The sequence below is a fragment of the Thermoactinospora rubra genome (assembly GCF_002093975.1).
GTDB lineage: Bacteria > Actinomycetota > Actinomycetes > Streptosporangiales > Streptosporangiaceae > Nonomuraea > Nonomuraea rubra_A.
In genome coordinates, this window is record NZ_MSZZ01000051.1 from 1 (window position 1) to 81,548 (window position 81,548).

Sequence of the window (81,548 nt, forward strand, 5' to 3'; positions counted from 1 at the left end):
AGGGTGTAGCCGTTCTGGGACACCTGAAGCCCTCCGGGGGTATCGTTCCCGGCCGTCTGCGGCGCCGGGGTGGCGGCGTGGCCGCCGTGGCCGGCCGTGGCCGGGGCGCTGGGGGAGGCTTGCGCGCCGTGGGCGCTCTCCCCGCTGTGGACGGGCGCCGGGGAGGGCGTGCGCACCTCGCCGACGGCGGCGCCCACGCCCAGGGCGCCGCCGAAGACGACGGCGAGCCCGAGGGCGTAGGCGCCGAGCTTGGCCGCCGTGTTCACGCCGAGCTCACCACCTCGTACCCGGCCTCCTCGACCGCGGCGGCGATCTTCGCCGGGTCTATCGGGCCGTCGCTGTCGACGGTCAGCAGCCCGCTGGCCAGGTCGACCTCGACGCCGGTGACGCCGGGCACCTCGCCGACCTCCTCCTTCACCGAGCTGACGCAGTGGCCGCAGGTCATGCCCTTCACGGTGTAGGTCGCGGTGGCCATATCAATCTCTCCTTCGGAAAATCTCGGCATTGTTCAGGAACGGACGAGTCGCGCGATGGCGTCGGAGGCCTCCTTGACCTTGGCCTCGGCCTCCGGGCCGCCCTTGAGGGTGGCCTCGGCGACGCAGTGGGCCAGGTGCTCCTCCAGCAGCGAGAGCGCGAAGGACCGCAGGGCGCTGGTGGCCGCCGACACCTGGGTCAGGATGTCGATGCAGTACTTGTCGTCCTCGACCATCCGCTGCAGGCCGCGAACCTGTCCCTCTATTCTCCGCAACCTGCGCTGGTGGTCCTGCTTGGTGTCGGCGTAGCCGGCCATGTCCCCTCCTCTCGCCGCCCTCCCATAACACCATACCCCCCTATGGTATTTCAAGCGCCTTCGCCCAGGAGGTTCGCCAAGCAGGTCACCAGAGGGCCGCCGCCAGGACCCCCACCACGATGAGCACCGCCAGGAGGCGGACAATCAGAGTCATGCGTCAACCATAGGTTGACGTTTGGTGAAGGGTCAACTTGAAGTTGACGAGGAGACTTGTCGTGTACGGCGTCGCGCCGATCGTCTGAAGGGCAGGAGGTGGTTCACGTGAAGTACGCATTGCTGTTCGTCGAGACCGAGCAGTTCGAGCAGGAGCTCGCGGCCATGAGCCAGGACGAGCGCGACCGCGCGGTGGAGAAGGTCATGCGGTGGCTGGACGACCACGCCGGCAGGATCACCCACCGCGCCAAGCTCCAGCCCGCGCACACCGCGACGACGGTACGGCTCGGCGAGGGCGACGAGCCCCTGATCACCGACGGGCCCTTCGTCGAGGGCAAGGAGGTGGTCAGCGGCTACGTGGAGATGGAGCTGAACGACCTGGACGAGGCGATCGCCGCGGCGCGCTCCTGGCCGGGGTGTCCCGTCGTGGAGATCCGCCCGGTCGAATGGTGACCACCCAGGACGCGCTGGCCAGGACGGTCCGCGAGCACGCGGGCCGGCTGGCCGCCGCGCTGGTCTCGCTGCTGGGGGACTTCTCGGCCGCCGAGGACCTGGTGCAGGACGCCGTGGAGGCGGCGCTCAAGCACTGGCCGGTCGAGGGCGTCCCCGAGCGGCCGGACGCCTGGCTGTTCACCGTGGCCCGCAGGCGCGGGCTGGACGTCCTGCGCAGGGAGGCCACCTACCGCGCCAAGCTCGCCCAGGTCCAGTGGCCCGTGCCGCCGGAGCCGGACGACCGGCTCCGGCTGCTGTTCACCTGCTGCCACCCGGCCCTGTCCAGGGAGGCGCAGGTGGCGCTCACCCTGCGGGTCGTCTGCGGGCTGACCACCGCGCAGATCGCCGCGGCGTTCCTGGTGCCGGAGGCCACCGTGGCGCAGCGGATCACCCGCGCCAAGCGCAAGATCGCCGAGGCGGGCATCCCGTACCGCGTGCCCAGGGACGAGGAGCTGCCCGCGCGGCTGAACCAGGTGCTGACGGTCGTCTACCTGATGTTCAACGAGGGCTACCTGTCGAGCTCCGGCGGCCAGGCGCACCGCCGCGATCTGGTGGACGACGCGGAATGGCTGGCCTCGCTGCTGGCCGGGCTGATGCCGGAGGAGCCGGAGGTGGCCGGCCTGCTGGCGCTGATCCGGCTGCACCGGGCGCGCGGCGCCGCCCGCTTCTCCCCCGACGGCCGCCTGGTGCTGCTGAAGGACCAGGACCGCCGGCTGTGGGACCACGAGGCCATCGACGCCGCGATCCGCCTGCTCACCCGTACGGCCCGCCGCCACCATGCCCCCGGCCCCTACCAGCTCCAGGCGGCCATCGCGGCCTGCCACGCCGAGGCCCCGAACTGGGAGGAGACCGACTGGCCGCAGATCGTCGTGCTCTACGACATGCTCCTGGCCTTGGCGCCCTCGGCGGTGACCCGGCTGCACCGGGCGATAGCCGTACGGCACGCGCGCGGCCCGGAGGAGGCGATGGCCGAGGTGGAGAAACTGGGCGAGGCGCTGGACCGGTACGCGCTCTACCACGCCACGCGGGCCGAGCTGCTGCGGGAGCTCGGCAGGACCGAGGAGGCGCGGGCGGCCGGCCGGCGGGCGCTGGAGCTCACCGGGAATCCGGCGCAACAAGCCTTGCTGGAGGAGCGGCTGCTGTCGTGAAACGGCGCCGCCCGTTCGTCTTGTCTGTGAAAGCCGCGGAACCCGAAGATCCCGACGAAGGAGTCAGCACATGAATCCCGACCTCGCCTACATCGACGTCGTCGTCTCCGACATGGACGCCTCGCTGGCCTTCTACTCCCGCCTCGGGCTGAAGTTCCAGGTGGATCCGGCCTTCCCCGGGCACGCCGGTTGCGACATGGCCAACGGGGTGCACCTGATGCTCGACGCCGAGGAGTTCATGACGCCGTTCCTGCCCGGATGGACGAGGGGCGAGGGCGGCCGGCGCACCATGCTGTGCTTCGGCTTCCCCACGCCGGCCGACGTCGACGCCAAGTACGGGGAGCTGGCGGAGGCCGGCTACCGGGGGATGGCCAAGCCGTTCGACGCTCCCTGGGGCATGCGGTACGCGACCGTGCTCGACCCGGACGGCAACGGGGTCAACCTGTACGCCCCGCTGAACCCGGCGACGGGATGAGGAGCCAGACCGGGTTCGACCCGGGCCGGTGTCGCGGAGGCCCGGGTCGAACGCCCCCCACATGCGGTGCAGGTCTTCCTCTGGACCCCGACCGTAACTCACCGGATTGCGGATGGCCAGAACGTCCGCTTTTACGTGTCCATCACAACGTTTGTCACGTTCCGGAGGCGGGGCGTACCGAATCGAGCAGCTGGTCGAAGGGCACGAATGGCGCGGCCGCCCGCCGTACCGGCTGGTTGAGCAGCTGCGCCGCCAGCTCGCCCGCGGCCCGCTCGATCCGCTCGGCCAGCCCCTCCGAGCTCCCCCAGTCCTCGGCGGCCGCGTAGACCGCCGTCGGCATGACGACGGCGCGCAGGTAGGCGAACATCGGCCGGACCGCGTGCTCCAGGGCCAGCGAGTGCCGCGCCGTGCCGCCGGTGGCCGCGATGAGCACCGGCTTGCCCGCCAGCGCGTCCCTGTCCAGCACGTCGAAGAACGACTTGAACAGGCCGCTGTAGGAGGCCGTGAAGATGGGCGTGACGGCGATGAGCGCGTCGGCCCCGGCCACCTCGTCCAGCACCTCGCGCAGCGCCGTGCCCGGGAACCCGGTGACGAAGGCCTTGGCGACGTCGACGGCCAGGTCCCGCAGCTCCACGACCCGCACCTCCAGGCCGGGCACGCGGGCCGCTGCGGCCTCGCCCAGCCGGTCGGCCAGCAGGCGCGTGGCCGACGGCACGCTGAGCCCCGCGGAGACGGTCACGAGCTTCACGCCGTCACCTCCTTCAGCCGCGCCAGCCGCGACTGGTGCGTGGGCGCGTCGGGCACGCTCGCCGGGCGGCCGATCGCGAACTCCTTGCGCAGCACCGGCACGATCTCGCCCAGGAAGTCCAGCTGCTCCATGACGGTCTTGAGCGGCAGTCCCGCGTGGTCGATGAGGAACAGCTGGCGCTGGTAGTCGCCGAAGTACTCGCGGAACCTCAGCGTGCGCTCGATCACCTGCTGCGGGCTGCCCACGGTGAGCGGCGTCTCGGCCATGAAGTCCTCCAGCGAGGGGCCGTGGCCGTACACCGGCGCGTTGTCGAAGTAGGGGCGGAACTCGCGGATGGCGTCCTGGGAGTTGCGGCGCACGAACACGTGGCCGCCGAGCCCGACGATGGCCTGCTCGCGGGTGCCGTGGCCGTAGTGCTCGAAGCGGTCGCGGTACAGGTCGATCAGCCGCTGGAAGTGCTCCTTGGGCCAGAAGATGTTGTTGGCGAAGAAGCCGTCGCCGTAGTAGGCGGCCTGCTCGGCGATCTCCGGGCTGCGGATCGAGCCGTGCCACACGAACGGCGGCAGCCCGTCGAGCGGGCGGGGCGTGGAGGTGAAGCCCTGCAGCGGCGTGCGGAAGCGGCCCTCCCAGTCCACGACGTCCTCGCGCCACAGCCGGTGCAGCAGCGCGTAGTTCTCGATCGCCAGGAGGATGCCGTCGCGGATGTCCTTGCCGAACCACGGGTACACCGGGCCGGTGTTGCCGCGGCCCATCATCAGGTCGACCCGGCCGTCGGCCAGGTGCTGGAGCATCGCGTAGTCCTCGGCGATCTTCACCGGGTCGTTGGTGGTGATCAGCGTGGTGGCCGTGGACAGGATCAGCCGTTCGGTGCGCGCGGCGACGTAGCCGAGCATCGTCGTCGGCGAGGACGGCACGAAGGGCGGGTTGTGGTGCTCGCCGGTGGCGAAGACGTCCAGGCCCACCTCCTCGGCCTTCTGCGCGATGGCGACCATGGCCTTGATCCGCTCGTGTTCGGTGGGTGTGCGGCCCGTCGTGGGATCGGGCGTGACGTCGCCCACGGTGAAGACTCCGAACTGCATCATGGCCGCCGCTCCTCATGTAGTTGAAAATTCAATCGCCAGTGGAACGCCCAGGGCGGTGCGGTTATTTCTGCCCCGCTAGACTCTCCCTCGTGATCGCGAACCGCAGCCAGTGGTGGCCCGCCTCCTAGGCGGTCCACGGGTCTGCGTACGGCGCAGCACAGCAACAACGGCCGCCTCGGCGAGGCGGCCTTCGTCGTTCCCGGGCGCCTTGCCGACGACTTCGGAAGGTGCATCGATGATCTGGAAGACCCTCCTCCCCCGGCTCCTCGACAGCGAGTCTCTCACCGCGGACGAGGCCGCGCGGGCGATGGCCGAGATCGTCTCGGGCCGGGCGACCGACGCGCAGATCGCCGCGTTCGCGGTGGCCCTGCGGGCCAAGGGCGAGACGCCGGAGGAGCTGACCGGCCTGGCCGACGCCATGCTGGCCCGCTCCACCCCGGTCGGCGTCCGCCGCGAAGCCGTGGACCTGGTGGGCAGCGGCGGCGACATGGCCTGCACGGTCAACGTCTCCACCATGGCCGCCGTCGTCGCCGCCGCCACGGGCGTGACCGTGGTCAAGCACGGCGGCCGGGCCGCCTCGTCCTCCTGCGGGGCCGCCGACCTGCTGGAGGAGCTCGGCGTCGCCGTCGACCTGCCGCCGGAGCGCGCCGCGGCCGTCGTCGAGGAGGTCGGCATCGGCTTCCTGTTCGCGCCGCTGTACCACCCGGCGCTCAGGCACGCCTCACCGGCCCGCCGCGAGATCGGCGTCCCCACCGTCTTCAACCTCCTGGGCCCGCTGATCAACCCGGCCCGGCCGCGCGCCCAGGCCGTGGGCGTCGCCCACTCGCGGCTCGCGCCCGTCGTGGCCGAGGTCTTCGCCCGGCGCGGCTGCTCGTCCCTGGTCTTCCGCGGCGACGACGGCCTGGACGAGCTGACCACGTGCGCGCCCTCGACCGTCTGGCTGGTACGGCACGGCCGCGTCGCCGAGACCCGGTTCGACGCGGCCGACCTGGGCATCCCCCGCGCGACGCACGACCGGTTGCGGGGCGGCGACGCCGTACGCAACGCCGAGACGGCGCGGGCCGTGCTGGCCGGGCGGCCGGGACCGGTGCGGGACATCGTCCTGCTCAACGCCGCCGCCGCGATGGTCGCCGCGGAGGGCGCCCCGGAGCCCGGCGAGCTGGCCGGGCGGCTCGCCGCCGCGTACGGGCGGGCGGCCGAGGCGGTCGACTCCGGCGCGGCCGGGGAGCTGCTGGAGCGCTGGGTCCGGGCCTCCAGGGCGCACTTCTCCGTGTAGGGCCTCTCGGCACGAGTTCTCCACGCGAATGTGGGTAGGCGCGCAGACATGGCAGAGATGCACGAGGACCTGTTGTGGGAGGAGTTCCACCGGGTGGTCAACATGACCTCCGAGGAGCTGCGCGCCTTCCTGCTGGCCGATGCGTCCGGCGAGACCGCCTTCCCCGCCGACCCCGACCTGGGCGTGGGCGGGCTCGGCCGCGGCGTGCTGCACATCCTGAGCAAGCGCAAGGTCGACCTGACGCCGGACGACCTCCGGGTCATGCGCCAGGTGATCGAGTTCGTGGAGGAACGGCGGGGCGAGGATCCCAAACGCGACGAAGTCCGGCATGAGCTGATGTCGGTGGGACACGACCCTCTGCGAGACTAGTCAGATGGACCTGAAGGCCTGGATCGACGGCTACGTCAGGGCGTGGAACTCCAACGATCCCGACGACATCGCCAGCCTGTTCACGGACGACGCCCGGTACCACACCGAGCCGTTCAGCGCGCCGTGGGAGGGCCGCGAGGAGATCGTGGCCAACTGGCTGGCCCGCGCGGACCAGCCCGGGGAGGCCAACTTCGAGTGGCGGACGGTGGCCGTGGACGGCGACGTGGGCGTCGTCCAGGGCACGACCCGCTACCCCGACCAGACCTTCAGCAACCTGTGGGTGATCCGCTTCAGCCCCGACGGCAGGTGCCGCGAATTCACCGAGTGGTGGATGGAACAGCCCGCCGAGTGATAGAGAGCACCTGTGACAGACAATCTCGACCTCGCCGCGACCGCTCAGGAACTGGCCGAGCGGGCACCGGAGGGATCGGTCGACCGCGCGGCCGCCCACTCCGTCGCGATCACCTGCGCCACCACCCGCGACGCCGCCCACGCCAGGAGCACCCTGGAGGGGATCGCGCCGGAGGAGGTGCGGGCGGCCGCGATCGCCCTGTTCGACAGGCTCTCCCAATAAGTGTCTGAGTAGGGCGTACTCATGCGCCGCCGGGCCCGCGGAGGGACCATGGGCGCATGCTCACCTTGCGCGCCCGCCGCGTCTTCGACGGCCGGGACCTCCTCCACGACCAGGTCGTGACCGTCCGGGACGGCCGCGTCACGAGCGTGGCCCCCGGCCGGACGGCCGACGTCGACCCCGACATCGACCTGGGCGAGGCCACCCTCCTGCCCGGCCTCATCGACGCCCACGTCCACCTCGCCTTCGACGCCGGCCCCGACGTCGTCGACCGCGTCACCCGCCTCGGCGACGAGGAACTGCTGGAGGTGATGCGGGACTCGGCCGGGCGCCAGCTCGCCGCGGGCGTGACCACCGTGCGCGACCTGGGCGACCGCGGCTTCCTCGCGCTGCGCCTCGGCCTCGGCGTGAACGGCCCCGAGGTGCTCGCCGCCGGGCCGCCCATCACCTCGCCGCGCGGCCACTGCTGGTTCCTCGGCGGCGAGGCGGCGGGCGAGGAGCAGGTACGGCAGGCCGTACGGGAAAGGGCCAGGCGCGGCGCGCACGTCGTCAAGATGATGCTCACCGGCGGCGAGCTGACGCCGGGCACCCACTCCCACCGGGCGCAGTTCACCGCGGCCGAGGCGAAGGCGGCGGCCGAGGAGGCGCACGTGCACGGGCTGCCGATCGCCGGGCACGCGCACGGCCGCGAGGGCATCGTCCTGGCGCTGGAGGCGGGGTTCGACACGGTCGAGCACTGCTCCTTCCTCACCGAGGACTCCGCGGAGGCCGACCCGGCCGTGGTCGCCCGGCTGGCCGCGTCCTCGGCGATCGCGTCGCTCACGCTCGGGTTCGTTCCCGGCGCGGGCGAGCCGCCGCCCCGGATGCGGCGGCTCCTCCCCAAGCTCAGCGAGGTGCTGCGCACGCTGGGGGAGGCCGGGGTGACGTACGTGATCGGCAGCGACGCCGGCATCGGGCCGCCCAAGCCGCACGGCGTCCTGCCGTGGGGCGCGCAGATGGCGGCCGACCTGGGGTTCGAGCCGATCGACGTGCTGCGGGCCATGACGTCGCGCGCCGCGCTGGCGTGCCGGGTCGCGGACAGGAAGGGCCACATCGCCCCGGGCTACGACGCCGACCTCCTCGTCGTCGACGGGGATCCGCTGGCCGACGTCGCGGCCCTGCGGCGGCCGGTCGCCGTCTACCGGATGGGCACCCGCGTGGGGCCGTGAACCGCCGGCGGCGCGCGGGCCGCCCGCGCCACCTACGATGATGACCGACCGGCAGCGGCGATGTCCCAGGCATGCGGATCGTCCCGCTGGAGGGAGTCGCGTTCTGAAGGGTGAGCCGTGACCGCCGAGATTCTGCGCTCGAGAAGCGGCCTGGGCGGTCGCGTCGCGCCGATCGAGCTGTTCTTCGACCTCGTCTACGTCTTCGCGGTCACGCAGCTGTCCCACCTGCTGCTGGACCACCTCAGCCCGGCCGGCGTCGCGCAGACGGCGCTGCTGATGCTGGCGGTCTGGTGGGCGTGGATGTACACCACGTGGACCACCAACTACCTCAGCCCCGAGCACCCGGCGCTGCGGCTGACGCTGGCAGGCGTCATGCTGGCCGGGCTGGTCATGGCCGCCGCGCTGCCCAGCGCCTTCGACGGCGGCGCCCTGCTGTTCGCCGGCGCCTACGTCGCCATCCAACTCGGCCGCACCATCGTGGTGACGCTGCTGGCCAGGGGCGAGGCCGTCCAGCTCGTCTTCGCCCGGGTGCTGGTGTGGATGGTCGTCTCGGCCGTCCCGTGGATCGCCGGCGCCTTCGTGGAGGGCGCCGCCCGGGGCGTGTTGTGGACACTGGCGGTCCTCATCGAGTACACCGCCCCCTGGCACGGCTACCTGACGCCGCGGCTGGGCCGGTCGGCGACCTCCGACTGGACCATCGACGGCGGCCACATGGCCGAGCGCTGCCAGCTGTTCGTCATCATCGCCCTGGGCGAGTCGGTGCTGGTCACCGGCGCCACGCTGCAAGAGCACCACTTCGGCGCGGGGGCCATGGCCGCGTTCGTGGTCGCCTTCCTCGGCAGCGTGGCCCTGTGGTGGGTGTACTTCGACCGTACGGCCGAGGCCGCCGCCCAGGCGATCGCCGCCTCCGACGACCCCGGGCGGCTGGGCCGCTCCGCCTACACCTTCATCCACCTGCCGATGGTGGCCGGCATCATCGTGGCGGCCGTGGGCGACGAGCTGGTGATCGCCCACCCCGGCGCCTACGGCGACAGGTGGTGGACGGCCGTCATGGTCTGCGGCGGCCCCGCGCTGTTCCTGGCCGGTCACGCGCTGTTCAAGCGGGCGGTGTTCGGCTACGTGCCGATCAACCGCGTCCTGGCCGTGGCCGTGCTCGTGGCGCTCATCCCGCTGGCGAAGGCGGTGCCGCCGCTCGCGCTGGCCGCCGCCGCCATGCTGGTCGTCTGGGCGGTGGCGATCTGGGACGCCGTGCTCGTCCGGCGCGGGAGCCGGAACCCCGAGCTTGCGCCCTGACCTCCGGGCCGTCACTCTTGGCTGGGGCGACACCCAAAGATCGGGCGGACGGGGGACATGTCACGGTGAGCGCGGGCACGGCGGAGACGAAGGGGAGCGACTTCTCCCGGTTGGCAAGGCGCATCACGGACGCGGGCCTGCTGGAGCGGCGCCCGGTCTACTACGCGGTCCGCGTCGGCGCGTGGGCGCTGGCCTACGCCGGAGGGTGGGCGGCGTTCGCGCTGATCGGCGACTCCTGGTGGCAGCTGCTCGTCGCGGCCGGCCTGGCCGTGGTCTTCGCGCAGTTCGGCTTCATCGCCCACGATCTGGGGCACCGGCAGGTCTTCCGGCGCCGCCGCCCGAGCACCGCGGCCGGGCGGATCATCGGCAACCTGTGCATCGGGCTCGGCTGGGACTGGTGGACCGACAAGCACACGCGGCACCACGCCAACCCCAACCACGAGGAGCACGACCCCGACGTCTCCCCCGCGGTCATCGTCTGGTCGGCCGGGCAGGCAGCCGAGAGCCGGGGGCTGCCGCGGCTGGTGGCCAGGCACCAGGCCTTCTGGTTCTTCCCCCTCCTCACCCTGGAGGCCTGGCACCTGCACGTGGCCAGCTTCCGCGCCCTGCTGCGGCCGGACGCCAGGGGCCGCTGGGTGGAGGCGGCACTGCTGGCCGCGCACTCCGCCTGCTACCTGGGCGCGGTCTTCGCCGTGCTGTCACCGGGCAAGGCCGTGGCGTTCCTCGCCCTCCACCAGGGACTCTTCGGCGTCTACCTCGGGTGCACGTTCGCGCCCAACCATAAGGGCATGCCGACCCTCACCGGCCGGACGTCGCTGGACTACCTGCGCAAGCAGGTGCTCACGGCGCGCAACGTGCGGGGCGGCGTGCTGCTCGACGTGGCGCTGGGCGGGCTGAACTACCAGATCGAGCACCACCTGTTCCCCAACATGCCCACGCCGAACCTGCGGCGCGCCCAGCCGATCGTCCGGGCCTACTGCGCCGAGCTGGGGGTCGAGTACGCCGAGACGGGCCTGCTCGACTCCTACCGCCAGGCGCTGCGGCACCTGCACGCGGTCGGCGCCCCGCTGCGTGCCGGGTAGCCTCACGTCGCGCCGTCGAGGCGGCGCTGCAGCTGCTCCCGCCGGGCCTGCAGGTCGGCGATGAGCCGTTCCTGCTCCTCGGCCATGGTCATCATGGAGGCGCGGTCGACGGCGTCGCCCGGGCCCATGTCGGAGATCTGTTCTCGCAGGTCGGCCGCCGAGGCGCGCAACTTGGCGAGGTCCTCGTCGACCTGGCGAAGTTCGTCCTGGATACTCATCCCTGTCTTCTACCCAAGCTAGAGTGGGGATCATGCAAACCAGGACGATCGTGACGATCGCGATCGTCGTCGCCGTCGTCGTCGGCACCGTCCTGTCCGCCGCCCTGCGCGCTCACGAGCCCGTGAACGTGCTGGACTTCGCGCTGCCGGCGGTGGCGTGCGCGGCTTTGTTCCTCCGGCACCGGTACCCGGTGGCGGCCCTCGTCGTGATCACCGCGGCCACGCTGGTGTACTACCCCTACGCCCGGCTCGACGGCCCGATGATCATCCTGCCCATCGTGGCCCTCTACACCGCCGCCGACCGGGGCTACCTGCTGGCCGCCATCGTCACGGGCGGCACCGCGCTGCTGCTGATGGGCCTGGGCGAGATCAGCTCCTCGCAGCGGCACATCGACGACACCTCCTTCCTCATCGTCGCCGAGGGCGTCGTCGCGACGATCGCCGCGGGCGGCGTGACCCGCAACAGGCGCGCCTATCGCGCCGAGATGGAGCACGCCAAGGAGGAGGAGGCCAAGCGCAGGGAGACCGAGGAACGGCTGCGCATCGCGCGCGAGCTGCACGACGTCATCGGCCACAACATCTCCATGATCAACGTGCAGGCCGGCTCGGCCCTGCACGGCATCCGCAAGCGGCCGGAGGAGGCCGAGGCGGCCCTACGGACGATCAAGGACACCAGCAAGGAGACCCTGCGCCAGCTGCGCACCACGCTCGGCATGCTGCGCCAGGTCGACGAGCACGCCCCGACGGCGCCGGCCGGCAGCCTGGCCCGGCTCGACGAGCTGGTCCGCGAGAGCGGGCTGAAGGTCGTCACCACCGTCTCGGGCCCGCTGACGGACCTGCCCGCCGAGGTCGACATCGCCGCCACGCGGATCATCAGGGAGGCATTGACCAACGTCGCCCGCCACTCGGGCGCCGACCACGCCGCCCTCACGGTCGGCCGCGACGGCGAGGACCTGGTCGTGCGCGTGGAGGACTCCGGCCCGGGCGCCACCTTCACCGACGGCACCGGCTTCGGCATCCAGGGCATGCGCGAGCGGGCGACCGCGCTGGGCGGCAGCCTGGAGGCCGGTCCGCGGCCGGAGGGCGGCTTCCGCGTCGTGGCCCGCCTCCCCCTGGTGAGCGCCCGGTGATCCGCCAGCCCCATCGGAGGAACCCATGATCCGCGTCCTGCTCGCCGACGACCAGACCCTGGTGCGCGCCGGCTTCCGCTCGATCCTCAGCGACGAGGAGGACATCGAGGTCGTCGCCGAGGCGGCCGACGGGGAGGAGGCCGTCGCCAAGGCCCGCGACCTGCGTCCCGACGTGGTCCTCATGGACATCCGCATGCCGCGGCTGGACGGCCTGGAGGCCACCCGGCGGATCGTCGCCGATCCCCGGCTGGAGGAGGTCAGGGTCGTCATCCTGACCACCTTCGACCTGGACGACTACGTCTACGGCGCGCTGCGGGCGGGCGCGAGCGGCTTCCTGGTCAAGGACACCGAGCCCGCCGAACTGATCCACGCGGTGCGGGTGGTGGCCAGGGGCGACGCGCTGATCGCGCCGTCCGTCACGCGCCGCCTGATCGCCGAGTTCGCCGGCCGGGTCAAGCGCCCCGAGCCCGGCCCCGAGCTGAACGGCCTGACCGAGCGCGAGCGCGAGGTCCTGTCGCTGGTCGCGCAGGGCCTGTCCAACGACGAGATCGCCGCGCGCCTGGTGCTCAGCCCCGCCACGGCCAAGACGCACGTCAGCCGCATCATGACCAAGCTGGGCGTGCGCGACCGGGCCCAGCTGGTGGTACTGGCCTACGAGGCCGGGATGGTCACGCCGGGCTGGCTTACTTCCTGAGTCGTACGGCCCGGCCACGCCTGATACCCGGGATGTAGGGACGGTGCACGCTCCGGCATGACGCGGCGGCGGGAGCCGTACCGGGACCATCTGGGGCATGGACGCCGTAGAGCTCGCCCGGTTGCAGTTCGCGCTCACCGCGGGGGCGCACTTCCTGTTCGTCGCCCTGACGCTGGGCCTGGCCACCCTGGTCGCGATCGTGCAGACGCGCGCCACGCTCACCGGCAGCCGGGTTCACATGCGGATGACCCGGTTCTGGGGCCAGCTCTACGTGATCAACTACGCGATGGGCATCGTCACGGGCCTGGTCATGGAGTTCCAGTTCGGGCTGTCGTGGAGCGGGCTGACGCACTTCGCGGGCAACGTGTTCGGCGCCTCGCTGGCCCTGGAGACGCTGGTGGCGTTCTTCATCGAGTCGACGTTCCTGGGGCTGTGGATCTTCGGCTGGGACCGGCTGAACCGGTGGGCGCACCTGGCGCTGATCTGGGTGGTCACGCTCACCGCCTACGCGAGCGCGTTCTGGATCATGATCGCCAACGGGTTCCTGCAGAACCCGGTGGGCCACCGGCTCGTCAACGGCGGGCTGGAGCTGGTGGACTTCGGCGCGATGGTCGCCAATCCGGCGGCGCTGACGGCCTTCGGCCACGTCCTGTCGGCCGGGCTGGTGGTCGGCGCCTTCTTCATGGCCGGAGTGAGCGCCTGGCACCTGCGCAGGCGGACGCACGAGCAGGAGTTCTTCCGCAAGAGCCTGCGCCTGGGCGTGGGGGTGAGCCTGCCCGCGCTGTTCCTGACCGCCTCCTTCGGCGGCGTGTCCTTCGACAGCATGCAGCCGACCAAGGTGGCCGCCTGGGTCAACAGCCCCGAACGGCTGGCCGAGGCGCAGGCTCAGATGGAGGCCGTCCACGGGCCCGGCGACTACCTGCCGCCGGTGGGAGCCGTGCACGCGGCGGGGACCGTCATGATGACCCTGTTCGCGGTCATGTTGCTGGTCTCGCTCGTCAGCGTCGTGCTGATGGCCTTCCGCCCGGCGGTGCTGCGCCTGCGCCCCTGGCACTGGCTGCTGACCCTGATGATCCCGATCCCCTTCGTCACGACGATCGCGGGCTGGCTGTTCCGGGAGCTGGGCCGCCAGCCGTGGGCGGTGTTCGGGCTGCTGCGGACCTCCGACGCGGTCTCGCCCCTCACCCGGGGCCAGACGCTCGCCTCGCTGGTCGTCTTCACCACCCTGTTCGGCGTGCTCATCGTCGTCAACTACTGGCTGCTGGCCAGGACCGCGCGCCGCGACCCCGGCACGGTGGCGCTGGGCGCGAGCCGTACCGCCGAGACCCCCGAACCCGCCCTGAGCTACTGAGGAAACCCGCCATGGAGATCTTCGTCCTCGCCTTCTTCGCCCTCGGCTACCTCGTGCTCGGCGGCCAGGACATCGGGGTGGGCATGGTCCTGCCGTACCTGGGCCGGACGGCGGGCGAGCGGCGCGAGGCGATCGCCGCCATCGCGCCCTTCTTCCTGGGCAACGAGGTCTGGCTCGTGGCCACGGCCGGAGTGCTCGCCGGGCTGTTCCCCACGCTGGAGGGCGAGCTGCTCAGCGGCAACCACGCCGCCGTGGTGGCGCTGCTGGCCGGCTGGGTCCTGCGCGACATGGGGCTGTGGCTGCGCGGCCGGCTGCCCGGCGGCCGGTGGCAGGCCTTCTGGGACGGCGCCGTGGTGGCCGGCAGCTGGGTCCTGGCGCTGAGCCTGGGCACGCTGCTGGGCGGCGTCCTGCTCGGCCTGGCCGGACCGGTCGGGATCGTCCCGGCCGTGGTCGTGGCGGTGCTGTTCGCGCTGCACGGGCTCGCCTTCGCGGCCCTGCGGCTGCGGGGCACGCTGCGGCAGCGGGCCGGGGTGCTGTCCGGCGGGGCGGCCGAGTGGCGGACCTACGCCCTGACCGCGGCCGCGCTCGTCGCCGTCGGCGTGATCGCGGGGACGCGGCTGGACCTGGCGTCCGGCGCGACCTCGGCCTTCCTGGCGCCGGTGGTCGCGGGGCTGATCCCCTTCCTCGTGGCCGCGCAGGCCTGGGTGTGGTGGACCTTCCGGCACCGCGTGAGCGGGCCGTCGTATCTCTGAGGGGAATAGCGCGGCGGTGCGGGCTCTTGTGACCGGCATGAGCGTTCGTGAACTTCGCCTCGTCGTCACCGCGGAGGACTACGAGGAGGCGCTGCGGTTCTACCGGGACGTGCTGGGCCTGCCGGAGCGGGAGGCCTACTCCTCCCCGGACGGCCGCGTGACCATCCTGGAGGCCGGCCGCGCCACCCTGGAGATCGCCGACCCCAACCAGGCCGAGTTCATCGACCGGGTCGAGGTGGGGCGGCGGGTGGCGGGACACATCCGGGTCGCCTTCGAGGTGGACGACTCCACCGAGGCCACCGCCCGGCTGGCCGGGGCGGGCGCCACCGTGGTCGCCCCGCCCACCCGCACGCCGTGGAACTCGCTGAACTCGCGCCTCGAAGGCCCGGCCGGGCTGCAGCTGACGCTCTTCGAGGAGCTCGGCGACGTCACCTGACGATGAACTCCCTGATCAGCCGGCTGAGCTCGACGGGCCGCTCGTGCACGACGACGTGGCCGCTGTCCAGCTCGGCGTAGCGGCTGCCGGGAATGGCGGCGTGCATCGCGCGGGCGTGCTCCACCGGGACGAGGTAGTCCTGCGTGGCGCCGATCACGAGCGTGGGCGAGGTGATGCGCGGCAGCAGGGGGCGCAGGTCGACCCGGAGGTCCAGTTCGATCTGCCGGGCGGTGCCGGGCGGCGCCTGGGCCGACAGGAGCGCTTTGACCCCCTCCTCGCCCAGGGAGCTGACGTGGCGTGGGCTGAAGGCGACCAGCGGACCGTAGGCGGCGAACGCCTTCGGGTCGCTCGAGGCGAGCCGCGCCCACGTCTCCAGGCCCAGCCGGAGACGGGGATCCTCGGTGTGGGTCCAGCCCGCGATCAGCACCAGGCGGCGCACCAGCTCCGGACGCGTGGCGGCCAGGGCGGCCGAGACGACGGCGCCCAGGGAGAAGCCGACCAGGTCCGAGGGGCCGGGGAAGGCGGCGGCGACCTGCTTCACCAGCAGGTCAAGCGTCAGCTCGCCGCCGGGGTCGTAGGTGCGCCCGCTGCCGGCGTAGTCCGGCGTGACCACCGTGCGCACGTCGGTGAAGCGGTCGACGAGGTGGGCGAAGTTCGTGACCGAGTCGCCGCCGGTGCCGTGGACCATGACCAGCCCGGGACCGCTGCCCGCGACCGCGTAGTGGACCCCGTTGACCTCCGGCATCAGAGCTCCCCTCCCGCGGTGGCGTCCACGGTGGTGCCGGTGACGACGGCGGACCGCTCGGAGGCCAGGAAGGCGACCACGTCGGCGATCTCCTCGGGCGTGGCCAGCCGTCCCAGGGCGTGCCGCGACACCGCGTACGCCATCGCCTCGGGGTTGCCGCGCAGCCAGCCGGCGTTGATGTCGGTGTCCACGATTCCCGGCGCGACGTTGTTGACCAGCACGTCCACCCGGTCCAGCCCGTCGGCGAGCGCTTCGACGGCGCCCGGGGTGCCCAGCTCGGCGCGGACCGCGAAGGCGCCGCCCCCGGCCGCGGCCACCACCTCCTTGGCCGCCACCTCGTCGCGGGCGTAGTTCACCACGACGCGGAATCCGTCGGCGGCCAGCCGCAGCGCGACGGCCCTGCCGATGCCCCTGCTCGCACCCGTGACCAGCGCGGTCTTCATGACACGCACCCCCACATTTCTGTAGCGATCGATACATAAACCATAACATAGCGATCGCTATAGAATTTGGCCATGGCCAGACAGCGAGCCTTCGACCGGGACGCGGCGCTCGAGAGCGCCCTGCTCACGTTCTGGCGGCACGGGTACGAGGCGACCTCCGTCGCGGCGCTCACCGAGGCGATGGGCATCCGGCCGCCCAGCCTGTATGCGGCCTTCGGCGACAAGCGGAGGCTGTTCGAGGAGGTCGTGCGGCGCTACCAGGAGACCCACGGCGCCTTCACCACCAGGGCGCTGCGTGAGGAGCCGACCGCGCACGCCGCGATCGGGCGCATGCTCAGGGAGCTGGCCGTCGAGTACACCGACCCTGCGCATCCGCCGGGCTGTCTGATCATCTCCGGGGCGGTGAACTGCGGGCCGGAGTCCGCGCAGGTGCAGGAGTGGCTGCGCGGCTTCAGGGACGCGGCCAAGGCGGCGCTCCGTGCCAAGATCGAGGCTGACGTGGCGGCCGGGCTGCTGCCCGCCGGCACCGACAGCGCGGGGCTGGCCGCGTTCTACGCCTCGGTCATCCAGGGCATGTCCACCCAGGCACGCGACGGCGCCTCACGCGAGGATCTGGCGCGGATCGCCGAGCTGGCCATGCGGGTGTGGCCGCGAGCGCGCTGACCAGGCGCGCCGCCGTACCGGGCCGGGGCTCACAGCGGCAGCACCGCGTGGACGCTGTAGCCGCCGGTGGCGGCGGGGCCCGCGGTGAGACGGCCGTTGAACATCGCCACCCGCTCCCGCATGCCGAACCGCGCCGACCTGCATGGTCATCATGCTGACGCTGTGCGCCACGATGCCGTGCAGCTCGCGGACGATCCGCGTGCGTTCCCCAGCACGAGGGCGGCGCTCGCCCAGTCGGCCGCCGGGAAGGCCAGACGCTGCCTCAGCACGCGGTGCTCGCGGATGTCATGCGGTGAGGCTAGTTGACTGACGCCCGTAAAGAATCACCCGTGAAGCGGATCCGGAGAGCTCCTCACGACGGAGAGGCCGTCGCCCGCGCCTTGACCGAGGCGTCCTCGGGCGGCACCTCGGGCGTCGTGGCGCGCAGCCACCGCGAGCCGTGCGGGTCGAGCGGCAGCTCCACCGCGTCCCGGTCGCCGATGCGGAAGGTGTCGTCGGTCAGCAGGTCCGTGAGCACGCACGAACGCAGCCCCTTCAGCGTCAGCTCCGCGTCCACGGCCTTGTCGCTCAGGTTGTGCGCCACCACGACCGTGGCCTCCTCGGCGTCACACCGGTAGGCCAGCACGGCCGGATGGTCGCAGTCCAGCACGGTGGTCTCGCCCCAGGCCAGCTCGGGGCACTCGCGGTAGCGCTCGATCAGCAGCTGGATCCAGCGCAGCAGCGAGCCGGGGTCCCGCTTCTGGTCGGCGACGTTGACGCGCTCGGGCGAGTAGGCCCCCTCGGGCATGTCGCGCTCAGGCTCGACGAGGCTGAAGCCGCCCTCCGGCGCCCACTGCATCGGCACGCGGACCGCCATGCGGCCCTCGGCCCGCAGGTTCTCTCCCAGTCCGATCTCCTCGCCGTAGAACAGCACCGGCGTGCCGGGCAGGGAGAACAGCAGGCTGTAGGCCATCTTGACGCGCCGCAGGTCGCCGCCGAGCATGGTCGGCAGGCGGCGCCGCAGCCCCCGGCCGTAGATCTGCATGTCCTTGTCGGGGCCGAACGCCTCGAAGACCTCCCGGCGCTCCTCCTCGGTGAGCTTGTCCAGCGTGAGCTCGTCGTGGTTGCGCAGGAACACCGCCCACTGGGAGTCCTTGGGCGGCCTGGGCCGCTCGCGCAGCGCCGCGGCGAGCGGCGCGGCCTCGCCCCTGGCCAGCGCCAGCCACGCGCGCTGCATGGTGACGAAGTCGAAGCACATCGTCAGCTCGTCGCCGTTGCCGTCGCCGAAGTAGGCCAGCAGCTCGTCGTAGGGCAGGTTGACCTCGCCCAGCAGGATCGAGCTGCCCTCGCGCCGGCACATGAAGGCCCGCAGGTCCCGCAGGAACTCGTGGGGGTCGGGGAGCTTGGGGTTGACGTTCTGGATGAGGTACGGCACCGCGTCCACCCGGAAGCCGGACAGGCCGAGCTCCATCCAGAAGCCGAGGATGCGGGCGATCTCGTCGCGGACCTCGGGGTTGCCGACGTTCAGGTCGGGCTGGTGCTTGTAGAAGCTGTGCAGGTAGTACTGGCCCGTGCGCTCGTCGAACTCCCAGAAGGAGTTCTCCTTGTCGGGGAAGACGACCTGGGAGGGGTCGTCGGGCTCGGGGGTGTCGGACCAGACGTACCAGTCGCGATAGGGGTTGTCGCGGCTGGAGCGGGCCTGCTGGAACCACGGGTGCCGGTCGGAGGTGTGGTTGACGACCAGGTCGGCGATCACCCGCAGGCCCCGGTCCTTGGCGGTGCGCATGAACTCGACGAAGTCGCCCAGCGTGCCCAGACGGGGGTCGATGCTGTAGAAGTCGACGACGTCGTAGCCGTCGTCCCGGTTCGGGGTCGGGAAGAACGGCATGAGCCACAGGCACGTGACACCGAGCCCGGCCAGGTAGTCGATCTGCTGCGTGAGCCCGCGGAAGTCGCCGACCCCGTCGCCGTTGCCGTCCTTGAACGTCTCCACGTCCAGGCAGTAGATGACGGCGTTCTTCCACCACAGGTCGCTGGTAAAGGTCAGTCTCACGGACCTCCCGCTACCCCGGCGGGCGCTTGGTGAACGCTTTGCCGTACGGCTCCCGCCGATCGGCAGGTCAGCCGCCAGGTCAGCCGGCGTACTGCAGGCCGGCCCGGGACGATCCGCCCGCCGGCCACGGTGAAGTCGTAGTGGGCCCGCCAGCCGTCCGACCCTGCGGGCGCCCAGTGGACCAGGAGCCGCTGCCCGTCGGGCCGGGCCTGGACGATCCGCAGGACGCGCAGCGTGCCGCCGATCACCTCCCGGCCGGGGCCGCGGCCGGTTCGGTGGAGCCGCAAGCGGCCAGCACGGCGGCCGGCACGGCGGCGAGCAGCGTGGCCGTCAGCGCCCTCACAGCAGGGTCCCTCCGCTGACCTCGAACCTGGCCAGCGCCTTGCCGATGCGCTCCAGCGTGTCCGGGTGCAGCGTGATGTCGGCCGCCGCCGCGTTCTCCGCGATGTGGCCGGGGGTCCGGCTGCCCGGGATGGCCACGACGTGGTCGTCCTGGTGCAGCAGCCACGCCAGGGCCAGCTGCGCGGGGGTGATCCCCAGGTCCACGGCCAGGTCGCGCACCGGGGCGTACCGGTCGTTGTTGGCCGCCAGGTTCTCCGCCGAGAAGCGCGGCGCGTGCCGCCGGAAGTCGCCCTCGCCCACCTCGCTCACGCTCCCGGCCAGGAACCCGCTGCCCAGCGGGCTCCAGGCCACCACGCCGGCTCCCAGCTCCCTGGCCGCAGCCAGCAGGCCTGAGTCGATGGGCCGCCACATCGACCACTCGTTCTGCACGGCCGCGATCGGGTGCACCGCATGCGCCCGCCGCAGCTGCTCGCCGGTCACGTTCGACAGCCCCAGGTGCCGGACGAGCCCGGCCCGGACCAGCTCCGCCATCGCCCCGACGGTCTCCTCGATGGGCACTCCGGGGTCGGGATAGTGCAGGTAGTACAGGTCGATCACGTCGGTCCCCAGGTTGGCCAGGCTCCGCTCGGCGTAGCGGCGCACCAGCCGCGGCTCGGCGTTCACGCGCAGCTCGCCGAAGGCGTAGCCCACCGGGAAGGGCCTGCTCTCCTCTCCCTCGGGGACGGCCAGGCCGAACTTGGTGGCGAGGACCACCTCCTCCCGCCGCCCCTTCACGGCCCGCCCCACCAGCTTCTCGTTGTGCCCGCCGGGGCCGTAGGCGTCGCTGGTGTCCACGTGGACGGCGCCCGCGTCCAGGGCCGCCCGGACGGCCCGCTCGCCGCGGGCGTCGTCGATGTCGCCGTAGATGCCCGGCGAGAGCACCATGGCCCCGAAGCCGATCGCCGGGACCCGCAGGTTTCCAAGTTCGCGTGTCTTCATGCCCCGATCCTGTGGTCCGGGCGGCTTTGCCGTCCAAGACCTGTTGCGATAACCATTGGCTATGGACGTCCACCTGCGGGACCTGCGCTACTTCGTCGCCGTGGCCGAGGAGCTCAACGTCACCCGGGCGGCCGAGCGGCTGTTCGTCTCCCAGCCCGCCCTGTCCAAGCAGCTCAGGGCGCTGGAACGGCAGCTGGGCCTCACGCTGTTCGAGCGCGTGCGCGGCGGGGTGGCGCTCACCGAGCCCGGCAGGGCGCTGCTGCCGTACGCCCGCGAGCTGCTGGAGCGCTGGGGCACGGGCGTCGAGGCGGCGCGGGCCGCGGCGCCTGCCGGGACGCTGGTGGTCGGCATGCAGACCGCCGTGGGGCGCGGCATCCAGCACGACACGCTGCGGCGCTTCCGCGAGGCGATGCCCGGCTGGGAGGTGTCGCTGCGGCTGGTGAGCTGGGAGGACCCCAGCGCCGGGCTCGCCGACGGCAGCTCGGACGTGGCCTTCGTCTGGCTGCCCGCCGCGCCGGGCGTCCAGACGCGGGTGCTGGCGACCGAGCGCCGGTTCCTGGCCATGGCCGAGTCCCATCCGCTGGCCGGGCGATCGGAGATCGCGCTGGAGGAGCTGCTGGACCAGCCGTTCATCGCGCTCCCCGCGAGCGCCGGGCCGCTGCGGGACTTCTGGCTGGGCATGGACGCCAGGAGCGACGAGCCCGTGGTCGCCCTCACGGCGGGCACGGCCGACGAGGCGTTCGAGGGGATCACGAGCGGGCTCGGCGTGGCCCTCATCGCCGAGGGCAACGCCGCGCTCTACAAGCGGCCGGGCGTGGTCTACCGGCCGGTGGCCGGGCTGGCGCCCGCCCGGCTGGCGGTCGCGTGGCGGGCGGGCGACCGCCGTCCCCACGTCCGAGTCTTCCTCGACGCGCTGTCGCGGTCCCACTAAGGTCTCGGGGCATGAACGACTACCAGGCCACCTTCAAGCTGATCGACGCCGACAACGACGGGCTCATCTCCGCCGAGGAGCTGGTCCGCCTGATGGAGGTGCTCGGCCAGCCGATCACCGTCGAGCGCGCCCAGGCCGCCATCGCCCAGCTCGACCAGGACGGCGACGGGCTGATCAACGCCGAGGAGCTGGGCGCCTACCTGAGCTGACCGCCGCCCAGCGTGGCGAGCAGCCAGGGGCGCAGCACCGGCAGCACGTTGGCGGGCTGCATGGCCTGGATGTGGTTCAGGCCCTCCAGCTCCCGCACCTGCCAGCCGAGCGCCTCCAGCTCGGCCCGCCGCTCGCGCACCGGGCCGGCGATGTCGACGCGCACGCCGCCCCAGCGCTCGCCGTACTCGATCACGTCGGCCGTCCCCGCGAAGCACAGCCGGGGACAGCGGACCAGCCGCTGCGCGTCGCGGTCGTCGAAGCCGCGCAGCGCCTCGTAGAGCGTGACGAACTGCCGGGTCTGCTCCTTGGACAGCGTCACCTCCGCCGAGTCCCAGTCGCCCGGCTCGGCCGTGCTCCCCGTGGGCGCCGCGCCCGCCAGCTCGTGGGTGGCCATGGTGACCTTCAGCATCTCCTGGTACGGCCCGCCCAGCGGCGGGAAGCCGCCCATGACGAGCGCCGTGAGCCGGTCGGTGCGCATGGCCAGCTGGAGCCCGCTCAGCGCCAGCCACGAGTAGCCGTAGTAGGCGAACCGGTCCGCCCCGGCGGCGTCGGCCACGGCCAGGAAGTCGGCGGCGATGGAGTCCGGCGTCAGCGTGTCCGGCTTGGGCTTGGCCATGACGTGGCCCTCGTAGTCGAACGCGATGACCCGGAAGGCGTCGGACAGGCCGTCGATCAGCGAGCGGCCCAGCGCCGGGTCCATGCCCCACTTGCGCTTCTCCTCCGCCTCCGCGCCCTCGGCGGGCCTGGGGTCGACCGGGAGCAGGAGGGCGGGACCGTCGCCCCACACCTCCACCTCGATGGAGCTGCCGTCGTGCAATTCCGTAAGCTGTAGATTGTTTGTCACAACGAATACCTTACGCCATAAGGAGTTATCGTGCACGTCTTCGCCGGGCAGGGAGACGCCAGCCGGTCGATGGCCCTGCTGTGGGGTCCGCCGCCCGAGCCGCGCAGGGCTCCCGGCCCACGGCCCACGCTGACGCTCGACGCGATCGTGGCCGCCGCGATCGAGGTGGCCGACGCCGGTTCCCTCGCCGGGCTGTCGATGCGCACCGTGGCCGAACGGCTGGGCTGCTCGTCGATGGCGCTGTACACGTACGTGCCCGGCAAGGCCGAACTGCTGGACCTGATGTACGACCGCGCCCACGCCGAGCTGCTCGGCGAGGCCCGCGAGTCGGGAACCTGGCGCGAGGCCGTCACCGCCTGGGCCCACGACCTGCGCGCCTTCTACCTCCGCCACCCCTGGGTGGTCCAGGTCTCCTACGCCCGTCCCGTCCTCGGCCCGAACGAGCAGGCCGTCCTCGAACGGCTCCTGGAGATCCTGGAGGGCGCGGGACTGCCCGCCAGGACGCTGCGCGGCGTGGTCAGCACGCTCTTCCACTACGTGCGCGGCAACGCCCAGACCGCCGCCGAGGCCCGCCAGGCCGCCTCCGCCACCGGCGTGCCCGACCAGCAATGGTGGATCGACCGCGCGTCCCGGCTCGCCAAGCTGGCGCCCGACTTCGCCGAGCGGTTCCCGCGCTCCGCGCGCCTGTCCCGGGAGACGTCCGGCATCGGCCATCCGGCCGCGATCGAAGACGTTTTCACCGTTGGCCTGGCCGTACTCCTGGACGGGATCGAAGCCGCGTCACGCTGAACCCCTTGCAACCGGAACTTCTGTCGGTTTTAGTCACTAGCGACAGGAGGGACGATGACCATCAAGAGTGATGCCAGCGACACCCGGCTGCGGGCCTGCGTGCCGTCCGCCGTCGTCAGGACGCTCCGCCAGGACATCGACCGGGTCTCCTGCGAGGTGCTCGAGGAGATCCAGAGCCGGATCCCCGAGTACGCCAGGCCCTCGGACGAGACCTACATCAAGGTCATCAGGACGGCGGTGGAGCAGGCCATCGACGGCTTCCTCGACAGGATCGAGAACCCGGACGCCGCCTGGGACCCCGAGCCGTTCCGCATGATCGGCAAGGGCGAGGCCGTCGAGGGCCGCAACCTGGAACCCCTGCAGACCGCGATGCGCCTGGGCGCCCGGGTCGGCTGGCGGCGGCTGACGGAGCTGGCCGAGCCGCTCGGGCTGTCGCCCCGGTCGCTGTACGACCTCGGCGAGGCCATCTTCGTCTACCTCGACGAGCTCGCCGACGCGGCGGCCGAGGGCTACCAGGAGGCCAGGGCGCACACCGCCGGAGAGATGGAAAGGCGCCGGCGTCGCCTGCTCGACCTGCTGCTCAGCCAGCCGCCCGCGTCGCCGGAGGCCGTCGCCGACGCGGCCAAGGCGGCGGGCTGGCGGCTGCCCAGGACCGTGGCCTGCGTGGCGCTGGACGACCCCGGCGGCTACCGCCCGCCCGTGCTGCACAACGACGTGCTGGTGGGTCTGGACCGCACCACGCCCTGCCTGCTGGTGCCCGACCCGGCCGGCCCCGGCCAGGCGCAGCTGCTCGACCACGCGCTGCGCGGCCGGCGGGCCGCCGTGGGCCCCGCCGTACCGCTCGCCGACGCCGCCTCGTCGCTGCGCTGGGCGTCGGAGGCGCTGGCGCTGGCCCGGCGGGGCGTCATCGAGGCCGGGCCCGGCCTGCTGCGCTGCTCGGAGCACATCGCCACGCTGATCGTGTTCAAGGACGAGGAGCTGGTCAACGCGCTGGCCGCCGTACGGCTCGCGCCGCTGGCCCACCTGCGGCCCAGCCAGCAGGACCGGCTCGCCGAGACGCTGCTGGCCTGGCTGCGGCACGGCAGGGGCGCGGGCGAGGTGGCCGCGCGGCTCCACGTCCACCCGCAGACCGTGCGCTACCGGCTGCGGCAGCTGGAGGAGTTGTACGGCGAGCAGCTCCACGACCCCGACATCCGCTTCGAGCTGGAGATCGTCCTGCGTCACCGGCAGGCTAGCGGAAAAGCCTGAGCCGCTCCTCCCCGATGCGCTCGCGCAGCGCGTGGTCCTCGACGCCCAGGTCCTCCCGGGGCGCGAGGCACAGCACGCCGACCTTGCCGACGTGCCGGTTGGTCTGGACGGCCCGCGCCGCCTCGCCGGTCCGATCGAGCGGGTACACCCTGGACAGGGCCGGGTGGATCATCCCGAGCGAGATCAGCCGGTTGACCTCGTGGCATTCCTGGTAGTTCGCGCCGTGCGAGCCGATGATGCGCTTGAGCCGCATCCACAGGTGGCGGTTGTCGTACTCGTGGGCGTAGCCGCTGGACGAGCCGCACGTGACCACCGCGCCGCCGCGCCGGGCGACGTAGACGGACGCGCCGAAGGTGTCCCTGCCGGTGTGCTCGAAGACGATCGCCGGGTCCTCCCCCACCAGCCGCCGGATCTCCGCGCCCAGCCGCCGCCAGGCCTTCTCGTCGCCGAGGTGCTCGAACTGCGAGCGGTCGACGGCGTGCTCGCATCCCAGGCGGCGCAGCAGCTCGGCCTTCTCCGGCGTGCCGACCACCCCGACCGGGATGCCGCCGCCGTTCCTGACCAGCTGCACGCCGTACGCGCCGAGCCCGCCGGTCGCGCCCCACAGCAGCACCACGTCGCCCTGCTTGAGCCGGGCGCCCCGCTCGGAGACCAGCATGCGGTAGGCGGTGGACGCGCACAGCATGTTGCACGCCGCCTCCTCCCAGCTCAGGTGCTTGGGCTTGGGCAGCAGCTGGGTGGCCTTGACCACGGCGAACTCGGCCAGGCCGCCGAAGTTGGTCTCGAAGCCCCACGCCCGCAGATCGGCGGCGAGCATGCCGTCGTGCTGGACGATCGGGTCCTGGGAGTCCAGGTGGGCGGGGCTGGTCACCACCCTGTCGCCGATCCGCCAGTGCCGTACGGCGGCGCCGGTCCTGACGATCACGCCGGAGGCGTCCGAGCCGAGCACGTGGGTGGGCAGGTCGTGGCGGGGGTCGGTGCGGCCCAGCCGTTCCAGGAAGGCGAAGCCGGGGATCGGCTCGAACATCGCCGACCAGACGGTGTTGAAGTTGATCGCGCTGGCCATGACGGCGATGAGCACCTCGTCGGGGGCGAGCTCCGGCATGGGCACCTCGCCGACGTGGATGGACCGGCGCACGTCCTTGTCCACGCCGCCGGTGCCGTGCGGGACCGGGCCGAACATGCCGACCTCGTCCTTGCGGAGGTAGGCGGCCCGGTAGGCCGACGGCACCGGGAGCGCGGCCAGCTCCCCGGGCTCGGCTCCCTCGATCACGGCCTGTGCCAGCGTCATAGGACCTCCCTCAAACGGCGTGCCAGCCGCTCCACGTGCGGCGGGTCGAGCAGGTTGAGATGGTGCGAGCCGGTGATCTCCACGACCTCCAGCCGGGGCGCGAACGGCCCGAACCCCCGGGCCGGATCGTCGCGGTGCCGGTAGCGGGCGTCCTCCACGGCCCACGGCGTGGGCTCGGTGGAGCGGAACAGGACGACCCTCCCCTGGTACGGCCCGGCCGCGTAGCTCTCCAGCGCGCGGGTGTCCTCGTGCGAGGTGATCTGGTGGCGCAGGATCGCCGGGCTGATCGCGCCCAGCACGCCCGACTCGGCGACGCGCGCCTCCGTCAGCGCGAGCTGGGCGGCCTCGTCCAGGGTGGCCAGCTCCTCGTAGGCGAGCTCGACGGTCACGTCGTAGGTCTCGCTCAGGTAGGCGGCGAAGGCGGCGTAGCGGCGGGCGTGGAGCAGGCGGCGCTCGCCCGGGGCGGCAGGCTCGGGGAGACCCGAGTCGATCATGGCGACCAGCTCCGCGCCGCCCAGCTGCCTGGCGAGCTCGAAGGCGAGGACCCCGCCGAAGGACCAGCCGCCCAGCCGGTACGGGCCCGGGCACAGCTCGCGGACCGCCTCGGCGTACCGGGCGGCGCGCTCGGGGATGCCCAGCTCGGCGCCGAGCACACCGACCTCCTCCAGCCGCTCCAGGCCGAACACCGGGACGTCGAGCCGGGCGGCCAGGAGGCCGTAGACGCCGGTCGTCCCGCCCGCGGGATGGGCGAGGAAGAGCGGCCTGTCCCGGCCGTTCCAGTCCCGGGCGGCGGCGTTGAGTGGCCTCACCACGCCCCGCTCGGCCTCGTCCTCGTCGGCGGCGCGCACCGCGTCGGCCAGGTCGGCGACCGTGCCCGACGCCCGGACGGGACGGCCCAGCTCGCGGCCCAGCGCGTCGAGGACGGGCTCCAGCAGCTCGGGCGGGACGGCCTCGGTGACGCCGGGCTCGCGGCCGAGCAGCCGCCCCAGCACCCGCACCACCTGCCGTTCCGCCGCGTCGCGCGGCCCGACCGGCCGCCCGGAAACGGCGCCGTCCCCAGGGCCGCCCACAGAGCCGCCCACCGGGCCAGCCGCAGGGCCGTCCACGGTGCCGTCCGCAGGGTCGGCCGCGATGCCCAGCTTGGCGGCGACCGCCCGCGCCAGCTCACCCAGCGTGCCGCCCCTGAGCAGCGGCGCCGTGGCGACCGTCACGCCGAAGTCGTGCTCGATCGTGCCGCGGAGCCGGGTCGCCGCCAGCGAGTCCAGCCCCAGCTCGGTCAGCACGCTGTCCTGGCCGAGCCACACCGCGTCGAACCCGAGCAGGGCCGCGGCGCGCTCGGTCAGCTTCGCGGCGACGACGGCCAGCGCCTCGTCCGGGCGCAGCTCCGACAGGTCCTGCCCGGCCTCCGGCGCGGCCTCGGCGACCAGGGAGAAGTACGGCATGCGCGCGATGCCAGGGAAGGCGGCCACGGCCCGGGCCGGGTCCAGCCGGACCACTCCGGCCGACATGCCGCGCTGGATCAGGGCCTCCAGCGCCTCGATGCCCTCCTCGGGCGTGAGCGGCTCCACCGCCGGGAGCGGGGCGGCGCCCAGCCACGTCCCCCAGCCGATGGAGATCGCGGGCAGGCCCTCCGCCCGGCGGCGCTCGCACAGCGCGTCGAGGAAGGCGTTGGCGGCGGCGTAGGCGGCCTGGCCGGGCGAGCCCAGCAGCCCGGCGGCCGAGGAGAAGGCGACCCACCAGTCCAGGTCGAGGTGCCTGGTCGCCTCGTGCAGGCGCAGGCCGCCGTCCACCTTGGGAGCCCACACGCGGCGCAGGCTCTCGGGATCGAGGTCGGCGACCAGCCTGTCGTCGAGCACGCCCGCCGCGTGGACCACGCCCCGCAGGCGCAGCCCGCCGGCGGTGGCCGCCTCGACCAGGCGCTCCGCCGTACCGGGACGGGCCAGGTCACCGGCGACCACCTCGACGGGCAGGCCCGCGAGGGCTCCGGGGTCGGCGGGACCGGAGCGGCCGTTGAGCACGATCCTCGTGGCGCCGCGCTCGGCCAGCCAGCGGGCGACCAGCAGGCCCAGCGAGCCGTACCCGCCGGTGATCAGGTAGGCGCCGGGCCCGGCCACCGGCCCGGGCAGGCGGACGGCGGACGGCGGCAGGTCCGCGCGGCCGAGGCGAGCGGAGGGTGGCAGGTCCAAGCGACGCAGGTTGGCGGGAGGCGGCAGGTCCGCGCGGCGGAGGCGGGCGGCGTAGCGGACGCCGTCGCGCCAGGCCACCTCGTCGTCGCCCGTGTCGCGCTCCCGGTCCAGCACACCGAGGTCATCGACGTCGACCAGGCGGATCCGCAGCTCGGGGTGCTCGAAGGCGAGCACGCGCACCAGCCCGCGCAGCGCGGCGGCGGGCCGCGCGGGCTCCCCGTCGAGCACCGCCTGGGCGTTCTGGGTCACGACCGTGACCCGCTCGCCGCGGGCGGCCCGGCAGGCGACGTCGAGGACGACCCGTTCCACGCCGGGCACGTCGAGGTCGCGGGGGACGACCATCATGGGGCCCGGGCCGTCGTCGCCGCGCGGCGGGGACGGGACCCAGACGCGCTCGACGAGCTTGTCCTCCAGGCGGACCGGCACGGGCGCGTGCGCCGTCTCGTCCACGACGACCGCCTCGGGGGCGAGCCCGCGGGCGAGGTCCGCCGAGCCGTACACCCGCCACACCCCGGCGGCGTCCTTGGCGCTCACCTCGACGCGGTCGCCCGCGAGCGTCACGCTCACCCGCGCGGGCAGCGGGAGGAGGGCGTGCAGGCGGACGCGGCAGGGGGCGGCGTCGCCGTACACCTCCCGCGCGGCGGCCCCGGCCAGCGTCTCGACGGCGGCGGCCGGCAGCACGGGATGCCCGTCGCGGTGCCAGCCCGCCGGATCCAGCCGCCACGGGAGGTCGGCCAGGTCGTCCAGCGTGGTCGTCCACGAGTGACCCGCCGGGGTCTCCACGTGGACGCCGAGGATCGGGTGCCCGGGGGTACGGCGGTGCGGGGCGGCCCAGTGGCGTGTATGCCGCCACGGTGAGCCCGGCATGTCGGCGACCCTGCCCCGGGTCCTGGGCGTGACCTGCGCCGCGACGGCCTCGAGCTGGGCGTGGAAGGCGTCCTCGTCCTCGCGCCGCATGGAGTGGGTCTCCAGGCCGAGCAGCGGATGGGGGCTGATCTCGGTGCGGAGGGTGAAGCCGTCCTCGGCGGCGGCCTGGAGGGCCTGCATGAGCCGGACCGGCCGCCGTACCCCGGCCGCCCAGTAGGCCGCCTCGAAGACGGGCGTCTCCCTGGGGTCCTCGAAGACCGTGGAGTAGTAGGGGATCTCCGGCTTGCCGGGGACGATGGCGGCCAGCTCCTCCCTGATCCGCGGAAGCAGCGGCTTGACCTGGGGCGAGTGCCCGGCGCCCTCGGCGGTGAGGGTCCTGGCGAACAGGCCGCGCGCCTCGACCCGGGCGGCGAAGCCCGCCACCCGGTGCGGGTCGCCGGTGACGACCGTGCGGCCGGGGGCCGAGTAGACGGCGACGTGGAGGTCGGAGGGCACCTCTGCGGCCGGGACCTCGACGACCGCCATGGCCCCTCCGCCGCCCAGGGTGCCCAGCAGCCGGGCCCGGCGGCACACCACCCGCACGCCGTCGGCCAGGCTCAGCCCGCCCGCCGTCACCGCGGCGGCCACCTCGCCCATCGAGTGGCCGATCACCGCGGCGGGCTCGATGCCGTAGGCGCGCCACAGGCGGGCGAGCGCCACCTGGACGGCGAAGATGGCGGGCTGGGCCTGGGCCACTCCCTTGGCGGGCGACCACGGGTCGATGCCGGCCTCGGCCTTCAGCAGCGGGGCGAGCTCGTCCATGGCCTCGCGGAAGGCGGGTTCGCGGTGGTAGAGGCGGCGCCCCATGCCGTTCCACTGCGAGCCGTACCCGCTGAAGACCCACACGGGACCGGCGCCGCCGGAGGGGCCGGGCCGTACGGCGCGCAGCTTGGCCGCGAGCTCGCCGGGGGTGGCGGCGACCACCGCGGCGGCGACCTTGCCCCGTCCGGCCCGCCGGGCCAGGGTGTGCGCCAGGTCGGCCATCGGCGTGCCGCCGTCCACCCACCCGGCCAGGACCTCCGCGTGGTCCCGCACCCGGTCGGCCGAGACGTCGGACAGGACGAAGACGTGCTTGGCGGTCCTCGGCGGCGGCTCCGGGGCCTGGGGAGGCGCGGCGTCCAAGACCACGTGCGCGTTGGTGCCGCCGAAGCCGAAGGACGACACGCCCGCGCGGGCGTCGCGGCGCGGCCAGGGCGTGGGCTCGGTGACGACCCGGAGGCGGTCCCAGGGCAGGTGCGGGTTGGGCGTGCGGAAGTGGATGCTCGGCGGGATGACGCCGTGGTGCAGGGCGAGCACGGTCTTGATGAGGCCCGTGACGCCCGCCGCCGCCTCCAGGTGCCCCAGGTTGGACTTGACCGACCCGATGAGCACCGGCTCGTCGAGCGCCCCGGCGATGGCCCGGCCCTCGATGGGGTCGCCCAGGAAGGTGCCGGTGCCGTGCGCCTCGATGTAGTCGGGCCCGCGCTCCAGCCCGCCGTACACCTCGCGCAGCAACGCCTCCTGCGCCTCCGGGTTGGGCGCGACGAGGCCGTTGGACCGGCCGTCCTGGTTGACCGCCGTGGCCCTGATCACCGCGAGCACCCGGTCGCCTTGCCGCAGCGCGTCCGACAGCCGCTTGAGGACGACGACCCCGCACCCCTCGGCGCGGACCATCCCGTCCGCCGAGGCGTCGAACGCCTTGCACCGCCCGTCCGGCGAGGTGCCGCCGCCCCGGTCGAAGGCCAGGGTGACGACCGGCGACAGCAGCAGGTTGACGCCCGCCGCCAGGGCCAGGTCGCTGTCGCCCGAGCGCAGGCTCGCCACCGCCAGGTGGGTGGCCACCAGCGAGGAGGAGCAGGCGGTGTCCACGGCCAGCGAGGGGCCGCGCAGGTCGAGCAGGTAGGACAGGCGGTTGGCCGCGATGCTGAACGCCGCCCCGGTCGCGGTCCAGGCGTCGATCCGGCGCGGGTCGGCCGTGGTCAGGTAGGCGTACTCGTTGGCGGAGATGCCGACGAAGACCCCGGTACGGCTGCCGCGCAGCGACCGTGGGGCGATGCCGCCGTGCTCCAGCGCCTCCCAGGCGGTCTCCAGCAGGATCCGCTGCTGGGGGTCCATCGCCCGCGCCTCGCCCGGCGCGATGCCGAAGAACTCGGCGTCGAAGCCGTCGATCCCCTCCAGGAAGCCGCCGTGCGGCGTGGCCTCCAGCCCCTCGCCGAACGCCTCCCACCGGCCCTCCGGCACCCGCCCGACCGCGTCGCGGCCGGACAGCAGCAGGTCCCACAGCTCGGCCGGGCCGTGCGCGCCCGGCACGCGGCAGCCGACGCCGACCACGGCGACCGGCTCCTCCGCGGCGGCCCGCCTCCCGGGCGCGGAGCGCTCCTCGATCCGGGACAGCGCGTGGGCCAGCCGGTTGATCGTGGGATGCTCCCACACCAGGGTCGGGCTCAACTGCCTGCCGAGCAGGTCGGCCAGTTCCCCGGCGAGGGACACGGCGTCGCGCGAGGACAGGCCGTACTCCTCCAGGGGACGGTCGGGATCGACTCCGGATTCACCTTCATCGGGGGAAATATCCGGTGAAGCGGAGCGCGCGGCGATTCTCCCAATTCTTCCCATGAGGAAGGTGCGGATCTCGGTTTCGCTCAGAACACCCACGAGTGCTCCCATGCTGCCGGGGTGATCGGCCAACCTACCCATTCACCCCGGTCAGGGGCAGATCCGCCGGAGCACATTCCGTGGCGCCGATTTGTCACCGCTGTGACAAGCACGGCGATATGCGCGGGGCGGCACATCGCTTTTGTCCGGCAAAGCGCATCCGCCATCGGAATTTCGTTGCCTCAGCTCATAGCCGTGGCTTCGCCGTACGGCCTAGCCTCCCCACACCCCGCGTCGTGCGAAGGGATGGATCATGCGTCGCGCCTTGCTGGCCGTGGTGACCGCGGTGGCCATGGGGCTCGCTCCCGCTCCCGCGCTCGCCGATCCGGACTGGGCGCTGGTGCCCGACGACGCTCCGGCGGCGGACGGGCAGCAGGGCCAAAGCGGGCGGCCCGCGAAGGGGAGCCCCGCGAGCGGGCGGTACGCGCCCTGGCGGCCCGCCCTGCCGGGGCCGGCCAGGGTCGTGAGCGAGCGCCGGCTCAGCGCCCGCGTGCTGGACGTCCTCGTCTCCTCGCCGTCGATCGGGCGGATGCTGCCCGTCCGGCTGCTGCTGCCCCGGGGCTGGTCCAAGAGCGCCAAGCGCACCTGGCCCGTGCTGTACCTGCTGCACGGCGGCGCCGACGACTACACCTCCTGGACGCGCATGACCGACGTCGAGGCCATGACCGAGAACGTCGGCGCGATCGTCGTCATGCCGGAGGCGGGACGGGCCGGGAACTACTCCGACTGGCACAACCGTGGCCGGGGCGGCCCGCCCAGGTGGGAGACGTTCCACACCTACGAGGTGCGGCGCCTGCTGGAGATCGGCTACCGCGCGGGCGCCCGGCGCGCCGTCGCGGGGCTGTCCATGGGCGCGTACGGGGCGATGAAGTACGCCGCCCGCCATCCCGGGATGTTCCGCTTCGTCGGCGCCTACAGCGGCATCATGGCCACCCAGCTGCCGGGCATCCCCGAGCTCATCATGAACGCGCAGGCCAGCGAGAAGCAGGACCCGCTGGCGCTGTGGGGCGACCCCCGGCGCGACAAGAAGGTGTGGAACGCCAACGACCCGCTCGCGCTCGCCCCGGGGCTGCGCGGGACGAGCATCTACATCTCCAGCGGGACCACCAGCTTCCACGGCCCGCTCGACCCTCCCGGCTCGCCGTGGCACCCCGCCCACCTGGGCGAGCCGGTCTCGGCCTACACCGCCAAGGCCCTCAGCCGGCGGCTGCGGAGCCTCGGCATCGCGCACACGCTGAACCTGTACGGCAACGGCACCCACACCTGGCCGTACTGGCGGCGGGAGTTCCAGAACTCCTTCCCGATGATCCTCGCGGCGCTGGGGCTGCCGGGCGGCGGCCCGGCCAAGGTCACGCACGAGCAGGACGACTGGCGCCTCGCGGGATGAACGCTACTTCCACTCCCAGACCTGGGCGCTGGTCTTCCCGCTGTCGTCCACCTCGAACTCGAAGACGCCGACGCATCCGTTGATCCGCGCGAACCGCTCCGACTCGCTGCGGTAGTAGATCGCGCCCCGCCAGGAGGAGCCGCCCCCGGCGCCCGTGATCCGGCCGATGCCCTGGCCCCGCCAGGTGACGACGTCGCCGTCGGCGCTCATCATGACGCCCTGGCCCTCGCCGAACAGCGTGCCGTCGGGACGCGGCACGGACGTGTAGGTCCCCATGTCGGTGATGTCGGTGTCGAGCACCCTGCCCTTGGCCTCGAACGACACCTCCACCGTGGGCGGCTGTCCCTCGGTGAACGGCAGCACCCGCGTCGAGGTGGCCTGTCCCTGCTCCTGCTCCAGAAGATCGCCCAGCATGACCGGCCCCCTTTCTCTGCGATTGGAATCCCCAGCGGCGATGCCCGGTCCCGCGTGACGCCAAGCGAGACTCCCGGCAACAGGTCGGTCAGGATTTCAGCCCCTTTGACCAGGTTTCTCCACGATGACGGATTCAAGACGCTCTCAGGCGGCCGAGCGTGTCCCTGATCCTCCCCGCCAGCTCGACCGCCTGCCCGCGATCCCACGGCAGGACGCCGTTCTCCGCCATGAGCGCGTGGTACTGCTGACGCTCGTACGGCACGCCGGGCGGCAGCGGGGCGATGTGCCAGTGGAGGTGCGCGTTGCCCTGCCGGCTGCCGAGCGAGAGCAGATAGGTCCGCTCGGTGGGAACCACGGCCTCCACCGCGAGCGCCACCTTGCGGATCACCCGCATCAGGCGCAGGAAGCACGCCTCGTCCAGGTCGCGGACGACGTGCTCGACGTGCCGCTTCGGAGCCACGATGACGTATCCCTTCAACGTGGGATATCTCGCCAGGAAGGCGATGTTCTCCCCGTCGTCGAAGACGATCTCCTCCAGGTCGTGGGCCGGATCGCCGGCGACGACGGCGCAGACGAAGCAGGGGCCGTTCCTGGAGCGCTCGACATAGGCCTCCAGATCGAACGGCACGCGGTCGCCGGCGGGATCGCCGACCCCGGTCATGAGCCGACCGCGATGCGCTGCTCGGCTTCCGTCCGCGCGTCGTACTCCGACCGCGCCCGCGCGATCTCCTGCTGGTGCGCCTCCGTCCAGTCCACCAGCGACTTGATGACCTCGTGCAGCGTCTCCCCCAGCGGCGTCAGGGTGTATTCCACCCGGGGCGGCACCACCGGGTAGACGGTCCGCCGGATCAGCCCGTCGCGCTCCAGGTGCCGCAGCGTCACGGTGAGCATGCGCTGGCTGACTCCGTCGATCTCCCGGCGCAGCTCCGAGAAGCGCATCGTCCGCCGGTCCAGCAGGGCGATGACGAGGAGCGACCACTTGTCGGCGACGCGGTCGAGGATCTGGCGGACCTCGCAGTCCTCCCGCTGGTCCCACTGGCGGACGTCGTAGTCGCCGGTTCCCTCGCAGTAACTCTGTGCCTTCGAAGTGCCGTCTTCCATGGCACAAGATACTGGGCCAGGATGCCTGTGGTTACAAGAAGGAACCCACGCATCTTTAGGAACCATATGACGACGACCGCTGTCCGCACCCGCATGACGACCCGCGAATGGAGCATGCTGTTCGTCCTCTGCGGGGCCATCTTCCTTGAAGGCATCAACGTCGCGATGCTCAACGTGGCGCTGCCCGCCATCCGCGCCGACCTGGGCCTGTCCACGGGCGAGCTGCAGTGGGTGATGAGCGCCTACGTCCTGGGCTACGGCGGCTTCATGCTGCTCGGCGGCCGGGCGGCCGACCTGTACGGGCGGCGCAGGATGTTCCTCGGCTGGCTGGCGGTCTTCATGGTCGTCTCCGCCCTCGGCGGCCTGGCGACCGAAGGCTGGCACCTCATCGCGGCGAGGTTCGCGGCCGGGGTGGCGGCGGCGGTCATGACCCCCGCCGGCCTGTCCATCATCACCACGAGCTTCGAGGAGGGCCCCGACCGCAACAAGGCGCTGCTCGTCTACTCGGGAACGGCCGCCGGCGGCTTCTCCCTCGGCCTCGTGCTGGGCGGCCTGCTCGCCATAGCCGACTGGCGCTGGGTGCTGTTCGCCCCGGCCGCCCTGTCCCTGGCGATCCTCGTCCCGGCCGTGTCCCTCATCCCGAAGCGCGACGAGGTGACCGGGGGCACGATGGACGTCGCCGGAGCCGTCACCGTCACCGCGGCGATCATGCTGCTGGTCTTCGGCGTCGAACGCGCCGCCCACGTCGGCGCGGGCTGGACCGCGCTGAGCATCGGGGGCGGGCTGGCCCTCCTGGCGCTGTTCGCCGCGATCGAGCGGCGCTCCCCCGCTCCCCTGGTACGGCTGGGCCTGCTCCGCTCCGCCCCGCTCGTCCGCGCCAACCTGGCCGGGCTGCTGTTCGCGGGGAGCTTCTTCGGCTTCCAGTTCGTCGCCGTGCTGTACCTTCAGGAGCTGCGCGGCTGGTCGAGCCTGGAGACGAGCCTGGCCATGCTCGCCATCGGCGCCGACGCCGTCCTGGCTCCGACGCTGACCCCCCGGCTGGTCGACCGGTACGGCAACGCCCGCGTGATCCTCGCCGGGCTGCTCCTGGCGGTCCTGTCCTACGCACTGTTCCTCCCGATCGGGGCGGACTGGCCGTACGCCCTCATGTTCCCCACGATGATCATCCTCGGCCTCGCCTTCGCCCTGGCGTACGGCCCGCTCACGATCGTGGGCACCGACGGCGTCGCCGAGCAGGAGCAGGGCCTGGCCGGCGGCCTGCTGTACACCTCGTTCCAGTTCGGCGCGGCGCTCGGGCTGTCGGCGACCACCGCGGTGCTGGTGGCCGCCTCCGCCTCCGGCGACCAGCTCGCCTCCTACCGCACCGCGCTCGCCGTGCCGCTCGCCGCCGCTTTGCTGGCCGCGCTCGTCTCCGTCACCAGGAGGGTTACGCGATGACCGACTTCGCCGAGATCAAGGCCGAGTTCGACGCCTACGTGGGCGCCATCGGCTACGCCACCATGGTCACCGTCGACGCCAAGGGACGGCCCAGGACCAGGATCCTCATTCCCGTCTGGGAGACGGTGGACGGCCGCCCGCTCGGCTGGCTGGCCACCTACCGGACCCCGGTCAAGGCCGCCCACCTGGCCGCCAACCCGCACACGAGCTTCTCCTACTGGAAGCCCGGCAACAACTCGGCCGCCGTCGACGCGACGGCCGAGTGGGTCGGCGACCTGGAGGTCAAGCGCCACGTGTGGGACCTCTACCGGCGCACCAGCCCGCCCGGCGCCGGTTACGACCTGGGCAGGTTCTGGCGCTCGCCGGCCGACCCCAAGCTGCACGTGCTGCGGCTGGAGCCGTACCGCATCCAGGTCATCCGCGGCCTGGACCTGCGCAGCCGCATCTGGAAGGCGTGAGGCCCCCTCACTCGGCGCGCAGGTAGACCTGGCCGAACACCTCCGCCAGCTTCTTCAGGTCGGTCGCGGCGTCCACCTCGGGCGTCGCCGGGTCGTAGATCGTGGCCAGGCGCGGCTTGACGGCCTGGAGCTTGCGCAGCTGCTCCCACGTCGCGTTGTCGGCCAGCTTCTCGCCCAGCACGCGGTTCACGGTGCCGTTGGCGTCCTGCCAGCGCGTCCACAGCAGCACGCTCTCGGCGGCGTCGGCCTGCAGCGGTGCGACGACCCGCTCGGCCAGCGTCTGGGTCGCCTGCTCGGCGGTCAGCTTGGACGAGCCGGGGGCGGTGAGCACGGCGTCCTCGGCGGCGATGTGGCCGAAGGCGTCCCAGGACCGGGCGCGGACCTCGATCCACTGGTTGCGCTGCGCCTTGACCGCGTCGATCTTCCAGGCGGCGTACTCGGTGGCCAGGTGCCCGTTGTCCAGGCCCAGCTGGTCGACGAGGCCGCGGGACAGGAAGCCGTCGAAGACGTCGGGGCTGAGCAGCGGGTACTTCTTGGTCAGCTCGGTCTTGCAGGCCTCCTCGGCGCCGCAGCCCAGCACGGGCAGCACGGTGTGGACGGCCAGCTTCCTGCCGGGGAGCGCCTGCCGCAGGGCCGCGGAGGTCTCGGTGACGAACTTCTCCAGCTCCTCGGGGCTGGTGAAGGTCTGGTTGTAGCCGAGCTGCGAGCTGAACCTGATCCCGACGACCCCCGGCTGGGCGGCCAGGGCGCCGACCCGCTTGACGGCCTCGGCGAGCTTGCCGGCCTTCCAGTCGTCGGCCAGCTCGGTGTCGATCCAGGTGCGCAGGCCCGTCTCGGCGGCCGTCTTGGCCTGCTGGCCCGCGGGCGTGGCGGCGGCCTTGGCCACCTCGGCCTGGGAGATCGGCCCGGGGTCGACCGCGCAGGTGCCGCTGCCGTCGGCGCACTCCGGCTTGCCGTCCTCCTCCTCGGCGCCCGGCACGTCGGGGTCGCCGTCGCCGCGGACCTCGCCGTCGCCCTCGCCCGGCAGGCAGGTGTTGGCGGGGTCGCGGCAGTCGATGCTCTCCATGGGCTCGGGCTTCGCGTCGATCATGTTCTGGCCGTCGTTCTGCAGCCAGAACATGGCGATGCGCTCGGCCTCCTCGGGGGTGGCCAGCCAGGTGCACACCACGTAGGAGGGGGTGCCGGGTGGAAGATCGCAGGGGCGTTCCGGCTGGGCCTGGGCCGCCGACGCGGGCACCACGATGCCGAGCATGCCCAGCACGAGTCCGGCGACGGCGATCTTCCGCTTTCTCATTCGCGCACTCCTGGGGGGGATCAAGGGGGCACCACGCACACTATCCGGACGATCTAGTTGCTTCAATGAGATCGACCGCATTGTTCACGCCGTCTTCCACACCAAGTTGTCTCCCGAGTTGCGCGGATTTTTCCTGACAATGCAGGACGGCCTGCCGGATCCTCGCCGCCAGCGCCCGCGCGGTCACCCTGGACACCGGCAACGGCCGCGGCCCCGCCCCCAGCGCCTCGACCCGGCGTCCCCAGAACGGCTGGTCGGAGAAGAACGGGCAGACCACGCTCGGCACGCCCGCCGCGAGGGCGGTCGCCGTGGTGCCCGCGCCGCCGTGGTGCACCACCGCGGCCACCAGCGGGAAGAGCCGGTCGTGCGGGACCTCGTCGACCAGCAGGAGGTCCTCGCCCGGCGCGGCGGGCAGCCCCTGGAGCACGGCGCGCATGCCGGCCAGCCGCAGCGCGCCCACGACCTGCTCGGCCAGCTCCTCGGTGACGGACATGCTGCCGAACCCGGCGAACAGGGGCGGCGGGCCGGCCCGGCAGAAGTCCTCGACGTGTTTGGGCAGGCCGCCGCCCGCCAGGCGCCAGGCGCCGGTGAGGTGGACGTGCCCGGGCCAGTCCCGCGGCCTGGGGACCACCAGCGGGCTGACCCCGCACAGCACCGGCACCCGATCCCGGCGGTCCAGCGCGAACGGGCTGCCGCGCAGCGGTCCGAGCCCCAGGACCCCGGCGCGCAGCCGGTTCGCCATGCCGCCGAGCAGCAGCCACGACAATCGCTCGACCAGCGCGTAGCTCGCCCTGTTGCCCAGCCGCCCCAGCGTCCTGGCGGGGATCAGGGGGTTGGGGAACTCGGTCGTGGGTTCGCTCGGCTGGAAGTGCATGATCGCGTACGGCATGCCGTACCGGTCGGACAGGTGCCGGCCGAGGGCGCCGAGCGCGGGGGCGAGGACGAGGTCGGCGTCCCGGCACGCGGCGTCGACCTCGGCCACCAGCTTCTCGGCCAGCGGCTCGACCACCGTCCGGAACCCGCGCACGAAGCCGAGGGGCCCGCTGCGCAGCCATGCCCTGCCTTCCTCGCTTTCGACGATGGCCACGGGATCGACGCTGACGGGCGCGTGCTCGATCCGGCCCGCCGCGCCGCCGACCGGCCCGCCGGATCGGCCGTCCACCGGCACGTCGCCGGGCCCGATCTTGGCGCGGGCCACCAGCTCGGCGTACCGCGAGGCGGCCACGACCACGACCTCGTGGCCCCGCCCGGCGAGCCCGCGGCCCAGCGCGACGCACGGCTGGGTGTCGCCCCGCGAGCCGAGCGCCACGATCGCCACCTTCACGGCGCGACCCACCTGGCCGAGGTCATGGCAGCGTCGCCAGGGTGACGACCGCCCCGGCCAGCACGAGCAGCGCGGCGGCCAGCAGGCCCAGGGCGTAGCCGTGGGCGAAGCTCCCGGCGGTGTGGACGATCACGCCGATGCCTACAATCCCGAAAAGTCCGGAAATCTCGCGACTCACGGTGAACACTCCCCCGGCCACGCCCGCCCGCCGCTCCGGCACGGCGCCCAGCACCGCCGACCCCAGCGGCATGGTCAGCGCCGAGCCCACCCCGATGAGGCACACCGAGGGAAGCAGCCGCGCGAAGCCGTCGCCCGGCCCGAGGAACGCCACCCCGGCCATGCCCGCGGCCACCAGCACGAGCCCCAGCGCCACCGTCCGCCCCGGCCCGAGCCGCCGCTCCACCGGCGGCGCCAGCGGTGTCACCAGCACCACCAGCAGGGCGAGCGGCACGAACGCCAGGCCGGACTCCGTCGGCGTGAAGCCCAGGACGCCTTGCAGGAACAGCGCGGTGTAGAAGAACACGCCGTTGACGCCGAGCCCCCACAGCACCTGGGCCAGCACGCCGCCGGTGAACGTCCGGGACCGGAACAGCGCGAGGTCCGCCGTCGGCTCCGGCGCCCGCCGCTCGGCCACCACGAACGCGACGGCTCCGGCCAGGCACGCCGCGCCCGCGACCACGATGGGCGGCGCGGCCCAGCCGTACCCGGGGCCGTGGATGAGCGCGAACGTCCCGGCGGCGAGCACCACGGCGGAGCTCAGCAGCCCCGCGACGTCCAGGCGCGCGGGCCTCCTGGCCGTCTCGGGCAGCGCGCCCGGCCCGAGCCCGAGGGCCAGCGCCCCCACGGGGACGTTGACGAGGAACACCCATGTCCAGTGGGCGTGCTGGCTCAGGTATCCGCCCACCACCGGCCCCAGCGCCAGGGCCGCCGCCCCGGCCGCCATCCACACCGCCACCCCCTGGGAACGTCCCCTGCCGTCCCTCCCGGCCAGGACGGCGAGCGTCGCGGGCAGCACTGCGGCGGCCCCCGCGCCCTGGAGGAGCCGGGTGGCGACGAGCGCCTCGACGGTGCGTGCCAGCCCGGCGGCCAGGGAGGCGGCGGTGAACAGGGCCAGCCCGGCGAGCAGCACGCGGCTGGCGCCGTAGACGTCCGCGAGCCGTCCCCCGGCCGGCATGAGCCCGGCGAAGGTCATGAGGTAGCCGGTCGACACCCACTCCAGGGCCGCGAGCGGCGCGCCGAGGTCCCGCTGGATGCTGGGCAGGGCGACGGTCACCACGGTGGTGTCGAGCGTGGTGACGAACCCGGCGAGGCCGACGACCACATACAGCGGCCACGCGCGGCCGCCGTGCCGGACAGGCCGGGCCGGAGCCGCCGCGGGCCGGGCGAGGCCGCTCACGGCTGCTGCTCCTGCTGCTCCTGCTGCTCCTCCGCCCAGACCCAGCCGTCGCCCGCCGCCTTGACCACCCGCGCCGGCCCGGGCGTGACCTTGATCCAGCCCGTCGTCGCGCGCTCGCGCCGGGCCTCGACGGCCGGGAGGCGGGAGCGGGGCGCCGCGGGGAGCCCGTAGGGAGGACGCCGGAACCCCGTCACCGGCGCCGCCGGTGCCGTCGGCGCCGCCGTTTCGGTCTGGACCAGGACGGGGTCGGTGTCGGCCCCGAAGACGGCCGGGCGGCCGTAGGCCGTGAGGGGCCGTGGCGCGGCGAGCGGGCCGGGCACGGTGAGCGGGCCGGGCACGGTGAGCGGGCCGGGCACGGTGAGCGGGCCGGGCGTGGTGAGGGGGCGGGGGGTGGCCTCCGGCGCCGCCGCCTCCACCGGCCGCCTGGCGATCGCGGCCGCCCCCGCGTGCTCCCGGATCTCCACGCGCCGGTGCAGCCCGCCCAGCCAGGCCGGCAGCCACCAGTTGGCCCGGCCCATCAGCCGCATGGCGGCCGGGACGAGCAGGGCACGCACCAGCGTGGCGTCGACCACGATGGCCACGAACATCCCGACCCCGAGGAGCTTGACGAGGGTGATCCCGGCCGTGGAGAAGGCCGCGATGACCACCAGCAGCAGCAGCGCCGCGCTCGTGATGATCCCGCCGGTGCGTTGCAGCCCCACGGCCACCGCCGCCGTGTTGTCCCGCGTGCGCAGCCACTCGGCCCGCACCCGCGACAGCAGGAACAGCTCGTAGTCCATCGACAGCCCGAACACCACGGCCAGGATCAGCACGGTGACCGTGGCCTCGATCGTGTGGGTGGGCGTGAAGCCGAGCACCGGGGCGAGGTGCCCGTCCTGGAAGGCCCAGACGATCACGCCGAAGGACGCGCCGATGGACAGCACGTTCATCAGCAGCGCCTTGACCGGCAGCAGCAGCGAGCCGAAGGCCGCGAACAGCAGCGCGAGCGTCACCCCGCCGACGAACAGCGCCATCCACGGCAGCCGGGCGCCGAGGCTGTCGAGCAGGTCGAGCTGGGCCGCCGTGGGGCCGCCCACGACCACGGCACGGAAGCCCGGCTCCGGCTCCATTGCCCGGATGAGCTCCACCAGCGAGCGCGTGCGGTCGTCCATGGGGTCCCAGGCGTAGCGGACGGCCAGCCGTACCGCGCCGTTGTCCTGGGAGAAGCCCGCGTAGTCGACGGCGGTGACGCCGTCGAGGCGTTCGAGGCGGGTGACGAACGGCTTGACGTCCACCGGCTCGACGGGCGCCACGAGCCGGGTGGTGCCCTGGCCGGCCGGTCCCGGCGTGGCGGGCCGTCCGGCGAAGTCGCGTTCGAGCAGGATGTGGACGTCGACGGCGGCCATGGCGTTCTTCGCGAAGTCGCGGTCGATCGCCTCGGCGACCTGCCTGCTCTCCACGGTCGCGGGCAGCACGCGGTGGTCGACGTTGCCGAAGTCGGCGCGCAGGAACGGCAGGGCCAGCGCGACGAGCACGGCGGAGACGCCGATCAGGTAGATCACCGGCCGCCGCATGACGCTGGAGGCCACCCGATGCCACAGCCCGCCGGAGAACCCGAAGTCGGGCAGCACCCGCAGCGCGTCGACCCGCCTGCCGAGCACGGCCAGCAGCGCGGGCAGGACGACCAGCGCCGACAGCATCGCGACCACGACGACGGCGGCGGCGCCGAGGCCGATGGAGCGCAGGAACATCTGCGGGAACAGCAGCAGCCCCAGCAGCGCGGTGGCCACGGTCAGGCCGGAGAAGGCGACGGTGCGGCCCGCGGTGGCCATGGTGGCGGCCACGGCGTCGGGTACGGCGGCGCCGCGCCGGATCTCCTCGCGGAAGGCGCTGAGCACGAACAGCGAGTAGTCGATCACCAGGCCCAGGCCGAGCATGGTGACGACGTTGAGAGAGAAGACCGAGACCTCGGTGACCTCGGTGAGCAGCCGGAGCAGCACGAGCGCGCCCAGCACCGACAGCAGGCCGACGACCAGGGGCAGCCCGGCGGCCACCAGGCTGCCGAAAACCACGACGAGCAGCACCAGCACCACCGGCATCGAGATGGCCTCCGCCTGGAGCAGGTCGGCGGCGGTCTGGTCGTTCAGCGCCTTCAGCAGCGGCACCGCGCCGCCGACCTTCACCTCCAGGCTGGGGATCGCGAGCCGGTGCTCGATGGCCGCGAAGGCCCGCTGCTTGGTCTGGGGGCCGCCGCGCAGGGTGATCAGGGCGTAGGTGGCGTGGCCGTCCTTGGACACCAGGGTCTCGGCCCGGCTGGTCCAGTAGGTGACGATCTTGGCGACGTGGCCGGCGGGCAGCCCGCGCAGCGCCTTGTGGACCGTGTTCCGGTAGCGGGGGTCGCTCACCTTGACGGACGGGTGGCGGTAGAGCACGACGACGTCGGGCGAGCTGCCGCCGTACCACTCCTCGCTCCACCGGGCCGCCGTGGTCGACTCGGCCGCGGGGTCCTCGAAGCCGCCGTCGGCCATCCTGCCGAACAGCTCCAGGCCGAAGGGCGCGACCAGCACGGCCACGGCCAGGCTGAGCGCCAGCACCGTCCAGCGGCCGCGGTAGACGACCCTGCCGAGCGACTCGAACACGGTCAGCCTCCCGGGAAGGCGCCCGCGAGATACGCCTCCCTGCAGGCGGCCCGGGCGATCTTCCCGCTGGAGGTGCGCGGGACGGCTCCGGCCTCGACGAGGCGGAAGTCGTGGAGTGAGACGTCGTGCGCGGCGGCGACGGCGGCCCGGACCCGGCGCGCCACCTCCTCGGCGGGGGCGGACGCGCCCCGGCGGGACCGCTCGGCGACGACCACGAGCCGCTCGGTGTCGCCGCCCGGGACGGCGAAGGCCGCGACGTGGTCCCTCCGCACCGCGTCGCTGGCCTCCTGGACGCTGGCCTCGATGTCCTGGGGATAGTGGTTGCGGCCGTCCACGATGATCAGGTCTTTGAGCCGTCCGGTGACGTAGAGCTCGCCCTCGTGGATCACGCCCAGGTCGCCGGTGCGCAGCCAGCCGCCGGCGAAGACCTCCTCGGTCCTGGCCGGGTCGCGCCAGTACCCCCGCGCGACGTTGGGGCCTTTGACCCAGATCTCGCCGACGTGCCCGTCGGGCAGCGGGGCGGCGCCGGGCCCGGCGACACGCAGGTCCTGCCCGTACGGCCGGCCGCACGACACCAGGCGGCTCCTGCGCCCCTCGCCGGAGTACGGCACGGCACGCCCCGCGCTCAGCGCCTCCCCCGAGAAGTCCGCCACCCGGGCCGGTTCGTCGCGTCCCGCGGCCGAGACGAACACGGTCGCCTCCGCGAGCCCGTAGGCCGGCGTGTGCGCCTCGGGACGCAGGCCGTAGGCCGCGAAGAAGCGGTTGAAGCGCTCGATCGTGGCGGGCCGGACCGGCTCGGCGCCGTTGAGCATGACCCGCACGCCCGACAGGTCCACCCCCGCCATGTCCTCGGGCGTCACCCGGGCGAGCGCGTACTCGTAGGCGAAGTTCGGCCCGCCCGTGTACACGTCGCCGGACTCGCCGAGCAGCTGGAACCATCGGGCCGGGCGCATGACGAACGCCACCGGGTCCATGAAGACCGCGTGGTTGCCGCCCACGATGGGCAGCGCGATGGTGGCGACCAGGCCCATGTCGTGGAAGAGCGGCAGCCACAGCGCCAGCGACGAGGCGCGCGGCGTGCCGCGGAAGGCGGAGTACAGCTGCTCGGCGTTGGCCGCCAGGTTCGCGTGGGTGATCTCCACGCCGGCCGGCGCCCTGGTCGACCCGGAGGTGTACTGCAGGTAGGCCAGGTCGGACGGCTGCGGCGGCGGGGACTCCCACTCGTCGGCCAGCAGGTCGGAGACCGCGTCGACGAGGACGACCTCCTTGGGCGCGGGCGCGGTGGCCAGGAAGCCGTCGAGGTCGGCCGAGGAGACCGTGAGCACGACGGTGGGGTCGGCGTCGGCGTAGGCGCGAGCCAGCCGGTCCGCGTGGCCGGGCAGGTCCGGGGAGAACAGCGGCACGGCCACGACGCCCGAGTAGAGGCAGCCGAGCATCGCCACGACGTAGGGCAGCCCGGACGGCGCCATGATCGCCGCCCGGTCGCCGGGCCGGGCCGTCTCGCGCAGCCGTACCGCCAGCGCGCACGCCTTGAGGTGCGCCTGCCGCCAGGTGAGCGTCCGCCGGGAGCCGTCCCCCAGGTAGTCGGCGAACGTGTACGCCGGAGCGTCCGGGATCTCCCGGGCCCACCGCGCCACCCGCTGTGTCAGGATGCTCACGAACCAGCAAAGTACGGCACGAGATCCCGCGGGTCTTGCCATCCACCCGCATCATTCGCTTTCCGCACTTGTCATCCGGCGATAAAGGAGTTGCCCAGGCCGGAAGAATGGGACAGGTGAGCAGCTTCCGCCGGGACCTCGGCCTTCTCAGGGATCGCCAGTTCGCCCTCCTGCTCACCGCCAGGACGATCTCCATGCTCGGCAGCTCCTTCACGCCGGTCGCCCTGGCCTTCGGCATCCTCGACCTGCCGGGCGCCACCGGCACGACGCTGTCGGTGGTGCTGACCGCGGAGTCCCTGCCGACCGTGCTGTTCATGCTCGTGGGCGGCGTCATCGCCGACCGGATGCCCCGCCAGCGGGTGCTGATGGCCTCGGAGATCACCAACGCCGTCGCCTTCGCCGGCATGGCGGCGATGCTGCTCACCGGCTGGACGCCGCTGCCCGCGCTGGCGCTGGCCGCCGCGGTGAGCGGCACCGCCATCGCGCTGGTGTGGCCGGCGCTCACCGGCATCATCCCGGAGGTCGTGCCGGCCGACCGGCTGCAGGCCGGCAACGCCCTGCTGGGCCTGGGGGTGAACTCCGCGCGCATCGCCGGCTCGGTGCTGGGCGGCGGGGCCGTGGTGGTGCTGGGCGGCGGCTGGGCGCTGGCGGTGAGCGCCGCGATGTTCGCCGCGGCGGCCGGGTGCGTCGCGCGGTTGAAGCTCAAGCCCGCCGGGCGGGTGGCGGCCGGATCGGTGCTCAAGGACCTGCAGGAAGGCTGGCGCGAGTTCAGCTCGCGCCAGTGGCTGTGGGTGGTGGTCGCGCAGTTCTCGATCCTGGTCATGGCCATGCAGGCGGCCCATGGCGTGCTGGGCCCGCTCGTGGCCAAGAGCGAGCTGGGCGGCGCGGCGGCCTGGTCGGCCGTGCTGGCCGGCGAGGCGGTCGGCACGATCACCGGGGTCCTGCTGGCGATGCGGCTGCGGCCGAGCCGCCCGATCTTCCTGGGCACGCTGCTGATGGTCCCGACGGCCCTGCCGTACCTGCTGCTGGGGCTGAGCGCGCCGCTGTGGAGCGTGGTGGCGGGGTCGTTCCTGCTCGGGGTCTGCTTCGACGTGTTCGCCGTGCTGTGGCAGACGACCATGCAGCGGGAGGTCCCGCCGGAGTCGCTGTCGCGGGTCAGCTCCTACGACGCGCTCGGCTCGCTGATGTTCGGCCCGATCGGGCTGATGCTGGCCGGTCCGGTGGCGGGCGTCACGGGGCCGAAGCCGGCGCTGATCGGCTGCGCGGCCATCGTGACGGGCGTCTCGCTGCTCGCCCTGCTCGCCCCCGGCGTGCGCGGGCTCAGGGCCCCGGCGTCAGGCTGACGTGCGCCCGCTGGTGCGCAGGCCGCGGGACGGCTTGCGCTCGTGCAGGCCGAACCGCGGCTCGGGCGCGTGATCGCCCTCCAGGATCCCCGCCACGTACTCCGCCAGCGCGGGAGCGTGCTTGAACCCGTGCCCGGAGTCGCCGCCGAGCAGCCAGACGCCGGGCGAGACCTCGTGGACGACCCATTCGGCGTCGGGCGTCAGCGCGTACTGGCAGACCTGGGTGAACAGCAGCGACGCATCCCGCAGCGAGGGGAACCGGCGCGCCAGGTACGCCCTGGCGAGGTCCACGCTGTCCTGGTCGATCTGCCGGGAGCCGGTCTCGGGCTCGTACGGCCGGCCCTCGGCGTCGCACGTGGCCTTCATGCCGACGCCGTCCACGTCGCCGTGGCCGTACATGGAGGCGTCGTAGTCCACCCAGGCGGGCATGCCGGGCGTGGACCACGCGGCGGGCACCCGGAAGTGCAGCGTGTCCTGCTTGGTCACGGTGACCGGGACCGGGAACAGCTCGGGCAGCCAGGCCCCGCACGCCCACACGACCCGGTCGGCGCGCAGCACCTCGCCGTCCACCGAGACCGCCTCGCCGTACGGCACGGCCCTGCCCCGCACCAGCCGCGCCCCGGACTGGACGGCCAGCCGCGCCGTGACCTGCGTGGCGCGCCTGGCCCTGATGACGCCCGCGTGCGGCTCCCACAGCAGGAAGGCCAGGCCGTCGCCGGCGAAGTCGGGGAAGAAGCGGCGGCCCTCGGCGGGGTCCAGCACCTCGTGCGGGATGTCCAGCTCACCCAGCACCCGGGCGCTGGCGTGCTCCCACCCCTCGGCCCGCTGCGCCAGCCACAGCATGCCCGCCTCGTGGTAGAGCTCCTCGCCGGCGCGCTCGCCCAGCCTGCGCCAGCCTTCCCGGGCGCGCCAGGCCAGCTTCGGGTACCAGTCGTCTGTTCCGTGCGCGCAGCGCAGCAGCCGCGTCTCGCCCGCGCTCGCCTGCCGTACGTGACCCGGGGTGTGCTGCTCGACCAGCGTCACGCGCCACCCGGTGTCGGCCAGCCGCAACGCCAGCGACGAGCCCCAGATCCCCGCTCCTACCACGATGACCGATTTCATGGCCTCTGAGCGTGTCATACCACGATGAGGGTGGCCACCACTCCCGCGCAGTTTCCGGCCACGCAGACGCGCACGGGGACGTCGAAGACGCCGGCCCGGTGCGGGACGCCGCCGATGCGCCCGTCCGGGCCGATCGTCACGCCGCCGGGCAGCTTCCCGGAGTCGGTCACGGTGAACGTGGGCGGCACGTCCGGCGGCCCGCCCTCGATCTCGATCGTCTCGTTCAGCGGCCGGCCCGTCTGGGCGGGGAAGGTCAGCTTGCCGGGCCGCCACGGGGTGTTCCGGTGCACGACCAGGGTGACGACCTCCTCGACGCAGCCGCTGGGCCGGCACAGCCGGATGGGGCGGGTGAACGCGCCGGGCCGCTCGGGGGCCCCGCTGATCGTGCCGCCGGGCTCCAGCGTCACGCCGGGGGCCAGCTCGGCGCCCTGAATGTGGAGCCGCTGGTCCAGGGCGATGAGCCGCGCGTCGACCTCGATGCCGTGGGTTACGTGGAAGGTGTCCTCCAGCAGCAGCTCCCCGCGCGAGGTCATCTGCCTGACCAGGGTGGCGGCCTGCTGCGGGGTCACGGTGTGGCAGCAGGGCAGCAGGGCGAACGCCGTCGCCGCGACGACTGCGGCCACCCATTTCGGCTGCACACTAACCCTCCCCCCTGGCCATCCGGGTTCCTACCCCCACGGGGAGATAATCAAGCTATGGCCGCTGAATCCGCTCAGACTCTCGAGCGCGGGCTCCACGTGCTGCGCCTGCTCGCCGACGGACACGGCGGGCGGACGCCCACGGAGCTGGCCAAGGAGCTGTCGCTGAGCAGGCCGGTGGTCTACCGGCTGGTGACGACGCTGATGAACGCCGGGTTCGTCAGGCGCGACGCCGACGGGCGGGTGCACCTGGGCTTCGGGGTGCTGATGCTGGCGCAGGCCGTCCAGCCGCTGCTGCGGGCGGCGGCGCTGCCCACCCTGCGGCGGCTGGCCGAGGAGGTCGGCGCGACCGCGCACCTCACCGTCGCCGAGGGGGACGACGGGCTGGCCGTGGCCGTGGTCGAGCCGTCGTGGACGAACATGCACGTCGCCTACCGGGAGGGCGCGCGGCATCCGCTCAGCAAGGGCGCGGCCGGGCGGGCGATCCTGGCCCTCCGTACCGGACAATCCGGATATTTCCTAACCGAGGGGCAGTTGCAGGAGGGTGCCAGGGGCATCGCCGCGCCGGTCACTGGCGTGCCGTGGCTGGAGGCCTCGGTCGGCGTCGTGACGTTCGGCCCGCTCAAGGAGGGCACCGGCGACCGGGTGGTCGCGGCGGCTATGGAACTTTCCGCAGCCCTCGCCTAGGATGTCCCTATAGAGGACACTAGTGTCCGATAAGCGGACAGATCCGGGAGGGCTGATGCCGTACTACCGCGTCGTGGGCGAGGTGCCACGCAAACGCCACGTCCAGTTCCGGCGACCCGACGGAGGGCTGTACGCCGAGGAGCTCATGGGCGAGGAGGGCTTCTCCTCCGACTCCTCCCTCCTGTACCACCGCTATCTGCCGACCGCGATCGTCAAGGCCGAGGCCGCCGAGCCGCTGACCTCCGAGGCGCTGTCGCCCAACCTGCCGCTGTCCCCCCGCCACTTCCGCACCCAGGACCTGCCCACCGCCGGAGACCTCGTCAGCGGCCGGATGCTGCTGGCCGGCAACGGCGACGTCCGATTGTCGTACGCGACCACCGACCGGCCCAGCGAGCTGTACCGCAACTCCAAGGGCGACGAGTGCGTCTACATCCAGCGCGGCGCCGCCCGCTTCGAGTCGACCTACGGCGCGATGGACGTCCGCGAGGGCGACTACGTCGTGATCCCGACCGGCACGATCCACCGCTGGGTGCCCTCCGGCACGGTCAACGCCCTGGTCATCGAGGCCGCCGGGCACATCAGGCCGCCCCGGCGCTACCTGTCGCAGTACGGCCAGTTCCTGGAGCACGCCCCCTACTGCGAGCGCGACCTGCGCGCGCCGAGCGAGCCGCTGATCGTCGAGGGCGAGGAGGTGCCGGTGCTGGTCCGCACCCGCGGCGGCCTCACCCGGCTCGTCTACCGCCACCACCCCTTCGACGTGGTCGGCTGGGACGGCTGCCTGTACCCGTTCGCCTTCAACATCGAGGACTTCGAGCCGGTGGTGAAGAAGACCCACGCGCCGCCGCCCGTCCACCAGACCTTCGAGGGCCCGGGCTTCGTGGTCTGCTCCTTCATGCCGCGCCCGCTGGACTTCCACCCCGAGGCCGTGCCCATCCCCTACAACCACCACAACGTGGACTCCGACGAGTTCATGTTCTACGTGGGCGGCGACTACTCGGCGCGCAAGGGCTCGGGCATCGACGTCGGCTCCATCTCGCTGCACCCGGCGGGCTTCACGCACGGCCCGCAGCCGGGCGCCGTCGAGGCCGTCATCGAGGCCAAGGCCACCCACACCAGCGAGATGGCGGTCATGGTCGACACCTTCCGCCCGCTCGACCTCGGCCAGGGCGCGCTGCAGTGCGAGGACCCCGGCTACGCCTGGACCTGGTCGCGATGAACCCGCTGTTCGAACGGCTCGTCGACGACGCCGGACTGTTCCCTCCGACCTCGCTGCACATGGACGAGGCCCTGGCCCGCCACAGGCGCGACCAGGAGTCCGGCAACCCCGTCCTCACGCACCGCTTCCTGTGCCCGGCCAGCCGCCTGGCCGGGCTGCGCCGCGAGAGCTTCGTCCCGGAGCGCATCGGGCTCATCGTGGACACCGAGGAGATCCCCGACTTCAGCGACCTGCCGGTGGACTTCGTGGAGGTACGGCTCCCGCCGCACACCGGCCTCGCCGAGCACCTGGCCTCCGGCGACGTCGAGCGGACGCTGGCCAAGCTGCCCCCGCACGTGCGCCTGTTCGTCGAGGTGACCCCGGAGACGCACGTCGGCGGCCTGCCCGAGCGCGTCGGGCTCAAGGTCCGCTGCGGCGGCATGACCCCCGACGCCTTCCCGCCCGCCGAGCACCTGGGCACGTTCATCAGGTACTGCGTCGACCACGACATCCCGTTCAAGGCCACCGCCGGGCTCCACCACGCGGTGCGCCACTTCGACCCCTCGCTGGGCGTCGACAGGCACGGGTTCCTCAACCTCGTGCTGGGCGTCTGCGAGGCCGTCGAGCGGCGCGACCCGGTGCCGGCGCTGCGCTCGACCGACGTCGGCGGGCTGGTGCGGATGGCGCAGGCCGTACCGGAACAGACCGCCAAGCGGGCCCGCGACCTGCTGGTCAGCTACGGCTCCTGCAGCACCCACACACCGATCGAAGACCTGCGGACCCTGGGGATCCTATGACATTCGGGCTCGACAACCTGCCGTACGGCGTCTTCTCCAGGCCGGGCGAGCGGCCGAGGGTCGGGGTGCGGTTCGAGGACCGCGTCCTGGACCTCGCGCCCGCGCTGCACGACGAGGTGTTCGCCGCGCCGTCGCTGAACCCTTTCCTGGCGCGGGGCCGCACGGCCTGGCGCGGCGCCCGTGAGCTCATCCAGGAGAAGCTGTCCTCGTCGAGGTCGCTGGTGGAGCCGCACCTGATCCCGCTGGAGCAGGTGACCCTCCACATGCCCTTCGAGGTGGCCGACTACGTCGACTTCTACTGCTCCCTGGAGCACGCCTCCAACCTCGGCCGCATGTTCCGGCCCGACTCCGAGCCGCTGCTGCCCAACTGGCGCCACCTGCCGGTCGGCTACCACGGCCGGGCCGGCACGGTGGTGGTGTCGGGCACGCCGATCCGGCGGCCGCACGGGCAGCTGCGCGCCGGCGTCTTCGGGCCGAGCGCGAAGCTGGACATCGAGGCCGAGCTGGGCTTCGTCGTGGGCGTGCCGACCGAGCTCGGCTCCCCGGCCGGCGACTTCGAGGAGCACGTCTTCGGCGTGACGCTGGTCAACGACTGGAGCGCGCGCGACATCCAGGCCTGGGAGTACCAGCCGCTCGGGCCGTTCCTGGGCAAGTCGTTCGCCACGTCGATCTCGCCGTGGATCACCCCGCTGGAGGCGCTTCCGCGCATCCCCGGCCGCGCCCAGGACCCGGCGCCCCTGCCGTACCTGGAGCGCAAGGCGGACTGGGGGCTGGACATCTCCGTCGTCGTCCAGCTCAACGGGCAGGTGATCTCCCGCCCGCCGTACTCGGCCATGTACTGGACGCCGGACCAGATGCTCGCCCACATGACCGTCAACGGCGCGTCGCTGCGCACGGGCGACCTGTTCGCCAGCGGGACGATCTCCGGGCCCGAGCCGGGCGAGCGCGGCTCGCTCATCGAGCTGACCTGGAACGGCGCCGAGCCGATCAAGCTCACCGACGGGTCGGTGCGGACCTTCCTGGAGGACGGGGACGTCGTGACGATCTCGGCGACGGCGGGCGGCATCAGCCTCGGCGAGGTGTCCGGAAAGATCGTCTGACCTACCCGGCGCGCTCCACGCCTCGCCGTAACCAGCCGCGAGGAATACCGTGGGAAGAGGGGGAACCGGATCGAGCCACCGGCCCGTTGACCCCTTCAGGAGGGCCGCAGCATGGATGAATGGGTCATCTGGATCGTCCTCGCCGTCGTCCTGGGCATCGCCGAGATCTTCACGCTCACCGCGGCCCTCGGCCTGCTGGGCGGCGCCGCCCTGCTGACCGCCGCCGCGGCCGCCATCGGCCTGCCCATCCCCCTGCAACTCCTCGTGTTCGCCCTGTCCTCGGCGGCCGGGCTCGTGGTCGTCCGGCCCATCGCCATGCGCCACATCCGCCAGCCGCCGATCCAGCGCTTCGGCGTCGAGGCGCTCGTCGGCAAGCCCGCCTACGTCGTCCGGGAGGTCACCGCGCACGACGGCCGGGTCCGCATCGGGGGCGAGGAGTGGTCGGCGCGTGCCTACGACGAGACGCTGGTGATCCCGCCGGGCACGACCGTCGACGTCATCGAGATCGAGGGCGCCACCGCCCTCGTCTACCCACGGGAGTAAGCATGTGACTCCTCCGCTCTCTGAAGGGAGCGGCTTCTCGCTAAGCCGCTTCCGCAGCCTGGCGAAGGGCAAGCCCTGCCCTGAGAATGTTCGTGGCCGCGTTGACGTCGGCGTGCGCGGCATGCCCGCACGCCGTACAGGCGAAGGCGGCTTGGGTGAGGCGGTTCTCCGCAGCGCAATGCCCGCAGCGGGCACACGTGCGGGAGGTGTTGCGGGGCTCGACTGCGATCAGCTCGCGACCGGCGCTTTCAGCCTTGTGCGCGAGGATCGTCAGGAACACCCCCCAACCCGCGTCCAGGATCGAGCGGTTGAGGCCGGATTTAGCGGCGACGTTGCGGCCCGGGGCCTCGATCGTGCCGGACGCCGACCGGGTCATGTTCGCGATCTTCAGGTCCTCGTGCACGATCAGGTCGTAGGCGCGCACCAGCGCCAGCGCCGTCTTGTGCGCCCCGTCGAGCCGCTGGCGGCGCACCTTGGCGTGCAGCGCGGCGACGCGGGCCACCGCCTTGCGGCGGCGCGTCGAGCCGCGCTTCTTCCGGGCCAGGTCGCGCTGCGCGGTCGCGAGCCGGTCGGCGGCGACGGCGAGGTGGCGCGGGTTGGCCAGGTGCTCACCGTCGCCGGTGGTGACCAGCCAGGCCACCCCCATGTCGATCCCGGCGACCGCGCCGGTGGCGGGCAGCGGGTTGGCGGGCACGTCATCGCAGGACAGGATCACATACCAGCGGGAGCCCTCCCGCTTGACGCTGATCGTCTTCACCGTGCCGCGCACCGGCCGGTGCTGGTGCACGCGCACGTGGCCGATGCCCTGCAACCGCATGAACGTCGCGGTCGGGTGCTGCGGCTGGGAGTCCCACCGGCAGCCGTCGCCGTCCTTGGGCCAGGTAACGGTGTCGAACCAGCCCCGCCCCTTGAACCGGGGGAATCCCGGCGTGCGGCCCTCGCGGACCCGCGTGAAGAACGCGGCGAACGCCTTGTCCAATCGTCGCAGGGTGGCCTGCTGGGAGGAGAACGACCAGCGGCCCTGACCTTCTGGGTCGTCGGCGCGGATGTGCTTCAACTCCCCGGACTGGTCGCCGTAGGTGATGCTCACGCCCGCCATGCGGTAGGCGGTACGGCGGTGCTCCAGGGCGGCGTTGTACAGGGCGCGGTGGTCATCCAGGCACGCGGTCAGCGCGACAACCTGGCGGGCGGTGGGGCGCAGCAAGAACTTGCAGGACCGCCTCACCGCTTCCCCTGTTCCGTGCGCAGGGCCTCACCGAGGAGCACGCACGCGGCGGCGTTGATCGAGATGCCGGTCTGTGCGGCGTACTCCTCGATCTGGCGCTTCAACTCCGGCGGGACGCGAAGGTTCAGCGACTCGCGGGGCGCTCCCCTCACCACAACCAAAATGCTACCACAATGCAACCTTGAAAGGAGGGAGCGCGGATTCCTCGCCAGCTGAAGCAGGCGATCCCCTCCGCGCGAATCTGATGGATCCCCTGCTCATCGTCGGGACGTTGATCATCCTGTTCGCGGTGTTCACCGTGCTGCGCGCCGTACGGATCGTGCCGCAGGCCAGGGCACGCAACGTCGAGCGGCTCGGGCGCTACCACCGCACGCTCAAGCCCGGACTCAACTTCGTGATCCCCTACATCGACCGCGTCTACCCGATGATCGACCTGCGTGAGCAGGTGGTGTCCTTCCGCCCGCAACCGGTCATCACCGAGGACAACCTCGTCGTCGAGATCGACACGGTGCTCTACTTCCAGGTCACCGACCCGCGCGCGGCCGCGTACGAGATCGCCAACTACATCCAGGCGGTGGAGCAGCTGACGGTCACGACGCTGCGGAACGTCGTCGGCTCCATGGACCTGGAGAAGACGCTCACCTCGCGCGACACGATCAACAGCCAGCTGCGCGGGGTGCTGGACGAGGCGACCGGCAAGTGGGGGCTGCGCGTCAACCGCGTCGAGATCAAGGCCATCGACCCGCCCAAGACCATCAAGGACGCGATGGAGAAGCAGATGCGGGCCGAGCGGGACAAGCGCGCGGCGATCCTCACCGCCGAGGGACAGCGCCAGTCGGCGATCCTGACCGCCGAGGGCGAGAAGCAGGCGCGGGTGCTGCGGGCCGAGGGCGCACGCGCCGCGGCCATCCTGGAGGCGGAGGGCCAGGCCCGGGCGATCGACCAGGTGTTCCAGGCGGTGCACCGCAACGACCCGGATCCCAAGCTGCTGGCCTACCAGTACCTCCAGGCCCTGCCGCAGCTGGCCAACGGTCCCGGCAACACGGTCTGGGTCATCCCGAGCGAGGTCACCACGGCGTTGCAGGGGGTGTCGAAGGCCTTCACCGAGGCTCTGCCCCGGTCGGCGGCCACCCGGGAGGGGGACGGCGAGTCGTCGGCCGTGGACGAGGACGTCGAGGAGGCCAAGTCGGCCGCGGCCGAGGCGGTCGCGGACGCGCAGCAGGCCGAGACGGGTCCCCGCCAGCTGACCACCGCGGTCCCCGAGCCGTCTCCGCTTCCCGACCTGGAGCGCGAACGCCGTCAGGCCGAGCGGCCGTAGGGCTCCGCACCGGCCCGCTGCGCCCCATCTGGGAACCGCCGTTGCCGGCGTGGCCGGAACCCTGGAACCAGAGCCCCGTCGGCCTCGACGAGGTGCCGGCGCCGCGAGAGACGACGAGCGAGCGCCGCGCGGCCTGAGCGAACCGTCGCCGATCCGTCGTGGCAAGCAGGCCGCGTCACCGGTGTCGCGGCCTGCCGTACCTCACAGGTGAGGCCCCGGTCAGTACTTGTAGACCACCGGGATGCCCCACGGGCCGCAGTCGGAGCTGAACGTGCCGCGGTCGCAGCCCTGGACGGAGAAGTGCCAGGTGTCGGTCGCCCTGCCGTGGCTGACGGTGTCGTCGAAGTCGACCCGCGGGTTGGCGGAGATAAGGAACTGGCCGCTCCACGGGGTCAGGCGCTTGACCTTCACCTGGGTGGTCTTGTTGCCGAGGTGCGGGTCCTTGCTCCAGCGGACGTTGAAGAAGTCCCAGTCGCGTCCCAGACCGCTCCACTTGAAGACCATGGTCCGGTCCTTCTTGAAGACGCGCAGCAGGGTGCCGCCTCCCAGGTTGGGCGACCAGACGATCTTGCCGTTCTGGAAGCGCTGCCACGACCCCTGCTTGTCGGGGTAGCCGTACTCCTTGGTGACCGGGCAGCCGTAGACGCTGGTGCGCCCGCCGTTGGACCGCCACAGGCCGCCGACGAGGCTGCCCTCCGGCGCGACCAGCGACGGGTCACAGGCCGCCGACGTCGCAGTGGTGGCAGTGGCGGCGGCCTGCGCGCCGGCGGGAGCCAGAGCGAGGGCTCCGGCGGCGACCGCCGCGGCGGCCAGCAGAGTGCGAGTGGTGGACATGGTGCTCCTCATAGCGGTCAGTGGCTCATCGTGACGGACGTCGGGATGCTCCACGGACCGCAGTCGGAGCTGAACGTTCCCCGGTCGCAACCTTGGACGACGAAGGCGAACTTGTTGGTCTCGTGGCCGTTGGTGGTCGTGCCGACGCCGTCCTTGACGTAGGGCGACATGCTGTACTGGCCGCTCCACGGGGTCAGGCGCTTGACCTGCACCTGGGTGGCCCGGCCACCGTCCTTGCTCCAGCGGACGTTGAAGAAGTCCCAGTCGCGTCCCAGGCCGCTCCACTTGAAGACGACGCGGTTGCCGTCGGCGAAGGCCCGCACCAGCGCGTTGCCTCCCAGGTTGGGCGACCAGACGATCTTGCCGTTCTGGAAGCGACGACCCCTGCTTGTCGGGGTAGCCGTACTCCTTGGTGACCGGGCAACGGTAGACGCTGTTCTGCCCGCCGTTGGACCGCCACAGGCCGCCGACGAGGCTGCCCTCCGGCGCGACCAACGACGGGTCACAGGCGGCCGACGTCGCCGTCGCGGTGGTGGGAGTGGCCTGGGCGGCGGCGGGAGCCAGGACGGCGATCCCCCCGGCTATCGCGGCTGCCGCGGCGAGGCTGAAGACTGAACGTGATGTGCGGCCCACGGGGTGGTCCTTTCTGAGGGGCCGGTTGGACCGTCCCTGTCTACGCCCCACCCCTTTCACGTCGGCTGACGCGACTTGACGCACGGTTGACAACGGCTGTCCGGTCCTGCTCGGAGGAGCGCCCGAGCAGGACCGGCGTCGTCACATGAGCCGGATCACCTCATCCGGCTCGTCGTCGTCCGCGACGCGGTTGCGCCTGACGAACCCGCACGCCAGCACCGGTGAACGAGCATGAAGCCCTTCGCCGGGTGGTGCTCCATCGCCACGGCGCGTCGGCCTTCCTTCCCAGGATCTTCCAGGGTGATCCGTCAGCTCCCAGTCTGGCCGCGATCGAAGTAGGCGACCAGCTCGGGGTCCAGCGGCGGCACGTCGTACGGCACGCCGCCCTCGCGCAGCGACATCGTCGCCATGTAGCCGGCCGCCACGCTCATGCGCGCGGAGACCGGGGAGGTGTCGGTGACGCCGCCTTCCCGGACGAAGCGGGCGAACTCCCGGATGACCTCCGCGTCCGCGCCGCCGTGCGAGCCGGTCGCGTCCGGCACCCGGTAGGCGATGTCGCAGTCGGCGCGGTACGACGACGGCCCGGTGTTCCAGACCTTGACCGTGTCGCCGGGCAGGTCGCCGAAGTTCTCCAGCCGCCCCTCCGTCCCGATCACGGTGTAGTTGCGCCAGTAGTCGGGCGTGTAGTGGCACTGCTGGTAGGCGGCGATGACGCCGTTGTCCAGCCGCATGTTCATCACCGACACGTCCTCGACGTCGACCACGTGGTTGAGGTCGCGCCGGGCGGTGGGCGGCCACTCGAACTCCCGCAGCCAGCCCTCCGGCCGGGGCGTGCCCGCCGGCCGCCGGGGCAGGTCGCCGTAGACGGTCAGCGCCCCGAGCGCGTTGACCGTCGTCGTGTACCCCCCGGCCAGCCAGTGCACGACGTCCAGGTCGTGTGCGGCCTTCTGCAACAGCAGCCCGGTGGTGCGGGCCCGCTCGGCGTGCCAGTCCTTGAAGTAGTAGTCGCCGCCGTAGGACACGAAGTGGCGCACCCAGATCGTCTTCGGCTCCCCGATGTCGCCCTTGGCGATGATGTCGCGCATCAGCCGTACGACGCCCATGTGCCGCATGTTGTGCCCGACATACAGCCTCGTCCCGGTACGGCGGGCCGTACGCAGGATGTTGTCGCAGCCCTCGACCGTGATGTGCATGGGCTTTTCCAGGTAGACGGCCTTGCCGGCCTCCAGGCAGTCGACCGCGATCCGCTCGTGGGTGTCGTCGGGCGTCATGACGAGGACCGCGTCGAGGTCGGGCCGTTCCAGGAGCTCGCGGTAGTCCTCGGCCCGCGCCGGGTCGCCGAAGGCGGCGGCCTGCGCCTTGAGCGCCGCCGGGTCGGTGTCGCAGACGGCGGCCACGGTCGTGCCGTGGCCCGGCCGGTGCGCGGCCAGCGCGAGGTTCTTCCGCAGGCCGAGGCCGATGACCCCGATGCGCAGGTCTTCCACTGCTGTCCTTTCGAGAGGTTACTTGGATCCGGTGAAGGCTATGCCCTGGATGAGCTGCTTCTGCATGATCACGAACACCACGATGATCGGCGCGCTCGCCATCAGGGACCCGGCCATGAGGACCGGGTAGTCGGTCATGTGCTCGCCCTGCAGCGCCGACAGGCCGGCCGACAGCGGCATCTGCTCGGGGTCGGTGTTGACGATGAGCGGCCACATGAGGTCGTTCCACGACCACAGGACCGTCAGCACGCCCAGCGCGAGCAGCCCGGGCCTGGCCAGCGGCAGCATCACGCTCCAGAAGATCCGCAGCGGGTTGGCGCCGTCGAGCCTGGCCGCCTCCTCGACCTCGGCGGGCAGCGTCATGAAGAACTGCCGCATCATGAACGTGCCGAACGCGCTGAACATGCCGGGCACGATGAGGCCGGGCAGCGTGTTGAGCCAGCCGAGGCTCTGCACGATCTGGTACTGCGGGATGAGGAACAGCTGGCCGGGCACCATGAGCACCGACAGCAGCGCGATGAAGATCACGTTCCTGCCGGGGAAGCGCAGCCGGGCGAAGGCGTAGGCGGCCAGCGAGCAGAACAGCAGCTGCGCCAGCGTCCGCCCGGCGGTCATCACGACGGTGTTGCCGAACTGCCGCAGGAACGGCCCGGCCTCGAAGACCTCGGCGAAGTTGGACCATTCGAAGGACGGGATCCACACCGGCGGCATCCTGGTGGCCTCGGTGAAGCTCTTCAGCGCGGTGAGCACCTGCCAGAAGAACGGCATGACCATGGCCGCGGCGCCCACCGCGAGCACCAGGTGCACCGGCCAGAGCCGGCCGCTACGCATAGTGCACCCACCTCTTCTGCATGCGGAACTGGAAGACCGTCAAGGCGAGCGTGATGAGCATGAGCACCACCGCCATGGCGGCGGCGTAGCCCTTGGCGCCCTCCTCGAAGGCGCGGCTGAAGAACAGCGACACCACGGTCTGCGTCTCCTCGCGCGCCGGGTTGCCCTTGCGGAACAGCAGGTAGACCAGGTCGAACATCTGCAGGCCGTTGATGACGCTGAGCACCGAGACGAAGAAGACGCTCGGCGACAGCAGCGGCAGCGTGATGCCGAAGAACTGCCTGACCCGCCCGGCGCCGTCGATGGAGGCGGCCTCGTAGAGGTGGCTCGGGATGGACTGCAGCCCGGCCATGAAGATGACCGCGTTGTAGCCGATCTGGGTCCAGATGCCGACGACGGCCACCGCGTACAGGGCCGTGTCGGGGTCGGCGATCCACGAGGTGCCCTCGATGCCGGCGAAGGACAGCGCGTAGTTGATCAGGCCGTAGTCGCCGTTGTAGAGCCAGGACCAGATCATCGCCACCGCCGCCGGCATGGTGACGACGGGCAGGAAGTACAGGGTCCGGTAGAACGACACCAGCTTCAGCCCGCGGGTGCCCAGCAGCGCGGCGACCGCGATCGACACCGGGATGCCCAGCAGGGTCAGCCCGCCGTACAGGAACGTGTTCCGCAATGCCTTCGCGTTGGCCGGGTCGGTGAGGACCTGCCGGTAGTTGTCCAGGCCGATCCAGGTGGCGTCGCCGAACAGGGTCCACTCGGTGAAGCTGTAGTACACCGACTGGGCGACGGGCCACAGGTAGAAGACGCCGAGGCCCAGCACGAGCGGCGCGATCATGGCGTAGCCCCAGACCCACTCGCGGTCGCGCAGCCGGCGGCGGGCGGAGGGGCGGGCGGCCGCCCTGACGGCGACCGCCCTGTCGAGCGCGCTCACTTCTCCTGCGCGAGCGCCGCGTTCATGGTGGCCGCGAACTCCCTGGCGACCGCCTCGACGTCCTGGCCCTCGGTGAAGGCTTTCGTCATCGCGTCCAGTTCCGGGCGCGACCAGGCCGCGGTGTTCTTCGAGACCGGGTACGGCCTGGCGTACGGCAGCTGGTCGATGAAGGCCTTGAGGTTGAACTTCGGCATGGACTTCACCCACGTCTCCTGCAGGCCCTCGTAGGCGGGGATGACCGCGCCGGTCTCGGCCTGGATCCTGTTGGCCTGCTCACCGGCCAGGAACTTGACGAACTCCCAGGCCTCCTGCGGGTGCCTGGTCTTGGCGTAGATGACGTTGGCCAGGCCGTGGATGACGGTGGCCCTGCCCTTCGGCCCGGCGGGCAGCGGGGCCACGTCGGCGTCGAGGCCCTCGGTCCTGAAGTACTGCGGGGCGTCGTAGGAGCCGTCGTACCACATCGCGAGCCTGCCGCTCTTGAACATCTCGATGGGGTCGTTGTCGGTCATCTGCTGGACGGTGGGCGAGAGCTTCTGGTCCAGCAGGTCCTTCCAGAACTTCAGCCCCTCGATGGTGGCGGGGTCGTCGAAGCCGGACTTCTTCTTGTCGTCGGAGACGACGTAGCCGCCGGCCTGGAAGATCGTGTTGTAGTAGAGCTCCTGGGGCCAGGCCATAGCGCCGATGCCGTACACGCCCTTGGCCGGGTCGGTCAGCTTCTTGGCGGCGGCGCGGACGTCGTCCCAGGTCCAGTTCTCGTCGGGATAGTCGACCTTGGCGGCGTCGAAGAGCTTCTTGTTGTACCACAGGCCGATGGTGTCGAAGTCCTTGGGGATGCCGTACTGCTTGCCGTCCAGGGTGTAGAGGTCGACCAGCGACTTGGGGAACTTGGTCATGTCGACCTTGTCGCGGGCGATCCGGTCCGACAGCGGCAGCAGCGCGCCCTGGGAGGCGTACAGGCCGATCCGCGGGCCGTTCATCCAGAAGACGTCGGGGGCGGTGCCGCCCGCTGCGGCGGTCTGGAGCTTGGTCCAGTACTCCTTGTTGGGGGTGAACTGGAGCTTGACCTCGATGTTCGGATGGGTTCTGGTGAACTCCCGCGCGATCTTCTCCATGGCCGCGCCCTGGTTCTCTTTGTCCCAGTAGGCGTAGGTCAGCGTGACCTTGCCGTCGGAGCTCCCGCCGTCGGACGAGGAGCATCCCGCGAGTCCTGCCACGAGCGCACCGGCGCACACGAGCGCCCACGCCTTTCCTGTCATGTCGACCCCTCTGTCGGGCTGTGCGAGTGACTGGAAGATAGCTCCCATTTATGCAACTTGCCAGCAATAATTGAGCAGAAGACGCCAGAAGATGCGCGGAAGCGACTGTACTGTGACAGCTTCGTGATGGAATTACTTAAGTGATCTACAAAAAGAGCAGCTGGTCGGCGTTGTTGAGCGCGAGCTTGACGGCGCCCACCACGATGGACTCGGCGCCGAGCCGGGAGGCGACCACCTCGGGCGGGTAGAGGCAGACCCGATCGAGGTAGTCCTGGATCGGCTCCACCAGCAGCGCGCCGCCCTTGGACAGGGAGCCGCCGATCACGACCATTTCGGGGTCGAGCGGGTTCACCACGGTGACCAGGCCCTCGGCCAGGCTGACGGCGAGCGCCTCGACCGCCTTGGCGGCCCGCTGGTCGCCCTCCGCGGCCCGGGCGAAGGCGAACTCGGCGGCCTGGCCAGGGGAGCGCAGCTCGCCCGGCTCCACGGCCATGGCGTAGTCGATCACGTGGCCGAACACGCTCCACAGCCCGTGCGGCTGCTCGCCGATCTCGCCGGAGGCCGCGTGGGCGCCGCGGTACGGCCGGCCGTCGATCAGCAGGCCGAGCGCCATGCGGTTGCCGGTGAACAGGTAGACCACGTTCCCGCGGCCCACGGCCACGCCGCGCCAGTGCTCGGCCAGGACGGCCAGGCGCATGTCGTTCTCGACCAGCACCGGGGCCGGGATGCGGCGCGACAGCTCGTCCTGCAGGGCCAGCCCGGTCCAGCCGGGCAGCACCGTGCTCTTGACCACGCGGCCCGTGCCGTCGACCACGCCGGTGGTGCCGACGCCCACGGCGGCGAGCCGGTCGGTGGTCAGGCCCAGTTCGTCGGCGCACTCGTCGACGAGGCGGGCGATCTCGGCCATACGCTCGTCTGCCGACATATCTGGAAATACGCCCATCTTTCGCGACAGCACGATCTGCCCGCCGAGGTCGGCCGCCATCGCGTGCAGCCGGTAGGCGCCGATGCTCACGCCGAGCACGTGCCCGGCCGAGGCGCGGAAGCGGTAGCGCTTGGCCGGACGGCCCCGCTGGCGCTCGCCCGGCTCCTCGCCGCACTCCTCGGCCCAGCCCTCCGCCAGCAGCTCGTCGATGATCGCCTCGACCGTGGGCCTGGAGACCCGCGCCGCCTGGGCCAGCTCCGTCAGCGTGGCCACCCCCGCCGAACGCAGGATGCGGAGGATCGCGGCGGTGTTGAGCCGCCGCAGAAGGGAGGCGTCACCGCTCTGCTGTCGCACCCGCCCATCCTACTTAAGCAAGCACATTGCGGAATCTAGGTGGAGCGTGAAGTGCAGCTGTGGGGGGAGTTAAGAAACCCTCGATGGACACCGCACGGCCCGGCCCGGCACAGTGCGTTACGGTCGGACAAGGGGGTTGGACCGATGAAGGCGCTGGTCAAGGAGAGAGCCGAGCCCGGGCTGTGGCTCGTGGACGTGCCGGAGCCCACGCCGGGGCCCGGCGAGGTGCTGATCAGGGTGCTGCGGACCGGGATCTGCGGCACCGACCTCCATATCCGGAAATTTGATGACTGGGCGCGCAACACCCTGAAGCTGCCCCTCATCGTGGGGCACGAGTTCAGCGGCGAGGTCGTGGAGGTCGCCCCCGGGGTCGAGGACATCAAGCCCGGCGACCTGGTCAGCGGCGAGGGCCACCTGGTGTGCGGCAAGTGCCGCAACTGCATGGCCGGGCGCCGCCACCTGTGCATCAACACGGTCGGCCTCGGCGTCCACCGCGACGGGGCCTTCGCCGAGTACGTCACGCTGCCCGCCTCCAACGTGTGGGTGCACCGCGTCCCGGTCGACCCCGACATCGCCGCCATCTTCGACCCGTTCGGCAACGCCGTACACACGGCCCTGACCTTCCCCATGGTCGGCGAGGACGTCCTGATCACCGGCGCCGGTCCGATCGGGCTCATGGCCGCCGCCGTCGCCACCCACGTCGGCGCGCGCAACGTCGTCATCACCGACGTCAGCCCCGAACGCCTGCAGCTGGCCGAGAAGCTCGGCGTCTCGCTGGCGCTCAACGTCTCCCACGGCTCGCTCAGGGACGGCATGCGGCGGCTGGGCATGCGGGAGGGCTTCGACGTGGGCCTGGAGATGTCCGGCAACCCGCGGGCGCTGCGCGACATGATCGCGCACATGACCCACGGCGGGAAGATCGCGATGCTGGGCCTGCCCGCCGAGGAGTTCGCCGTCGACTGGTCCACGGTGGTCACGTCCATGCTCACCATCAAGGGCATCTACGGCCGGGAGATGTACGAGACCTGGTACAACATGTCGGTCCTGCTGGAGAAGGGGCTCGACCTGTCGCCCGTCATCACCGACCGCTACTCCTACCGCGACTTCGACGCGGCCTTCGACACCGCGGCCAGCGGCCGCACCGGCAAGGTCATCATGGACTGGAGTGACTAGTGTTCGACAACGTGCGCCAGCAGCTGCGTGACACGCTGGAGGAGATCACGCAGGCCGGGCTGCTCAAGCCGGAGCGGGTCATCAGCACCCCGCAGAACGCCTCGGTCCGGGTGGGCGAGCGGGAGGTGCTGAACTTCTGCGCCAACAACTACCTGGGCCTGGCCGACAACCCCGAGGTGATCCAGGCGGCCAAGGACGCCCTGGACCGGTGGGGCTTCGGCATGGCGTCGGTGCGCTTCATCTGCGGCACGCAGGAGGTGCACAAGGAGCTGGAGCGGCGGCTCGCGGACTTCCTCGGCCAGGAGGACACGGTCCTGTACAGCTCGTGCTTCGACGCCAACGGCGGCGTCTTCGAGACCCTGCTCGACGGCCAGGACGCGGTCATCTCCGACGCGCTGAACCACGCGAGCATCATCGACGGGATCCGGCTGTCGAAGGCCCGCCGGTACCGCTACGCCAACAGGGACATGGGCGAGCTGGAGGCGCGGCTGAAGGAGGCCTCCGACGCGCGGCGCAAGCTCATCGTCACCGACGGCGTGTTCTCCATGGACGGCTACGTCGCGCCCCTGCCGGACATCTGCGACCTGGCCGAGCGGTACGGCGCCATGGTGATGGTCGACGACTCCCACGCGGTCGGCTTCGTCGGCGCGAACGGCCGCGGCACCCCCGAGCTGCACGGCGTCATGGACCGGATCGACATCATCACCGGCACGCTGGGCAAGGCGCTCGGCGGGGCGTCCGGCGGGTACGTCTCGGCCCGCAAGGAGATCTGCGAGCTGCTGCGCCAGCGGTCGCGGCCGTACCTGTTCTCCAACTCGCTCGCCCCGATGATCGCGGCGGCGTCGCTGAAGGTGCTCGACCTGCTGGAGACGACGAGTGAGGCGCGGGAGCGGCTGCGGGCCAACACCGCGCGCTTCCGCACCAGGATGACCGAGGCGGGCTTCGACATCCTGCCGGGGGACCACCCCATCGTCCCGGTGATGATCGGCGACGCGGCCAAGGCCGGCGCCATGGCCGACCGGCTCCTGGATCTCGGCATCTACGTCATCGGCTTCTCCTACCCGGTGGTGCCCCAGGGCCAGGCGCGCATCCGCGTCCAGCTGTCGGCGGCGCACTCGGCCGAGGACGTCGACCGCGCGGTGGAGGCGTTCATCCAGGCCCGCGGCTGAGGTCCGCGGTTTGTCGGCGTGATCGTCTAGGGTCCCGGCATGACCAACGCCTGGGACGCCGTCCGCACCGCGCTGGACGCCGAAGACGCCGCCGCCGTCGCGAAGCTGGTGACCGGACTCGACGACGCCCGGCGTCGCGAGGTGGCGCGCGAGTTGCCCGGTTACCTGAAGCACGCGCAGCGCACCGGAGAGCACCACCCCTACACCTGGGCGGCGAACGCGCGGTGGACGGCCGCCATGAGGGTCGCGGGAGCGGGCACCATCCCCGGCGCGACGGCGACCGCCACCTGGCTGGCGAGGCGAGACCTCGAACCAGCCTGGGAGTACCCGCCGATCGACGACGTCCCTTCGGTTGTCGAGGCGACAAGGACCAGGCCCGCCGCCTGGCGAGAGGATCTGGCGGTACGGCTGGCGTTGAAGCTGCGCTCGACCCGCCCGGAGCCCGACCAGCGGGTGCGGCTCACCCTGGCGCTGCTCCGCGAGACCGGCGTCACGCCGCCCGACCACGATCCCCTGACTCTCGCCTGGATCGCGGCCACACCAGCCGGCGATCTCCATGAAGACCCGCTCCTCAACGCGATGGTGCCGAGGCTGTTCTCCGCCGAAGGCGTGGGCCGCCTCCTGCGCAACGACGCGGACTGGCCCGCCACGCTGGCCACCCTTGCGGACGGCGGCAGGATCGAGCGAGAGGCCCTCCTCAGCGGGTGCCGCACCCGTTTCCTGGTCGGTGGCCAGGCCATCGACCAGCGCTTCTTCGTCCGCCTGCACGAGCTGCTCGACCCGTCGGATAACGAGACGGCGCCGCACCTGCGCGACTACCTGGCCCTTCTTCCCTCCGCCCCGGCCAACGTCGCCGATCTGGCGCTCAAGCGGGTCCGCCGGACCAAGGCCGTGCCGCCCGGCCTGGCCGGTGAGGCCGTCGAAGGGTTGCTGTTCCGCGCCGAGGGCAGGCTGGTGCGGGCCGGGCTGGCCTGGCTCGACCGGCTGCTGAGAGACACCGCGAACGACCTCGACGCCTACGCTCCGGCGCTGGCCGCCGCCCTGGTGTGCGAGTCGGGCGAGGCGCGGTCGCGGGCCGTGAAGCTGGCGGTCAAGCACGCCGACCGGTTCGGCCCGTTGGGCGTCGACGTGATCAGGGACACGGTGGCTCTCCTCCCACCGGACCATGGCGCCGAGCTGGCCGCCGTCTTCGGCGGCGAACCGGTTTCCGAGCCGCGCCCCGTGCGGTTCGTCCCGCCTCCGCTCCGGCGTGCGCCGGAACCCGCGCCGATGCCACTCCCGATGCGGGACCCGGAGGAGCTGGCGCGGATGCAGCCGTCGGAGTACGACTGGCTGAGCTCGGAACGCTGGCTTGACGGCTTCGTCACGCTGGCAGCCACCCGTCGCGCCGAGCTGACCACCGCCTTGAAGCCGCTCGCCCGCCGTTGCGGCAACATCCACTACAGGACATGGCCGTGGTGGAATCCGTCCGACTGGGCGATCGCGATGGCCCGGGAGCTGGCCGAGCCAGGGTCGGAGCGGGCTGTGCTGGGGCGGCTGGCCGGGGCGGAGCGGGTACCCGAGATGACGCACAGCAACCTCGGCCTGCTCATGCCGCTCACCCGGTACGCCGAGGTCTACCGTGCGCTGGCCGACGATCGGCTCCCGCCGTACCTGCTGAGCACCCCCACCCGCGCCAACGGCCTGCTCGACGCGGAGGCATTGGTGGAGCGGCTGGAGGGATACGAACGGGCCGCGGTCGAGGCGCTGCCCCTGGACCTGCGGCAGGCACTGCTCCGGCTGCGCCGTGACGTGAGCGACGAGGTCGCCGCCCGAGCCGGCCGCCTTACCAGTGAGGCGGGCCGGCGGGTCGCCCGCTGGCTCACGAACCGCCCGGCCGATCCCGAGGTCGTTTTCACGTGGACGACATATCAGGGTGACCCTCGCATCGACTCGGAGTTCGTGTGCGGGCCGGAGTATCAGGAGGTGCTGGGCGACCTGCTCGTCTCGCGCTTCCACGACGAGTCGTGCGAGCGGCTGCTCGCCGTCCTGGCGGGCCATCGCGATCTGGCAGCCGCCAGGGCCGCATGGACGCTGCTCTCGTGGTGGCCTCTCAACAAGCCGAAGGTCAAGGACCTCGCGCTTCTGGCGTCCGCCGACGGGCCAGCGGGCCCAGGCGTGGGGCTGATCCTGGCCCGCTTCCTGCTCGACGGGCCTGACGGCGGTGCCGTACCCCCGTTGCTCCGCCTGGCCGCCACGGGAAGGTTCGACGGGCGCGAGACCGGCAGGCAGCTGGCCGTGCTGCTGCGGCGGCACAACCAGAGTCCGGGTGAGGCCGTCGCAGCGTTACGAGAGGCCGCCGAACGAGGCGCTCACCAGGCCGTGTGGCAGGTGATGGCCGGACTGCTGCCCGACTACCTCCCCAAGTCCGGCGAGCGTGCCACGACGGTGCACACCCGGCTCATGGCCTTCGCCGCGGACGTGGCCGAATGGGCCGACGCTCGTGGCGAGCTCGCGGTGGTGGCCGAGCTGGCGGGCCGGGCTCGCGGCAGTGAGCTGGTACGGCTGGCGCGACGACTGCACGACCAGCTCACGGGCCCGTCACTAGACTCGGCCGGGTGATAGACACGCGCCGCCTGCGGACGTTCCGCGCGGTGGCCGACCACGGCACGGTGACGGCCGCCGCCGCGGCCCTCCACCTCACCCCCAGCGCCGTCTCCCAGCAGCTCGGCGCCCTGGAGCACGAGGTGGGGCACCGCCTGTTCACCCGCGACGGGCGGGGAGTACGGCTGACCGCGGTCGGCAGGATCATGCTCTCCCACGCCAACGAGGTCCTCGCCCAGCTCGAACGGGCCGAGGCCGAGGTCGCCGCCTACACCGACGGCCAGGCGGGCGAGGTGACCGTCGCCTCGTTCGCCACCGCCATCAGCGCGGTCGTCGCCCCGGCGATCCGGACGTTGCGCGAGCAGGCGCCCGGCATCCAGGTGCGCGTCCGCGACGCCGAGGGCGACCAGGCGCTCACCATGCTGCTGGACGAGGAGGCCGACCTGGCCATCGCGGTGGAGTACCGCGGCGCCCCCGAGCCGTCCGACCCCCGCCTGTTCCGCCTGCCGCTGTACTCCGAGCCGTTCGACCTCGTCCTCCCCTGCGCGCACCCGCTCGCCGGGCGCGACCCGGCCCTCGCCGACATGGCCCGCGAGCCGTGGATCGGCCCCTACCCCGGCAACCCCGTCCACGACGTGCTGTCCTTCGCCTGCGAGCAGGAGGGCTTCACCCCGGACTTCGCCCACTTCTCCGACGACTTCCGCGCCGTGGTGGCCCTGGTCGGGGCGGGCGCCGGCGTGGCGCTGGTCCCGCGCCTCGCCCTCCGCGACCTGGACCTGTCCCAGGTGGCCGTCCGGCGCGCCCCCGGCCCCGAGCGCCGCGTGTTCGCCGCCACCCGGCGGGGCGCGGAGTCGCACCCCCTGCTCCAGCCGCTGCTGGAGACCCTCGGCGGCTTCCCCGGCGAGCTGTGAGCCGTCTCAGCTCCGGCGTGCGCGCGCGACGGCCTGCTCGAACGCCTCGTACCGCGCCCTCTCCTCCTCGGCCGGCATGAGCACGTAGTCCCGCGCCACCTCCGCGATCGCCGCGTGCAGCGCACGCGACGTCTTGCGCGCCCGGCGGCGCCCGCCCAGCCACGCGGCCAGGCGCGACAGCAGCGCGACCAGCAGCCCGGCGACCACGCCGCCCAGCACCAGCGCCGTCGGCCAGGGCACCTCCCACACCGTGGGGGTCGGCGGCTCCGGCAGCAGCGCGTAGTCCATGACGAACAGGACGGTGAGCCACAGGATGCCGGCCAGCATCGTGGCGAGCAGCAGCCACTGGACCGCGCCCACGAAACGCCACCACCGGGGCCGCCGTGTCCCGGCCAGGACCGTGGTGGCCACCGTGCGATCGAGGACGTCGGCGAGCTCGCCTGACCGTGACCGCGCGGCCTGCCGTACGGCGGCGGCCCACGGCGGGGGCAGCTCGCGCGCGGCGGCTTCCCCGGCGTCCCGGATGGCCGTGTCCAGGCGCGATTTCTGTACGGCTGGCGCGGCCGGGATGGAGGTGCGCCCGACGACATCGCCGGAGCCGTCCCCGGAGTTCTGGACGCGCAGGCGGCGCAGCGGGTCGGGGCGCAGGCGGCGCAGCCAGCGCGTGACCGGCCAGCCGGTGGCGGCGACGGCCCGGTGCCGGTGCGCCTTCGCCACGGCGCCCACGACCAGCGGCACCCCGGCGGCCTGGGCGAGCGCCCTGGTCAGCGTCTTGTCGCGCATGGGCACCACACCGCCCTTCGCGGGCTCCGGGTGCGGGGCGGCCGAGGCGGCCTCCAGCCGGTCGGCGGCCGTCACCACGTCGGCCGCGAGACGGGACGCCCACGCCGTACGGGCCGCCACCCGCTCGGCGAGGAGCGCGCGGACCCTGGGCAGCCCCGCGCCCGTCCGCACCGAGATCGGCACCACGGGCACCCCCTCCAGCCCGTCGTCGTCGAGCAGCCGCCGCAGGTCCTTCACGCAGCGTTCGACGGCGTCGTCGGGCAGGCGGTCGATCTGGTTGAGCGCGACGACCATGACGTCGCGGTGGGCGGCCAGCGGGCGCAGGTAGCGGTCGTGCAGGGCGGCGTCGGCGTACTTCTGCGGATCGACGACCCACACGAGCCCGTCGACCAGCTCCACCAGCCGGTCGACCTCCAGGCGGTGGTCCACCTCGATGGAGTCGTGGTCCGGGAGGTCCAGCAGGATGAGTCCGGAGAAATCGGGACTGGAAAAATCGGGGTCTGAGCGCTCATGTCGCCGCGGCACGCCCAGCCAGTCCAGCAGCGGCCCCGACCCCTGGCCGTCCCACATGGCCGCCTGCGCCGCCGCCGTGGTCGGCCGGATCACCCCGACCGCGGCCAGCTCCTCCCCTGCCAGCGCGTTGAACAGCGACGACTTGCCGCTCCCCGTCGCACCCGCCAGCGCCACCACCGTGTGGTCGACCGACAGGCTCCGCCGTACCCCGGCCCTCGACACCACGGCCCTGGCCTGCGCGACCACGTCGGCGGGCAGCCGTCCCTCGGCCAGGTCCGCGGCGGTGGCCAGCGCCTCCAGCCGCTCGTCGAGAGCGGGCCCCTGCCGCCCGCGCAGCAGCTTCATGGCCGCCCTCCGCCCTCGGCCGTGCCGCGGGGAGGAAGGGGCCGCGTGCCGGCCACCCCCGACGGCCGTCCCGGCACCTCGCCGGAGGCATCCCCGGGCGACTCGCCGGACAAGCCCGGCAGCTCGCGGCGGTGTTCCAGCACCGCGCGCACGGCTCCCCGCAGCGCCTCCGCCGCGTCCGGGGGCGGCTCCAGGCCCTCCAGCAGGGCCGTGAACCGCGCCGCCTCCTCGTCCATCAGCCCACGCACCCTGGAGCGCAGGTCGTCACGCGCCTTCGCCGTCAGCTCACGCACCGCCTGGTCCCCGAAGATCGCCTCCAGCAGCTTCTGCGACAGCAGGCTGGTGCCGCCCGCGATGCCGACCTCGATGCCCGTCAGCCCTCCGGTGGAGGCGAAGACGGCCAGCATGAGCAGCAGTCCCGCGCCGTTGACGCCGAACGACGCCACCCGGGCGGTGGTCCTGCGTTCCGCGCCCTCCTGGCTGACCAGCTCCAGGACGTACTCCTGCCAGCCGCGCACCAGCTTCTCGGCCCGCTGCGGCAGGTCGGGCGAGGCCCGCCCGAGCCGCGAGGCGGCCACCGCGCCGCCCCGGTCCAGCAGCTCCGCCCCGCCCGGCGCGGCCGACCAGCCCTCGATGGCCCGCTCGGCGGAGGCGTCGGCCGCCGCCCTGATCAACGCCACCACGCCGCTTTCCAGGGCGACACGCAGCTGCACGGTGGTCTGCGGGCGGCCGGTGAAGAAGCCGACGATCCGGTCGCGCAGCCAGCCGACCTTCGACTCCAGCGCCCGCATCAGGTCGCCGGTGCCGATGAAGTCCTGCCAGCGGGCCAGCACCTCGCCCCGCAGCAGGGAGCCGTCGCGCATGCCCTCGTCGAAGTCGGCCATCCCGCCGCCGTAGGCGGCCTCGACGATCGAGCGCAGCCCCTCGAAGCCGGACCGCTGCCGCTCGACCGCCTCGGCCAGCGGCGGCACCCGGGTGCCGAGGCTGGCCAGCGCGCCGGAGAGCGTCTGGCGCACCACCCGAGCCCGCTCGGCCGCGTCGGCGGCCAGCTCGGTCAGCCACTGGCTCACCGGACGCACCGACTCCTGCGGCAGGCGCGCCTTCTCGTCGGGCAGGACCGCCTCCGGCACGGTGAACAGCCGGGTGCCGCCCAGGCCGTTGGCCTCCAGCAGGCGCGACAGGTCGGCGGAGACGGCCGCGACCGCCTCGGCGGGCACCCGGTTGAGCACGACGGCCAGGGCGGTGGACCGGTCGCGGGCCGAACGCAGGAAGCTCCACGGCACCTCGTCGGCGTAGCGGGCCGCGGTGGTGACGAACAGCCACAGGTCGGCGGCGGCCAGGAGCTGGGCGGCCAGCTCGCGGTTGGCGGTGACCACCGAGTCGATGTCGGGCGCGTCGAGCAGGGCCAGGCCGGGCGCCAGCGAGCCGGCGGTCTCGACGCGCAGCGTCCCCGGCTCGGCGCGGCCGGTGGCGCGGGGCAGGCCGGGCAGGACGTTCTGCTCCAGGAACCAGGGCCGGTCCGCCGCGCTGACCACCAGCGTGGGGGTCAGCGTGGTGGGCCGCAGCACGCCCGGCTCGCACACGTCGGCCCCGACGAGGCTGTTGACCAGCGTGGACTTGCCCGCGCCGGTCGAGCCGCCGACCACGGCCAGCAGGGGCGCGTCGATGGAGCGCAGGCGGGGCAGCAGGTAGTCGTCGAGCTGCCCGATCAGCTCGCGCTGGGCGTCGCGCGCCGCCGCGACGTCTCCCACGGCCAGCGGGAAAAGCTCGCGGTCCAGGCCGCGGCGCAGCTCCTGCAGGGCGCCGAGCAGATCCATGGTGCCAGCCTAAGGTCGCGTGTCCTTTCCCGGTGGACTACCCAGGAGGCTCCCGCAACACGTAGCCGACGCTGCGCAGGGTGTGGATGAGCCGCGGTTCCACGTCGTCCACCTTGCGCCGGAGGTAGGACACGTACGACTCCACGACGCCCGCGTCGCCGCCGAAGTCGTAGTTCCACACGTGGTCGAGGATCTGCGCCTTCGACAGCACGCGGCCCGCGTTGGTCATGAAGTAGTGCAGCAGCTTGTACTCGGTCGGCGACAGCCGTACCAGCCGGCCGGCCCGCCAGACCTCGTGCTTGTCCTCGTCGAGCATCAGGTCGGCGACCTGGAGGCGGGCGCCGGGGGTGACCTCCCCCCTGGTACGGCGGAGCACCGCCCGGATCCTGGCCTGCAGCTCCTCCAGGCTGAACGGCTTGGTGACGTAGTCGTCGCCGACCCCCAGCCCCGCGATCTTGTCGTCGGTGGCGTCCCGCGCGGTCAGGAAGACCACCGGCGTGTCGATCCGCCTGGCCACCTCGAAGCCGTCGAGGTCGGGCAGCATCACGTCGAGCACCACCAGGTCGGGCGCGGTGTAGGCCACGGCCTCCAGCGCCTCGTGCCCGTCGCCCGCGGTCACCACGTCGAAGCCCGAGTGGCGCAGGCTCGCCGTCAGCAGGTCCCTGATGCTCGGCTCGTCGTCGACGACCAGGATGCGCGCCTCAGTCACGGTGTCGAGCCTGGCAAAGCCGGCTGAGGAAACCCTGAAGTATCACTCCAAGGCGAGTGGGAGTTCGACGCGGAAGGTCGCGCCGGCGCCGGGCTCGCTCTGCACGCTCACGGTGCCGCCGTGCGCGTCGACCAGGGCGTCGACGATGGCCAGGCCCAGGCCGCTGCCCCGGTCCTCGCCGGAGCGGCGGGAGCGCGCGGAGTCGGCCCGGTAGAACCGCTCGAAGACCCGCTCGATCTGCTCGGCGGTCAGGCCGGGCCCCTTGTCGGCCACCTCCAGGAACACCCGCTCGCCCGACAGGCCGACCCGCACGGTGACGGGCGTTCCTTCCGGGGTGTGGGCGAGCGCGTTGGACATCAGGTTGCCCACGACCTGGCGCAGCCGTACCTCGTCGCCGGAGACGATGAGCGCGCCGCCGCCGGCCACGTCGAGCGTGATGTCGCGGTCCGGGGCGAGGATGCGGGCGTCGTGGACGGCGTCGGCGGCCAGCGCGAGCATGTCCACCGGGCGCATGCGCAGCGGCCGGTGCTGGTCGACCCTGGCCAGCAGGAGCAGGTCGTCGACGAGCAGCCCCATGCGGGAGGCCGCCTCCTCGATGCGCTGCATCATGGCCGCGAGGTCGGCCTCGGGGTTCTGGCGGGAGTACTCGGCGAAGCCGCGGATGGAGGTCAGCGGGGTGCGCAGCTCGTGCGAGGCGTCGGCGACGAAGCGGCGCATGCGGTCCTCCGACCGGCGGGCCGCGGCCTCCGACTCCGAGCGGGCCCGGAAGGCGGCCTCGATCTGGGCGAGCATGCTGTTGAGGCCGCGGGCCAGGCGGCCGATCTCGGTGCGCGGGTCGCCCTCGGGGACGCGCCTGCTGAGGTCGCCGGCGGCGATGGCGCTGGTGGTGCGCTCGATCTCGTCGAGGGGGCGCAGGCTCCGCCGTACCGTGGCCACCCCGACGACGGCGAGGATCAGCAGGATGCCGCCGCAGCCGAGCAGCTCGATGAGCACCAGGTGACGGTTGATGTCGGCCACCTCGCGCAGGTCCACGGCGATGACCAGCACGCCCTGGTCGACGGTCGTGGCCTTCACGCGCCACTCGCCCTGGCCGCCGGCCGCGGGCACGGTCCGCTTCTCGCCGTCGGCCGGCTGCGGCAGCACCGGCCTGGGCAGGGAGTCGACGTCGCGCGACATCTCCACCATCGACCGGTACGGCTGGCCGGGCCGCCCGAGCAGCACGATCGCGTCGAACTCGACGTTGGGCAGCTTGTCGTCGAACGGCCTGCCGTTGGACAGCTTGCGGTGCGCCCGCTGGGAGATGAGGTCGATCTGCTCGTCCACCCGCTGGATCAGGTAGGTGTGCATCACCGACACGCTGACCACGCCCATGAAGGTGAGCCCGACCGCCAGCAGCGCCAGCGTCAGCGCGGTCAGCTTGATCCGGAGCGGGATGGCGCGCATCAGGCGTCGGGTGGTGTGCGCATGATGTAGCCGACCCCGCGGAGGGTGTGGATGAGCCTCGGGTTACCGTTGTCGATCTTGCGGCGCAGCACCGAGACGTAGGACTCCACGATGCCGACCTCGCCGCGGAAGTCGTAGTCCCAGACGTGGTCGAGGATCTGCGGCTTGGACAGCACCCGGCCCGCGTTGGTCATGAAGTAGCGCAGCAGCTTGAACTCGGTCGGCGACAGCGCCACCGGCTTGCCGCCGCGCCAGACCTCGTGGCTCTCCTCGTCCAGCTCGATGTCGGCGAAGGTGAGCCGGGGCGGCGGGCCCTGCGTCTCGCCTGCGGTACGGCGGAGCACGGCCTTGATGCGGGCGACGACCTCCTCCAGGCTGAACGGCTTGGTGACGTAGTCGTCGCCGCCGATGGTCAGGCCGTGGATCTTGTCCTCGACCGCGTCGCGTGCGGTCAGGAAGACGACCGGGGTGGCCGATCCGCCGCTGCGCAGCCGCCGTACCACCTCGAAGCCATCCATGTCGGGCAGCATGACGTCGAGCACCACGAGGTCGGGGCGCTGGCGCTGCACGGCGGCGACCGCGTCGACGCCGTTCTTGGCCATGGTGACGGCGAAGCCCGCGAACTTCAGGCTCGCGGCGAGAAGTTCGAGGATGTTCGGGTCGTCCTCGACGACCAGCAGTCGCGCTTCCATCGCCTACCAGGATGCCTCACCGCGTGCGTGTGGGGATAATTCCGGCGATATGCCGGGCGATCGCCAGGCTCGACGTCGCGGCTGGCGAGGGTGCGTTGCGCACGAGGACGATCGGGCCGTGCACGTCGACGACGAAGTCGTCCACCAGCCTGCCGTCCCTGGCCACCGCCTGCGCGCGCACGCCGCCGGGGGCCCGCTCCAGGCCGGCGGCGGTCAGCTCGGGGACGTAGCGCTGGGCGGCCCTGACGAACGCGCCCTTGACGAGGGAGCCGTAGACCTCCTTCAGGCCCGTGCGCCAGTGCCGCGCGGCCAGCCGCCAGGTGCCCGGCCAGCGGGCGAGCTTCGCGGCGTCGCGCACGTCGCGCCAGGTGTAGCCCTCGTAGGCCAGCGCCAGCACGGCGTTGGGGCCGACGAGCACCTCGCCGTCGACGCGCCTGGTGAGGTGGACGCCGAGGAAGGGGTAGCGGGGGTCGGGGACTGGGTAGATCAGGCCGCGGACCAGGTCCTTGGCGTTGCCCGCGAGCGCGTAGTACTCGCCGCGGAACGGCACGATCCGCACCTCGCCCGGATGCCCGGCCATCGCGGCGACCACGTCGGTGCCGAGGCCCGCGCAGACCACGAGCCGGTCGAAGGCGAACCTGCGCCGGGCGGCGATCACCTCGACCTTCCCGGCCCTCTCCCGCAGGGCCCGCACGGGGTGCGCGAGCCGTACGGACCCGCCCAGGTCGGTCACGTCCTGGGCGAGGCGGCGGGCGACCGCGGGGAAGTCGCAGATCGCGGTGTGCGGCGAGTGCACGGCCGCGACGCCGACCGCGTGCGGCTCGACGTCGCGCAGCCCGAGCGCGTCGAGCTCGGCGATGCCCGGCACGCCGTTGGCCCGCGCCCGCTCGGCCAGCGCGCGCAGCGCCGTCCGCTCGGCCCGGGTGGCGGCGACGACGAGCTTGCCGACCTCCTCGTACGGCAGGCGGTGCTCCTGGCAGTACTCCTTGAGCAGGGCGACGCCCTGCCGGCACAGCCTGGCCTTCAGCGAGCCGGGCGGGTAGTAGATGCCCGCGTGGACGACGCCGCTGTTGTGGCCGGTCTGGTGGGCGCCGACCTGGCTCTCCTTGTCCAGGACGGTCACCTCGGCGCCCCTGGCGCGCGCGAGCTCGCGGGCGACCGCCAAGCCGACGATCCCCGCCCCGACGACTCCGATCTTCTCGGTCACGGGCACAGTCTGCCGATTTCCTGCCGGTTGAGGTGGCCTTCTGCCGCTAGCCAGCACAATGTATCCGAAATGGTGTCTTTGACCGGGCGGAGCGAGAGGCCGAGCCGGGTCAGCGCGGGCCGGTCGTCGGTGGGGACCATGGCGAGCATCATGTCGGCGGCGTCGCGGGTGAGGGGGTAGTCGACGCCGCCGAGCCTGCCGTTTCCCAGGCGGCGGAGCGCGTCGAGGGCGGTGCCCGCGGACTTCAGCAGCGCGCCCGGCAGCCGGTAGCGGCGCGCCCGGCGTCCCGTGAGGTCGTCGCACAGGGCCGCGATGTCCGGCCAGGTGAGGAAATGTCCGCCTAAGAGGTAGCGGTTCCCGGTCTGATCAGTGGTCACGCAGCGGGCGAGGGCGGCCGCGAGGTCGCGCACGTCCAGCACGCACACCCCGCCGGGGACCATCGGCCAGCCGTGCCGCACGCCCGCCCGGATCCCCTCGTTGAGGGCGTCCAGCCTGGGCTGCCCGGGTCCGGCGACGCCGCCGGGGTACACGATCGTGACGCCGTCGAGCCGCCTGGCGTAACGCTCGCCCTCGACCTTGGAGCGGCCGTAGGCGCCCCGGGGCTCGGCCAGGGGACTGCCGGCGGTGATCACGGGGTCGGGCGAGGGGACGAAGACGGCGACCGTCGAGACGTGGACGACGGGCTGCAGGCCCAGCTCCACCGCCTGCCCGAGGACGTTGCACAACCCGGTCACGTTGGCGCCGCGCAGGTCGGCCTCCTTGCCGGTGACGCCCATGTCGGCCGCCGCGTGCAGGACCGCGTCGCATCCCGCGAGCGCCCGCCGTACGGCTCGCGCGTCCCGCACGTCCCCCGGCCACACCGCTGCGCCCTTCCCCGCCGCCTGCCGTACGGCGGGCACCCCCAGGGCGGCGAGCACCCGGCACGCCTTGTCCGGGCTCCGCGCGAGCACCCGGCACTCGTGCCCCTCGGCCACCAGGGCGGCGACAGCGTGCGATCCGACGAAGCCCGACCCGCCGGTGACCAGAACCCTCATGCCTCGGCAAGCTAACGCTCACTTGGTTCCGTGCTCAATCGAACATGAGTACGATAGACGCATGTACCTGCCGCCCGAGTGGCCGCCCGAGGTCAGACCCCCGAGCGTTCCCGAGTGGGAGATCTCGGCGGTGGCCTGGTTGCTCGACGCCGTGCCGCCCGACTACCGGGCCTACGAGGTGCTGAGGCGCCATCCGCTCGCCCTGGCCAGGATGGCGCTCCACCACGTCGAATCGGCGGTGCGAGCCGCCAGGGCGGGATACCGCAGCGCGGCGGTCGAGCTCAAGGGACATCTGCCGCCGCACGCCGTCGAGGCGGTGCTCGATGTCTATCGCGAGGAGGGACCGCGCCTGGTCCGCCTGGCCCGCTCCATCGGCGTCGTCGAGCGAGCCCTGCGCGGCGAGATGTTCACCCCGACGATGCGCGACGTCCGGTGACGGTCACAGGGGCTGCAAGGCGGGCGCGGTGAGGCGGTTGCTGAAGCGGGCGAGCATGGCGGTCTGGGAGGTCTCGGGGAACAGCCGGCCGATCAGCGGGGGGATGCGCCAGTTGGCGGGGTTGCGCCTGGCCAGCCGGGAGACCAGGGAGATGTGCGGATAGCGGGCCTTCTCGTTGGCGCGCAGCCGCGCCGCCGGGTCGCCGTCGCCCGTGGCGAGCTCGCGGCCGAGCACCCAGGCGTCCTCGAGGGTCTGGTTGGCGCCCTGTCCCAGGGTGGGGGGCATGATGTGGGCGGCGTCGCCGACGAGGGTGACGCGGCCCCTGCCCCACGCCTGCCTGACCCTGACCCAGTGGTGCCCGAAGAACTCCAGGTCGTCCTCGGTGGCGGCGGCGAGCACCTCGGGGACGGGCGAGGCCCAGTGCCCGAAGCGGCGCCTGAGCTCGGCCAGCGGCGCGGCGGGCCGCGGATCGGCGGGCGACCAGCGCACGTCGAACCACCACTGCAACAGCCCGTCCCCCGCGGGCATGAGCCCGCACGCCCCCTCCCGTCCGGTGATCATGAGATGGCGGGTCGTGTCGGTGATGCCGATGTCGATCGGGCTGAGCCCCTGCCAGGTGCCGAAGGTGGTCGGCTGGACGGCGCCGTCGCCCCACAGGTGGCGCCGCACCACCGAGTGGTGGCCGTCGGCGCCGACGAGCAGGTCTCCTCGCGCGGCCGACCCGTCGTCGAAGGTCACCGTGACGCCGCGGTCGTCCTGGGACAGGCTCCGGCAGGCCATGCCGTACCGGACGATGCCGTCCTGGAGGCCGTCGGCTAGGCGTTCCAGCAGGTGGCGGCGGGGGATCGCCTTGGTCTCGAAGCCGTAGCGGCCGGCCGCGTGGGCGATGTTCATGCTGGTGCGCAGCCGGCCGTCGGAGGTCAGCGCGTCGATCCTGTCGATGCGGGAGCCGACGCCGTCCAGGCTGACGCCGAGGTCGTTCAGCACGGCGTTGCCGTTGCTCCACACGAGCAGCGCCTTGCCGCCCGTCCGCCGGGCCGGGGCCTGCTCGAAAACCCGCACCCGGTGACCGGCGGCCAGCAACACCCGGGCGACGGCCAGCCCACCCACCCCGGCGCCTATGACGATGATCTCCATATATCCTCCAAAACGGAGTATCTTCACTTCGAAGATACATCGGTGTGGAGTAGCCTCGGAAAGGTGGTCGACAATCACCCGGAAGAGGATGTCTTCCGCGAGTTCGTGATCGCGGTCCTCCTGCACAACGAGGCGGTCGCCGACCGGCTCGGCCTGCAGCCGGTCGACGTCGCCGCCACCATGCTGCTGGAGATGCGCGGCCCCCTCTCGGTGGGGGCGATCTCCGAGGAGCTCGGGCTGCCGTCCGCCTCGGCGACCCGGATGGTCGACAGGCTGGAGAAGGCCGGCTACGTGCGGCGGGTGCGCGGCGAACGCGACCGGCGCACGGTCACCGTGGAGCTGGTCCGGGACGGCATGGACGACTACGACGCCGCCTGCCACGCCTCCAGGCGGCACCTGGCGGCCCTCGGCGCGCACTACGGGCCGGAGCAGGTGCCGCTGCTGCTGGACATGTTCGCCCGCGTCGCCACGGCCTACCGGGCCGCCACCAGGGACCTTCGAGAGGGCGCGACCTGAGCCGCCCCGGCAACCGGTCAGCGGGTACGGCGGGCCAGGACGACGATGCCGGTGATCGCGACCGCGGCGGCGCCCAGCCAGATGAGGGCGCCCGTCAGCGTGAACCCCTGCCGCTCGGCCGGCTTCTCCGCCGCGGCGGCCTTCGACGGCGTCGGCGTGGGCCGGGCGCTCGGCTCCTGCTTGGGCAGCGGCACCCGGTAGACCGGGCTGCGCGGCCCCTCGCTGCCGGCGAGCAGCGCCGTGCCGTCGCGGGTGAACGCGATCGACTCCGCCTGCTCCAGCTCCGGCATGCCGACCCTGGCGATCACCCGTCCGGACGGCTCGTACAGCGTGGCGGAGAAGTACGTGCGCACGACGTACTTGCTCCCGTCGGGGGCATAGGCCGCGTCGGTGGCCATGATCGGCGCGGGGGCGACCCTGCGCAGGACGTTGACCCGGTCCGCGCGCAGCCTCCTGGGCGCCTCGTACACCCCGCCGGAGAACTCCTTGGACACCACATACAGCCGCCTGGTGACCGGGTTGACCATGATGCCCTCGGCATTGCGCCCGCCGCCCTCGTAGCGGAAGCGGTACCGCACGGCCGTCACCACGCCGTCGCGCAGCCGCGCGGGCTCCTCGACCCTGTAGACCGACACGTCGGGCCAGGCGCCGTCCAGGTTGTCGCCGATGTCGGCGAACCACAGCACGCCGCGGCCGGTCGACGGGTCGGTCGAGGCGGCCATCGCCTCCCAGTCGCGCGCCTGCGCGCCCCGCACGGTGAACCTGGCCCTGGTCCGTCCCGTCGAGTCGACCGCGAAGAACTCCGGCGCGGCCGAGCTGTCGTTGTGCGTGTAGTAGACGTCCTCGTGCGTGGGCGAGACCGCCAGCCCGCTCGACTCGGTGATCCGCGCGTCCTTGAAGACGAACAGTCGCTCGGTGGTCTCGTCGTCCGCCCAGGCCGCGACCGGCGTCAGGCACGTCAGGCAGACCAGGACAGCAGCCGCAAGCACGCGAATCAGGACAGCCCCCACCCCGCCATCATGCCCGTTCCCGGCGAATGCGATGTCCCGGCGCGCCGTCACAGCCAGCCGTCGTGCCGGCCGGCGCGGGCGGCCTCGATGCGGTTGCGTGTCCCGGTCTTGGTGATCGCGGCGGACAGGTAGTTGCGGACCGTGCTCTCCGACAGGTGCAGCCCGCGGGCGATGTCGGCCACGGTGGACTTGCCGGCGCCGTTGGGGCCCAGCAGCGCCACCGTCTCCCCTCTGCGGATCGTCAGGTCGACACCGTCGACCGCACGCACCTGGCCATAGCTTTTGACCAGGCCTTTCAACGAGATCGCTGTCATGCCTCCACGCTAGGGAAGGCGGTTTTCGCGGGGCAGAGCCGTCGATCCACGGTCGGGCAGGACAACTGTCCCATCGCCCGGGCTCACGCGGTCACGCCGGCGTGTTCGGCGGGCACCGGTGGCGCGAGCCGTCCGCTGTGCCGCAGGAACCCGCCGCCCTGGAGGACGACGAGGAGGGCGTTGGTGGCGGCGATCGCGATCCACAGCCCGGTGAGCCCCCAGGCCGTGGCGACGGGATGGGCGGCCGGCGCCAGCGTGCCGTACCCGATCGCGAAGCTGGCCAGGCTCCAGCTCGACCGTTTCAGCCCGGTCAGCCCGAACCCGGCCACCGCCTGGCAGGCCTCAAGCAGCGCCGAGAGGGCCATCAGCGGGATGACGGCGAAGGCCGTCGCCCGCACGACGGCGTCGTCGGTGAACAGCCCGATGACCGGCTCGCGGAACAGCAGCACCACGAGCCCCGCGGCGCCCACACCGACGGCGGCCAGCAGGAGCCCGGCCCGGACCACCCGCCGCGCCTCCCCCGCGCTCGCCGCCCGGGCGACCTCCGGCGCGGCCGCCTGGCCCACCGCCAGCCCCGCCAGGAACAGCAGGCCCGCGATCGAGCTGACGACCGCGTGCGCCGCGGCGCCCACCGCGCCCGTCCGCGCCGCGGCATACGTCACCAGACCCAGCACGGCGAACTTGATGAGAATGGTCCCCGCCATCGGGACGCCGACACGGGCGAGCTTCACCACTTCGGCGAACCGGGGCCGTCCCGGCCACAGCGACTCCCCCGCCAGGCCGGGGATCCGGCGCAGGCACACGTTGGCGACCGTCACGCCCACGAGCGCCGAGGCCACGAACGCCACCCCGGCGCCCTCCAGCCCCAGCGGCGGCACGAGCACCACCGTCAACGCGACGTCGGTCGCCGTGGCGGCCACGCTCGACCACAGCACCTGGCGGCTGCGCCCCAGCGCGATCAGCACCGAGTTGGCCCCGCCGCCCGCGGCGAACACCAGCACGTAGGCGGCCAGCAGCCACGGTAAGCCGCCCAGCTCGCCCACGACGGCCGCAGGCGCGCCGCTCAGCGTGGCGATCGCCGGGATGGCCGCCACGACCGCGGCGCCGGCCGTACCGGCGGCCAGGGCCAGCCACCGCGCATCGCGCAGGATCCGCACCGCGGCGGCGGGGTCGGCCCGGTGCCGGGCTGCGAAGGGCACCACGCCCCGCAGCGCCCCCGCGACAGCGGCGGTGGCGGGGTTGAGCACCGCCATCGCCAGCGCGAAGGCGGCCAGCGCCGTCGTGGCGTGGTGGCCGAGCACCGCCGTGCCGACCAGGCCGCCGGCCGTCGAGGTGACCATCGACAGCAGCAGCGGGACGGCACTGGAGAGAAGGGTGCGGTGGGGGCGCGGCACGCGGACAACTCCATCACACGCGGCCGGCAGTTCCCGTGACCGGCAGGTGAAGGGTGATCGTCTTCTGAACGGTGACTGGCTCATGAAAGCAGACAATCCGGGCGGGCCCGGGTCTAGCCTCAATGCCGTGTAGTTAAGGTCTGGAGCCGGGCGTCAAGGGTCGGGTGCGGCCAGAATGTCGATGCTGATGGTGGCCTTGTAGCTGGTTCGGTCGACGGTGCCTTTGGCGTTGTATTTGGAGATGGCGCGTTTAACGACGCGGGGGCGGGTGCGAACGCGCCGGTCGGGCATGAGGTCGGCCAGGACGTGTCGGCCGATGGTGCCCAGGAGGTCGATGGCGGTGTCGGTGATGACGCCCGCGGCTTGGATGATCAGGTCGCGGGCGGTGTGCAGGGCGATGGTGAAGCTGGCCCGGTCGGGGTCCAGCCCGGGCTGGGTGGTGGTGGCGTCGGCCATGGCCAGGCGCACGAGTTGGTAGGCGGTGAGGAGGGCGTAGATCTCCTGGGTGATGCCGGCGGGGGTGCGGGTGCGCAGGGCCCGGCCGCCCAGAATGGTGGATTTGATCTCCAGGTA

The 81,548-nt window shown here is 72.6% G+C and carries 79 protein-coding genes and 2 pseudogenes; 36 read left to right on the forward strand and 45 right to left on the reverse strand.

All coding sequences use genetic code 11. The features are described from left to right. The 3 genes and pseudogenes from BSB02_RS31160 to BSB02_RS31170 form a co-directional block, all read right to left on the reverse strand. Positions 1 to 266: pseudogene (locus tag BSB02_RS31160) on the reverse strand (hypothetical protein); the annotation flags it as partial. Continuing rightward, positions 263 to 475 carry a heavy-metal-associated domain-containing protein gene (locus tag BSB02_RS31165; protein ID WP_084964411.1) on the reverse strand — a complete coding sequence of 71 codons (213 nt, stop codon included), beginning with the start codon at positions 473 to 475 and terminating at the stop codon, positions 263 to 265. The pseudogene BSB02_RS31160 and the gene BSB02_RS31165, both read right to left, overlap by 4 nt. Before the next feature lie 33 nt (positions 476 to 508). Next, positions 509 to 790, reverse strand: a complete 282-nt coding sequence (locus BSB02_RS31170; protein ID WP_084964413.1) for a metal-sensitive transcriptional regulator — start codon at positions 788 to 790, stop codon at positions 509 to 511. Between the two features lie 261 nt (positions 791 to 1,051). Here BSB02_RS31170 and BSB02_RS31175 point away from each other — a divergent pair, with 261 nt between their 5' ends. From BSB02_RS31175 to BSB02_RS31185, 3 genes are all read left to right on the forward strand, one after another. Further along, on the forward strand, positions 1,052 to 1,396 hold the full coding sequence (locus tag BSB02_RS31175) for a YciI family protein (RefSeq protein ID WP_084964415.1): 345 nt from the start codon (positions 1,052 to 1,054) through the stop codon (positions 1,394 to 1,396). Continuing rightward, positions 1,390 to 2,583, forward strand: a complete 1,194-nt coding sequence (locus tag BSB02_RS31180; RefSeq protein WP_084964417.1) for an RNA polymerase sigma factor — start codon at positions 1,390 to 1,392, stop codon at positions 2,581 to 2,583. The genes BSB02_RS31175 and BSB02_RS31180 overlap by 7 nt, the downstream gene beginning before the upstream one ends. Positions 2,584 to 2,653: 70 nt before the next feature. Beyond that, complete coding sequence (locus BSB02_RS31185; RefSeq protein ID WP_084964419.1) at positions 2,654 to 3,058, forward strand: VOC family protein; 405 nt, start codon at positions 2,654 to 2,656, stop codon at positions 3,056 to 3,058. 154 nt (positions 3,059 to 3,212) lie between these two features. Here BSB02_RS31185 and BSB02_RS31190 read toward each other — a convergent pair whose 3' ends face one another. Together BSB02_RS31190 and BSB02_RS31195 are read right to left on the reverse strand one after the other, a co-directional pair. Further along, the gene (locus BSB02_RS31190) at positions 3,213 to 3,806 is read right to left on the reverse strand and encodes an FMN reductase (protein WP_084964421.1); all 594 of its coding nucleotides are present in this window, start codon (positions 3,804 to 3,806) and stop codon (positions 3,213 to 3,215) included. Then, complete coding sequence (locus BSB02_RS31195; protein WP_084964545.1) at positions 3,803 to 4,885, reverse strand: LLM class flavin-dependent oxidoreductase; 1,083 nt, start codon at positions 4,883 to 4,885, stop codon at positions 3,803 to 3,805. The genes BSB02_RS31190 and BSB02_RS31195 overlap by 4 nt, the downstream gene beginning before the upstream one ends. A gap of 238 nt (positions 4,886 to 5,123) precedes the next feature. On the opposite strand from BSB02_RS31195, the gene trpD reads away from it, so the two are divergent. The 7 genes from trpD (at position 5,124) to BSB02_RS31230 (ending at position 10,687) form a co-directional block, all read left to right on the forward strand. Beyond that, positions 5,124 to 6,164: an anthranilate phosphoribosyltransferase gene (trpD, locus tag BSB02_RS31200; RefSeq protein ID WP_084964423.1), complete on the forward strand. Its 1,041-nt coding sequence runs from the start codon at positions 5,124 to 5,126 to the stop codon at positions 6,162 to 6,164. 48 nt (positions 6,165 to 6,212) lie between these two features. Beyond that, a complete protein-coding gene (locus BSB02_RS31205; protein WP_084964425.1) occupies positions 6,213 to 6,533 on the forward strand; it encodes a DUF3140 domain-containing protein in 321 nt (106 codons plus the stop codon). A gap of 4 nt (positions 6,534 to 6,537) precedes the next feature. After that, complete coding sequence (locus tag BSB02_RS31210; RefSeq protein ID WP_084964427.1) at positions 6,538 to 6,885, forward strand: YybH family protein; 348 nt, start codon at positions 6,538 to 6,540, stop codon at positions 6,883 to 6,885. 12 nt (positions 6,886 to 6,897) lie between these two features. Further along, entirely contained in the window at positions 6,898 to 7,107 is a 210-nt protein-coding gene (locus BSB02_RS31215) for a hypothetical protein (protein ID WP_084964429.1), read from the forward strand. Positions 7,108 to 7,163: 56 nt separating this feature from the next. After that, positions 7,164 to 8,312: an amidohydrolase family protein gene (locus BSB02_RS31220; RefSeq protein WP_084964431.1), complete on the forward strand. Its 1,149-nt coding sequence runs from the start codon at positions 7,164 to 7,166 to the stop codon at positions 8,310 to 8,312. A 117-nt stretch (positions 8,313 to 8,429) separates the two neighbouring features. Beyond that, a complete protein-coding gene (locus BSB02_RS31225) occupies positions 8,430 to 9,605 on the forward strand; it encodes a low temperature requirement protein A (RefSeq protein ID WP_084964433.1) in 1,176 nt (391 codons plus the stop codon). 110 nt (positions 9,606 to 9,715) lie between these two features. Then, on the forward strand, positions 9,716 to 10,687 hold the full coding sequence (locus tag BSB02_RS31230; RefSeq protein ID WP_240506791.1) for a fatty acid desaturase family protein: 972 nt from the start codon (positions 9,716 to 9,718) through the stop codon (positions 10,685 to 10,687). A gap of 2 nt (positions 10,688 to 10,689) precedes the next feature. On the opposite strand, the gene BSB02_RS31235 is transcribed toward BSB02_RS31230, so the two are convergent. After that, on the reverse strand, positions 10,690 to 10,905 hold the full coding sequence (locus BSB02_RS31235) for a hypothetical protein (RefSeq protein WP_084964437.1): 216 nt from the start codon (positions 10,903 to 10,905) through the stop codon (positions 10,690 to 10,692). A 32-nt stretch (positions 10,906 to 10,937) separates the two neighbouring features. Here BSB02_RS31235 and BSB02_RS31240 point away from each other — a divergent pair, with 32 nt between their 5' ends. The 5 genes from BSB02_RS31240 (at position 10,938) to BSB02_RS31260 (ending at position 15,268) form a co-directional block, all read left to right on the forward strand. Continuing rightward, the gene (locus BSB02_RS31240; RefSeq protein WP_240506793.1) at positions 10,938 to 12,035 is read left to right on the forward strand and encodes a sensor histidine kinase; all 1,098 of its coding nucleotides are present in this window, start codon (positions 10,938 to 10,940) and stop codon (positions 12,033 to 12,035) included. A 25-nt stretch (positions 12,036 to 12,060) separates the two neighbouring features. Beyond that, on the forward strand, positions 12,061 to 12,729 hold the full coding sequence (locus BSB02_RS31245) for a response regulator (RefSeq protein ID WP_084964439.1): 669 nt from the start codon (positions 12,061 to 12,063) through the stop codon (positions 12,727 to 12,729). A gap of 97 nt (positions 12,730 to 12,826) precedes the next feature. After that, positions 12,827 to 14,080, forward strand: a complete 1,254-nt coding sequence (locus BSB02_RS31250; protein WP_084964440.1) for a cytochrome ubiquinol oxidase subunit I — start codon at positions 12,827 to 12,829, stop codon at positions 14,078 to 14,080. Positions 14,081 to 14,091: 11 nt separating this feature from the next. Continuing rightward, entirely contained in the window at positions 14,092 to 14,832 is a 741-nt protein-coding gene (locus BSB02_RS31255) for a cytochrome d ubiquinol oxidase subunit II (protein WP_084964442.1), read from the forward strand. A 37-nt stretch (positions 14,833 to 14,869) separates the two neighbouring features. Next, positions 14,870 to 15,268 carry a VOC family protein gene (locus BSB02_RS31260; RefSeq protein WP_084964549.1) on the forward strand — a complete coding sequence of 133 codons (399 nt, stop codon included), beginning with the start codon at positions 14,870 to 14,872 and terminating at the stop codon, positions 15,266 to 15,268. On the opposite strand, the gene BSB02_RS31265 is transcribed toward BSB02_RS31260, so the two are convergent. Then, complete coding sequence (locus BSB02_RS31265) at positions 15,261 to 16,013, reverse strand: alpha/beta fold hydrolase (RefSeq protein WP_084964444.1); 753 nt, start codon at positions 16,011 to 16,013, stop codon at positions 15,261 to 15,263. The genes BSB02_RS31260 and BSB02_RS31265 overlap by 8 nt on opposite strands. Next, complete coding sequence (locus BSB02_RS31270) at positions 16,013 to 16,456, reverse strand: SDR family oxidoreductase (protein WP_143591373.1); 444 nt, start codon at positions 16,454 to 16,456, stop codon at positions 16,013 to 16,015. Before BSB02_RS31270 ends, BSB02_RS31265 begins: the two co-directional genes overlap by 1 nt. 72 nt (positions 16,457 to 16,528) lie before the next feature. Here BSB02_RS31270 and BSB02_RS31275 point away from each other — a divergent pair, with 72 nt between their 5' ends. Then, complete coding sequence (locus tag BSB02_RS31275; RefSeq protein WP_084964448.1) at positions 16,529 to 17,119, forward strand: TetR/AcrR family transcriptional regulator; 591 nt, start codon at positions 16,529 to 16,531, stop codon at positions 17,117 to 17,119. A gap of 352 nt (positions 17,120 to 17,471) precedes the next feature. On the opposite strand, the gene BSB02_RS31285 is transcribed toward BSB02_RS31275, so the two are convergent. The 3 genes from BSB02_RS31285 to BSB02_RS31290 are packed head-to-tail and all read right to left on the reverse strand — an operon-like array spanning position 17,472 to position 20,471. Then, complete coding sequence (locus BSB02_RS31285) at positions 17,472 to 19,151, reverse strand: alpha-amylase family protein (protein WP_084964452.1); 1,680 nt, start codon at positions 19,149 to 19,151, stop codon at positions 17,472 to 17,474. Then, positions 19,148 to 19,438, reverse strand: a complete 291-nt coding sequence (locus BSB02_RS40055; protein ID WP_143591375.1) for a hypothetical protein — start codon at positions 19,436 to 19,438, stop codon at positions 19,148 to 19,150. Before BSB02_RS40055 ends, BSB02_RS31285 begins: the two co-directional genes overlap by 4 nt. Before the next feature lie 52 nt (positions 19,439 to 19,490). Further along, entirely contained in the window at positions 19,491 to 20,471 is a 981-nt protein-coding gene (locus BSB02_RS31290) for an aldo/keto reductase (protein WP_084964454.1), read from the reverse strand. A gap of 61 nt (positions 20,472 to 20,532) precedes the next feature. On the opposite strand from BSB02_RS31290, the gene BSB02_RS31295 reads away from it, so the two are divergent. Next, entirely contained in the window at positions 20,533 to 21,402 is an 870-nt protein-coding gene (locus BSB02_RS31295) for a LysR family transcriptional regulator (protein ID WP_084964456.1), read from the forward strand. Positions 21,403 to 21,413: 11 nt separating this feature from the next. Then, entirely contained in the window at positions 21,414 to 21,611 is a 198-nt protein-coding gene (locus tag BSB02_RS31300; protein WP_084964458.1) for an EF-hand domain-containing protein, read from the forward strand. Here the strand turns inward: BSB02_RS31300 and BSB02_RS31305 are convergent. After that, complete coding sequence (locus BSB02_RS31305) at positions 21,599 to 22,429, reverse strand: alpha/beta fold hydrolase (RefSeq protein ID WP_084964460.1); 831 nt, start codon at positions 22,427 to 22,429, stop codon at positions 21,599 to 21,601. The genes BSB02_RS31300 and BSB02_RS31305 overlap by 13 nt on opposite strands. A gap of 57 nt (positions 22,430 to 22,486) precedes the next feature. Between BSB02_RS31305 and BSB02_RS31310 the strand changes: the two genes are divergently transcribed. Further along, positions 22,487 to 23,245: a TetR/AcrR family transcriptional regulator C-terminal domain-containing protein gene (locus BSB02_RS31310; RefSeq protein ID WP_084964462.1), complete on the forward strand. Its 759-nt coding sequence runs from the start codon at positions 22,487 to 22,489 to the stop codon at positions 23,243 to 23,245. A 54-nt stretch (positions 23,246 to 23,299) separates the two neighbouring features. Continuing rightward, positions 23,300 to 24,493, forward strand: coding sequence for a PucR-like N-terminal domain-containing protein (locus tag BSB02_RS31315; RefSeq protein ID WP_240506795.1), 1,194 nt, complete (start codon positions 23,300 to 23,302; stop codon positions 24,491 to 24,493). On the opposite strand, the gene ccrA is transcribed toward BSB02_RS31315, so the two are convergent. Together ccrA and BSB02_RS31325 are read right to left on the reverse strand one after the other, a co-directional pair. Beyond that, positions 24,477 to 25,784 (reverse strand): crotonyl-CoA carboxylase/reductase, encoded by a 1,308-nt coding sequence (ccrA, locus tag BSB02_RS31320; RefSeq protein ID WP_084964464.1) that lies wholly within the window; start codon positions 25,782 to 25,784, stop codon positions 24,477 to 24,479. The two genes, BSB02_RS31315 and ccrA, sit on opposite strands and share 17 nt — an antisense overlap. Beyond that, on the reverse strand, positions 25,781 to 31,507 hold the full coding sequence (locus tag BSB02_RS31325) for a type I polyketide synthase (protein WP_240506797.1): 5,727 nt from the start codon (positions 31,505 to 31,507) through the stop codon (positions 25,781 to 25,783). The genes ccrA and BSB02_RS31325 overlap by 4 nt, the downstream gene beginning before the upstream one ends. 253 nt (positions 31,508 to 31,760) lie before the next feature. Here BSB02_RS31325 and BSB02_RS31330 point away from each other — a divergent pair, with 253 nt between their 5' ends. Further along, positions 31,761 to 32,894 carry an alpha/beta hydrolase gene (locus BSB02_RS31330; RefSeq protein ID WP_084964465.1) on the forward strand — a complete coding sequence of 378 codons (1,134 nt, stop codon included), beginning with the start codon at positions 31,761 to 31,763 and terminating at the stop codon, positions 32,892 to 32,894. 3 nt (positions 32,895 to 32,897) lie between these two features. Here the strand turns inward: BSB02_RS31330 and BSB02_RS31335 are convergent, their stop codons facing one another. The 3 genes from BSB02_RS31335 to BSB02_RS31345 form a co-directional block, all read right to left on the reverse strand. Continuing rightward, entirely contained in the window at positions 32,898 to 33,308 is a 411-nt protein-coding gene (locus BSB02_RS31335; RefSeq protein WP_084964467.1) for a hypothetical protein, read from the reverse strand. 133 nt (positions 33,309 to 33,441) lie between these two features. Beyond that, positions 33,442 to 33,969: an HIT family protein gene (locus tag BSB02_RS31340; RefSeq protein ID WP_084964469.1), complete on the reverse strand. Its 528-nt coding sequence runs from the start codon at positions 33,967 to 33,969 to the stop codon at positions 33,442 to 33,444. After that, positions 33,966 to 34,409 (reverse strand): winged helix-turn-helix transcriptional regulator, encoded by a 444-nt coding sequence (locus BSB02_RS31345; RefSeq protein WP_084964471.1) that lies wholly within the window; start codon positions 34,407 to 34,409, stop codon positions 33,966 to 33,968. The genes BSB02_RS31340 and BSB02_RS31345 overlap by 4 nt, the downstream gene beginning before the upstream one ends. 66 nt (positions 34,410 to 34,475) lie before the next feature. On the opposite strand from BSB02_RS31345, the gene BSB02_RS31350 reads away from it, so the two are divergent. Together BSB02_RS31350 and BSB02_RS31355 are read left to right on the forward strand one after the other, a co-directional pair. Then, positions 34,476 to 35,846, forward strand: a complete 1,371-nt coding sequence (locus BSB02_RS31350; protein ID WP_084964473.1) for an MFS transporter — start codon at positions 34,476 to 34,478, stop codon at positions 35,844 to 35,846. Continuing rightward, a complete protein-coding gene (locus BSB02_RS31355) occupies positions 35,843 to 36,304 on the forward strand; it encodes a pyridoxamine 5'-phosphate oxidase family protein (protein ID WP_084964475.1) in 462 nt (153 codons plus the stop codon). The genes BSB02_RS31350 and BSB02_RS31355 overlap by 4 nt, the downstream gene beginning before the upstream one ends. Before the next feature lie 7 nt (positions 36,305 to 36,311). On the opposite strand, the gene BSB02_RS31360 is transcribed toward BSB02_RS31355, so the two are convergent. Genes BSB02_RS31360 through BSB02_RS31380 form a run of 5 tightly spaced genes read right to left on the reverse strand, consistent with a single transcriptional unit; the run spans position 36,312 to position 44,594 of the window. After that, complete coding sequence (locus tag BSB02_RS31360) at positions 36,312 to 37,598, reverse strand: hypothetical protein (RefSeq protein ID WP_084964477.1); 1,287 nt, start codon at positions 37,596 to 37,598, stop codon at positions 36,312 to 36,314. Positions 37,599 to 37,638: 40 nt separating this feature from the next. Next, a complete protein-coding gene (locus tag BSB02_RS31365; RefSeq protein WP_084964479.1) occupies positions 37,639 to 38,922 on the reverse strand; it encodes a glycosyltransferase in 1,284 nt (427 codons plus the stop codon). A gap of 22 nt (positions 38,923 to 38,944) precedes the next feature. After that, positions 38,945 to 40,318, reverse strand: a complete 1,374-nt coding sequence (locus BSB02_RS31370) for an MFS transporter (protein WP_084964481.1) — start codon at positions 40,316 to 40,318, stop codon at positions 38,945 to 38,947. Further along, entirely contained in the window at positions 40,315 to 42,936 is a 2,622-nt protein-coding gene (locus BSB02_RS31375; protein WP_143591377.1) for an MMPL family transporter, read from the reverse strand. The genes BSB02_RS31370 and BSB02_RS31375 overlap by 4 nt, the downstream gene beginning before the upstream one ends. Positions 42,937 to 42,938: 2 nt before the next feature. Then, positions 42,939 to 44,594, reverse strand: a complete 1,656-nt coding sequence (locus BSB02_RS31380; protein ID WP_240506799.1) for a fatty acyl-AMP ligase — start codon at positions 44,592 to 44,594, stop codon at positions 42,939 to 42,941. Between the two features lie 107 nt (positions 44,595 to 44,701). Here BSB02_RS31380 and BSB02_RS31385 point away from each other — a divergent pair, with 107 nt between their 5' ends. Beyond that, entirely contained in the window at positions 44,702 to 45,937 is a 1,236-nt protein-coding gene (locus tag BSB02_RS31385; RefSeq protein ID WP_084964485.1) for an MFS transporter, read from the forward strand. On the opposite strand, the gene BSB02_RS40775 is transcribed toward BSB02_RS31385, so the two are convergent. Together BSB02_RS40775 and BSB02_RS40780 are read right to left on the reverse strand one after the other, a co-directional pair. Continuing rightward, positions 45,929 to 47,038: an NAD(P)/FAD-dependent oxidoreductase gene (locus tag BSB02_RS40775; protein WP_158088777.1), complete on the reverse strand. Its 1,110-nt coding sequence runs from the start codon at positions 47,036 to 47,038 to the stop codon at positions 45,929 to 45,931. The genes BSB02_RS31385 and BSB02_RS40775 overlap by 9 nt on opposite strands. A 14-nt stretch (positions 47,039 to 47,052) precedes the next feature. Beyond that, positions 47,053 to 47,661, reverse strand: a complete 609-nt coding sequence (locus tag BSB02_RS40780) for a hypothetical protein (RefSeq protein WP_206184995.1) — start codon at positions 47,659 to 47,661, stop codon at positions 47,053 to 47,055. Between the two features lie 72 nt (positions 47,662 to 47,733). Here BSB02_RS40780 and BSB02_RS31395 point away from each other — a divergent pair, with 72 nt between their 5' ends. From BSB02_RS31395 to BSB02_RS31415, 5 genes are all read left to right on the forward strand, one after another. Next, a complete protein-coding gene (locus tag BSB02_RS31395; RefSeq protein ID WP_084964489.1) occupies positions 47,734 to 48,363 on the forward strand; it encodes an IclR family transcriptional regulator in 630 nt (209 codons plus the stop codon). Positions 48,364 to 48,418: 55 nt separating this feature from the next. Next, positions 48,419 to 49,579, forward strand: a complete 1,161-nt coding sequence (locus BSB02_RS31400) for a homogentisate 1,2-dioxygenase (protein WP_084964491.1) — start codon at positions 48,419 to 48,421, stop codon at positions 49,577 to 49,579. Further along, positions 49,540 to 50,355 carry a hypothetical protein gene (locus BSB02_RS31405; RefSeq protein WP_240506801.1) on the forward strand — a complete coding sequence of 272 codons (816 nt, stop codon included), beginning with the start codon at positions 49,540 to 49,542 and terminating at the stop codon, positions 50,353 to 50,355. The genes BSB02_RS31400 and BSB02_RS31405 overlap by 40 nt, the downstream gene beginning before the upstream one ends. Continuing rightward, positions 50,352 to 51,455: a fumarylacetoacetase gene (gene fahA, locus BSB02_RS31410; RefSeq protein ID WP_084964495.1), complete on the forward strand. Its 1,104-nt coding sequence runs from the start codon at positions 50,352 to 50,354 to the stop codon at positions 51,453 to 51,455. Before BSB02_RS31405 ends, fahA begins: the two co-directional genes overlap by 4 nt. A 111-nt stretch (positions 51,456 to 51,566) precedes the next feature. Beyond that, positions 51,567 to 51,998: an NfeD family protein gene (locus tag BSB02_RS31415; protein WP_084964497.1), complete on the forward strand. Its 432-nt coding sequence runs from the start codon at positions 51,567 to 51,569 to the stop codon at positions 51,996 to 51,998. A gap of 40 nt (positions 51,999 to 52,038) precedes the next feature. On the opposite strand, the gene BSB02_RS31420 is transcribed toward BSB02_RS31415, so the two are convergent. Next, positions 52,039 to 53,223, reverse strand: coding sequence for an RNA-guided endonuclease InsQ/TnpB family protein (locus tag BSB02_RS31420; protein WP_084964499.1), 1,185 nt, complete (start codon positions 53,221 to 53,223; stop codon positions 52,039 to 52,041). After that, positions 53,220 to 53,378, reverse strand: a complete 159-nt coding sequence (locus tag BSB02_RS31425; protein WP_158088779.1) for a toxin-antitoxin system HicB family antitoxin — start codon at positions 53,376 to 53,378, stop codon at positions 53,220 to 53,222. The genes BSB02_RS31420 and BSB02_RS31425 overlap by 4 nt, the downstream gene beginning before the upstream one ends. Before the next feature lie 89 nt (positions 53,379 to 53,467). Here BSB02_RS31425 and BSB02_RS31430 point away from each other — a divergent pair, with 89 nt between their 5' ends. Beyond that, complete coding sequence (locus BSB02_RS31430; RefSeq protein ID WP_084964503.1) at positions 53,468 to 54,541, forward strand: SPFH domain-containing protein; 1,074 nt, start codon at positions 53,468 to 53,470, stop codon at positions 54,539 to 54,541. 219 nt (positions 54,542 to 54,760) lie between these two features. Here BSB02_RS31430 and BSB02_RS31435 read toward each other — a convergent pair whose 3' ends face one another. From BSB02_RS31435 to BSB02_RS31465, 7 genes are all read right to left on the reverse strand, one after another. Further along, complete coding sequence (locus BSB02_RS31435; protein ID WP_158088780.1) at positions 54,761 to 55,375, reverse strand: hypothetical protein; 615 nt, start codon at positions 55,373 to 55,375, stop codon at positions 54,761 to 54,763. Positions 55,376 to 55,392: 17 nt separating this feature from the next. After that, positions 55,393 to 55,698, reverse strand: coding sequence for a hypothetical protein (locus BSB02_RS31440; protein WP_084964507.1), 306 nt, complete (start codon positions 55,696 to 55,698; stop codon positions 55,393 to 55,395). 618 nt (positions 55,699 to 56,316) lie between these two features. After that, positions 56,317 to 57,492, reverse strand: coding sequence for a Gfo/Idh/MocA family protein (locus BSB02_RS31445; RefSeq protein ID WP_084964509.1), 1,176 nt, complete (start codon positions 57,490 to 57,492; stop codon positions 56,317 to 56,319). Positions 57,493 to 57,510: 18 nt separating this feature from the next. Next, entirely contained in the window at positions 57,511 to 58,323 is an 813-nt protein-coding gene (locus BSB02_RS31450) for a carbohydrate ABC transporter permease (protein WP_084964511.1), read from the reverse strand. After that, positions 58,316 to 59,254, reverse strand: a complete 939-nt coding sequence (locus BSB02_RS31455; protein ID WP_240506803.1) for a carbohydrate ABC transporter permease — start codon at positions 59,252 to 59,254, stop codon at positions 58,316 to 58,318. The genes BSB02_RS31450 and BSB02_RS31455 overlap by 8 nt, the downstream gene beginning before the upstream one ends. Beyond that, on the reverse strand, positions 59,251 to 60,510 hold the full coding sequence (locus tag BSB02_RS31460) for an ABC transporter substrate-binding protein (RefSeq protein ID WP_084964513.1): 1,260 nt from the start codon (positions 60,508 to 60,510) through the stop codon (positions 59,251 to 59,253). Before BSB02_RS31460 ends, BSB02_RS31455 begins: the two co-directional genes overlap by 4 nt. Positions 60,511 to 60,655: 145 nt before the next feature. Further along, positions 60,656 to 61,789 (reverse strand): ROK family transcriptional regulator, encoded by a 1,134-nt coding sequence (locus BSB02_RS31465; protein ID WP_084964515.1) that lies wholly within the window; start codon positions 61,787 to 61,789, stop codon positions 60,656 to 60,658. Positions 61,790 to 61,933: 144 nt separating this feature from the next. Between BSB02_RS31465 and tdh the strand changes: the two genes are divergently transcribed. From tdh to BSB02_RS31485, 4 genes are read left to right on the forward strand one after another with little or no spacing between them, the layout of a single operon-like run. After that, complete coding sequence (tdh, locus tag BSB02_RS31470; RefSeq protein WP_084964516.1) at positions 61,934 to 62,962, forward strand: L-threonine 3-dehydrogenase; 1,029 nt, start codon at positions 61,934 to 61,936, stop codon at positions 62,960 to 62,962. Next, positions 62,962 to 64,131, forward strand: coding sequence for a glycine C-acetyltransferase (locus BSB02_RS31475; RefSeq protein WP_084964518.1), 1,170 nt, complete (start codon positions 62,962 to 62,964; stop codon positions 64,129 to 64,131). Before tdh ends, BSB02_RS31475 begins: the two co-directional genes overlap by 1 nt. Positions 64,132 to 64,170: 39 nt before the next feature. After that, positions 64,171 to 66,732 (forward strand): DUF7824 domain-containing protein, encoded by a 2,562-nt coding sequence (locus BSB02_RS31480; RefSeq protein ID WP_084964520.1) that lies wholly within the window; start codon positions 64,171 to 64,173, stop codon positions 66,730 to 66,732. Further along, on the forward strand, positions 66,729 to 67,625 hold the full coding sequence (locus BSB02_RS31485) for a LysR family transcriptional regulator (protein ID WP_084964522.1): 897 nt from the start codon (positions 66,729 to 66,731) through the stop codon (positions 67,623 to 67,625). Before BSB02_RS31480 ends, BSB02_RS31485 begins: the two co-directional genes overlap by 4 nt. A 6-nt stretch (positions 67,626 to 67,631) precedes the next feature. On the opposite strand, the gene BSB02_RS31490 is transcribed toward BSB02_RS31485, so the two are convergent. Genes BSB02_RS31490 through BSB02_RS31520 form a run of 7 tightly spaced genes read right to left on the reverse strand, consistent with a single transcriptional unit; the run spans position 67,632 to position 76,168 of the window. Beyond that, positions 67,632 to 69,266, reverse strand: coding sequence for a GTPase (locus BSB02_RS31490; RefSeq protein ID WP_084964524.1), 1,635 nt, complete (start codon positions 69,264 to 69,266; stop codon positions 67,632 to 67,634). Beyond that, positions 69,263 to 71,083: a GTPase family protein gene (locus BSB02_RS31495; protein ID WP_143591379.1), complete on the reverse strand. Its 1,821-nt coding sequence runs from the start codon at positions 71,081 to 71,083 to the stop codon at positions 69,263 to 69,265. Before BSB02_RS31495 ends, BSB02_RS31490 begins: the two co-directional genes overlap by 4 nt. A 37-nt stretch (positions 71,084 to 71,120) precedes the next feature. Next, a complete protein-coding gene (locus BSB02_RS31500; protein WP_084964526.1) occupies positions 71,121 to 71,792 on the reverse strand; it encodes a response regulator transcription factor in 672 nt (223 codons plus the stop codon). A gap of 42 nt (positions 71,793 to 71,834) precedes the next feature. After that, a complete protein-coding gene (locus tag BSB02_RS31505) occupies positions 71,835 to 73,235 on the reverse strand; it encodes a sensor histidine kinase (RefSeq protein WP_084964528.1) in 1,401 nt (466 codons plus the stop codon). Further along, the gene (locus BSB02_RS31510; protein ID WP_084964530.1) at positions 73,235 to 73,927 is read right to left on the reverse strand and encodes a response regulator transcription factor; all 693 of its coding nucleotides are present in this window, start codon (positions 73,925 to 73,927) and stop codon (positions 73,235 to 73,237) included. Before BSB02_RS31510 ends, BSB02_RS31505 begins: the two co-directional genes overlap by 1 nt. Positions 73,928 to 73,943: 16 nt before the next feature. Next, positions 73,944 to 75,140, reverse strand: a complete 1,197-nt coding sequence (gene lhgO, locus BSB02_RS31515) for an L-2-hydroxyglutarate oxidase (RefSeq protein ID WP_206184996.1) — start codon at positions 75,138 to 75,140, stop codon at positions 73,944 to 73,946. Then, on the reverse strand, positions 75,131 to 76,168 hold the full coding sequence (locus BSB02_RS31520) for an NAD-dependent epimerase/dehydratase family protein (protein WP_084964532.1): 1,038 nt from the start codon (positions 76,166 to 76,168) through the stop codon (positions 75,131 to 75,133). Before BSB02_RS31520 ends, lhgO begins: the two co-directional genes overlap by 10 nt. Positions 76,169 to 76,229: 61 nt before the next feature. On the opposite strand from BSB02_RS31520, the gene BSB02_RS31525 reads away from it, so the two are divergent. Next, on the forward strand, positions 76,230 to 76,604 hold the full coding sequence (locus BSB02_RS31525; protein ID WP_084964534.1) for a hypothetical protein: 375 nt from the start codon (positions 76,230 to 76,232) through the stop codon (positions 76,602 to 76,604). Positions 76,605 to 76,607: 3 nt separating this feature from the next. On the opposite strand, the gene BSB02_RS31530 is transcribed toward BSB02_RS31525, so the two are convergent. Next, a complete protein-coding gene (locus BSB02_RS31530; protein WP_084964536.1) occupies positions 76,608 to 77,741 on the reverse strand; it encodes an FAD-dependent oxidoreductase in 1,134 nt (377 codons plus the stop codon). Between the two features lie 63 nt (positions 77,742 to 77,804). On the opposite strand from BSB02_RS31530, the gene BSB02_RS31535 reads away from it, so the two are divergent. After that, positions 77,805 to 78,257, forward strand: a complete 453-nt coding sequence (locus BSB02_RS31535) for a MarR family winged helix-turn-helix transcriptional regulator (protein ID WP_084964538.1) — start codon at positions 77,805 to 77,807, stop codon at positions 78,255 to 78,257. Positions 78,258 to 78,274: 17 nt separating this feature from the next. Here the strand turns inward: BSB02_RS31535 and BSB02_RS31540 are convergent, their stop codons facing one another. The 4 genes and pseudogenes from BSB02_RS31540 to BSB02_RS31555 form a co-directional block, all read right to left on the reverse strand. Then, on the reverse strand, positions 78,275 to 79,246 hold the full coding sequence (locus tag BSB02_RS31540) for a hypothetical protein (protein WP_240506805.1): 972 nt from the start codon (positions 79,244 to 79,246) through the stop codon (positions 78,275 to 78,277). A gap of 68 nt (positions 79,247 to 79,314) precedes the next feature. After that, on the reverse strand, positions 79,315 to 79,581 hold the full coding sequence (locus BSB02_RS43180; RefSeq protein WP_084964542.1) for a response regulator transcription factor: 267 nt from the start codon (positions 79,579 to 79,581) through the stop codon (positions 79,315 to 79,317). 83 nt (positions 79,582 to 79,664) lie between these two features. After that, positions 79,665 to 80,975, reverse strand: coding sequence for an MATE family efflux transporter (locus BSB02_RS31550; protein WP_158088781.1), 1,311 nt, complete (start codon positions 80,973 to 80,975; stop codon positions 79,665 to 79,667). A 153-nt stretch (positions 80,976 to 81,128) separates the two neighbouring features. After that, positions 81,129 to 81,548, reverse strand: a pseudogene (locus BSB02_RS31555) (hypothetical protein); the annotation flags it as partial.

Coding starts and splice junctions, on each gene's coding strand:
- BSB02_RS31165 (WP_084964411.1), bottom strand. CDS start 475: ATGGCCACCGCGACCTACACCGTGAAGGGCATGACCTGCGGCCACTGC.
- BSB02_RS31170 (WP_084964413.1), bottom strand. CDS start 790: ATGGCCGGCTACGCCGACACCAAGCAGGACCACCAGCGCAGGTTGCGG.
- BSB02_RS31180 (WP_084964417.1), top strand. CDS start 1,390: ATGGTGACCACCCAGGACGCGCTGGCCAGGACGGTCCGCGAGCACGCG.
- BSB02_RS31185 (WP_084964419.1), top strand. CDS start 2,654: ATGAATCCCGACCTCGCCTACATCGACGTCGTCGTCTCCGACATGGAC.
- BSB02_RS31195 (WP_084964545.1), bottom strand. CDS start 4,885: ATGCAGTTCGGAGTCTTCACCGTGGGCGACGTCACGCCCGATCCCACG.
- trpD (WP_084964423.1), top strand. CDS start 5,124: ATGATCTGGAAGACCCTCCTCCCCCGGCTCCTCGACAGCGAGTCTCTC.
- BSB02_RS31205 (WP_084964425.1), top strand. CDS start 6,213: ATGGCAGAGATGCACGAGGACCTGTTGTGGGAGGAGTTCCACCGGGTG.
- BSB02_RS31210 (WP_084964427.1), top strand. CDS start 6,538: ATGGACCTGAAGGCCTGGATCGACGGCTACGTCAGGGCGTGGAACTCC.
- BSB02_RS31220 (WP_084964431.1), top strand. CDS start 7,164: ATGCTCACCTTGCGCGCCCGCCGCGTCTTCGACGGCCGGGACCTCCTC.
- BSB02_RS31235 (WP_084964437.1), bottom strand. CDS start 10,905: ATGAGTATCCAGGACGAACTTCGCCAGGTCGACGAGGACCTCGCCAAG.
- BSB02_RS31240 (WP_240506793.1), top strand. CDS start 10,938: ATGCAAACCAGGACGATCGTGACGATCGCGATCGTCGTCGCCGTCGTC.
- BSB02_RS31245 (WP_084964439.1), top strand. CDS start 12,061: ATGATCCGCGTCCTGCTCGCCGACGACCAGACCCTGGTGCGCGCCGGC.
- BSB02_RS31250 (WP_084964440.1), top strand. CDS start 12,827: ATGGACGCCGTAGAGCTCGCCCGGTTGCAGTTCGCGCTCACCGCGGGG.
- BSB02_RS31255 (WP_084964442.1), top strand. CDS start 14,092: ATGGAGATCTTCGTCCTCGCCTTCTTCGCCCTCGGCTACCTCGTGCTC.
- BSB02_RS31260 (WP_084964549.1), top strand. CDS start 14,870: ATGAGCGTTCGTGAACTTCGCCTCGTCGTCACCGCGGAGGACTACGAG.
- BSB02_RS31265 (WP_084964444.1), bottom strand. CDS start 16,013: ATGCCGGAGGTCAACGGGGTCCACTACGCGGTCGCGGGCAGCGGTCCC.
- BSB02_RS31270 (WP_143591373.1), bottom strand. CDS start 16,456: ATGAAGACCGCGCTGGTCACGGGTGCGAGCAGGGGCATCGGCAGGGCC.
- BSB02_RS31275 (WP_084964448.1), top strand. CDS start 16,529: ATGGCCAGACAGCGAGCCTTCGACCGGGACGCGGCGCTCGAGAGCGCC.
- BSB02_RS31290 (WP_084964454.1), bottom strand. CDS start 20,471: ATGAAGACACGCGAACTTGGAAACCTGCGGGTCCCGGCGATCGGCTTC.
- BSB02_RS31295 (WP_084964456.1), top strand. CDS start 20,533: ATGGACGTCCACCTGCGGGACCTGCGCTACTTCGTCGCCGTGGCCGAG.
- BSB02_RS31300 (WP_084964458.1), top strand. CDS start 21,414: ATGAACGACTACCAGGCCACCTTCAAGCTGATCGACGCCGACAACGAC.
- BSB02_RS31315 (WP_240506795.1), top strand. CDS start 23,300: ATGACCATCAAGAGTGATGCCAGCGACACCCGGCTGCGGGCCTGCGTG.
- ccrA (WP_084964464.1), bottom strand. CDS start 25,784: ATGACGCTGGCACAGGCCGTGATCGAGGGAGCCGAGCCCGGGGAGCTG.
- BSB02_RS31330 (WP_084964465.1), top strand. CDS start 31,761: ATGCGTCGCGCCTTGCTGGCCGTGGTGACCGCGGTGGCCATGGGGCTC.
- BSB02_RS31335 (WP_084964467.1), bottom strand. CDS start 33,308: ATGCTGGGCGATCTTCTGGAGCAGGAGCAGGGACAGGCCACCTCGACG.
- BSB02_RS31340 (WP_084964469.1), bottom strand. CDS start 33,969: ATGACCGGGGTCGGCGATCCCGCCGGCGACCGCGTGCCGTTCGATCTG.
- BSB02_RS31345 (WP_084964471.1), bottom strand. CDS start 34,409: ATGGAAGACGGCACTTCGAAGGCACAGAGTTACTGCGAGGGAACCGGC.
- BSB02_RS31350 (WP_084964473.1), top strand. CDS start 34,476: ATGACGACGACCGCTGTCCGCACCCGCATGACGACCCGCGAATGGAGC.
- BSB02_RS31355 (WP_084964475.1), top strand. CDS start 35,843: ATGACCGACTTCGCCGAGATCAAGGCCGAGTTCGACGCCTACGTGGGC.
- BSB02_RS31360 (WP_084964477.1), bottom strand. CDS start 37,598: ATGAGAAAGCGGAAGATCGCCGTCGCCGGACTCGTGCTGGGCATGCTC.
- BSB02_RS31385 (WP_084964485.1), top strand. CDS start 44,702: ATGGGACAGGTGAGCAGCTTCCGCCGGGACCTCGGCCTTCTCAGGGAT.
- BSB02_RS40775 (WP_158088777.1), bottom strand. CDS start 47,038: ATGAAATCGGTCATCGTGGTAGGAGCGGGGATCTGGGGCTCGTCGCTG.
- BSB02_RS31395 (WP_084964489.1), top strand. CDS start 47,734: ATGGCCGCTGAATCCGCTCAGACTCTCGAGCGCGGGCTCCACGTGCTG.
- BSB02_RS31400 (WP_084964491.1), top strand. CDS start 48,419: ATGCCGTACTACCGCGTCGTGGGCGAGGTGCCACGCAAACGCCACGTC.
- fahA (WP_084964495.1), top strand. CDS start 50,352: ATGACATTCGGGCTCGACAACCTGCCGTACGGCGTCTTCTCCAGGCCG.
- BSB02_RS31415 (WP_084964497.1), top strand. CDS start 51,567: ATGGATGAATGGGTCATCTGGATCGTCCTCGCCGTCGTCCTGGGCATC.
- BSB02_RS31430 (WP_084964503.1), top strand. CDS start 53,468: ATGGATCCCCTGCTCATCGTCGGGACGTTGATCATCCTGTTCGCGGTG.
- BSB02_RS31435 (WP_158088780.1), bottom strand. CDS start 55,375: ATGTCCACCACTCGCACTCTGCTGGCCGCCGCGGCGGTCGCCGCCGGA.
- BSB02_RS31450 (WP_084964511.1), bottom strand. CDS start 58,323: ATGCGTAGCGGCCGGCTCTGGCCGGTGCACCTGGTGCTCGCGGTGGGC.
- BSB02_RS31460 (WP_084964513.1), bottom strand. CDS start 60,510: ATGACAGGAAAGGCGTGGGCGCTCGTGTGCGCCGGTGCGCTCGTGGCA.
- tdh (WP_084964516.1), top strand. CDS start 61,934: ATGAAGGCGCTGGTCAAGGAGAGAGCCGAGCCCGGGCTGTGGCTCGTG.
- BSB02_RS31480 (WP_084964520.1), top strand. CDS start 64,171: ATGACCAACGCCTGGGACGCCGTCCGCACCGCGCTGGACGCCGAAGAC.
- BSB02_RS31490 (WP_084964524.1), bottom strand. CDS start 69,266: ATGAAGCTGCTGCGCGGGCGGCAGGGGCCCGCTCTCGACGAGCGGCTG.
- BSB02_RS31495 (WP_143591379.1), bottom strand. CDS start 71,083: ATGGATCTGCTCGGCGCCCTGCAGGAGCTGCGCCGCGGCCTGGACCGC.
- BSB02_RS31505 (WP_084964528.1), bottom strand. CDS start 73,235: ATGCGCGCCATCCCGCTCCGGATCAAGCTGACCGCGCTGACGCTGGCG.
- BSB02_RS31510 (WP_084964530.1), bottom strand. CDS start 73,927: ATGGAAGCGCGACTGCTGGTCGTCGAGGACGACCCGAACATCCTCGAA.
- BSB02_RS31520 (WP_084964532.1), bottom strand. CDS start 76,168: ATGAGGGTTCTGGTCACCGGCGGGTCGGGCTTCGTCGGATCGCACGCT.
- BSB02_RS31525 (WP_084964534.1), top strand. CDS start 76,230: ATGTACCTGCCGCCCGAGTGGCCGCCCGAGGTCAGACCCCCGAGCGTT.
- BSB02_RS31530 (WP_084964536.1), bottom strand. CDS start 77,741: ATGGAGATCATCGTCATAGGCGCCGGGGTGGGTGGGCTGGCCGTCGCC.
- BSB02_RS43180 (WP_084964542.1), bottom strand. CDS start 79,581: ATGACAGCGATCTCGTTGAAAGGCCTGGTCAAAAGCTATGGCCAGGTG.